Annotated in this window: 93 protein-coding genes and 3 tRNA genes; 67 read left to right on the top strand and 29 right to left on the bottom strand. The window is 60.6% G+C overall.

What is annotated here, in order from left to right:
- A partial coding sequence (locus KQ940_RS01290; RefSeq protein ID WP_217410932.1) for an FKBP-type peptidyl-prolyl cis-trans isomerase occupies positions 1 to 282 on the top strand: 282 nt, incomplete at its 5' end.
- A gap of 20 nt (positions 283 to 302) precedes the next feature.
- Here KQ940_RS01290 and KQ940_RS01295 read toward each other — a convergent pair.
- Positions 303 to 701 carry a type IV pilin protein gene (locus KQ940_RS01295; RefSeq protein ID WP_343222597.1) on the bottom strand — a complete coding sequence of 133 codons (399 nt, stop codon included), beginning with the start codon at positions 699 to 701 and terminating at the stop codon, positions 303 to 305.
- Positions 702 to 772: 71 nt separating this feature from the next.
- Between KQ940_RS01295 and KQ940_RS01300 the strand changes: the two genes are divergently transcribed.
- Genes KQ940_RS01300 through KQ940_RS01325 form a run of 6 tightly spaced genes read left to right on the top strand, consistent with a single transcriptional unit; the run spans position 773 to position 8163 of the window.
- A complete protein-coding gene (locus KQ940_RS01300) occupies positions 773 to 1366 on the top strand; it encodes a GspH/FimT family pseudopilin (protein WP_217410934.1) in 594 nt (197 codons plus the stop codon).
- Entirely contained in the window at positions 1354 to 2010 is a 657-nt protein-coding gene (locus KQ940_RS01305; RefSeq protein ID WP_217410935.1) for a prepilin-type N-terminal cleavage/methylation domain-containing protein, read from the top strand. The genes KQ940_RS01300 and KQ940_RS01305 overlap by 13 nt, the downstream gene beginning before the upstream one ends.
- 52 nt (positions 2011 to 2062) lie before the next feature.
- Positions 2063 to 3298 (top strand): PilX N-terminal domain-containing pilus assembly protein, encoded by a 1236-nt coding sequence (locus KQ940_RS01310; protein WP_217410936.1) that lies wholly within the window; start codon positions 2063 to 2065, stop codon positions 3296 to 3298.
- Between the two features lie 13 nt (positions 3299 to 3311).
- Positions 3312 to 5369, top strand: coding sequence for a prepilin-type N-terminal cleavage/methylation domain-containing protein (locus KQ940_RS01315; RefSeq protein WP_217410937.1), 2058 nt, complete (start codon positions 3312 to 3314; stop codon positions 5367 to 5369).
- Positions 5370 to 5399: 30 nt separating this feature from the next.
- The gene (gene thiO, locus KQ940_RS01320) at positions 5400 to 6500 is read left to right on the top strand and encodes a glycine oxidase ThiO (protein ID WP_217410939.1); all 1101 of its coding nucleotides are present in this window, start codon (positions 5400 to 5402) and stop codon (positions 6498 to 6500) included.
- A gap of 34 nt (positions 6501 to 6534) precedes the next feature.
- A complete protein-coding gene (locus tag KQ940_RS01325; RefSeq protein ID WP_217410941.1) occupies positions 6535 to 8163 on the top strand; it encodes an NAD+ synthase in 1629 nt (542 codons plus the stop codon).
- Positions 8164 to 8606: 443 nt separating this feature from the next.
- Here KQ940_RS01325 and mobA read toward each other — a convergent pair whose 3' ends face one another.
- From mobA to KQ940_RS01340, 3 genes are read right to left on the bottom strand one after another with little or no spacing between them, the layout of a single operon-like run.
- Positions 8607 to 9173 carry a molybdenum cofactor guanylyltransferase gene (gene mobA, locus KQ940_RS01330; RefSeq protein ID WP_217410942.1) on the bottom strand — a complete coding sequence of 189 codons (567 nt, stop codon included), beginning with the start codon at positions 9171 to 9173 and terminating at the stop codon, positions 8607 to 8609.
- A 36-nt stretch (positions 9174 to 9209) separates the two neighbouring features.
- Positions 9210 to 10085, bottom strand: a complete 876-nt coding sequence (gene cobA / locus KQ940_RS01335) for a uroporphyrinogen-III C-methyltransferase (RefSeq protein WP_217410943.1) — start codon at positions 10083 to 10085, stop codon at positions 9210 to 9212.
- A complete protein-coding gene (locus tag KQ940_RS01340) occupies positions 10072 to 12756 on the bottom strand; it encodes a nitrate reductase (protein ID WP_217410944.1) in 2685 nt (894 codons plus the stop codon). Before KQ940_RS01340 ends, cobA begins: the two co-directional genes overlap by 14 nt.
- Positions 12757 to 13195: 439 nt before the next feature.
- Between KQ940_RS01340 and KQ940_RS01345 the strand changes: the two genes are divergently transcribed.
- The 7 genes from KQ940_RS01345 to KQ940_RS01375 all read left to right on the top strand — a co-directional run bounded on the left by KQ940_RS01345 (position 13196) and on the right by KQ940_RS01375 (position 20297).
- Positions 13196 to 13759, top strand: a complete 564-nt coding sequence (locus tag KQ940_RS01345; protein WP_217410945.1) for an ANTAR domain-containing response regulator — start codon at positions 13196 to 13198, stop codon at positions 13757 to 13759.
- Entirely contained in the window at positions 13756 to 14937 is a 1182-nt protein-coding gene (locus KQ940_RS01350) for a CmpA/NrtA family ABC transporter substrate-binding protein (RefSeq protein WP_217410947.1), read from the top strand. Before KQ940_RS01345 ends, KQ940_RS01350 begins: the two co-directional genes overlap by 4 nt.
- 307 nt (positions 14938 to 15244) lie before the next feature.
- Positions 15245 to 16636: a CmpA/NrtA family ABC transporter substrate-binding protein gene (locus KQ940_RS01355; RefSeq protein WP_217410949.1), complete on the top strand. Its 1392-nt coding sequence runs from the start codon at positions 15245 to 15247 to the stop codon at positions 16634 to 16636.
- A 129-nt stretch (positions 16637 to 16765) separates the two neighbouring features.
- Positions 16766 to 17704, top strand: coding sequence for an ABC transporter permease (locus tag KQ940_RS01360; protein WP_246589617.1), 939 nt, complete (start codon positions 16766 to 16768; stop codon positions 17702 to 17704).
- Between the two features lie 12 nt (positions 17705 to 17716).
- Positions 17717 to 18586 carry an ABC transporter ATP-binding protein gene (locus tag KQ940_RS01365; RefSeq protein ID WP_425515611.1) on the top strand — a complete coding sequence of 290 codons (870 nt, stop codon included), beginning with the start codon at positions 17717 to 17719 and terminating at the stop codon, positions 18584 to 18586.
- A 4-nt stretch (positions 18587 to 18590) separates the two neighbouring features.
- Positions 18591 to 19808: an NAD(P)/FAD-dependent oxidoreductase gene (locus tag KQ940_RS01370; protein ID WP_217410952.1), complete on the top strand. Its 1218-nt coding sequence runs from the start codon at positions 18591 to 18593 to the stop codon at positions 19806 to 19808.
- A 297-nt stretch (positions 19809 to 20105) separates the two neighbouring features.
- Positions 20106 to 20297, top strand: coding sequence for a hypothetical protein (locus KQ940_RS01375; RefSeq protein ID WP_217410953.1), 192 nt, complete (start codon positions 20106 to 20108; stop codon positions 20295 to 20297).
- Positions 20298 to 20695: 398 nt separating this feature from the next.
- Here the strand turns inward: KQ940_RS01375 and ahpF are convergent, their stop codons facing one another.
- From ahpF to KQ940_RS01390, 3 genes are all read right to left on the bottom strand, one after another.
- Entirely contained in the window at positions 20696 to 22267 is a 1572-nt protein-coding gene (gene ahpF / locus KQ940_RS01380; protein ID WP_217410954.1) for an alkyl hydroperoxide reductase subunit F, read from the bottom strand.
- Between the two features lie 274 nt (positions 22268 to 22541).
- Positions 22542 to 23108, bottom strand: a complete 567-nt coding sequence (gene ahpC, locus KQ940_RS01385) for an alkyl hydroperoxide reductase subunit C (RefSeq protein WP_217410955.1) — start codon at positions 23106 to 23108, stop codon at positions 22542 to 22544.
- A gap of 199 nt (positions 23109 to 23307) precedes the next feature.
- The gene (locus KQ940_RS01390; RefSeq protein WP_217410956.1) at positions 23308 to 24246 is read right to left on the bottom strand and encodes an outer membrane protein assembly factor BamD; all 939 of its coding nucleotides are present in this window, start codon (positions 24244 to 24246) and stop codon (positions 23308 to 23310) included.
- 127 nt (positions 24247 to 24373) lie between these two features.
- On the opposite strand from KQ940_RS01390, the gene rluD reads away from it, so the two are divergent.
- Entirely contained in the window at positions 24374 to 25342 is a 969-nt protein-coding gene (rluD, locus tag KQ940_RS01395; protein WP_217410957.1) for a 23S rRNA pseudouridine(1911/1915/1917) synthase RluD, read from the top strand.
- Positions 25339 to 26073 (top strand): peptidoglycan editing factor PgeF, encoded by a 735-nt coding sequence (gene pgeF, locus KQ940_RS01400; protein WP_217410958.1) that lies wholly within the window; start codon positions 25339 to 25341, stop codon positions 26071 to 26073. The genes rluD and pgeF overlap by 4 nt, the downstream gene beginning before the upstream one ends.
- Before the next feature lie 13 nt (positions 26074 to 26086).
- Here pgeF and KQ940_RS01405 read toward each other — a convergent pair whose 3' ends face one another.
- From KQ940_RS01405 to KQ940_RS01420, 4 genes are all read right to left on the bottom strand, one after another.
- A complete protein-coding gene (locus KQ940_RS01405; RefSeq protein WP_217410959.1) occupies positions 26087 to 26518 on the bottom strand; it encodes a universal stress protein in 432 nt (143 codons plus the stop codon).
- Between the two features lie 24 nt (positions 26519 to 26542).
- Positions 26543 to 29131 carry a TRAP transporter permease gene (locus KQ940_RS01410; RefSeq protein ID WP_217410960.1) on the bottom strand — a complete coding sequence of 863 codons (2589 nt, stop codon included), beginning with the start codon at positions 29129 to 29131 and terminating at the stop codon, positions 26543 to 26545.
- A 69-nt stretch (positions 29132 to 29200) separates the two neighbouring features.
- Positions 29201 to 30172: a TAXI family TRAP transporter solute-binding subunit gene (locus KQ940_RS01415; RefSeq protein WP_217410962.1), complete on the bottom strand. Its 972-nt coding sequence runs from the start codon at positions 30170 to 30172 to the stop codon at positions 29201 to 29203.
- Between the two features lie 96 nt (positions 30173 to 30268).
- Positions 30269 to 31621, bottom strand: coding sequence for an aspartate aminotransferase family protein (locus KQ940_RS01420; protein WP_217410963.1), 1353 nt, complete (start codon positions 31619 to 31621; stop codon positions 30269 to 30271).
- Positions 31622 to 31731: 110 nt separating this feature from the next.
- Here KQ940_RS01420 and KQ940_RS01425 point away from each other — a divergent pair, with 110 nt between their 5' ends.
- The gene (locus tag KQ940_RS01425) at positions 31732 to 32619 is read left to right on the top strand and encodes a LysR substrate-binding domain-containing protein (RefSeq protein ID WP_217410964.1); all 888 of its coding nucleotides are present in this window, start codon (positions 31732 to 31734) and stop codon (positions 32617 to 32619) included.
- 100 nt (positions 32620 to 32719) lie between these two features.
- Here the strand turns inward: KQ940_RS01425 and pta are convergent, their stop codons facing one another.
- The 3 genes from pta to KQ940_RS01440 form a co-directional block, all read right to left on the bottom strand.
- Positions 32720 to 34879 carry a phosphate acetyltransferase gene (gene pta, locus KQ940_RS01430; RefSeq protein WP_217410965.1) on the bottom strand — a complete coding sequence of 720 codons (2160 nt, stop codon included), beginning with the start codon at positions 34877 to 34879 and terminating at the stop codon, positions 32720 to 32722.
- A gap of 113 nt (positions 34880 to 34992) precedes the next feature.
- The gene (locus KQ940_RS01435) at positions 34993 to 35868 is read right to left on the bottom strand and encodes a ChaN family lipoprotein (RefSeq protein ID WP_217410966.1); all 876 of its coding nucleotides are present in this window, start codon (positions 35866 to 35868) and stop codon (positions 34993 to 34995) included.
- Positions 35869 to 35870: 2 nt separating this feature from the next.
- On the bottom strand, positions 35871 to 36200 hold the full coding sequence (locus KQ940_RS01440; RefSeq protein ID WP_217410967.1) for a hypothetical protein: 330 nt from the start codon (positions 36198 to 36200) through the stop codon (positions 35871 to 35873).
- Between the two features lie 165 nt (positions 36201 to 36365).
- On the opposite strand from KQ940_RS01440, the gene parC reads away from it, so the two are divergent.
- Positions 36366 to 38657: a DNA topoisomerase IV subunit A gene (parC, locus tag KQ940_RS01445; protein ID WP_217410968.1), complete on the top strand. Its 2292-nt coding sequence runs from the start codon at positions 36366 to 36368 to the stop codon at positions 38655 to 38657.
- Between the two features lie 25 nt (positions 38658 to 38682).
- On the opposite strand, the gene KQ940_RS01450 is transcribed toward parC, so the two are convergent.
- Positions 38683 to 40569 (bottom strand): hypothetical protein, encoded by a 1887-nt coding sequence (locus tag KQ940_RS01450; RefSeq protein ID WP_217410970.1) that lies wholly within the window; start codon positions 40567 to 40569, stop codon positions 38683 to 38685.
- Positions 40570 to 40745: 176 nt separating this feature from the next.
- Between KQ940_RS01450 and KQ940_RS01455 the strand changes: the two genes are divergently transcribed.
- The 13 genes from KQ940_RS01455 to lipA all read left to right on the top strand — a co-directional run bounded on the left by KQ940_RS01455 (position 40746) and on the right by lipA (position 52623).
- Positions 40746 to 42002, top strand: coding sequence for a glutamate-5-semialdehyde dehydrogenase (locus tag KQ940_RS01455; protein WP_217410971.1), 1257 nt, complete (start codon positions 40746 to 40748; stop codon positions 42000 to 42002).
- A gap of 3 nt (positions 42003 to 42005) precedes the next feature.
- Complete coding sequence (nadD, locus tag KQ940_RS01460; protein WP_246589607.1) at positions 42006 to 42653, top strand: nicotinate-nucleotide adenylyltransferase; 648 nt, start codon at positions 42006 to 42008, stop codon at positions 42651 to 42653.
- A gap of 39 nt (positions 42654 to 42692) precedes the next feature.
- Entirely contained in the window at positions 42693 to 43040 is a 348-nt protein-coding gene (rsfS, locus tag KQ940_RS01465) for a ribosome silencing factor (protein WP_217411301.1), read from the top strand.
- A 3-nt stretch (positions 43041 to 43043) separates the two neighbouring features.
- A complete protein-coding gene (gene rlmH, locus KQ940_RS01470; protein ID WP_217410972.1) occupies positions 43044 to 43511 on the top strand; it encodes a 23S rRNA (pseudouridine(1915)-N(3))-methyltransferase RlmH in 468 nt (155 codons plus the stop codon).
- 25 nt (positions 43512 to 43536) lie between these two features.
- Positions 43537 to 45420, top strand: coding sequence for a penicillin-binding protein 2 (gene mrdA, locus KQ940_RS01475; protein ID WP_217410973.1), 1884 nt, complete (start codon positions 43537 to 43539; stop codon positions 45418 to 45420).
- Positions 45417 to 46559 carry a rod shape-determining protein RodA gene (rodA, locus tag KQ940_RS01480; protein ID WP_217410974.1) on the top strand — a complete coding sequence of 381 codons (1143 nt, stop codon included), beginning with the start codon at positions 45417 to 45419 and terminating at the stop codon, positions 46557 to 46559. Before mrdA ends, rodA begins: the two co-directional genes overlap by 4 nt.
- Positions 46560 to 46637: 78 nt before the next feature.
- Positions 46638 to 47648 carry a lytic murein transglycosylase B gene (gene mltB, locus KQ940_RS01485; RefSeq protein ID WP_217410976.1) on the top strand — a complete coding sequence of 337 codons (1011 nt, stop codon included), beginning with the start codon at positions 46638 to 46640 and terminating at the stop codon, positions 47646 to 47648.
- A gap of 16 nt (positions 47649 to 47664) precedes the next feature.
- Positions 47665 to 48525 carry a septal ring lytic transglycosylase RlpA family protein gene (locus KQ940_RS01490; protein WP_217410978.1) on the top strand — a complete coding sequence of 287 codons (861 nt, stop codon included), beginning with the start codon at positions 47665 to 47667 and terminating at the stop codon, positions 48523 to 48525.
- A 77-nt stretch (positions 48526 to 48602) separates the two neighbouring features.
- Complete coding sequence (locus KQ940_RS01495) at positions 48603 to 49769, top strand: D-alanyl-D-alanine carboxypeptidase family protein (protein WP_217410980.1); 1167 nt, start codon at positions 48603 to 48605, stop codon at positions 49767 to 49769.
- A 68-nt stretch (positions 49770 to 49837) separates the two neighbouring features.
- Positions 49838 to 50713, top strand: coding sequence for a D-amino acid aminotransferase (locus KQ940_RS01500; RefSeq protein ID WP_217410982.1), 876 nt, complete (start codon positions 49838 to 49840; stop codon positions 50711 to 50713).
- Positions 50713 to 50988, top strand: a complete 276-nt coding sequence (locus KQ940_RS01505; RefSeq protein ID WP_217410984.1) for an HP0495 family protein — start codon at positions 50713 to 50715, stop codon at positions 50986 to 50988. The genes KQ940_RS01500 and KQ940_RS01505 overlap by 1 nt, the downstream gene beginning before the upstream one ends.
- Positions 50988 to 51641, top strand: a complete 654-nt coding sequence (lipB, locus tag KQ940_RS01510) for a lipoyl(octanoyl) transferase LipB (RefSeq protein WP_217410986.1) — start codon at positions 50988 to 50990, stop codon at positions 51639 to 51641. The genes KQ940_RS01505 and lipB overlap by 1 nt, the downstream gene beginning before the upstream one ends.
- Positions 51642 to 51645: 4 nt before the next feature.
- On the top strand, positions 51646 to 52623 hold the full coding sequence (gene lipA, locus KQ940_RS01515) for a lipoyl synthase (RefSeq protein ID WP_217410988.1): 978 nt from the start codon (positions 51646 to 51648) through the stop codon (positions 52621 to 52623).
- A gap of 121 nt (positions 52624 to 52744) precedes the next feature.
- Here lipA and KQ940_RS22905 read toward each other — a convergent pair whose 3' ends face one another.
- A complete protein-coding gene (locus KQ940_RS22905) occupies positions 52745 to 52879 on the bottom strand; it encodes a hypothetical protein (RefSeq protein WP_281419164.1) in 135 nt (44 codons plus the stop codon).
- A 209-nt stretch (positions 52880 to 53088) separates the two neighbouring features.
- Between KQ940_RS22905 and KQ940_RS01520 the strand changes: the two genes are divergently transcribed.
- Together KQ940_RS01520 and fabI are read left to right on the top strand one after the other, a co-directional pair.
- Positions 53089 to 57120, top strand: a complete 4032-nt coding sequence (locus KQ940_RS01520) for a sensor domain-containing protein (RefSeq protein ID WP_217410990.1) — start codon at positions 53089 to 53091, stop codon at positions 57118 to 57120.
- A 323-nt stretch (positions 57121 to 57443) separates the two neighbouring features.
- A complete protein-coding gene (gene fabI, locus KQ940_RS01525; RefSeq protein WP_217410992.1) occupies positions 57444 to 58217 on the top strand; it encodes an enoyl-ACP reductase FabI in 774 nt (257 codons plus the stop codon).
- Positions 58218 to 58232: 15 nt separating this feature from the next.
- On the opposite strand, the gene KQ940_RS01530 is transcribed toward fabI, so the two are convergent.
- Entirely contained in the window at positions 58233 to 60785 is a 2553-nt protein-coding gene (locus tag KQ940_RS01530) for a putative bifunctional diguanylate cyclase/phosphodiesterase (protein ID WP_217410994.1), read from the bottom strand.
- Between the two features lie 289 nt (positions 60786 to 61074).
- Between KQ940_RS01530 and recC the strand changes: the two genes are divergently transcribed.
- Genes recC through recD form a run of 3 tightly spaced genes read left to right on the top strand, consistent with a single transcriptional unit; the run spans position 61075 to position 70290 of the window.
- Positions 61075 to 64506, top strand: a complete 3432-nt coding sequence (recC, locus tag KQ940_RS01535) for an exodeoxyribonuclease V subunit gamma (RefSeq protein ID WP_217410996.1) — start codon at positions 61075 to 61077, stop codon at positions 64504 to 64506.
- The gene (gene recB / locus KQ940_RS01540; protein ID WP_217410998.1) at positions 64503 to 68252 is read left to right on the top strand and encodes an exodeoxyribonuclease V subunit beta; all 3750 of its coding nucleotides are present in this window, start codon (positions 64503 to 64505) and stop codon (positions 68250 to 68252) included. Before recC ends, recB begins: the two co-directional genes overlap by 4 nt.
- Positions 68245 to 70290 carry an exodeoxyribonuclease V subunit alpha gene (gene recD / locus KQ940_RS01545; RefSeq protein WP_217410999.1) on the top strand — a complete coding sequence of 682 codons (2046 nt, stop codon included), beginning with the start codon at positions 68245 to 68247 and terminating at the stop codon, positions 70288 to 70290. The genes recB and recD overlap by 8 nt, the downstream gene beginning before the upstream one ends.
- Positions 70291 to 70358: 68 nt before the next feature.
- Here recD and KQ940_RS01550 read toward each other — a convergent pair whose 3' ends face one another.
- Both KQ940_RS01550 and KQ940_RS01555 read right to left on the bottom strand, forming a co-directional pair.
- Entirely contained in the window at positions 70359 to 71201 is an 843-nt protein-coding gene (locus KQ940_RS01550) for a universal stress protein (protein WP_217411000.1), read from the bottom strand.
- A gap of 40 nt (positions 71202 to 71241) precedes the next feature.
- Positions 71242 to 72747 carry a SulP family inorganic anion transporter gene (locus KQ940_RS01555; RefSeq protein ID WP_217411001.1) on the bottom strand — a complete coding sequence of 502 codons (1506 nt, stop codon included), beginning with the start codon at positions 72745 to 72747 and terminating at the stop codon, positions 71242 to 71244.
- A 71-nt stretch (positions 72748 to 72818) separates the two neighbouring features.
- On the opposite strand from KQ940_RS01555, the gene KQ940_RS01560 reads away from it, so the two are divergent.
- From KQ940_RS01560 to KQ940_RS01580, 5 genes are all read left to right on the top strand, one after another.
- Complete coding sequence (locus KQ940_RS01560; RefSeq protein WP_217411002.1) at positions 72819 to 73043, top strand: hypothetical protein; 225 nt, start codon at positions 72819 to 72821, stop codon at positions 73041 to 73043.
- Between the two features lie 85 nt (positions 73044 to 73128).
- On the top strand, positions 73129 to 73785 hold the full coding sequence (locus KQ940_RS01565; protein ID WP_217411004.1) for a c-type cytochrome: 657 nt from the start codon (positions 73129 to 73131) through the stop codon (positions 73783 to 73785).
- Positions 73782 to 74762 (top strand): c-type cytochrome, encoded by a 981-nt coding sequence (locus KQ940_RS01570; protein WP_217411007.1) that lies wholly within the window; start codon positions 73782 to 73784, stop codon positions 74760 to 74762. The genes KQ940_RS01565 and KQ940_RS01570 overlap by 4 nt, the downstream gene beginning before the upstream one ends.
- A gap of 142 nt (positions 74763 to 74904) precedes the next feature.
- On the top strand, positions 74905 to 75387 hold the full coding sequence (locus tag KQ940_RS01575) for a DUF2489 domain-containing protein (RefSeq protein ID WP_217411009.1): 483 nt from the start codon (positions 74905 to 74907) through the stop codon (positions 75385 to 75387).
- Positions 75387 to 75764 carry a hypothetical protein gene (locus tag KQ940_RS01580; RefSeq protein ID WP_217411011.1) on the top strand — a complete coding sequence of 126 codons (378 nt, stop codon included), beginning with the start codon at positions 75387 to 75389 and terminating at the stop codon, positions 75762 to 75764. The genes KQ940_RS01575 and KQ940_RS01580 overlap by 1 nt, the downstream gene beginning before the upstream one ends.
- Positions 75765 to 75774: 10 nt before the next feature.
- On the opposite strand, the gene KQ940_RS01585 is transcribed toward KQ940_RS01580, so the two are convergent.
- From KQ940_RS01585 to KQ940_RS01595, 3 genes are all read right to left on the bottom strand, one after another.
- Positions 75775 to 78426 carry a hybrid sensor histidine kinase/response regulator gene (locus tag KQ940_RS01585; protein WP_217411013.1) on the bottom strand — a complete coding sequence of 884 codons (2652 nt, stop codon included), beginning with the start codon at positions 78424 to 78426 and terminating at the stop codon, positions 75775 to 75777.
- Positions 78427 to 78428: 2 nt separating this feature from the next.
- Entirely contained in the window at positions 78429 to 79337 is a 909-nt protein-coding gene (locus KQ940_RS22640; protein WP_217411015.1) for an ABC transporter substrate-binding protein, read from the bottom strand.
- Between the two features lie 236 nt (positions 79338 to 79573).
- Positions 79574 to 81742, bottom strand: coding sequence for a TonB-dependent receptor plug domain-containing protein (locus KQ940_RS01595; protein WP_217411017.1), 2169 nt, complete (start codon positions 81740 to 81742; stop codon positions 79574 to 79576).
- 225 nt (positions 81743 to 81967) lie between these two features.
- Here KQ940_RS01595 and KQ940_RS01600 point away from each other — a divergent pair, with 225 nt between their 5' ends.
- The 17 genes from KQ940_RS01600 to KQ940_RS01680 all read left to right on the top strand — a co-directional run bounded on the left by KQ940_RS01600 (position 81968) and on the right by KQ940_RS01680 (position 92710).
- The gene (locus tag KQ940_RS01600; protein ID WP_217411020.1) at positions 81968 to 82159 is read left to right on the top strand and encodes a diguanylate cyclase domain-containing protein; all 192 of its coding nucleotides are present in this window, start codon (positions 81968 to 81970) and stop codon (positions 82157 to 82159) included.
- Between the two features lie 147 nt (positions 82160 to 82306).
- The gene (locus KQ940_RS01605) at positions 82307 to 82627 is read left to right on the top strand and encodes a hypothetical protein (RefSeq protein WP_217411022.1); all 321 of its coding nucleotides are present in this window, start codon (positions 82307 to 82309) and stop codon (positions 82625 to 82627) included.
- Positions 82628 to 83218: 591 nt separating this feature from the next.
- A complete protein-coding gene (gene dctP / locus KQ940_RS01610; protein ID WP_217411024.1) occupies positions 83219 to 84229 on the top strand; it encodes a TRAP transporter substrate-binding protein DctP in 1011 nt (336 codons plus the stop codon).
- Positions 84229 to 84762 (top strand): TRAP transporter small permease subunit, encoded by a 534-nt coding sequence (locus tag KQ940_RS01615; RefSeq protein WP_246589608.1) that lies wholly within the window; start codon positions 84229 to 84231, stop codon positions 84760 to 84762. Before dctP ends, KQ940_RS01615 begins: the two co-directional genes overlap by 1 nt.
- A gap of 68 nt (positions 84763 to 84830) precedes the next feature.
- On the top strand, positions 84831 to 86156 hold the full coding sequence (locus KQ940_RS01620; RefSeq protein WP_343222598.1) for a TRAP transporter large permease: 1326 nt from the start codon (positions 84831 to 84833) through the stop codon (positions 86154 to 86156).
- A gap of 315 nt (positions 86157 to 86471) precedes the next feature.
- Complete coding sequence (locus KQ940_RS01625) at positions 86472 to 87749, top strand: tyrosine-type recombinase/integrase (protein ID WP_217411026.1); 1278 nt, start codon at positions 86472 to 86474, stop codon at positions 87747 to 87749.
- The gene (locus tag KQ940_RS01630) at positions 87749 to 88198 is read left to right on the top strand and encodes a hypothetical protein (RefSeq protein WP_217411028.1); all 450 of its coding nucleotides are present in this window, start codon (positions 87749 to 87751) and stop codon (positions 88196 to 88198) included. Before KQ940_RS01625 ends, KQ940_RS01630 begins: the two co-directional genes overlap by 1 nt.
- 75 nt (positions 88199 to 88273) lie before the next feature.
- Complete coding sequence (locus tag KQ940_RS23155; RefSeq protein WP_217411031.1) at positions 88274 to 88474, top strand: helix-turn-helix transcriptional regulator; 201 nt, start codon at positions 88274 to 88276, stop codon at positions 88472 to 88474.
- Entirely contained in the window at positions 88471 to 88809 is a 339-nt protein-coding gene (locus tag KQ940_RS23160) for a helix-turn-helix domain-containing protein (protein WP_217411034.1), read from the top strand. Before KQ940_RS23155 ends, KQ940_RS23160 begins: the two co-directional genes overlap by 4 nt.
- 1171 nt (positions 88810 to 89980) lie before the next feature.
- The gene (locus KQ940_RS01645) at positions 89981 to 90283 is read left to right on the top strand and encodes a DUF5681 domain-containing protein (RefSeq protein ID WP_217411036.1); all 303 of its coding nucleotides are present in this window, start codon (positions 89981 to 89983) and stop codon (positions 90281 to 90283) included.
- Positions 90270 to 90560, top strand: a complete 291-nt coding sequence (locus KQ940_RS01650; protein ID WP_217411038.1) for a hypothetical protein — start codon at positions 90270 to 90272, stop codon at positions 90558 to 90560. Before KQ940_RS01645 ends, KQ940_RS01650 begins: the two co-directional genes overlap by 14 nt.
- A 257-nt stretch (positions 90561 to 90817) precedes the next feature.
- A complete protein-coding gene (locus KQ940_RS01655) occupies positions 90818 to 91105 on the top strand; it encodes a hypothetical protein (protein WP_217411040.1) in 288 nt (95 codons plus the stop codon).
- Positions 91098 to 91370 (top strand): hypothetical protein, encoded by a 273-nt coding sequence (locus KQ940_RS01660; protein ID WP_217411042.1) that lies wholly within the window; start codon positions 91098 to 91100, stop codon positions 91368 to 91370. The genes KQ940_RS01655 and KQ940_RS01660 overlap by 8 nt, the downstream gene beginning before the upstream one ends.
- Before the next feature lies 1 nt (position 91371).
- Complete coding sequence (locus KQ940_RS01665) at positions 91372 to 91572, top strand: hypothetical protein (protein ID WP_217411044.1); 201 nt, start codon at positions 91372 to 91374, stop codon at positions 91570 to 91572.
- A gap of 142 nt (positions 91573 to 91714) precedes the next feature.
- The gene (locus KQ940_RS01670) at positions 91715 to 91867 is read left to right on the top strand and encodes a hypothetical protein (protein ID WP_217411046.1); all 153 of its coding nucleotides are present in this window, start codon (positions 91715 to 91717) and stop codon (positions 91865 to 91867) included.
- Positions 91868 to 92291: 424 nt separating this feature from the next.
- A complete protein-coding gene (locus tag KQ940_RS01675; RefSeq protein WP_217411048.1) occupies positions 92292 to 92495 on the top strand; it encodes a hypothetical protein in 204 nt (67 codons plus the stop codon).
- Positions 92492 to 92710, top strand: a complete 219-nt coding sequence (locus tag KQ940_RS01680; RefSeq protein ID WP_217411050.1) for a hypothetical protein — start codon at positions 92492 to 92494, stop codon at positions 92708 to 92710. Before KQ940_RS01675 ends, KQ940_RS01680 begins: the two co-directional genes overlap by 4 nt.
- Before the next feature lie 79 nt (positions 92711 to 92789).
- On the opposite strand, the gene KQ940_RS01685 is transcribed toward KQ940_RS01680, so the two are convergent.
- The 3 genes from KQ940_RS01685 to KQ940_RS01695 all read right to left on the bottom strand — a co-directional run bounded on the left by KQ940_RS01685 (position 92790) and on the right by KQ940_RS01695 (position 95186).
- On the bottom strand, positions 92790 to 92957 hold the full coding sequence (locus KQ940_RS01685) for a hypothetical protein (protein WP_217411052.1): 168 nt from the start codon (positions 92955 to 92957) through the stop codon (positions 92790 to 92792).
- A gap of 100 nt (positions 92958 to 93057) precedes the next feature.
- Positions 93058 to 93144, bottom strand: a tRNA-Leu gene (locus KQ940_RS01690).
- A 182-nt stretch (positions 93145 to 93326) separates the two neighbouring features.
- Complete coding sequence (locus tag KQ940_RS01695; RefSeq protein WP_217411054.1) at positions 93327 to 95186, bottom strand: sensor domain-containing diguanylate cyclase; 1860 nt, start codon at positions 95184 to 95186, stop codon at positions 93327 to 93329.
- 298 nt (positions 95187 to 95484) lie between these two features.
- Here KQ940_RS01695 and KQ940_RS01700 point away from each other — a divergent pair, with 298 nt between their 5' ends.
- From KQ940_RS01700 to rnr, 8 genes are all read left to right on the top strand, one after another.
- The gene (locus tag KQ940_RS01700; protein ID WP_217411056.1) at positions 95485 to 97557 is read left to right on the top strand and encodes a di-heme-cytochrome C peroxidase; all 2073 of its coding nucleotides are present in this window, start codon (positions 95485 to 95487) and stop codon (positions 97555 to 97557) included.
- Positions 97554 to 98783, top strand: a complete 1230-nt coding sequence (locus KQ940_RS01705) for a catalase family protein (RefSeq protein WP_217411058.1) — start codon at positions 97554 to 97556, stop codon at positions 98781 to 98783. Before KQ940_RS01700 ends, KQ940_RS01705 begins: the two co-directional genes overlap by 4 nt.
- A 192-nt stretch (positions 98784 to 98975) precedes the next feature.
- Positions 98976 to 100019 (top strand): tRNA preQ1(34) S-adenosylmethionine ribosyltransferase-isomerase QueA, encoded by a 1044-nt coding sequence (gene queA / locus KQ940_RS01710; RefSeq protein ID WP_217411060.1) that lies wholly within the window; start codon positions 98976 to 98978, stop codon positions 100017 to 100019.
- A 50-nt stretch (positions 100020 to 100069) separates the two neighbouring features.
- Positions 100070 to 101188, top strand: coding sequence for a tRNA guanosine(34) transglycosylase Tgt (gene tgt / locus KQ940_RS01715; protein WP_217411307.1), 1119 nt, complete (start codon positions 100070 to 100072; stop codon positions 101186 to 101188).
- Positions 101189 to 101248: 60 nt separating this feature from the next.
- Positions 101249 to 101587, top strand: coding sequence for a preprotein translocase subunit YajC (gene yajC, locus KQ940_RS01720; RefSeq protein WP_036184595.1), 339 nt, complete (start codon positions 101249 to 101251; stop codon positions 101585 to 101587).
- Positions 101588 to 101652: 65 nt separating this feature from the next.
- Complete coding sequence (secD, locus tag KQ940_RS01725; RefSeq protein WP_217411062.1) at positions 101653 to 103506, top strand: protein translocase subunit SecD; 1854 nt, start codon at positions 101653 to 101655, stop codon at positions 103504 to 103506.
- A gap of 11 nt (positions 103507 to 103517) precedes the next feature.
- Positions 103518 to 104441 (top strand): protein translocase subunit SecF, encoded by a 924-nt coding sequence (gene secF, locus KQ940_RS01730; RefSeq protein ID WP_217411064.1) that lies wholly within the window; start codon positions 103518 to 103520, stop codon positions 104439 to 104441.
- A 160-nt stretch (positions 104442 to 104601) separates the two neighbouring features.
- Complete coding sequence (rnr, locus tag KQ940_RS01735) at positions 104602 to 107055, top strand: ribonuclease R (RefSeq protein ID WP_217411066.1); 2454 nt, start codon at positions 104602 to 104604, stop codon at positions 107053 to 107055.
- Here the strand turns inward: rnr and KQ940_RS01740 are convergent.
- The gene (locus tag KQ940_RS01740) at positions 107052 to 108380 is read right to left on the bottom strand and encodes a bifunctional DedA family/phosphatase PAP2 family protein (protein ID WP_217411068.1); all 1329 of its coding nucleotides are present in this window, start codon (positions 108378 to 108380) and stop codon (positions 107052 to 107054) included. The two genes, rnr and KQ940_RS01740, sit on opposite strands and share 4 nt — an antisense overlap.
- Positions 108381 to 108560: 180 nt before the next feature.
- Between KQ940_RS01740 and serB the strand changes: the two genes are divergently transcribed.
- The gene (serB, locus tag KQ940_RS01745) at positions 108561 to 109778 is read left to right on the top strand and encodes a phosphoserine phosphatase SerB (RefSeq protein ID WP_217411070.1); all 1218 of its coding nucleotides are present in this window, start codon (positions 108561 to 108563) and stop codon (positions 109776 to 109778) included.
- Positions 109779 to 109831: 53 nt separating this feature from the next.
- On the opposite strand, the gene KQ940_RS01750 is transcribed toward serB, so the two are convergent.
- The 3 genes from KQ940_RS01750 to KQ940_RS01760 form a co-directional block, all read right to left on the bottom strand.
- The gene (locus KQ940_RS01750) at positions 109832 to 111955 is read right to left on the bottom strand and encodes an EAL domain-containing protein (RefSeq protein ID WP_217411072.1); all 2124 of its coding nucleotides are present in this window, start codon (positions 111953 to 111955) and stop codon (positions 109832 to 109834) included.
- Positions 111956 to 112050: 95 nt separating this feature from the next.
- Positions 112051 to 112125, bottom strand: a tRNA-Gln gene (locus tag KQ940_RS01755).
- 21 nt (positions 112126 to 112146) lie between these two features.
- Positions 112147 to 112223: transfer RNA gene (locus tag KQ940_RS01760), tRNA-Met, on the bottom strand.
- Positions 112224 to 112228 lie beyond the last annotated feature (5 nt).

The raw sequence follows: 112228 nt of genomic DNA on the forward strand, positions 1-112228 counted from the left end.
CAGGCGATGCTGGGGCTGAAACCGGGCGATCATGTGGAGCTTACTATCGCACCGGAGCGCGGCTTCGGTCAGCACAATCCGAGCAATGTGCAGGTGATGCCGCGCAGCGAGTTCAAGGATATGGAGTTGGAACCGGGGCTCGTCGTTTCGTTCCAAGAGCCCGGCAGCGAGATCCCGGGTGTGATCGCCGAGTTCAACGACGAGAGGGTGATGGTGGACTTCAACCATCCGCTGGCGGGTAAAACCCTGCTGTTCGAAGTCAAGATAATGGCTGTCGACTAGCGTCGACAGCTTCGGCTTCGTTAGTCTTTCCAGCAGTTGGCGGGGGTCTTGGTATTGCTTTGATTCACCGTCAACGTTGCCCCGCCACAGTCATTGACCTGGTCTGTACCGGCTAGCGGTGCGGCGTTTATTGTGTAGGTCGATGAGGTCACATTGGTCACGGTTATGGTGTAGTAATCGTTGCTATTCAGCCCGAGACTTTCGGCGGTCAGTTCAGCCGCCGTCGCATAGTCATTGTTGTAGGCACGGTAGCGCTCCTGCTTGATCTGTCCGTCCAGCAGCACGGCCTGAACCTCCGCCCGCCTGGCCTCGCGAACATAATTCATGTAGGAGGGATAGGCTACCGCGGCAATAATGCCGATTACTGCGACCACAATCATGAGCTCGATTAACGTAAAACCCCTGTTTGAATGGTTCACTGTAGTTCCTTTATGCTGCTATGCTTGGTGGACCCAATCCTAACATCCTGGCGAAAGGATTTGATCTGGCGATGGCATTTTTTCCACGGAAAGACGCGCAGGGAAAGTTCGAGGATCTCTTTGCTGGAGAAACCGGGTTCACCCTGATCGAACTGCTGGTCACACTGGCCGTTGTCGTAATACTGGCGACGGTGGCCGCTCCTGCCTTTCGTGACTTCTTCGAGAATAGACGCCTTACCAACGCGGCACAAACTCTATATGCCGATCTACAACTGGCGCGTGCCGAGTCGATAAAGCGCAATCAGACGATTTTTGTGAAGTTTGATGACTCTCCGGCTACCGACTGGTGCTACGGCTTGGAGGAGGCATCGACCGCCACCTCCTGCGACTGTGCCGATACCACCAACACCTATTGCACAATAGACGGTGTACGACGGGTCACTGATGTGGATGATTTTCCAGGCGTCACCATGAGTGCTTCGTCGGTTGCAGGATCCACGATCACTTTCGATCCCAAACGCGGCACACTGGCTCCGGCGGGTTCGATTTTCTTCACCAACGGTAGTGGCAATCAGATGCGTATCGTCATGAGTCTGCTTGGCCGCGTACGCTTGTGCGTGCCAAGCGGCTCCAACGTATCGGGGTATCCAGCATGTCCGCCATAAAACAGGAAAGGGGCTTTACACTGATCGAGCTGATGATTGCCCTGCTGCTCGGGTTGATCGTCACCGGCATCGCCATCTCGATGTATGTCTCGACGCTGGGTATCACCCGGCAGACCGTCACCTCCGTGCGGCTGAGCCAGGAGCTGAGAACGGTAATGGACATGATGGTCCGGGATATCAGGCGCTCCGGTTACTGGGCTGGAACGGTGATCGCCAACAACCCGCATGCGGGGGTGGTGTCCGGTGGGCTCCCGGTCAATGTGTTTACCTCACCGAACTCATCCGACAGTAACTCCTGTGTCGTGCTGTCGTACGACTACGATGCCGATGGCTCGGCGACCATCGAGCATCTGATGGGCTACCGCATGGACGATGCGCAGAGTGCCGTCGAGGTATTATGGGCCTCGTCGTCGACGTTGACCGGCGGGGTGAACTGTTCGGTGCTGCCCGGTAACTGGCAAAACCTGACCGATGAAAGTACCACCGTCATCACCCAGCTGCTGTTCGAACGCCTGCCATCGGCGGCGTCCTTCGCCTCGGCAGCCGCGCGTTCGATTCGCATCACCCTGCGCGGCGAGTCCGCATCGGATAACAGGTTGGTTAAGGAGCTGATAGAGGAAGTGAGGGTGAGAAATGATCTATAGTCACCGCTTCAAAAGTTTGGACAGCCGCTATTTTCGGTCGCAACGCGGTGCCGTGACCTTGATTGTTGCGGTTGTGCTGCTTGCACTGCTCACAATCACGGTCTTGACCGTCACCCGTTTGACCACGCTCGAACTGAAAACCGCAGCCAATACTAACCGTGCCAAAGAAGCGTTCCATATCGCGCAGGGTGGCCTGGACTACGGTGCGATGAAGTATGTCGAAGATGGCGCGGCCTTCACGCCCAGCGGCACAACGTCGGTCGCCATTCCGTCGGGCAGTGGCACGGATGCCAACATATCGGTCGTGGTGTCGGGTGGGTTTGCCACGATCACTGCGGTGGGCGAGTCACCCGATACTACGGGTTCGGCCACAATCGCCGAGAAGTACGGCATCGTGCCGTTGATTGATACCGGTGAGCTGCCGCCACTGATGGCCGGCGGTAATTTCCCGCCAGGGGGGAGTTTTTCCATCGTCACCAACCCCAATGGCGGCGGTGATGGCGTGCCGGTATCCGCCTGGGTGAAAACCTCGCAGACCCAGGGAGCCGCCTCATGGCAGACCTGTAACCTGGATGAGTACCTGTACGAGGGCAACAATGCCACACGGACCAAGGATGCTACCACCGAGTGGATCTGTGATGCCTGTACCTGCCAGCAGGCGGATAACCACCTTTGTGAAGCTGAGTCCGGTGTAGATCCTGCCGATAACTGCAGCGATATCATAGCGGATGCATGTGTTCCGGATGCGTTCGAAAACCTGTTTGGCGTGAATATCTATGAAGATTCCGCAGCTTGTGGTGGTGATTCAGGGGTCGATCCGACGATCTGGCAGGTCTACCGCACCATGGGTATGCAGTATGGGATCGAGTGCGCCGACCTGGATGCCGATGTGGGTGATATCTTTTATTCCGGCGGCGCCTACGAAGGGGAGCTGCCACTGATCTGGATCGAAGGTGACTGCGATGTTAGCGGTACAGTCGCCAGCGTCGATGCGCCGATCATATTGATTGTGCACGGCGACGTGACAATGAACTCAAATGGGGTCATGTTCGGTATTTTGTTCGCGTTTACCGATATCTATACCGGTACCGACTCAGATGACTACGAGATCAAGATCAACGGTTCGCCCAAGTTTTATGGTTCCATACTGGTGAACGGCGACGTGGATCTGCCTAACGGTAGCTTCACGCTGGTATATGCCCAGAGTTTGCTCGAGAAGTTCTCCAACTCCGGGGGGGAGTTTAACTCATTGGCGCGATTCCCCGGTTCATGGACCGATCTGAATTAGAGGGTGTAGGGGCATGCTAAGTACACATAGCGACAGCAGATATCCTAAGGCTGGCGGCTTTACTCTGATCGAAGTTCTGGTCGCCCTCGTCGTGCTGATGGTGGGGTTGGCCGCATTACTTCAACTTCAGTCGAGTTTCATCCAAGGCGCCACCGAGTCGGAAAAGCGCGCCGTGGGTATGGCACTGGCCGAGAAGAGGCTGGAGCAGTTCAGGGATTACCAGAACATCGCTGAGTTCAATCAAATTGGCTCGGCGGCTTTTCCGACCTCTGAAGTCCAGGCGGTATCGGTCGGCAATTCATCGATCAACTACACCCTGGACTGGAGCGGAATCACGACCGTTTCCTCCGCGATCAATGCCTCCGAATACAAGGAGATAACACTGACCGTCAGCTGGGATGGCGGTGCCAGCAGCTTGGCGGTTTCCACCATTCTGGCGCGTGTCGATCCGAACGTATCGCCGTTGTTGGGACTTACCGGATATGGTGGGGATACTCCCGAAGTTAGCCATGCTGCCGGTAGTGTGCCGGATGTTATTCCTATCGATATCGGAAATGGCAAGACCAAGGAAACATCCAAACCACTTCCTGATGTGGACCAGAGTAACGAAAGTACTGAAGTAAGGTTTGAGACCGTTACTTACGACTCGACGACAACCAAGCTGGTTCAGGAGGAGTTTGTAACCGTTAACTGTTTCTGCCAGTTGGATACCGGCACGACAAATGTGATGGAGACGCCACACCACTATAAGTATGAAGACGGTGTCTTGGTCGTGGATAAGGGTATTACCTATACCGCCGGGGGAGGGGTGAACGACACAACAGGAACGGTATACGGTAGTGGTAGTTTCACCCAGTCGCAGTACTGTGATCGCTGTTGCGCCGGGCATCATGACGCTGCTGATACCAGCATCTACAGTGCGAACGATGTACCCGGGTTCAAGGAGACATCACCGTCAAGTCCTCATGTGCACTATGAGGTGAATACCGTTACCGGTGTTCTGACCGGTGATGTGGCTGGTGATGGTGATATCTATGCTGAAGCCTGCCGTTTTCGGCGAGTGGATGGCCTTTTTGAGCTGTTCCCGGACTGGAAGCTGATTCAGCTCACCGCGTTCCCCTACACCTATGCCTCCGATACTGCGAGTTCAAGTCTGGCCGCTTATCAACAGTATGTGACCGAGCGCGTCCAGAATGAAGTATTCGTGCCCTTGGGGGGCAACGCTGCTAGCGCTTCTCTGCCGTCGACAGATCTGGAGGTATTGCCTGATACCTTGACGCAGTTGTTGGCGCGCGGCATCTACTACGATGATATGAGCTACGACCCTAATTGGAGCGCTGAGGTAGCCGGTATCGTGGCGTCTTCGGCCACGATATCCACCACAGATTGGCTCTCCTACACGCCCTTCTTTGAGATCAATATGACACTGTTGGCGGAGTGGAGCTCATTGGATGACACCATCGCCGATGTGAGCGATGAAGATGTAAATACAGTGGCCGATGCTGTCGCCAACTACTACGGCGTATACAGCCGCGGTTTGGTAGAAGCGACGGGTGTTGCCAGTGAAGCCACCAGTGTAATCGCGACAAGCAAAACGGATAACACCGGTATCCTGGGTAATCGCTATGGTCTGAACTCAAGTTTTACAGGTGTGGATAACGGCATTATCTATCCAGCTACGGCTACGGTGTCCTCCGCGGTTGCAGTCTCTATCTTGGGGGGCGGTTCAACGGTAATCGTGTCCGGCACCGTGGTTGAGGATAACACCGGTGGCAACGTGACCGTGGCGGAGAACAAAACCACAGTGTCTGCAAGTTCAGGTACCTGTACCTACGCCGTTACAGGTGGTGTGGGGGCGTTCAACTGTACGGTTGCCCAGAACGCAGGCAACGTGATCATAACTGTTAACACATCGCAAAATAATCAGTACATCGATCCCGATGTGTCGGTAGGTGGCAATATCGTGGCAATTACACCGGGTAATCCGGCGTCCAGCACAGATGGAAATATTACAGTGAACGTGGGGTCGACGGGCTTTTCCGGTGTGAATTTCGCGGCGCGGCACGACTAATTATTTGGTTTTTTGATAGTTAAATTTCGTATGGGATCGATTTGCATAATAGGCGCTGGCGTCATCGGCCTGATGACCGCCCGCGAGCTGGCACGCTCCGGTGCCAGGGTTACCCTGATAGAACGTGGTGTCAGCGCCCATGAGGCGTCCTGGGCGGGTGGCGGTATCGTGTCGCCGCTCTACCCCTGGCGTCACGGTGATGCGATTACCCGTTTGGCACTCTGGTCGCAGAGCAGTTACACCCTGCTGGCTCAGGAGCTCTATGCCGAGACAGGCTGTGATCCCGAGTTGCGTCAGAAAGGTATCCTGATGGTGGACGTGCAGGATGAAGCGGAGGCGCTGCGTTGGGGGCATGAGCACTATCGGCCGCTGATCAAGGTGGATGCCGAGTTTATTCATGACAAGGAGCCGCGGCTCAATCCCGAGTTTCGCTCGGCGATGTGGATGCCGGAGGTGGCCAGTATCCGCAACCCCCGCTTGGGTCGTGCGCTACGGATCAGCGTCGAGCAGCATCCCAATATTACGCTGGTCGAGCAGTGCGAGGCACAGGGCTTTATCGTCCAGGGTGAACGAATCGAGGGTGTGCGCACCAATAAAGGCGAGTTCAGGGCGGATGCCACGGTCGTCGCCGGTGGTGCCTGGAGCGCGCAGTTGATCGCGTCACTTGGACTGAAACTGCCGGTCGAGCCGGTACGCGGTCAGATGATGGTGTTCAAGGCGCCGGTGGGGCTGATCGATCGCATCGTGATGCTCGATGGTCGCTACCTGATCCCACGTAACGACGGTCGTATTTTGGTCGGCAGCACGCTGGAGCGGGTTGGTTTCAATAAAGAGACAACCGAAGAAGCGCGCGACTCGCTGTATAAAACAGCGCTGAAAATTCTGCCGGATCTGGCACAATACCCAGTCGAATATCACTGGGCAGGGCTGCGGCCCGGCTCTCCCGACGGCATACCCTTTATCGGCGCCGTACCCGGGTACAACGGTCTCTATCTGAACTGCGGCCACTATCGCAATGGTCTGGTACTGGCGCCGGCTTCGACTCGCCTGCTGAGTGATATTCTGCTTGAGCGCTCCCCTATCATCGATCCGGCACCCTATGCCGTGGCGGGACGCGTTGAACAAGAGTGACGGGTTCTCCCGCTGACTGGTATCAAGAGTACAGATGAGTAAAGTGATCCGGGTCGCGATGGCCCAGTTGAACCTGCTGGTGGGTGATATTCCGGGCAATACCGAACGGGTTATCGAAACGGCGATCAAGGCGCGCGATGAACTGGGCGCTGGCATGGTGCTCTATCCTGAGCTCGCGCTCAGCGGTTATCCGCCGGAGGATCTTCTGCTCCGCCCCAGCCTGGAGCTGCGTATCGATCAGGCGCTGGCAGCGCTGAAACAGCAGGTATCCGGTATTACGCTGGTGGTCGGCTATCCCCGTTACCGCAACGGTGCGCTGTACAACATGCTGGGTGTCATTCGGGACGGCGCGTTGATCACCGAATATGCCAAGCAGTGCCTGCCCAACTACCAGGTTTTCGATGAAAAACGCTATTTCGCTGCCGGTAACGAGCCCGGAGTGTTCGAGCTGGATGGCCATAAGATCGGGCTCAGCGTCTGCGAGGATATCTGGCATTCGGCACCGGTCGAGCAGCTCAAGGCCGCGGGCGTCAGCCTGATCCTGAATATCAACGCCTCACCCTTCCATGCCGGTAAACCCGCGGTGCGTACCGAAGTGATCGGGCGACACGCCAGGTCCGCCGGCTGTCCGGTGCTGTACGTGAATCAGGTGGGAGGTCAGGATGAGCTGATCTTCGATGGCGGCTCTCAGGCCGTGGATGCCGAAGGGAATCAGGTATTCGCCGGCGCCTTCTTCGAGGAAGCACTGTATACGCTGAACGTGGACCTGGAGACAGGGCGGGTCGACGCCGAGCAGCCTTCCCTGCCGCTTCCCGGACTGGAAGAGTCGGTTTACAACGCGCTAGTGCTGGGCGTACGGGATTACGTGCGGAAAAATGGCTTCAAGGGCGTGGTACTGGGCCTGTCCGGCGGCATCGATTCGGCAGTGACGGTGGCCGTTGCGGTAGATGCCCTGGGGACAGCAGCGGTCGAGGCGGTGATGATGCCGTTCCGCTATACCTCGAATATCAGTATCGAGGATGCAGCCGAGGAGGCTCAACTGCTGGGTATTCGCCATAGCGTGATCTCGATCGAGCCGATGTACGAAAGCTTCATGGCCGCGCTGGCGGACGAGTTCGCCGGCACGTCGATGGATACCACTGAGGAGAACCTGCAGGCGCGCTGTCGTGGCGTGCTGTTGATGGCGATCTCGAACAAGAAGGGTTATCTGGTGCTGACCACCGGCAACAAGTCCGAGATGGCGGTCGGTTACTCAACCCTGTACGGCGATATGGCCGGTGGCTTCGATGTGTTGAAGGATGTGCCGAAAACCCTGGTCTACCGCCTGGCCGAATACCGCAATTCGATCTCCCCGGTGATTCCGCAGCGGGTGATCACTCGTCCACCCTCCGCGGAGCTGCGGCCGGATCAGAAGGATCAGGACAGTCTGCCCGACTACGATGTGTTGGATCGCATTCTCGAACTCTATGTGGAGCGCGACTATAGCGCCAGGGCGATTATTGCCGAGGGGTTCGATGAATCTGTGGTCAATCGGGTGGTACGTCTGGTGGATATCAACGAATACAAACGTCGTCAGGCGCCGGTGGGCCCACGTATTACCGAACGCGGATTCGGCCGTGACCGGCGTTATCCGATCACCTCCGGCTGGAAACTGGGCGAATAACGGTCAGGGCTCGATTCGAGTGGGAGCTAGCACCGCTCGTGCGCATATCAGGCCGTTAAGAAAAGTTCGGAACCTGGGTAAAATTAGGAAAAATTCCTATAGGCAGACAGAGTCTGAACGACCATTATTACCACACGAGGAGCGCAGGAGTGCACTGCGGCGGGAGGCTGCAGATCAGGGATTTGTGATCAGGGACAAGGGATTAGCGATCAAAAGGACACAGGTCAGACGGAAACTGACACCTCGCTCGCTTAGGGATGAGTGAGTAGCGCAGGGAAGCAGAAATGGGGCTTGCAACACGGAAGTGTGCAGGCCCTTTTTATATGTACAGGATGTACGGTATGCCGCGGGCGCATGGATGCGCAGGAGCGGCGATGTACAGGATGTACGCTATCCCGCAAGCGCAAAGATTCCAGGGTGCAGTGAATCCGGGCGCGGAAGGTTCAGTTGCCCGGCCGGTTCATGTTCAGCATCGGATCCCCTTCAAACTCCACACTCATATGAGGAAAATGTGCCAGTGCACGCATCAGGCGTACTTCACCGGTGGTGTTGACGTGCGTGATGAGCTCAGGGATCAACTCCGCCGGCAAGATGGCGTGTAGTGGATGATCTCGGTCACCGGCGGTGGCGTAGATCCATTTTCCCGGCTGTTGGCGATTGGCGTCGACCAGCTGTTGAATATGCTGCGCGCTTATCCCCGGTGAATCGCAGGGCAGGGTGATCAGGTGGCCGGTGGGGAGTGAGGGCAGCAGCTGAGCCAGTGCACGCAGCGGGCCGGGAAAGCTGTCATCCGGATCGCTGACCAGCGGCAGCCCGTACTGTGCATAGAGATCTCGGTTGCGATTGCAGTTGATAAAGATGGGGTCGCAAAAAGGGCGCAGTGCATCGATCGAGTACTCGATCAACGCACGGCCTTCGTATTGTATCAGCCCCTTGTCGGCGCCACCGGCGCGCGTGCCGCGGCCACCGGCAAGGATCAACCCGATGTACTGTTGCCTGTTTGCTGACACTGCCTGACTTCTTGTCTGTGGATGGAAGCTCTATTGTCAGGCGGCTTCCAGGCTTTGGGCAAGTGCCAAGACATTGGCTTTGGCAGTGCGGGTCACCTCGCCGACGATAATCAGGCTTGGGGTCTTGAATTGTGCCTCCCGTGCCTGCTCTACCACGCTGTCCAGCGTCGACAGCAGGTTGCGTTGATTGTCCCGGGTACCGTTCTCGATCAACAGAATCGGCCACTCCGCCGGCAGGCCGTTCGCTTGCAGCGATGCGGTAATATCCGGCAGAGATTCCAGCCCCATATAGAACACCAGCGTTTGATCGGGTCTGGCAAGCGTTGCCCAATCATGCTCGAGGTGGCTGGCGTGGTGGGTCGCGGTGACAAAACGGACCTGGTGCGCGCTGGCGCGGTCGGTCAGCGGGATGCCCGCTGCGGCGGCACAGCCTGACGCCGCGGTGATGCCGGGCACGATCTGCCACTCGATACCAGCGGCATTGAGGGTATCGATCTCCTCGGCCATGCGCGCAAAGATGGCCGGGTCCCCGCCCTTGAGTCGCAGCACGGTCTTGCCACGCAGCGCCTGCTCCACCATCAGCTCACCGATACGCGCCTGGGTCACGCTGTGCTGACCAGCCGCCTTGCCCACGTAGTAGCGCTCCGCCGACTCGGGGATCAGGTCGAGGATGTCCTCCCCGACCAGGCGGTCGTAGATCACCACCTCTGCCTGCTCAATCAGACGGAATGCGCGCACTGTGAGCAGATCCAGTGCACCGGGACCGCAGCCGATCAGGTGGACCTGGCCGACCTGTTTCCGGCAAGCGGAGCGGCACGTTGCCCGCCTGCTTTGGTCAGTGGAATGGGAACCGAGCTGGGTGATTCTGCTCATCAGTTGATCGAACAGGGTAAAACGATTACTCCAGAGCATATTCAACCTCCGCGGCTGTCTGTTCGGATTCGGGCGCAGCGCTTTTTTCTTCAGTGATCAGCGCCTTGAGTTCGGGGATGCAGGAGCCGCAGTTGGTGCCGCATTTGAGCTGCTGGCCAAGCTGTTCGGCCGAGCTGGCGCCAGCTCTGATGGCGGCGCGAATATCGGGTTCACGAACCTGCAGGCAACTGCAGACTACGGCACCGCAAAGCTGAGCACCGGCGGCCTTGGCCGCCAGCAACTGGCGGCGCCGGTCGATATCCAGTCTGTCGAGTGCGAACTGCTGATCCAGCCAGTCCAGATCGGGCAGGCTGTTGTCGCGTTCGACCAGCAGTATCCAGTTGAGTCTTCCGCTCTCCAGCCCGCAGGCGCGATAGCGACCCTCATGGCGGTCGTCCAGCTGTAGATCCGCGGTGCTGCCGAGGTGTTGAAGGCACCAGGCCTCCCAGTTATCCACAAGGGCAGCATCGGCCAGTCGGTAGCTGGTGCAGTGCTCCAGCGGTACCCGGGTCCAGTAGTCTGTGGGGAGGGCCTGGGGGTTGCGCACCAGCAACCTGGCTTGCCAACCGCTGTTCAGCGGGCGAATAGCGGCGCGCCCCTGCTTGGCTTCGGGCTGGCCGGACACCGGGTCGACCACCGAGGCGATCAGCGAACCGCTGATGGCGCAGCCGGAAAACTGACGGGTCCAGTGCATCGGGATAAACACTTCTCCAGGTCGCTGCTGCTCGCTGAGTGTTGCACGGGCGATATAGTGCCCCAGTTCGTTGCGCAGTTCGGCGATCTCGCCATCGCCAATACCGAAACGCTCGGCATCCTGGGGATGGATCTCGATAAAGGGTTCAGGGCGGTGCTGCAGCAGACGGGCGGCACGTCCGGTACGCGTCATGGTATGCCACTGATCGCGGATCCGGCCGGTATTGATCTGTAGCGGCAGGTTGGCGTCGGGCTGCTGCACCGGTGCACGCGGCGTAATGGCCAGAAAGCGGGCGCGGCCGGAGGGGGTGAAGAATCGGCCATCGCCAAACAGGCGCTCGCTCCCGCTGGGAGTCTCGGCATTGATCGGCCACTGGATCGGTCGCAGTTGGTCGTATTCCGTGTCGGTGATATGGCTCAGGCCACTGATATCGAAGCCGCGTGTGCCCCGGTTCTCGAAACCGGACAGCGCCGCGTGTTCGCGAAAGATCTGCGCCGGTGTTTGGTAATCAAACGCGTCAGCGTAGCCGAGGCGTTTCGCCACCTCGGAGATGATCCACCAGTCGTTACGGGCTTCGCCCGGGGTCGGTATCACTCCGCGCTGGCGCGAGATGCGGCGCTCGGAGTTGGTCACGGTGCCGCTCTTCTCGCCCCAGGTGGTGGCGGGCAGGGCGATATGAGCCAGCTCCAGCGTATCGGTCTGGGCCATGCATTCGGAGACGATCACCAGTTCGCACTGTTCCAGTGCGCGCCGGACGCGGTCCGCGTCCGGCAGGCTGACCACCGGGTTGGTGGCCATGATCCACACCGCCTTGATCTCGCCGCGCTCGATCGCATCGAACAGGTCCACCGCCTTGTAACCCTCACTGCGTGCCATGTTCGGCGCCTGCCAGAAGCGCTGGACCCGGTCGATGTTGGTATCGCTGGCGAAGTCCATATGTGCGGCGAGCTGGTTGGCCAGACCACCGACTTCGCGTCCACCCATGGCGTTGGGCTGTCCGGTCAGCGAGAAGGGACCCATGCCGGGTTTGCCCAGTCGGCCGCTGGCCAGGTGACAGTTGATGATCGCGTTGACCTTGTCGGTGCCGCTGCTGGACTGGTTGATCCCCTGGGAAAACAGGGTCAGGGTCTTCTCGGTGCCGCAGAACCAGTCGACCAGCCGAGCCAGGTCAGACTCCGGCAGGTCGGCCGCCAGTGCTACGCTGGCGATATCGGGTGCGCTGGCACGGGCGCTAGCCAGTGCCTCGTCGAAGCCTTCGGTATGCGCGGCGATATAGTCTCTGTCCAAGCCGTTGCGACGCTCCAGTTCGGACAGCAGCAGATTGAAGATCAGGGCATCGCTGCCTGGCTTGAGCGAAAGCTGCAGGTCGGCGAGGTCGGAGGTAGCGGTACGGCGAGGATCAATGACCACAACCCTCAGCCCAGGATTGGCTTTCTTCGCGGCGACCATGCGCTGGAACAGGATCGGATGGTTCCAGGCCGCGTTGGAGCCGACCAGGATCATCAATTCGGCACTGTCGATATCCTCGTAGCTGCAGGGCATCAGATCACCGCCGAAAGCGCGCTTATATCCGGCCACGGTGGAGGACATGCACAGGCGCGAGTTGGTATCGACGTGGCTGGAACCGATGAAGCCCTTCATCAGCTTGTTGGCCACATAGTAGTCTTCGGTCAGCAGCTGTCCCGACAGATACATCGCGACAGCGCCGGGGCCATCGCGCTCGATAATCCGTTGCAGCCGTCCGGCAACGCTGTCCAGGGCGCTGTCCCAGCTCACCTGCTGACCGTTGACCCGCGGGGTCAGCAGCCGGTCCTTTGCGCCGGTGGTTTCATGCAGTGCACTGCCTTTGACGCAGAGGCGGCCGAAGTTGGCCGGGTGCTCCGCGTCGCCCGAAACGGCGATGATGTCTCGGTCACGAACCTCGGCCTTTACGCCACAGCCGACACCGCAATAGGGGCAGGTAGTGTTGTTGATCATCGGCAAAATCCCACAAAAAAAGGCGCCTGATCATCGCTTCTACCCTAAGTGGAAACAGGGAAACGATGGTCAGGCGCCTTTGCCTTTCCGTCAGTCGGGTCGCTTGGCGTACCCCGGCTGTCTACTCATTCTGTACTTGACTGTACGTGACAAAAGCAAAAGCGGTGCCACTCTCTATAACCGGTGGAATATCAATGCCTTTAAGGTGGGTGATTAGGTGATTTTGCACTGGTTGTGGTCATTGATGGGGCGTACTGAATCGTTTTGTGCACCAAGCTGGGGCGATGTCGGTGTTGGTAGAGGCCGATGGCGGCGAAAAAACGCGCCGTCCGCATTTGGAATATGAATTGCTACGCGCTATTCCTTTTATAGAGATTGTCAATTTATCCACTGTAACCACAGGAGCGTTCCCAGCGTGGGAAATGAAGGTTTATCGGTCATGCTCGTCGATGACGAGACCGAACGTGCGGCGATGGTCGAGCAGGAGCTGCAGGCCCAGGGCTACACAGTGGTCTGTCGTCTGACCACAACCGCGGCACTGCGTCACCATGTCGAGCGGGTGCAACCGGACATCGTCATCATCGATATGGACTCCCCGGACCGCGACACGCTGGAACATATGTCGGTGGTCAACCAGCAGAACCCGCGGCCGATCGTGTTCTTTGCCGACAAGGATGACAACCCCGACAATATCCGCGCCGCGATCAAGGCCGGCGTCAGCGCCTATATCGTCGACGGTCTCAAGCCCAATCGGGTGAAACCGATTCTGGACGTGGCGATCGCCCGCTTCGAGGCGTTTCAGAGCCTGCGCTCCGAGCTGCTGCAGACCCGCACTGAGCTGGACGACCGCAAGGTGATCGAGAAGGCGAAGGGGATGCTGATGAAGCACCAGGGCTGCGATGAGGAGCAGGCGTTTCGTACCCTGCGCAAGCTGGCGATGGACCGTTCGCAGAAACTGGTGGATGTGGCACGCAGTGTGATCAAGGTATTGGAGGTGTTATGAGCGGCACGAGCTTGGATATGGATCGGCTGGTGCCGGAAAAAACCACTTTGACACTGGGTTTCGTCGCCCTGCTCGACAGCGCGCCGCTGGTGGTGGCGCGGGAGCAGGGGTTCTTTGCCGAACAGGGGCTGGAGGTGCGGCTGCAACGCGAGAACTCCTGGGCCAGCGTGCGCGACAAGGTGGCCTATGGTCTGCTCGACGGCGCGCAGATGATTGCACCGATGCCGCTGGCGTCCTCGCTTGGATTGGGCGCGCCGCCGGTGCCGATGGAGACGGCGCTGGTGATGAGCCGCAACGGCAACGCCATCACGCTGGCCACGGCGCTGGCCGATGCCGCCGGCATAGAACCGGATGAGCTGGGTCCCGATCCGCTGCTCAGCGGGCGTTTGCTGCGCGCTCACCTGACCGGGCTGGAGCGTCCGCTGAAGCTGGCCACCGTTTATCCCTACTCCTGCCACCACTATCAGTTGCGCTACTGGCTCAATGTGTCCGGTATTTCACCGCGCCAGGTGGAGTTCATCGGTGCCCCGCCGCGGCAGATGGTCGATCTGCTGAAGTCGGGGCAGATCGACGGCTGCTGTGTCGGTGAACCCTGGAACTCCCTGGCCGAGGTGTACGGGGTCGGTCGCGTCGTCGCCACCGGGCATCAAGTCTGGCGCAATATGATGGAGAAGGTGTTCGGCGTCACCCGGCAGTGGGCGGCGGAGCATCCGCACACCTATCGTGCCGTACTGCTGGCGTTGATGAAGGCCTGCCACTGGCTCGAATCCCATCAGCACAGCGATCTTCTCTACCAGTGGTTGTCCCTGCCGCCCTATCTTGACCTCGAGATCGAGCCGCTGCAGAGCCGTGGGCTGTTCGCGCAACATCTGGGGCAGCGCTTCGCCGGTGCCGATACCAACTTCCCCTGGCGCTCCCAGGGGGCCTGGTTACTGGGCCAGATGCGGGAAGCGGGGCAGTGGCAGGGGCCGCTCGACAACCCGGTTTTGGATCAGGTGTTCAACACCGCACTTTATCGCGAGGTGGCGGATGCACTGGGTCTGAATGCGCCGTTAGCCGATTACCGCATCGAGGGGCAGGACGGTGCCGGACATAGTCTGTCAGGGACCCGGGGCGCGATGGCGCCGAACGAAAACGGTTTTATCGACGGGCTCTGTTTCGGGCTGCTCCATTTTTGATCAGCGCAGGTGCAACATGCTTGCTGCTGGTGCGGGGAAATGAGGCAATAGCCAGGCGTTGATTTTTCGTTTTTGTTTAATGTTATTGATTTAAAAGAAAAAATAAGAGTTGGCACGTACGCTGCTTAGTACTGGGCAAAGAGGGTCGGTTCTATCAATGGCGGTAGCCCCGTACTCCTGAAGTGTTCCAAAGGTTCCGGCCGGACCTTACAAGCAGACGATTACGGCAAGGGCGCCGTTCCGGTTTCCGGGGATTTTTCCCGGGAGCAGGAGCGGCGCCCTTTTTTGTGTTTCAAGAGGATTGAAGATGAAAACAACTCTGAATCGACGTTCGCTGTGCAAGAAAGTGGTGCTGGCCACCGCTGTAGGTCTGGCCACCCTGTCCGCATCAACTGCCGCGCTGGCCGAGATCGGCTACCCGGAGAAGGAGGAGCTTAAGTTCGGCTTCATCAAGCTGACCGATATGGCTCCGCTGGCGATCGCCTACGAGAAACACTACTTCGAAGATGAAGGTCTGTATGTGACCCTGGAGGCGCAAGCCAACTGGAAGGTGCTGCTGGACCGGGTCATCGACGGTCAGCTTGACGGCGCGCACATGCTCGCAGGTCAGCCGCTCGGCGCCACCATCGGTTTCGGTACCAAGGCCGATATCATCACCGCCTTCAGCATGGACCTGAACGGTAACGGCATCACCGTTTCCAACGACATCTGGGAACAGATGAAGCCGAATATCCCGGTTGGAGCGGACGGCAAGCCGGTGCACCCGATCAAGGCCGACGCTCTCAAACCGGTAGTGGACAAGTACAAGGCCGAGGGCAAGCCGTTCAACATGGGCATGGTGTTCCCGGTCTCCACCCATAACTACGAGCTGCGTTACTGGCTGGCCGCCGGCGGTATCCACCCCGGCTACTACGCTCCGGAAAAGGGTGACATCAGTGGCCAACTGCAGGCCGATGCACTGCTCTCCGTAACCCCGCCACCGCAGATGCCGGCGACCATGGAGGCGGGCACCATCTATGGTTACTGCGTCGGTGAGCCGTGGAACCAGCAGGCGGTATTCAAGGGGATCGGCGTACCGGTGATCACCGATTACGAGATCTGGAAGGACAACCCGGAGAAGGTGTTCGGCGTCTCCAAAGAGTGGGCCGACAAGTATCCCAACACCCATATCCGCGTGGTCAAGGCGATGATCCGTGCCGCCAAGTGGCTGGATGAGAACAACAACGCCAACCGTCCGGAAGCGGTGGAGATCCTCTCCCGCCCGACCTACGTCGGTGCCGATGCCGAGGTGATCGCCAACTCCATGACCGGTACCTTCGAGTACGAAAAGGGTGACAAGCGTGAGGTGCCGGACTTCAACGTGTTCTTCCGCTACAACGCCACCTATCCCTACTACTCCGACGCGATCTGGTACCTGACCCAGATGCGCCGCTGGGGTCAGATCGCCGAGCAGAAACCGGACAGCTGGTACATGGATATCGCCAAGAAGGTGTACCGCCCGGATATCTATGCCCTCGCGGCCAAGGAGCTGATCGCCGATGGGGTGATGGATGCAGCGGACTTCCCGGATTTCGACAGCGAAGATGGCTTCAAGGCACCGCAGACCCAGTTCATCGACGGCATTACCTACGATGGCAAGAAGCCCAACGAATATCTTGAGAAGTTCAATATCGGCCTGAAAGGCGCCGACAAGATCTGATCGCTCCGGCGACCCCTCGCTATAGGGGAGGGGTCGCCTCGAAGGAGGAGGGAGAATTGAAAGATGAGTAGCATTCGCATGACCCTGGCCGGTGTTTCCAGCATTGCCGGCGTAAAGAGCAACGACACGATGAGCAGCTGGCTCAAGCGGAGCGCACGGGCCCTGGGCTTGCCGCTGCTCGGGCTGTTGGTGTTTCTGTTGATCTGGCAGGCCGGTGCCAAGCAGATCCACACCTCCCTGGGCGAGTTCCCGGGACCGAGCCAGGTGTATCAGCAGACGCTCTCACTGATTGCCGACCACAACGCCGAGCGCGCCCGCGAAACAGACTTCTACGAGCGTCAGGAGCAGCGCAACGCCGAGCGTATCGCCAAGGATCCGAGCTATGAGCCGAAGATCCGCGAGTACACCGGCAAGCCGACCTTCTTCGACCAGATCGGCACCAGCCTGGTGACTGTGCTGGCTGGCTTCTTCATCGCCGGACTGATCGCGATTCCGCTGGGTATCTGCATCGGCCTGAATGGTGCGCTCTATTCGGCACTGAACCCGATCATCCAGCTGTTCAAGCCGGTGTCGCCGCTGGCCTGGCTGCCGCTGGTGACCATGGTGGTCAGCGCGGTGTATGTCACCCCCGATCCGCTGTTTGCGAAGTCCTTCCTGACCTCGCTGTTTACCGTGTCGCTGTGCTGTCTCTGGCCGACGCTGATCAACACCGCGGTGGGCGTGTCGGCAGTCAGCCCCGACCTGCAGAACGTGAGCAAGGTACTGCGCCTGAGCTGGGGCACCCACGTGGTCAAGATCGTACTGCCCTCGTCGGTACCGATGATCTTCACCGGCCTCAGATTGTCGCTCGGTATCGCCTGGATGGTACTGATCGCCGCCGAGATGCTGGCGCAGAACCCGGGCCTGGGCAAGTTCGTCTGGGACGAGTTCCAGAACGGCAGTTCCGACTCTCTGGGGCGGATCATGGTCGCCGTACTGGTGATCGGTCTGATCGGTTTCCTGCTTGATCGCATCATGCTGCTGCTGCAGCGTGCGTTCTCGTGGGACAAGAATGCAATTACCCGTTAAGGAGGGCTCGATATGTCTCTGTCTAAACATCTGGAACTGACGGGTGTCTCCATCGAGTTTCCGACCCCGAAGGGGCCGTTCAAGGCGCTGGATAACGTCAACCTGAAGATCGAGAAGGGCGAGTTCGTCTCCTTGATCGGTCACTCCGGCTGCGGCAAGTCCACCGTGCTCAACATCGTCGCCGGTCTGCACAAGGCGACCACAGGCGGGGTGGTGCTGGAGGGCAAGGAGGTGGACGAGCCGGGCCCCGAGCGAGCCGTGGTGTTCCAGAACCACTCCCTGCTGCCCTGGCTCAGCGCCTATGAGAACGTTGAGCTGGCGGTGAAGCAGGTATTCAAGGGCCAGAAGAGCAAGGCCGAGATGAAAGCCTGGATCGAGCACAACCTCGAACTGGTGCACATGACCCACGCCATGCACAAGCGTCCGGACGAGATCTCCGGCGGTATGAAACAGCGTGTCGGTATCGCCCGTGCGCTGGCGATGGAGCCGCAGGTGCTGTTGATGGATGAGCCGTTCGGCGCGCTTGATGCCTTGACCCGTGCCCATCTGCAGGACTCGCTGATGGAGATCCAGAAAGATCTAAACAACACCGTGATCATGATCACCCACGATGTGGACGAGGCGGTACTGCTCTCCGACCGCATCGTGATGATGACCAATGGTCCCGCGGCCACCGTCGGCGAGATCCTCAAGGTCGAGCTGCCACGCCCGCGCGACCGCATCGCGCTGGCCGACGACCCGCAGTACAACCATTACCGCCATCAGGTGCTCAGCTTCCTGTATGAGAAGCAGCGCAAGGTCGAGGATATCGGTCAGCATCGCAGTGTTAAGAAGAGCGAGGAGGAAGCAGTTGAACTCCCAAAGAAGCGAGCCCACGGGTGAAACCATGAATCAACATGTCGATCTGATCATCGTGGGCAATGGTATGGCGGGCAACCGCCTGGTGCAGGAGTTGGCCAAACAGCCGCATAAACCGGAATCGATCCTGGTGATCGGTGAGGAGCCGCGCCACGCCTACAATCGCGTGCTGCTCTCGCCACTGCTGGCCGGCGAGATGAAGGCCGATGAGGTGGCGCTGCAGGACGCCGACTGGTACCGCGAGCAGGGGATCGAGCTGATCTCTGGCGATCCGGTGGCCAGTGTCGATCTGGAGCGCCGACAGCTGGTGACTCAGTCCGGTTATCAACTCGGATTTCAGCGTATTGTGTTCGCCACCGGTTCACGCGCCAATATGCCGCCACTGCCGGGCATCGAGCTCGATGGCGTGATGGGCTTTCGCACCTGGGATGATGTGGAGCAGATGCAGCAGTCGGCGAGCCAAGGCGGTCATGCCGTGGTGGTCGGCGGCGGCTTGCTCGGCCTGGAGGCGGCAGAGGGGCTGCGCAAGCTGGGGATGCAGACGACGGTGTTGCAGCGTGGCGACCGGCTGCTGAACCTGCAACTGGATGCGACGGCAGCAGGGCTGCTGCGCGATGAGTTGACTGGCCGTGGCCTAGATATTCTGCTCGATGCGGAGATCGACGCGATCGAGGGCGAAGCGGGCAAGTTGACCGGCGTAAGGCTCAAGAACGGGCAGCAGCTGAAGGCGGACCTGCTGGTGTTGGCGATCGGGGTGAAGCCGGAGATCTCGCTGGCGCGTGCGGCGGGGTTGCGCTGCAATCGAGCCATCGAGGTGGATGCCACCCTGCATACCAGCCATCAGAACGTGTTTGCGCTGGGCGAGTGCTGCGAGTTCGAACAGAACACCTATGGTCTGGTGGCGCCGATCTGGCGTCAGGCGGAGGTGCTGGCCAGGGTGCTGTGTGGTGAAGAACACGCATACAGCGAGCAGCCGGTGGCGACACAGCTGAAGGTCAGCGGCATCTCGCTGTTCTCCTGCGGTGAGATCGACGCTGTCGATGCCCAGCCGATCGAATATCTGGATCGCTCCCATGCTGAATACCGCAAGCTTTGGTTGCGGGATGGGAGAATCGTGGGGGCTGTGCTCTATGGCGATACCCGCTTCGGCCCCTGGTACTTTGAGCAGTTGCTGAACGAGCAGGATTTGGGGCATCTGCGTGCACAGCTTCTGTTCGGTCCGCCACCCGATACACAAGTGGCATAAGAATCTCGAAGCCCGACGGCGAGATGGGATAGCTCCGGGAACAGGAGCGCAATGAAGGGGGCTGAACTCGACTTAAGAGCGAGCCATACCAAGACCCTCAAGTCGGAAGAGCCGGAGTCCAACTCCGGCTTTTTTGCGTCGGGGAAATATGCATAACGCCAGATTTATGATGAGATAAACTAAACTATCAGGAGAGAATTGGTCGTTTGATACCGCCTTAGTGTCCCGGTATTCTGCACACATACAACGAGCTGATGACTCAGCTTAGACGCAAATTAGGATGAATAGGTGAATATCATGAATGAAGAAAATCTGTCTCTCGTCGAAATCGCGCGTCGCAATGGCTGCACCGATCCGGTCCTGCTGGCGAAAATGGAACGCGCTGAATACATCTCCGGCCTGATCCATGATCTGTGCAGCTGGGTAAGCCGTTCTGTATCCCATGTCGCACATGATCTCAGTGCACTGTTCCACCGCCACGCTCACTGAGCTATTGGCGTTTTTCGAGAGCAAGCATCTCCCCCGGGCTGGGGATAATGATAAAAAAGCCCTCTCCCCAATGCGCTAAAATCTTCGATCTGCCCCTTTGATAATCAACCCCGGACCCTGCGTCCGAGGCTGGCTTATCCTGATCTTGCCTTATCGGCTTGAGCTGATCTCATTTACCTGTTAGTTAATTTCCGGCTTGCTGTTAGCTCGATTCCAGCGTTGCTTCGATACGCATTTCGGCCAGTGTTTTCATAAACGCAACCAATGCATCCAGGTGGCATCAGGATTGCTTGGCACACCGATCTATTCGCTGCCCTTGGTCAAGAGCTGGACGACGAAAAACAGCCGCCTTACTCCTCGGAGGGCGGCTGAGAGGGCAGTACGTTATCGATGCTGCATCAGGCAGCCGCTTCGTTGCTACCCGGTACCGATTCGCGGATCAGGTAATCGAAGGCACCGAGCGAGGCAGTGGCACCTGCGCCCATGGCGATGATGATCTGCTTGAATGGCACATTGGTCACATCACCGGCGGCAAATACACCGCGAACTGAGGTTTCGCCCTTGGCGCCGATCTCGATCTCGCCGAAGCGCGTCAGTTCCAGATCGCCCTTGAGCCATTCGCTGTTCGGCACCAGCCCGATCTGGACGAATATGCCGGCCAGCTCGAGGCTGTGTGACTCACCGGTGGCACGGTCGGTGTAGGTCAGTCCGGTCACCCGTTCGCCGTCGCCGTTGACCTCGGTAGTGGCGGCCTGTTTGATGATGCGGATGTTGGGCATCGACCGCGCCTTGCGGATCAGCACCTCATCGGCGCGCAGCGTATCGCCGAACTCGAGCACAGTGACATCCTTGACGATACCGGCCAGATCGATCGCCGCCTCGATACCGGAGTTGCCGCCGCCGATCACCGCCACGCTCTTGCCCTTGAACAGGGGGCCGTCGCAGTGTGGACAGTAGGCCACGCCCTTGCCGCGGTACGCCTGCTCGCCCGGCACGTTCATCTCGCGCCAGCGTGCTCCGGTGGCGATCACCACGGTGCGACTCTTCAGCGTGGCACCGCTCTCCAGATCGATCTCGACCAGTTCATTGCGTCGCAGCTTCGCCGCCTTCTGTTCGGTGATGATATCCACCTCGTAGTCGCGCACGTGCTCCTCGAGCCCGGCAACCAGTTTCGGGCCCTCGGTGGCCTTGACCGAGATGAAGTTCTCGATGCCGACAGTATCCATCACCTGGCCGCCGAAGCGCTCGGCGACGATGCCGGTGCGGATCCCCTTGCGCGCGGCGTAGATCGCCGCCGCGGCACCGGCCGGTCCGCCGCCGACCACGAGCAGGTCGTAGGGCGCTTTCTCGGCCAGTTCGGCGGCCTTGCGCTCGGCGGCGCCGGAGTCGACCTTGTTCAGGATCTCCGCCAGGTTCATGCGGCCCTGACCGAACGGCTCGCCGTTGAGGTAGACGCTGGGCACCGCCATCACCTTGCGTTCGTTGACCTCATTCTGGAACAGGGCTCCGTCGATCATGCTGTGGCTGATCTTCGGGTTCAGCATCGCCATCAGGTTAAGTGCCTGGACCACGTCCGGGCAGTTCTGGCAGGAGAGCGAGATGTAGGTCTCGAAGCGCAGCTCCTTGTCCAGCGCCTTGATCTGGTCGATCTGCTCCTGTGCCACCTTCGGCGGGTGGCCGCCGTTCTGCAGCAGGGCGAGTACCAGCGAGGTGAATTCGTGGCCCATCGGGATGCCGGCGAAGTGTACACGCGGCTCGATGCCTGCCGGAGCGACCGCCAGGCTCGGCTTGCGCAGGGCGCTGTCGCTCTCGGTCAATGAAATCTTGTCGGACAGGGCGCTGATCTCCTGCGCCAGTGTGCGCAGCTCTTCGCCCTTGGCCGAGTGGTCTGCAGACAGGCGAATCTCAATCGGAGACACCAGTGCCTGCAGGTAGGTGTTCAGTTGCTGTTTGAGGTTGGTATCCAACATGAGTCTGTCCTGCTTTTGTACTGAGGTTGTGGGTGGCTGTTTCGGGTGTGTCGCTTATATCCGGTACCCGTATGCCGACGCGCCGTGAATCCATCCTTGGAGGCTCCACCGCGCCATCCTTGGCGCGGAGGGTCGGCATCCGGATACCGGATACGCTCGGAAAACCGGGTGCCACCTTTTTGGCCCGAATCTCCCACCGGACGCTCCTCACAGTCGGCAGGCGACGACATTTGCCCTGCCTTGGATCGCTTGGTATGAGATTCGGGAAGAACGCTTAGATCTTGCCGACCAGATCCAGTGACGGTGCCAGGGTCGCTTCGCCTTCCTTCCACTTCGCCGGGCAGACTTCACCCGGGTGAGAGGCGACGTATTGTGCCGCTTTCAGCTTGCGTACCAGGCTGTCCGCTTCGCGGCCGATCCCTTCGGCGGTGACTTCGGCGGCCTGGATAATGCCGTCCGGGTCGACGATGAAGGTGGCACGGTCGGCCAGGCCCTGACCCTCACGCAGTACGTCGAAGTTGCTGGTGAGGGTCCAGTTCGGATCGCCGATCATGGTGTACTTGATCTTGGCGATGGTATCGGAGGCATCGTGCCAGGCCTTGTGTACGAAGTGGGTGTCGGTGGAGACGGAGTAGACCTCGACGCCCATCCGCTGCAGCTCGTCGTAGTGGTCGGCCAGGTCGCCCAGTTCGGTCGGGCAGACGAAGGTGAAGTCGGCCGGGTAGAAGAAGAATACCGACCACTTGCCTTTCACGTCGGCGTCGGAGACTTCGATGAATTCGCCGTTTCGGAAGGCGTTTGCCTTGAAGGGTTTGATCGGGGTGTTGATTGCCTGTGCCATGGTTTTTTCTCCTGTGAGGCTTGTGTGTTTCGACAGGAGTTAGGTTAGGCGGATGGCTGCGATATTAAAAATTGATTATATCAAGATATTTAATAGTTATTGTTAATATAGATGGGCGGGGCGATACAGCGGGGGGCTGAAAAGAGAAGCGGCAACCGAAAGGGTTGCCGCTTCTGTCTGAACCGTAGAGGCGCGATGCTCAGTCGAAAATACCGAAGGTGATGCGGTCGAACCAGGAGCGCTCATCTTCGGCCTCTTCCATCTCTTTCGCCTTGGCCTTGCTGGCGCCGGGTGATGACGTGGGCCGTGCCGGTACGGCCGGTGCTTCTGCTTCGCCCAACAGGCCGAAAGTGGCGGTGTTGAGCAGTGTCGAGCGTGGCTCCTTGAAGGTGCGGATCTGGTAGTCCGGGAAGTTCAGTTCCAGCACCTTGTAGGCGTTGTTGGCCAGCTCGGTCATGCCGAGTTCGGTATAGGCCTCACCCATGACCGCCAGCGCATCGGGTACCGCCGGCGTCTCCTGGAAGTTCTCCACCACGTAACGACCGCGGTTGGCGGCGGCGACCCAGGCCTGGCGCTTCATGTAGTAGGCGGCGACGTGGATCTCGTGGGCGGCGAGGCGGTTTTTCAGGTACTGCATCCGCTTCTGTGCATCCGGCGCATACTCGCTTTCCGGATAGCGGTTGACAAGGGTGGAAAAGCTGTCGAACGAGTCGCGCGCGGCGCCCGGGTCGCGTTGGGTCTCATCCAGCGGCAGATAGCGGGTCAGGAAAGAGCGGTCGCGCTCGAATGCGGTCAACCCCTTCATGTAGTACGCATAATCGATATTGGCGTGGTTCGGGTGCAGGCGGATGAAGCGGTCGGCCGCTGCGGCTGCCGATTCCGGCTCGTAGGTTCTGAAGTAGGAGTAGATCAGCTCGAGCTGAGCCTGCTCCGAATACTTGCCGAACGGGTAGCGCGCTTCCAGCAGTTGCAGTTTCTCCACCGCCAGCGCGTAGTTGTCTTCATCCATGGCGCTGAGTGCTTCTTCGTAGAGTTGCTGCTCGGGCACATCGGGGGCCAGTTTATCGCCTCCCCACCAGGAGCAGGCGGAGAGCAGGGTGACAAGCACCAGAGCGGCACTGACTTTTACGAATCGCATGTCGATCAATCCTGATACAAAGGGCCTGCATGGCTGAGCGGGCCGGATTCGGGTGTGGTAAAATCGCGCCTTATTTAAACACAACCCGCACACAACCAAAACATCCGTCAGGATGAGTAGTGATTAGATGTCAGATCAGGTGGAATTACAGGCCAAAGTGCCGAGCGAAATGTATGGACTCAGGCTGGACCAGGCCGTTGCACAGCTGTTTCCCGAATATTCCCGTTCGCGCTTGCAGGGCTGGATCAAGGACGGTGCGCTGACCGTCGACGGTGAGGTCCGCCGTACGCGCGATAAGCTGGCCGGCGGCGAGGTGATCCGGGTGGCCGCACAGCTGGAGATGATCGAGGAGCACGGTGCCGAAGAGATCCCGCTCGATATCATCTACGAAGATGAGCACATCCTGGTGCTGAACAAGCCAGCCGGGCTGGTGGTGCATCCGGCGGCAGGGCACGCCGACGGCACCCTGCTCAATGCGCTGCTGCATCACTGCCCGGAGATCGCTCAGGTGCCTCGCGCCGGCATCGTTCACCGCCTTGATCGTGATACCACCGGACTGATGGTGGTGGCCAAGACCATCCCGGCGCAGACCGATCTGGTTGCCCAGCTGCAGGAGCGCAGCATGGGCCGCGAGTATGAAGCGGTGGTGCATGGAGTGATGACCGGTGGTGGCATGGTGGATGAGCCGATGGGCCGTCATCCGCGGCATCGGCAGAAGATGGCCGTGCTCGGCGTCGGCAAAGAGGCGGTGACCCACTACCGCCTGCTGGAGAAGTTCCGCGCCCATACTCATATCCGGCTGAAGCTGGAGACCGGCCGCACCCACCAGATCCGCGTGCATATGGCGCATATCAACTACCCGCTGGTGGGCGACCCTCTGTATGGCGGCCGTTTTCGCCTGCCCAAGGGGTGCAGCCACGCCATGCAGGAGGTGCTGAAAAACTTCAAACGTCAGGCACTGCATGCCAAACGTCTGGAACTCTGGCATCCTGACACTGGCGAGGCGATGGCCTGGGAGATCGATCTGCCCGAGGATCTGCAGCGGTTGCTCGCCGTACTCAGAAAAGATGCGGAAAACTACGACTACGAACTATGAAGCTGATTCGCGCCGACTGGCAGGCCCCCGATCATATTCATGCGCTGACCACGACCCGTCTCGACGGGGTCAGTCGAGCGCCCTTCAACGGGCTTAACCTGGGACTGCACGTGGGCGACGACCCGGCCTCCGTGGCGGAGAACCGGGCCATGTTGACTCATGCTCTGGGTTTGAAGCGCACGCCCCAGTGGTTGTCACAGGTTCATGGGGTAGCGGTAGTCGAAGCCCGGGATGATGCTCAGGTGCGTGAGGCGGATGCCTGCTGGAGCGATCAGCCCGGACAGGCCTGCGTGGTGATGACCGCGGACTGCCTGCCGGTATTGTTCACCGATCGCCAGGGTACCCGTGTTGCCGCTGCCCATGCCGGTTGGCGTGGGCTGGTGTCCGGGGTGCTGGAGGCGACGCTGCAGCCGTTCGACGATCCCGGGCAGGTGCTGGCCTGGCTGGGACCGGCGATCGGGCCGTTGGCGTTCGAGGTTGGCGGCGAGGTGCGCGAGCAGTTCGTACGGGTGCAGGAGTCTTGCGAGATGGCCTTTGTACCGAGCCCCACGTCTCACGATAAATGGCTGGCTGACCTGTACCAACTGGCGCGACTGAGACTGCAGGCGGCGGGGGTACAGGCGATCAGCGGCGGCGATTACTGCACCTTTACCGAGGCCGAGTATTTTTACTCCTACCGGCGCGATGGGCAAACCGGGCGGATGGCCAGCCTGATCTGGATCGAGGGTTGAGCCTGCTGCGGAATCAGCCCTTGATCACCAGTACCGGGATGGTTGAGCGTCCCACCACCTTGTTGGCCACCGAACCCAATACCGTGCGCTCCAGACGAGAGTGCTTGTGGCTGGCCATGACGATCAGGTCTGCCTTCAATCGCGCGGCCTCGGACAGGATCATATCGGCCGGCTTGCCCTCCTTGACCTCCAGCGTGCAATCCGCCGGATCGATCGGCAGCTGTTTCTCGACAAACTCCTTGAGTTGCTTCTGTACCTCCTTGACCGCCTTGTCGAAGTTGCCTGGCGGAAAGTAGGAGGCCACCAACGGCATCTGGTAACCGGCCACCACGGTGAGCAGGATCAGCTTGCCCTTGGGTGCTAACACCTCGAGAGCGTGCCTGACCACCTCATCGGAGTAGCCCTCTTCGGCCAGGTCCACCGGCACAAGAATCGTCTTGTACATCGTTCTATCTCCTTTGGCGGTCAGTTAGGCCGTTGTCGCGGCGGCCAGCCGTCGCCTCTGCAGCCAGCCGATGAATACCAGCAGCAGCAGGGCGGGGATGAACACCAGCTCCTTCGGCAGGCGGTCCGACTTCACCTGAATCCCGGTAATCTCCCAGCCGAAGTCGACTCCGGCTCGTTCAGCCGGACTACCGAATACGACCAGATCGACGATGCGGCGCTCGCCATCCTGGCTCAACATCAAGCCCAGGGACTCCAGTCGCGCCGTGGCGTCGCCGCTGTCGTCTTCCAGTTGCAGCTGGATCGTTTTGCTGACCTCATCGCCCTCGATGGTCATCCCCTCGACATTGAGTTGGATGAAGTTGCCGGCCTTGATCTTTTCGATCTGGGCATCGAGCTGCGCCGCTGGCAGGGTCACCGAGGGTGGGTAGATCATGTCCCACCAGTAGCCGGGCCGGAACAGGCTGAAGGCGATCAGCAGCAGTGCCGCCGTTTCCCACAACCGGGTCTTCACAAACCAGTAACCCTGGGTCGCGGCGGAAAACACCAGGATGGCGATGATGGCGCTGACCACGGTGACGATCAGATCGAACACGCCGGTCAGGCCGATCAGCAGCAGTTGAGTATTGAAGATGAACATGAACGGCAGGATCGCGGTGCGGATATCGTAGGTAAAACCCTGGATACCGGTCTTGATCGGGTCGGCGCGGGCGATCGCCGCCGCGGCGAAGGCGGCCAGTCCCACCGGTGGCGTATCGTCGGCAAGGATGCCGAAATAGAACACGAACAGATGCACGGCGATCAGCGGTACGATCAGGCCGTTGGCCGCACCCAGCGAGACGATCACCGGTGCCATCAGTGTCGATACCACGATGTAGTTGGCCGTGGTCGGCAGGCCCATGCCGAGGATGATGCAGATGATGGCGGTGAAGATCAGGATCAGCATCAGGTTGCCGCCGGAGATGAACTCGACAAACTCGGTCATCATCTGGCCCAGCCCGGTCAGCGTCACCGTGCCGACGATAATCCCGGCTGCTGCGGTGGCGATGCCGATACCGACCATATTACGTGCACCGCTGATCAACCCCTCGACGAAGTCCTGCCAGCAGACCCGGAACTGGCTCAGCCAGTCGTGCTCGCCGCGGAGCCAGCTCTTCAGCGGTCTGTGGGTCAACACCACGGCGATCAACGCGACCACCGCATAGAAGGCGGATTGCTGTGGCGAGTAGTGCTTGACCGCCAGTGCCCACAACAGCACCACGATCGGTAGGCCGAAGTAGAGCCCGGCGAAGATGGTCGGGCGCGGTTCCGGTAGGTGCTCCAGCTCGATACTGGCGTCATCGACGGCCAGATCGGGGTAGGCCGCGGAGAGTTTCACCAACGCGAAGTAGCCGGCCAGCAGCACCAGCAGCATCACCAGATAGCCGTAGTCACCCAGCGTCGACTCGAGAAAGGTGGAGCCGTAGTAGACCAGGGCCCCCAGCACCAGGAGGATCAGCGTGGTGGTGATCCACGACAGCATGCGCTGGGCGAGGGTGGGCTTGTGCAGGCGCTGGATCCCCTGCATCCCCATCTTCACCGCCTCCAGATGGACGATATAGACCAGCGCGATATAGGAGATCAGCGCTGGCAGAATTGCGTGCTTGATCACCTCCAAATAGGAGATGCCGACATACTCCACCATCAGGAATGCGGCGGCGCCCATGATCGGAGGCGTCAGCTGGCCGTTGGTGGACGCGGCCACCTCGACCGCCCCCGCCTTGGTGGCCGGGAAACCCACCCGCTTCATCAACGGGATGGTGAAGGTACCGGTGGTGACCACGTTGGCGATCGAGGAACCGGAGATGATCCCACTCAAGCCTGAGGCGACCACCGCCGCCTTGGCCGGGCCGCCGCGCATATGGCCGAGCAGCGAGAAGGAGACCTTGATCAGGTAGTTACCGGCACCGGCCTTGTCGAGCATGGCGCCGAGCAGCACGAACAGGAACACGAACGCAGTGGACACCCCGAGGGCGACGCCGAACACGCCTTCGGTGGTCAGCCACTGGTGTGAGGCGACCTTGTTCAGGCTGGCGCCCTTATGGGCAATGACATCCGGCATATACTGGCCGCCGAAGGTGAAGGTCAGAAACACGATGGCGACCACGGTCAACGGTGGACCCAAGGCGCGGCGGGTGGCCTCCAGCAGCGTCAGCATACCGATTACCGCGATCACCACATCCGTTGTCGTCGGTGCACCGATGCGCTCGCTCAGCTGGTCGCGAAACACCAGCAGATAGAGGCAGGAGATCGACGCACCCAGTGCAAACAGCCAGTCGAAAACCGTGATCGACGTGTGGCTGGAGCGTCGGGTGGCCGGAAACAGGCTGAAGGCGAGAAAACTGGCGAAGGCCAGGTGAATAAACTTGGCTTGATCCTCGTTCAGGGTGCCGAAGTTCAGCATGAACGAAAGCGGTGAGGCGTACCAGAGCTGGAACAACGACCAGGCGATCAGTAGAGCGATTACAAACTTACCCTGAAACCCCGACAGATCGCGGCTACCGGTTTCCGAACTCAGCAGGTCTTCCAGCGCCTTGTCATTCGATGCCGGGGCGTGGGTACTCTCCGTGGCCATACGCATCTCCTTCGCAGTCTTGAGAGACTAGCGCGGGGCGGCAAGGCCCCGCACCTAGCCGGGCTGGAGTTACATCAGGCCGGCTTCCTTGTAGTACTTCATCGCGCCTTCATGAAGCGGCGCGGAGAGACCGTCTTTGATCATCTCCTCCTTCTTCAGGTTGGCGAAGGCAGGGTGCAGCTTGGTGAAGGTATCGAAGTTCTCGAACACCGCCTTGACCACGTGATAGACCAGGTTGGCGTCAACCTTGGCTGAAGTGACAAAGGTGGCGCCGACACCGAAGGTTTGCACATCCGCGTCGGAGCCCCTGTACATTCCGCCGGGAATAGTGGCTACGCGGTAGTACGGGTTTTCGTTGACCAGCATCTCCACGGCCGGACCGGAGACATCGACGATCACACTGTCGCAGGAGGTGGTGGCTTCCTTGATCGAGCCGCTTGGGTGGCCAACGGTATAGACCATGGCATCGATCTTGTTGTCGCACAGGGCTTTCGACTGTTCTGCCGCTTTTAGTTCAGACGCCAATGCAAAGTCGTCCATGGTCCAGCCTTTGGCCGCCATCAGCACCTCCATGGTGCCGCGCTGACCTGAGCCCGGGTTGCCCACGTTGACACGCTTGCCCTTGAGGTCATCGAAGGTCTTGATGCCGGAGTCGGCTCGCGCCACCACGGTAAACGGCTCGGGGTGGATCGAAAATACCGCGCGCAGATCCTCGAACGCTCCGGCGTCCTCGAACTGGCTGGAGCCGTGATAGGCGTGATACTGCCAGTCGGATTGGGCGACACCCATATCGAGTTCACCCGAGCGAATGGTATTGAGGTTGTAGACGGAGCCACCGGTGCTTTCTACCGAGCAGCGGATACCGTGCTCGCTACGGTCTTTATTGACCAAACGGCAGATCGCACCACCCGTGGGGTAGTAGACACCGGTGACACCACCGGTACCGATGGTAATGAAGTCCTGCGCCTGGGCAGCACCGGGGGCCAGACTGAGCATCGCCGCAAAGCCGGCACCGATCAGGGCTTCTCTGAATATTTTCATCTGTCTCTCCTTGGGTTCTTTTTATTAATTTCAGTCTAGTTCATGACGCCTGGCTTGCATTTTTCCTATCGGACGAAGCGACACCGATGTTCATGGCTAAACCGCATCGGGGTATTCACTGACCGCCTCGGCGCAGACCTGCTGTACCGTGTCGTAGAGTTTGTCGACGAGTTCGTCGAGCTGCGACTCCTCGATGATGAACGGCGGCGCCAGCAGGATGTGGTGGCCGCGGTGTCCGTCGATGGTGCCGGCCATGGGGTAGCACATCAGGCCCCGTTCCATTGCCGCATTCTTGATCCGGCTATCCAGCTTCGAGCGTGGATCGAAGGGGCGCTTGCTGTCGCGGTCGTGCACCAGTTCAAGCGCCTGGAACAGGCCGCGACCGCGGATATCGCCGATATGGGGATGCTCACCAAAGCGATCGAGCAGGCGAGTCATCAGTGCTTCGCCCATGGGGTTTACCCGCGCCAGAATCTGCTCCTGCTCCAGCGCATCGAGTACGGCGAGCGATCCGGCCATGGCGGTGGCGTGGGCCATATAGGTATGACCGTGCTGGAAGAAACCCGAGCCGTTGGCGATGGTGTCGTAGATCCGGTCCGATGCCAGCATCGCGCCGATCGGCTGGTAACCGGCACCCAGTCCCTTGGCGATGGTGACGATATCCGCCTCTATCCCCTCCTGTTCATGGGCGAACAGGGTGCCGGTGCGGCCCATGCCGCACATCACCTCATCGAGGATCAGCAGCACGCCGTAGCGATCGCAGATCTCGCGGATACGCTTGAAGTAACCCTCGACCGCCGTCAGCGCGCCGGCGGTGGCGCCGACCACCGGTTCGGCGACGAAGGCGATCACCGTTTCCGGGCCCACGGTGAGCAGGCACTGCTCCAGCTCGTTGGCCACCCGCTGGCCGTAGTCGAACAGCGACTCGCCCGGCTTGCAGTCGCGGTAGGCATAACAAGGGGCGATATGTTCGGCATGGGTCAGCAGCGGCGCAAATGGCGCGCGGCGCCAGGCGTTGCCGCCGACGGCCAGTGCCCCCAGCGTGTTGCCGTGGTAGCTCTGGCGGCGGGCGACAAAGCGTCCGCGCTGGTTCTCGCCGCGTTCGACAAAGTACTGCCGGGCCAGCTTCAGTGCGGCTTCCACCGCTTCAGATCCGCCGCTGAGGAAGTACACATGGTTCAGATCGCCCGGCGCCCGTGCGGTCAGGCGCGTGGCCAGGGTTTCGGCCACCTCGGTGGTGAAAAAGCTGCTGTGGGCGTAGGCCAGCTGGTCGATCTGCTTGTGCAGCGCCGCGCGCACCCCGGCGTGGCTGTGGCCAAGACAGGAGACCGCGGCGCCGCCGCTGGCATCCAGATAGGCTTTGCCGTGCTGGTCGTAGAGGTAGACGCCGTCGCCGAGCACGGCGGTGCGTAGCGGGGTGTGGCAGTGGCGGTGGAATACCTGGCTCACGCTGTACCTTTAAGTTATTGATTGAATATGCACTGCATTAAAGGTTGCAACTTGGCGCTCAACAAACGATATATTCTCGGAGGGTATGAGAAAAACTCATGGGGGAGTCTATGCCGGGATCCATGCCACCACTCAATGCGTTGCGCAGCTTCGAGGTAGCGGCGCGTCGTCTCAGCTTCTCCCGCGCGGCACAGGAGCTGTGCGTCACCCAGGGTGCGGTGAGCAAGCAGATCCAGCTGCTGGAGCAGTATCTGGAACAGCCGCTGTTCAACCGCAGCCCCGCCGGGCTCAGCCTGACCGATGCCGGACGCCAGTATCTGCCCGCCATCTCCCGAGCGCTGGAGATGATCCAGAGCGCCACGGCCAGCTTGCAGCAGCGCGCCCAGGACAATGAGGCGCTGACCCTGAACCTGACCCCTTCGTTCAGCAACCTCTGGCTGATTCCGCGTTTGGAGCGGTTACGCCAGGCGATGCCGGGGTTGAACCTGACCATGGTGACCGGAGATGGGGTGTTCCAGTTCCAGGGTACGCAGGCGGACATGGCGATCCGCTGCCTGCCACTGTCGCTGAGCCATGAGCACTCCCAGCTGTTGAGGGAGGAGGTGCTGCTGCCGCTGATCAGCCCTGACCTGCTGCGCGAACAGCCGATAAACAGACCCGAGGATCTGTTGGCGCATCCGCTGATTCGCCATACCACTCGGCCCCAGCTATGGCGTCAGTTCTTGCAGCAGATGGTCGGTGGTGAGCCCAAGCCGCCGCAGTTCAACCACGGTTTCGAACATTTCTACATGTCGCTGGAAGCGGCGCGGCGCAAGCTGGGTGTCGCGCTGGTGCCGGACTTTATGGCTGCAGAGGCACTGGACAGCGGTGAACTGGCCAATCCGTTGCATATCGCCTATCGCAGCGGCTACGGTTTCTACTTCCTGGTGCCGCCTTATCGGGCACGCTCGCTCGGCGTACAGCGTTTTCATGCCTGGTTGGAGCAGCAGCTGGGCTAGCGGTTACAGTACCGCGCTGTAAAGCGGGGCTTCTTCGGTCGGAGCTGGGGGCTGGTTTAAACCCTGTCGTATGAGCAGGGCTTCAGATCTGTTGGGGCGTTCATTGGGTATGTATCCCCCCTTTAGTAGTCGCCCCCGCCTGGATCGCGGTCAGCGCGATGGTGAACACTATGTCCTCCACCAGGGCGCCGCGTGACAGGTCGTTGACCGGTTTGCGCATCCCCTGCAGCATCGGCCCGATGCTGATCACCTCGGCACTGCGCTGCACCGCCTTGTAGGTGGTATTACCGGTGTTCAGGTCGGGGAAGATGAACACCGTGGCGCGACCGGCGACGGGGCTGTCCGGCGCCTTGCTGCGGGCCACGCTCTCCATGACCGCGGCGTCGTACTGCAGCGGGCCGTCGATCAGCAGGTCGGGGCGCTTCTGTTGTGCCAGAGCCGTGGCCTTGCGTACCTTGTCCACATCGGCGCCCTGGCCGGAAACGCCGGTGCTGTAGCTGATCATCGCCACCCGAGGCTCGAGGCCGAAGGCGGCGGCGGAGTCTGCGCTCTGGATCGCGATATCGGCCAGCTCCTCGGCGCTTGGGTCGGGATTGATCGCGCAGTCGCCGTACACCAGCACCTGCTCGGGTAACAGCATGAAAAAGATCGACGAGACCAGACTGGTGCCGGGTGCCGTGCGGATCAGCTGCAGTGCCGGGCGGATGGTGTTGGCGGTGGTATGCACGGCGCCACTGACCAGGCCGTCCACCTCGTCGCGCTCCAGCATCAGCGTGCCGAGCATGACATTGTCCTGCAGCTCATCTCGCGCCTGGAGTTCGGTGATCCCCTTGTGGGCACGCAGCTCCAGCAGGCGGGCGACATACTGCTCGCGAATCTGTTCAGGATCGATGATCGTGATCCCCTCGCCAAGCTCGACACCCAGGTTGTCGGCGGTACGCTCGATCTCGCCCGGATCGCCGAGCAGGGTACAGTGGGCGATGCCGCGTTCGGCACAGATCGCCGCGGCGCGCACGGTGCGCGGCTCGGTCCCCTCGGGCAACACGATATGGCGCTTGGCGGCCCGTGCCCGCACCACCAATTGATAGCGGAAGGCGGCGGGTGACAGGTGGATCTCGCCGCTGTGGATACGCAGTGAGGTGATCCAGTCGGCATCGATATGGGCGGCGGTAAACTCCTTGACGTGCGCAATACGCTCCAGATCATCCACCGGAATCTCCAGCGTATCGCGGGGGATGTTGAGCGCTGTCTGCCAGCTGTCGGTGACCACGCTGACTACCGGCAGCCCCGAGCGTAGCGCACCTTCGCACAGCTGTATCAGTTCCGGTGAGGGGGTGTACCCCCCGGTCAAAATAAGACCGGCCAGCGCCACGCCATTGCTGGCGGCCAGGCAGGCGGCGAGGATGATATCCTCGCGATCGCCGGAGGTGATGATCAGCGTGCCGGGCTTGAGGCTGCGCACCACATGGGGCAGTGTCTGCCCACAAAGGGCGATACTGCTGACCCGGCGATTGTCGATATCGCCGGCATAGAGGATGCGGGCTTCGAGGTAATTGGTCAGGTCGCGTACTCTGGGCGCAACCATCTCATTGTCCCAGGGGATGCCGCCGAGCAGGCGGAACCTGGGGTCGAACAGTTTGGCCTGTGACCGGATCTGCTCGAGCGTCAGGCTGCGGGTGCTGGCTTTCTCGCCGGCGATCTCCGAGCGGGGCTTGCCCTCCCGGTCCAGTGGCGCATCCAGTTTGTTCATGATGCAGCCAAGTACGCGTGGCTCCTTGGCGCCACCATAGAAGCGCGCGACGATATCCAGGTGATCCTCGATGGCGTCGATGCTGTCCAGTCCAGGCGCTGCGACCAGTACCACTTCGGCATCCAGCGCCCGGGCGATGGCGCTATTCAGGGTGTTGGCATAGGGCTGGGTCATGGTCGAAACCAGGCCCTCGATCACCACTACCTCCGGTGCATCGGTGCAGCTGGCTTCGAAACGCTCGATAATCTGCTCCAGCAACCGGTCCTGGTGGCCCGAACTGACCAGGTGTTCCGCTTCGCGCATCGGGATCGGCTCGGCGATGCTGGCGGCACAGCTGCTGCGCAGGATCGCCACGCTGCGGTCAGTGGAGTCGCCGTTGCGGGTCTGCGCGATCGGCTTGAAGAAACCGACCCGTATGCCCTGCTGTTCCAGAGCATGGACCAGTCCCAGTACGGTGGTGGTGAGGCCGCTGCCGAGACCGGCCGGGGCGATCATGATGCTGTGTGGCATGGTAAGTCCTTGCTCTCTACAGTTGGCTGTGCGCCGATTGTGCGTTGCACAAACTATACGATGCCGATGTTAAGTAAGCGAGTTACAAACGCGAGTGTGTGCGGACGAACGGATCAGTTGGATTTTAGCTGCAGATCGGCGCAGTAATCCGGTGCGTCGACCTGAGGTGTGAACAGCAGCAGATCGGCGCTGCCCAGATCGCCGAAACTTTCCGGCAAGTAGGCGGCCGGATCGGTGTCATCGGTTACCGCAACCATCAGCACTGTCCGTCGCGGCAGGCTGCCGAGCCAGCGCGGCACGCCCAGATCGGCACGGGCGTGGATTGAGCCGGTCAGCAGCACACCGGTGCGGTCCGGCCGGGCATTGGCACGCAGAACGGAGGCTATCTGCTGATCCCGCGCCAACTGGATACGGCGCATCGGCTGCAACTGCTCGCGTGGCAACTGCCGGCAGTGACTCTCATACAGCAGATCGAGCATGAAGTCGGCATGGGCCGGTTCCAGCTCGGCTACCGCTGCGTTAGCGGTATAGAGCGCGCGCACCTCGGGCCGACTCAGGTCGGCACCGAGCACCCTGGAGCTCCAGCGAAACGCCGCCTGCAGCGGCGCCTGGTACAGTGTCCAGGGCCAGCCTTCGGACCAGGCCAGCCGATCCGGTGTGCGTGCGTCCGGGTCGTGAAGTGCCCGGTCCAGTGCGGCCTGTTGTGCGGGTGTTGCCATCTCCAGCGCCACCGCACCCAGTTGGCCGCGCTCTCCAAGTGCCTGGATCAAGCGGGACTGCTGCTTATGGTGGTCCGGGTTGTCATGCTGCTCGCCGAGCAGCAGCCAGCCGCCGGTCGGTAGCCAGTCACGATAAAACTCCGGCCAGGCGACATAACGCTGCTGAACTGGCGACCAGAGCTTGCCGACCAGCGGGTTGGGCGACGGCACAACCGCCTGAACCGATATCGATATCAGCAGGAGCAGGCCGGCGAGTACCCTGAGCAGCATACTCAATGTCCCGGGGTGGTGGCTTTCACATCCAGATAATCGCGCTGGATCACGGTTTCCAAGGCGTTGGCGGCGGTGACCAGCTCCTCGAAGGTTTCACGGCAGCGGCGCAACTGGTTGATCTGATCCTGACTCGGTACCGCGTTGGGGCTGACATTGGCGATATCGAGCAGCTCGCGCACATAGGCGGCGCGGGCGTGGGCGACCATGGTCAGCAGTGGCTTAAGGTCGGTCAGTGCGAGTTCGGGGAACTGGGGGTTGATGATCTCGCGGTTGATCTCGCGGCGGTGCTTCTCCAGCTCCAGCAGCAGGCGGTTATTGCTGATCGGCATTGCGGTTCTCCTTGCAACCTGTAACCCGGTGTCTCCAGATTAGCCTGAAACCGGGTAAAAGCGGTAGTGAATCAGCAGCTTGTGGCGGGCGTGGATGACGCCCTGCGGGCTAGATGGCATACTCGCGACATGCGTTACGAACAGGATGCCCGATAGGAAGCCTGAATGAGTGTAGAGACCACTGTGGAAAACGGGATCGAGAAGCTTTCGCTGCGGAATTTTACCGAGAAAGCTTACCTCGACTATTCGATGTACGTAATTCTGGACCGTGCCCTGCCGCATATCGGCGACGGCATGAAACCGGTACAGCGCCGTATCGTCTACGCGATGTCGGAACTGGGTCTCAAGGCCACGGCCAAGTACAAGAAGTCGGCACGTACCGTCGGTGATGTGCTGGGTAAGTTCCATCCCCATGGCGACTCCGCCTGTTACGAAGCGATGGTGCTGATGGCGCAGCCGTTCAGCTACCGCTACCCGCTGGTCGACGGGCAGGGCAACTGGGGCTCGCCGGACGATCCCAAATCCTTTGCCGCCATGCGTTACACCGAGTCGCGGCTGTCGCGCTACGCCGAGGTGCTGCTCAGCGAACTGGGCCAGGGCACGGTGAGCTGGGTGCCCAACTTCGACGGCACCCTGGATGAGCCCGAGGTGCTGCCGGCCCGGCTGCCCAACGTACTGCTCAACGGCGGTACCGGCATTGCGGTCGGCATGGCCACCGATATCCCGCCGCATAATCTGCGCGAAGTGGCCTCGGCCTGTATTCACCTGCTGGAGAACCCGGGCGCCGATGTGGCGCAACTGGCCGAGTTCGTGCCCGGCCCCGACTTTCCCACCGAGGCAGAGATCATCACCTCGCGTGAGGAGCTGCAGAAACTCTACCTGACCGGCCGCGGTTCGGTGAAGGCGCGTGCCGTGTACAGCCGCGAGGAGGGGGATATCGTCATCACCGCGCTGCCGCATCAGGTCTCCGGCGCCCGCGTGCTGGAGCAGATCGCGGCGCAGATGCAGGCGAAGAAGCTGCCGATGGTGTCTGACCTGCGTGACGAGTCGGACCACGAAAACCCGACCCGTCTGGTGATCGTGCCGCGCTCCAACCGCATCGATATCGAGCAGTTGATGGCGCACCTGTTCGCCAGCACCGACCTGGAGCGCAGCTACCGCGTCAACCTGAACATGATCGGCATCGACGGTCGGCCGCAGGTGAAGGATCTCAGACAGATCCTCACCGAGTGGCTGAGCTGGCGTACCGACGTGGTGCGCCGCCGTCTGCAGCACCGCCTGCAGAAGGTGATCGACCGTCTGCATATCCTCGAGGGCCTGATGGTTGCCTACCTCAATATCGACGAGGTGATCGCGATCATCCGCCACGAGGAGGAGCCTAAGCAGGAGCTGATGAGCCGCTTCGGTCTCAGCGATATCCAGGCCGACGCGATCCTCGACCTCAAGCTGCGCCATTTGGCGCGGCTGGAGGAGATGAAGATTCGCGGCGAGCAGGACGAACTGAGCGAAGAGCGCAAGAAGCTTGAAGCGATCCTGGGCTCCGACAAACTGATGCGCAAGCTGATCCGCGAGGAGATCGAGGCCGCTGCCGAGGAGTTTGGCGACGAGCGCCGCTCGCCGCTGGTGGAGCGCCAGGAGGCGCAGGCGTTCAGCGAGAAGGATCTGCTCAGTGCCGATCCGGTCACCGTGGTGGTCTCCAAGCAGGACTGGATCCGTGCCGCCAAGGGGCACGATATCGATGCCGAGGGGCTCAGCTACAAGGCCGGCGACGGCTTCAAGCTGGCCTGCAAGGGGCGGATGAACCAACCGACGATCCTGATCGACAGCACCGGCCGCAGCTATACCCTGGATACCCATACCCTGCCGTCGGCCCGTGGCCAGGGCGAGCCGGTCACCGGCAAGCTGACCCTGCCCAAGGGCGCGGTGATAGAGGGGTTGACCTGCGGTCGCGAGACAGACCAGGTGTTGATGGCCTCGGATGCCGGTTACGGTTTTGTAACCAGGATCGAGGATCTGAGCTCCAAGACCAAGAACGGCAAGGCGGTGCTGACTCTGCCCAAGGCGGCGCGGGTGCTGCCGCCGGTGCGGGTCAACGATCCCGACAGCGACCTGCTGGCGGCGATCAGCTCCAGCGGCCGTCTGCTGGTGTTCCCGGTGTCGGAGCTGCCGCAGCTCGGCCGAGGCAAGGGCAACAAGATCATCAATATCCCGTCATCCGCCGCCGCATCCCGCGAGGAGGTAATGGTGGCGCTGCAGACCTTTGCCCCCGGCGATACGCTGGTGGTGCACGCCGGGCGTCAGCATCTGAAGCTCAAGGGCAGCGATATCGAACATTATCGAGGTGAACGCGGGCGGCGCGGCAACAAGCTGCCGCGTGGCTTCCAGCGGGTCGACGGTATGGATGTGATCGCCGCCGACAAGAGCGACAAGGCTGACGACAAGGCGGTGGAAGAGTAATTCTGGAGTCGGTCAGGTGGGTGTCTTAGACGCCCGCCTGCTCCTCCCGGCTCTGCAGTTTGGCCAGCAGGTGGCGTGCCTGCTTCTCCAGCAGCTCCTGATAGGACTTGGCGATGCGGATCAGCAGCACCTTGTCCTCATCCTCACGGCGGATATCCGCCCCCTCCAGCAGCGTCGATTTCAGGTCGGGCGCCTCGGTCAGCGCGGTGTGGGTGATCAGCTCGTTGCTCTCGGTGGTGCGGGTCAGGAAGCGCGCCTCCTCCAGCATCCGTTCCAGCTTCTGGTGGTGGCCGCGCACCAGCGCCAGGTGCAGATTGATCACCGGTTTGAACTGGCGGATCCGCTGCTGGTTGTAGTGCCGATAAAGGTAGGTGAACAGCATCGACGCGCACAGCGCGTTGATGCCGTGGCCGTCGTTCTCCTTCGGGCTATCGAAAAACAGCCGCAGGTCGCCCTCGCGGGTGGGCTCGACACGACCGCCGTAGATGTGGGCGACCGAGTTGGCCAGGGTGCGGTAGGGCTTCATCAGCTGTAGACGCTCACCCTCCTCGAGGTTTTCCGAGTGGGCGCTGCTGGCGTCGATCAGGAACAGGTAGCCTGCATCATCGGCGCCGAGCATCAGCTCCAGCTCGTGCTCCAGCGTATACAGCCCCAGCTGCTCCTCGCGCGCACCCAAGGGCGGTACGATCGACAGCCGTGGGCGGGCAGACTCAGCATCGGAAACTGCATCAGTTTCGTTGTCGTCGAACTCGACCTGATCGCTGTCATCGATCTCCGGTGCAATCGCCTCGTCGCTGTCCGGGTCGCGGCTGGGCGATGGGGTAAAGCGTGGCATCCGCTCCTGGTCTCGGGACGGCCGGAGCAGTTCGACCAGCTCCCGATTGTCGTCGCGATCAGTGCCACTGTCGTCGGACTGGCTCTCGTCATTCTGCTGCGCGGAGGCTTCGCTGCTCAGGTATGACTCATGCTTGGTTGATTCATCCTCGCGGGAGGCAGTGAGCCCGCTATCGGGAGCCTGCTCTTCGGCGTCCAGAGACATGGGCGACTTGAGCCAGGTATCGACCTGAGGGGCCAGATCGACATCATCCTCGGGTTCCGGCTCTTCTGCTTCGTCGTAGCCCTCTTCCTCCTCCGTGTCGAAGGGGGGGATCTCCTCGTCTAGTTCGGGCTCCGGTTCAGCGGATGCCGGGTAGTCGATCTCCTCATTGAGGCCGGGGAGCTCAAACTCCTCTTCGCGGACCTGGGCGCTAGCGTTATCCTCCTCATCCAGATCCAGCGTCGGCAGTGCGTCGGGATCCTCCTCCCACTCGGTGACCGCTGCCGGCGAGGGTGTCACCGCGGGGGCGTTGGGTGTCAGGCTGGACACTATTTGCTGGAAATCCGCTTTGGGAGTGTCTGGTTGCTTTTCCGCTTTGGGGCGCAGGCGGATCCACAGGGTCAGCAGAGCGGCCGCGATGGAGAGCAGGGCCAGCAGACCCGCCTCGATCAGAATGTTCTTGAGCGGCGTCCAGGCGTAGCCACTGTCGATCCAGAGCGTCAATTCCCCCAGGGTCTCATCGCCGCGCACCAGTTCCAGTTTCTGCTCCAGACCGCGCTGTTCCCCGGCGACGGCAACCGGCAGTTTACGGGCATCGGTCAGATGCAGCCCGCTCACCTGGGGCTGCGAGTTAAGCTCGTTGAACAGGTAATTCAGGCTGATGCGATCATCCGCCAGCAGCAACGGCTGGATCACGATGGCGGTGCTGCGCGCCAGCGATTGGCCGTAACGACGCGCCTCCTGCTCGGCGCTGGTCTTGGCGATATACGCCAGCACGCCGGCACTCAAGGCGAGGCAAAGCATCAGTACCGCGGCAACGGGCAGCAGCTGGCGCAGGCTAACGGATTGTTGGGCGCTTGTTTTTGGGCGATCCATCTATACTCGGACTCGGTCGTTCCGCGGCCGGAAAATGATTGATAATCGGGCGATAATAGCAGGTAGCTTGAGGCTCTCACAGCCTGATGCAGTACGGCAATGACCGCCGCCCGCGGTAGCGCTATAATGTCCGGTCTAATCGCACCTTTAATCGCACCGACCCGGAACACAGTGGGATGAATGTAGCTGAGTATATGTCTGAATTGGGGCAGCGCGCGCGCGCTGCCTCCCGCCTGATGGCGCGTGCCGACACGGGGCGCAAGAACGCCGCGCTGGAGGCGATGGCGCGGGTGCTCGACGCCAGCCGCGACGTGCTGAGCGAGGCCAATCGCAAGGATCTGGACGCCGGCCGGGCCAACGGTCTGGATGACGCCATGCTGGATCGGCTGGAGCTGACCCCGGCGCGTATCGATACCATGATCGAGGGGTTGCGCCAGGTGGCGGCGCTGCCGGATCCGATCGGCGGCATCACCGACATGAACTACCGCCCGTCCGGCATCCAGATCGGCAAGATGCGGGTGCCGCTGGGCGTCATCGGCATTATCTACGAATCCCGGCCCAACGTGACCGTGGAAGCGGCCAGTCTGTGCCTGAAGTCGGGTAACGCCACCATCCTGCGTGGCGGTTCCGAGGCGATCCACTCCAACCACGCCATCGCCGCCTGTATTGCCGAGGGCTTGGCCGAGGCCGGACTGCCGGAAACCGCAGTGCAGGTGGTGGAAACCACCGATCGCGAGGCGGTCGGTGCGCTGATCACCATGCCCGAGTATGTGGACGTGATCGTACCGCGCGGCGGCAAGGGGCTGATCGAGCGGATCTCCCGCGATGCCCGGGTGCCGGTGATCAAGCACCTGGACGGTATCTGCCATGTCTATATCGACGACCAGGCGGATAAAACCAAGGCGCTGAATATCGCCATCAATGCCAAGACTCACCGTTACGGCACCTGCAACACCATGGAAACGCTGCTGGTGCACAGTGGGATCGCCCAGGAGGTGCTGCCGGAGCTGGCGGATCATTACGGCCAGCTCGGCGTCGAGCTGCGCGGCTGTGCGCAAACGCGGGAACTGCTGCCGCAGGCAATCGAGGCCACCGACGAGGATTGGGCCACCGAATACCTGGCGCCGATCCTGGCGATCAAGCTGGTGGCGGATATGGCCGAGGCGATCGAGCATATCAATCGCTGGGGCTCGCACCATACCGATGCCATCGTCACCGAGAACTACACCCGTGCCCGTGCCTTCCTGCGCGAAGTGGATTCCGCCTCGGTGATGGTCAACGCCTCGACCCGTTTTGCCGACGGCTTTGAGTACGGACTTGGAGCCGAGATCGGTATCTCCACCGACAAGATCCACGCCCGTGGACCGGTGGGGCTCGAGGGGCTGACTTCGCAGAAGTACGTGGTACTCGGCGATGGCCAGGTTCGGCAGTGATTGATGCCTGACAGCACGCCCTTTGTGTTCATGGGCGGGACCTTCGATCCCGTCCATAACGGCCATCTGCGCACCGCGCTGGAGATCCAGCAGTGGCTGGATATCCCCGAGGTGTGCCTGATTCCGTCGAAGATGCCGGTGCATCGTGACGAACCGGGCTGCAGCTCGGAGCAGCGCCTGGCGATGGTCGAACTGGCGGTGGCCGATGAGCCCCGTCTCTGTGCCGATGCCCGGGAGATCCTCTCCGACCAGCCCTCCTACACTTTGCTGACACTGGAGTCTTTGCGTGCGGAACTTGGGCCGCAGCGATCACTCTGTATGGTGACGGGGATGGATGCCTACCTTGGGCTGCCGGGTTGGCACCGCTGGGAAGATTTTCTCGATCTCTGCCACATCATCGTGGTGACCCGTCCCGGCTATGGCTTTCCGGACGACTCGCAGATGCGCCGTTTTTCCGATCGGCATGCGGCGCCATCGGTAGAAACACTGAAGCAGCTACCCGCCGGGCGGGTGCTGTTGCATGAACTGACCCCGCTGGGGATATCGGCGACACAGATACGTCGACTGATCGCCCAGGGCGACTCGCCCCGCTATCTGATGCCGGATGTGGTGTGGGACTATATACAAACTAACAAGCTGTATGGCTTTTAACCGTCTTATATGACCTCAAACAAAGGTACTGAAAACCCGATGCAGACCGATCAGCTGATCAACCTGGTGGAAAATGCGCTCGACGATATGAAAGCGCGCGATGTGGTGAAACTGGATGTGACCGGTAAATCGAGCGTCACCGATTACATGCTGGTGGCCAGCGGCACCTCGAAACGTCATGTGATGTCGGTGGCGCAGGAGGTAATCGACAAGGTCAAGGAAGCCGGCCTGCGTCCGGTAGGTGTCGAGGGTGAAAACGTCGGTGACTGGGTGCTGGTCGATCTGGGCGATGTGATCGTGCACGTGATGATGCCGGATGCGCGCAGCTTCTACGATATCGAGCGCCTCTGGTCTTTCGAAAGCGATAGCGAAGCGGCGGCCGAATAAGGGATGCGGATTCGCCTGATCGCCGTTGGCGGCAAGATGCCGGGTTGGGTCAGCGAGGGCTACGACGAGTACGCCCGTCGTCTGCCCGCCGATTTTCGTCTCGAGCTGGTCGAGCTGGCGCTGGGTCATCGCGGCAAGGGGGCCGATACGGCGCGGGCGATCCGCAGCGAGGGCGATGCGATGCTGGCGGCGATCCCGAAGGGGGATCGCGTCATCGCGCTGACCGTCGACGGCCGCACCTGGTCCACCGAGCAACTGGCGGAACAGGCCGAAACCTGGCGTATGTCCGGGCAGAACCTGTCGCTGCTGGTGGGCGGGCCGGATGGCCTCGACCCCCGTTGCGTGGCGGCGGCCGATCAGAAGTGGTCGCTGTCGGCGCTGACCCTGCCCCATCCCCTGGTACGTATCCTGCTGGCCGAACAGCTGTACAGGGCCTGGACCCTGCTGCAGGGCCACCCTTACCACAAGTAATCTAAGCCACAAGTAACGCGATCCGATGACACGCCCCGAGCGCCTTAAAGATTATTCGCAGGAGAGCATCACCTTCACCAGTCGCGCCATCGTCGCGATGGTGGTGGTTGTGCTGATGATGGCCGTGCTGGTCGGACGGATCTATTTCCTGCAGGTGATCGAGCATGACCGCTATGCGGCGATCTCCGAGAATAATCGCGTTCAGTTGCAACCGGTGGCGCCCCGTCGTGGCTTGATCTATGACCGCAACGGCGTATTGCTGGCCGATAATCGCCCCAACTTCAGCCTCACGCTGCTGAAGGAGGAGATAAGGGATATCGACGCCACCATTGCGCGTATCGGCGAGATCATCGAGCTTGAGCCCAGCGATATCGAACGCTTTCATCGGCGTCTGAATCAGCGCCGGCGGCCGTTCTCCTCGGTGCCGTTGAAGTTCAGCCTGACCGAGGAGGAGATCGCCAGGATCTCCGTCAATTACCACCGCCTGCCCGGTGTTCAGGTCGAGGCCGACCTGGTGCGCTACTATCCGCAGGGGCCGTCGCTGGTGCATGCGATCGGCTATGTCGGTCGCATCAATGAGCGCGAGTTGCAGACGCTGGATCCGGAAAATTACGCCGCCACCCATTACATCGGCAAGCTCGGCGTGGAGAAGTTCTACGAGTCGATGTTGCATGGCCAGGTGGGGTTCCAGAAGGTGGAAACCAACGCCCGTGGCCGGGTGCTCAGAGTGCTGGAAAGTCAGGATCCGGTACCCGGCGTCGACATTCAGCTCAATCTGGATATCAAGCTGCAGCAGTTTTCCGAGTCGCTGATCAGCGGGCGCCGCGCTGCCATCGTCGCCATCGAACCGAAAACCGGTGCCATCCTGGCTCTGGTCAGTACGCCGGGCTATGACCCCAATCTGTTCGTCACCGGTATATCGAGCAAGGATTATGCGGAACTGCGTGATTCGCTGGATCTGCCGCTGTACAACCGCGCCATCCGCGGCCGTTATCCACCGGGTTCGACGCTGAAGCCGTTTACCGCGCTGGCCGCCATCGACAGCGGCTCGGTGCCGCTGACACACACGGTATGGGACCCCGGTTTCTACCAGTTGAGCAAGGGCGGGCGGAAATACCGTGACTGGAAGCGTTGGGGGCACGGCACGGTGGATCTGGACCATGCCTTGGCGGAATCCTGCGATGTCTGGTTTTACGATGCCGGCTATAAAACCGGCATCGACAACATGTCGGACTACCTGGGGCGCTTCGGCTTCGGTCAGGTCACCAGTCTGGATCTGCCTGAGGCGGATCGGGCCAATCTGCCGAGCAAGGAGTGGAAGCGAGCGCGCTACAAGCAGGCCTGGTACCCGGGTGACTCGCTTAACCTGTCGATCGGCCAGGGCTATATGCTGGCCACGCCGCTGCAGCTGGCGACCGCCACTGCGGTATTGGCCAACCGGGGCAAGTGGATACGTCCGCGCATGATCAAGGGTGTCATGGGGGAGGATGGCGTACTGTCGATGCCGGAGCTGGAGGGGGTCGAGCCGTTGCCAGGGGATGTGCAGCTCAACCATCCCAACTACTGGGAACCGATAATCCAGGGCATGGTCCATGTGGTGCAGAGCAGCTATGGCACAGCACGTCGTGCGGCCGAAGGGGTGCCCTACACCATGGCGGGCAAGACCGGCACCGCGCAGGTGGTGGGGATCGCGCAGGATGCGCGCTACGATTCGGAAGCGCTGGAGGAGCGCCACCGTGACCATGCGCTGTTCGTGACTTTCGCCCCGGTGGAGGATCCGCAGATCGCGGTGGCGGTGGTGGTCGAGAACGGTGAGGGCGGTTCGAGTACCGCGGCGCCGGTCGCCCGCGAAGTGCTGGATGCCTGGTTGCTTGGTGATTACGACAATGCCCTGGAGAAAACGGAATGAGCTATCGCGACTTCCAGCGCACGCTATCCGATAGTTCTGCCCATCTGAGTCGGCCCACAGGTTTCTGGAGCTATACCCATCTCGATGCCTGGCTGCTGTTGATGCTGATGGCGTTGTGCGGATTCGGTCTGTTCGTGCTGTACAGCGCATCCGGGCGGGATGTGGGCTACGTGGAGCGCCAGGCGGTGCGCATGGCCGTCGGATTCTTCGTGATGATCGTGCTGGCGCAATTCCGCCCCCGCACTTTCGACCGCCTCGGCCCCTGGGCCTATGTGGCCGGGACCGGTCTACTGGTGGGCGTTCTGCTATTCGGCGTAGGCGCCAAGGGCGCGCAGCGCTGGCTCGAACTCGGTGGTTTCCGTTTTCAGCCGTCGGAGATCATGAAGCTGGTTCTGCCGATCACCGTGGCGGGTTTCCTCGCCCGCAAGGCGCTGCCGCCGACCTTCAGCCGGCTCGGACTGGCGTTGGTGATCATCGGTGTGCCCACCGTACTGATCATGAAACAGCCGGACCTGGGCACATCGCTGCTGATCGCCGCGTCGGGCGTGTTTGCGATCCTGCTCTCGGGCGTCTACTGGCGCTGGATCTTTCTTGCCGGTGCCGTATGTGCGGCGGCACTGCCGGGGCTGTGGATGGTAATGAAGGATTATCAGCGTCAGCGAGTACTCACTTTCCTTGATCCGGAGAGCGATCCGCTGGGCTCGGGCTGGAACATCATTCAGTCGAAAACGGCGATCGGTTCGGGCGGTTTGTCCGGCAAGGGGTGGTTGCACGGAACCCAGTCGCAGCTCGACTTCCTGCCCGAATCGCACACCGATTTCATCATCGCGGTGATCGGTGAGGAACTTGGCATGACCGGGGTGATCGTACTCTTAGCGCTCTACCTGCTGATCATCGGTCGCGGCATGGTGATCGCGGCGCAGGCGCAGGACAGTTTCTCCCGGCTGCTGGCCGGCAGTATTACACTGACCTTCTTCGTCTACGTGTTTGTGAATATCGGTATGGTCAGCGGTTTATTGCCGGTGGTTGGCGTGCCGCTACCGATGGTCAGCTATGGTGGCACCTCTATCGTGACGCTGATGTGCGGCTTCGGCATTCTGATGTCGATCCATACCCACCGCCAGATGCTGACACGGTGACAGGTTGCTCTCGGTGACAGGCGTACTGGGCGAAAGGCATAATTCACCCCATCGGGGATTCAACTCAGGAGTTGCAAAATGCGAAACCCAAAAGGTGCAAGGATCGCCGCAGGTGTTGCACTGATCGGTGCAATGTCGGTTGCTTGGCAGGGCAGTGCGGTGGCAGGCGCAAGCTATGCCGATCGTCCCGAAGCACAGGCGCTGTATGAGAAGCTGGAGAGCCAAGGGTTTGAGCATGACTACCTGCGTGCGGTGCTGGACGACGCGAAACAGCAGGAATCGATACTGAAAGCGATGTCACGGCCGGCGGAAAAGCGCCTCAACTGGGGTGAGTATCGCAAAATTTTTGTCGAGCCCAAGCGGATCGAGCAGGGCGTTGCGTTCTGGAAAGAGCATGCTGACACCCTGGCCCGTGCCGAAGCTGAGTATGGCGTGCCGGCCGAGATCATCGTCGCCATCATCGGCGTCGAAACCCGCTATGGCCGGATCATGGGCAGCTACCGGGTACTCGATGCGCTGGCCACGCTGGGCTTCGACTATCCCAAGCGCGGTGAATTCTTCCTTGGTCAGCTGGAGCAGTATCTGCTGATGACCCGGGAGGAGGGGATAGCGCCGGGCACGTTGAAGGGCTCCTATGCCGGCGCCATGGGTTTTGGCCAGTTTATTCCATCCAGCTTCCGTAACTTCGCCGTGGACTTTGACGCCGACGGCAAACGCAATATCTGGAACAACCCGGTGGACGCCATCGGCAGCGTCGCGCACTATTTCAGCGAACATGGCTGGAAAGCCGGCGAGCCGGTGCGTTCCAATGTGGTGATGGGGCAGCCCGCGCAGGAGGAGTGGATCAATGCCGGCCTGAAGCCTGAGGTGACGTTGGCGCAGTGGGCCGAGCGGGATATCCACACCCAGCGAGGGCTGGACCTGAACCAGCCGGCCACGTTGATGCGGCTGGAGATGGAGGATGGTGATCACTACTGGTTCGGGTTGCACAACTTCTACGTTATCACCCGCTACAACCACAGCCGGCTCTACGCCATGGCGGTATATGAGCTGAGCCGGGCGATCCGCGATGCACGTGGCAACGGCTGAAGGGGAAGATAGGCGAATGAGGCGTCTGCTACCGATTCTGTTGTTGACCGGGATCTCCGTGCTTGTCGGCTGCTCCTCCAAGGGCAAGCAGGAGGAGAACGCCGGGCGCTACTCGATGAAGCATGACCGCTATCCGGATCGTCCGGTGGATGTGTCCGCCGTGCCGGATGCGGTGCCGCGATACGAACCGAAAAGTCGCGGTGGCAACAAGAGCCCCTACCGGGTGCTGGGTCAAAGCTACTACGTGCTGGATTCCGCCAAAGGCTACCGTGAACGCGGTACGGCATCCTGGTATGGCGAAAAGTTTCATGGCCACCTGACCTCCAACGGCGAAACCTACGATATGTACAAGATGTCGGCGGCGCACAAGAGCCTGCCACTGCCGACTTTTGCCCGCGTCACCAATCTCGATAACGGCCGCCAGGTGATCGTTCGCGTCAACGACCGCGGCCCGTTCCATGACGATCGGCTGATCGATCTCTCCTACGCCGCGGCATCGCGGCTGGAGATGCTCGGCAAAGGCACGGCCAGAGTGGAGGTGGAGGCGATCGATCCAAGTGCCTGGGGCAGTGCTACCGTTCTGGCATCGGCGCAAACAGGCAATACGACCACAGGTTCCGCAACCGCTGCCAACGCCGATGCCACCGGACGCTTTCTTCAGGTCGGTGCTTACTCCAGCAATGGCGCCGCGCAGCGTGTGCAGAGTGAACTCCAGGCGACCAGCGATGGTGTCCCTGTGCTGGTGCGCGCCGTGGAGCGGGGCGGCAGTCAGCTCTATCGCGTGCTGATCGGACCGCTTCAGGGCAGTGCCGAGGATCTTATCGCCAGGGTACAGTCCGCGGGCCATCCGGCGCCAATCTTGGTAGACTACCCCTGATCTGATGCGGACAGGGAACGTTTGAGTATTCCGCCTGTCCACCTGTCGACGCTTTCAACTACCCGATGATGACCACCATGTTGCAGAGACTCTACCGCGCACAACTCTATCTTTTGTCACTCATAGCGTTCTCGTTGCTGACGCTGAAGGTTCAGGCTGCCGAGATGATCCCGGCGCCACCGCAGATCGCCGCGACCGCGTATCTGGTGATGGATGCCGACAGCGGCGAGATCCTTCTGGCCAAGGATGCCGACCAGCGTTTTGCGCCGGCCAGCCTGACCAAGATGATGACCAGCTATATCGTCGAGTACGAGATCTCCCAGGGCAATATTGCCGAAGAGGATATGGTACCGATCAGCGAAAAGGCCTGGCGTACCCAAGGCTCGCGCATGTTCGTGCGTGAGGGTACACAGGTGAAACTGGGCGATCTGCTGCAGGGGGTGGTAATCCAGTCCGGTAACGATGCCTCGGTGGCGCTGGCCGAGTATATCGCCGGTGGCGAGCGCGCCTTTGCCGATCTGATGAACCAGCACGCGGCCAAGCTCGGGCTGAAAAACACCCATTTCGAGAACGCCACCGGCCTGCCGCATGAGAATCACTACTCATCGCCACACGATCTGGCACTGATCGGCCAGGCGCTGATTCAGCGTTTTCCCGAGCACTATGCGATCTATTCGCAGAAGTATTTCACCTACAACAAGATTCGTCAGCCCAACCGCAACCGTCTGCTCTGGCGTGATGACAGTGTCGACGGCATCAAGACCGGGCATACCGACGAGGCCGGCTACTGCCTGGTAGCCTCGGCCAAGCGCGACGGCATGCGCCTGATCTCGGTCGTGCTGGGTACCAGCAGTGAAGAGGCGCGCGCGCAGGAAACCCAGAAGCTGCTGGCCTATGCGTTTCGTTTCTACCGTACGCACCAGCTCTACAAAGCCAACCAGGTGCTGAATCAGTCCCGTATCTGGGGTGGTGTCAGCGACCAGCTGCGCCTGGGATTGGATCAGGATCTGGCCGTAACCATCCCCCGTGGCCAGGTGGAGGCGTTGGAAGCCAATCTCGATCTGCAGGGCGTGATCAAGGCGCCGGTTGCCCGTGGTCAGCAGGTGGGGCGCGTGGTGGTCTCTCTTGATGGCAAAGAGGTGAAATCGGTACCGCTGGTGGCGCTGGATGAGATTCCCGAAGGTAGCTTCTTCAAGAAGATCTGGGATGAGATCCTGCTGTTCTTCACCAGCCTGTTCAACTGACTATCCATCTGAGCAGCTGCCGCACTACAATATTTCTCAGACAGTTCTGAGAATGGAGTCGGCGCGAAATGGCCGGTGATATCGTCTATCTGAACGGCGAGTTCATCCCTGCGAGTGAAGCGAAAGTCTCGGTGTTCGACCGGGGCTTTCTGTTCGGTGACAGCGTGTACGAGGTGATCCCCTTCTACCGAGGGGTGGGCTTTCGCCTCGAGCAGCACCTCAAACGTCTGCGTCACAGCCTGTCGGCACTGCGTATCCCGCTGGAAAAGGAGTGGCAGGAGATGCTCGACGAGCTGGTGCAGCGCAACGGCGGCGGCAACCTGTCGGTCTATCTGCAGATCACCCGCGGCGATGCCGGTCGTCGAACCCCGGTGTATGACGAATGGATGCAGCCGACGGTGTTCGCCTGCTGTAATCCGATCCGCAACATCTATGCGGCGGGTGCGGACAACATCGCCGGTATCCGTGTCATCGTCACCGCGGATCTGCGTTGGCACCGCTGCGATATCAAGGCCAACGGCCTGCTGCCCAATATACTGGTGCTGCAGCAGGCGCGCGAAGTCGGCGCCGACGAGGCGCTGATGCTCAGGGATGGCGTGCTGACGGAGGGGGGCTCCTCCAATCTGTTTATAATCAAGAATGGGGTGATCTTCACCCCGAAACTCAGTTCCGAAATCCTCGGCGGCACCACCCGTGAGCTGGTGCTGGAGCTGGCCCGAGAGGCCGGCATCCCCTATCAGGAGACGGATCTGGGCTATGAACAACTGCTCGCGGCGGACGAGGTGTGGATATCCAGTTCGACGCGTGCTGTATTGCCGGTGCTGGAGGTGGATGGGCAGCATATCGGAGGAGGCATGAAAGGCCCGCTCTGGTTGAGGATGTATGAGCTGTTCCGCCAATTTCACCATCAGTTGATGACCGGAGAGATGACTGGAGATAAGTAATGAGCGATATGCCAGAAGCACCCAAGATCGAGTTCCCCTGTGAGAACTACCCGATCAAGGTGGTTGGCCACAATGAAAACGATTTTCGCGGTTTCGTCATCGAGACCGTGCAGATCCACGCCCCCGACCTGGATATCACCCAGGTCACGGTGAATGAAAGCCGCACCGGCAAGTATCTGTCGGTGCGACTGCAGATCACGGCGACCGGGGAGGAGCAGCTGAAGCGCCTGCACGAGGACCTCAAAGCCTCCGGACGCGTGCAGACGGTACTCTGATGTCGGTCGCCGATCAGCTTATTGTCCGTAGCCTCGGCCTGCAGCCCTATGAGCCGACCTGGCGGCGGATGCAGGCGCTCACCGCTGAGCGCAATGAACAGACTATCGACGAGATCTGGCTGCTCGAGCATGAGCCCGTGTTCACCCAAGGCCAGGCCGGCAAGCTCGAGCATCTGCTCGATCCCGGCGATATCCCGGTGATTCAGGCGGATCGTGGCGGCCAGGTTACCTACCACGGCCCCGGCCAACTGCTGGCCTACCTGATGATCGACCTGCGCCGGCGCAAGCTCGGTGTGCGCGATACCGTCAGCCTGATGGAAAATGCGGTGGTCAGGGTGTTGGCCGATTTCGATATCCAGGCTTACCCGAAACCCGATGCGCCCGGCGTCTATGTCGATGGCGCCAAGATCAGCTCCCTGGGCTTGCGGGTGCGTCGCGGTTGCACCTTTCATGGCTTGGCGTTGAACCTGGATATGGATCTGACGCCCTTTCTGCGCATTAACCCCTGCGGTTACGCCGGCTTGCAGATGACGCAACTGAGCCTGCTCAGGCCCGAAGCCGATATCGCCAGCGTCCCCGAACGGCTGTTGAATTACTTGATCGATCAGATCGGGTATACTTCTGTTTCTCGAACAACCAGTTGGAACGATTAGTAATATGGCAGACTCCAGCGATAACAAACCTCAGCGTGCCGAACAGGGCGTCAAACTGCGTGGCGCAGACAAGGTTGCGCGTATTCCGGTCAAGGTGATCCCGACCGAAAAGGATGAGATGCCGCGTAAACCCGACTGGCTGCGCGTGCGCATGGGGAACAATGCCGAGGTTAAACGGATCAAGTCCAAGCTGCGTGAACACAAGCTGGCGTCAGTCTGCGAAGAGGCCAGCTGCCCCAATCTGGGCGAGTGCTTCAGCCACGGTACCGCCACCTTCATGATCATGGGTGATATCTGCACCCGTCGCTGTCCGTTCTGCGACGTGGCCCATGGCCGTCCCAACGAGCTGGCCAAGGACGAGCCGCGCGAGCTGGCCGAAGCGATCGCCGATATGGGGCTGCGCTACGTGGTGATCACCTCGGTGGATCGCGACGACCTGCGTGACGGCGGTGCCCAGCACTTCGCCGACTGCATCCGCGAAACCCGCGAGCGCTGCGCCAGCATTCAGATCGAAACCCTGGTGCCGGACTTCCGCGGCCGCATGGATATCGCGCTGGAGATCCTGGACCAGACCCCGCCCGACGTATTCAACCACAACCTGGAAACCGTGCCACGGCTATACAAGCAGGTGCGCCCCGGTGCCGACTACGCCTGGTCACTCGAACTGCTCAAGCGCTACAAGGCGCTGCAACCCAACGTGCGCACCAAATCCGGGCTGATGGTCGGCGTCGGTGAGAGCAACGAGGAGATCGTCGAGGTGCTGAAGGACCTACGCGCGCACAACGTCGATATGGTCACCATCGGCCAATACCTGCAGCCGAGCCGCAGCCACCTGCCGGTGGATCGCTTCGTTACCCCCGACGAGTTCAAGGAGTTCGAACGCGTTGCACATGGCCTTGGCTTTACCCATGTCGCCAGCGGTCCGCTGGTACGCTCCTCCTACCACGCCGATCTGCAGGCAAAAGGGGAGAAGGTGGGCTGAAGTAAACGTTGTTGCTGGGTCCAAACATCACTGAGGTGCACCGGTTCGTGTAATCTCCAGCAGCCGGTGTCCCAACTGCTGGATATGCGGCTCGCTGGTCGTGTGATGGTCGGAGTCTGCGTCAACCGGCGCTTTCCTGGGTCAGTCGGTCGCGCTCCTCTTCCTGGGCGATCCAGGCGGAAAGCGCCTGCCCTGCGTTGCACTCCTTGAATACAGTAGGGATATACCTGCTGTGGCTGTCTTTTTTCCTACCCAAATATCAGATTCGCCTGATTTACAGATTCCGGCAGGACTGTATCCTCGAATGTGTATGTCATTCGGTACAGATAGGTTGCATAGGCACGCCCTGTGCCAGGGTGCCCCGACATGCCACACATCGTCAATCAGGAAACATCGTGTTCAAGAAGATACGCATCTCGCCCACGTCGAGGTTGGGCTTCGGCACGCCAAATCCGGGGAATGCCCATGTCTGAAACCATGGAGACGGCTTCATCTGACATACGGTTTCACCATATCGAGTGCCTGGACCGCTTTAGCCAAGCCAACACGAATGCGTTCCGCGCGAGCCTGCTGCTTTCTTCGCTGGTGGTCATCGGCTTGTGGAGTCATCTTCCGCATACTGGTCTGCTGACTTGGTTGTTCGCCACATGGATGGCACAGGCGGCACATGAAGTCTATTCCAGGTACTACCGCAGGCATCGCGGTCATGGCGTAAGTGAATATCGCCGCTGGCTACACGGCTTCTGGCTGGGCGCAGTGGTCGTTGGTGCCTGCTGGAGCTTGCCGTTTTTTCTGTTCGAGGCCGTCAACCACGATGTAGTCCTGCTTCTCGTCTTCGCCATCGCGGGCGTAACTGCCTATGGCGGGGTGGCACGGGCAAACGTACTTTCCATCGCGCTGATCTTCGAGCTGGCGGTGTTGTTGCCAATGTGCATCTGGTTGTTTCAGCAGGATTCGGCAATCTATCGCGTTATGGGCGTCGCGTCACTGCTTTTCCTGGCCATGCTTGCGCCGCTGCTGCGCAACATGAACCAGATGGTGACGTGGACGCTGCGGCTGGACGTCGAGAACCACCGTTTGAGCGACGAGCAGAAGGGCTACCTTGAAAGACTGCGTCGCCGCGAAGAGGAGTACCGCACGCTGGCGGTCAACCTGCCCGTTGCAGTGATTCGCTACGATCAGGAACAGCGCCGCCGTTATATCAACCCGGCTGCGGAAAGAATGCTGCACGGCAACGCCGCGGAGATGCTGGGCCAGGTTCCCGGCGAGGGGGGTGTTCCGGCAACACCCGAGATGATAGAGCGCTATCGCGGCAGGATGGCGGAAGTACTGGCGACCGGGGAGATCCGCGAGTTCGAGTTCGTCCTGGATGCGCTGCCGGAAGGCCGGCATGAACATTATTATGTTCGCATGGCGCCGGAGTACGGCGACGACGGGACGGTCTCCGGTTCGTTAACGATCTGGTTTGACGTCACCGAGCGCAAGCGGTTCGAGGAAGCGTTGCAGGAACGCGGTGACTTGTTGCACGCGGTTATAGAAAGCTCGCCGGAGATCATCGTGTTCGCGCTGGATGCGAGCTACCGTTACCTCTCCTTCAACGACAAGCACAGGCAGGCAATGCGGGCCATCTGGGGCAAGGAGATCACGGTCGGCATGAGCATGCTGGATGTGATTGGAAACCATCCAGACCGCGAAGAAGCCAAGCGGGGATTTGACCGCGCTTTGTCGGGTGAGAGTTTCGTGGACGAGAGCGCCTATGGCGACGAGGCCCTTTCGCGCGAGTACTGGCAGACTTTCTGGTCGCCCATCCGTGCAAGCTCCGGCGAGGTGACAGGCCTGACCTGCTTCGTCCTGAACGTCTCGGAACGCCGACGGGCCGAGGAATCATTGCGGCGATCCGAGCAGTTGATGCGCACGGTGATCGATGCCTCGCCGGATTGGATATTCGTCAAGGATCGGAACCACCGGTACCGGCTGGTCAACAAAAGTTATGCCGACTCCCTGCGTATTCCCCCCGAAGACTTCATCGGCAAGGATGGCCTGGAACTGGGTTTTTCCGAGGAACAGGTGAAGGGCGATCCCGCCAAGGGCATACGCGGTTTCTGGGCGGATGACCAGGCGGTGTTGGAGAGCAACAAGGCGCAGATCTACCCGGACCACCCTGTCACCGTGGACGGCGAGGCGCGCACCTTTTACACCATCAAGGTTCCGCTGTGTGATGATGATGGCGCTCCCTGGGGGGTACTGGCTATCGGGCACGATATTACCCAGCGCAAGCAGGCAGAGAACCTGTTGCAGGAAAGGTATGAATACATCGTCGAGTTGAATGCTCGCCTGGAAGAGAACGCATGCACGCTGGAAGAGCAGGCGGTGGAGCTGGAGGCGTCGAAGGAGCAGTTGATGCAGACCGAGGCCTGGTATCGCGGCATCCTGCAATCGGCGCCGGATGGCATGGTGGTGGTTGACGGGCAAGGCGTGATCCGCCTGGTCAACGGGCAGCTTTGCCGAATGTTCGGTTACAAGGACAGCGAGCTGATCGGGCAGGCCATCGAGTTGTTGGTGCCGTTCGACCTGCGCCATGCTCACGTGGCCCGGCGGGCCGGGTTCATCGAGTCGGGTTCGTCTGGACGGCCCATGGCTGGGGGCAGGGGCGGGCTGCGGGCCTGCCGCAAGGACGGGAGCGAGTTTTTCGCCGATGTCAGCCTGGCACGCCTGCCGGACATGGACGACGCAGTGGGCACGATCTGTGCGGCGATCCGCGACGTGACCGAGCGCATGCGCATGGAGCAGGCGCTGGCGAAACGCGAGCAGGAGTTCCGCACCCTGGTCGAGAATTCGGTGGATACGGTCGTCCGCTACGGGCCGGATCTGCGTCGCCTGTATGTCAACCCGGCCATTGCTGCCCTGGCGGAGGGGGGCGCGGCAGCGTTGCTGGGGCATATGCCTTCGGAGTGTCCCGGCGGTGCCGGTGCTGTGATGTACGAGAACAAGCTCGCCGAGGTGTTCGCCGAGGGAAAGGGGAGCGAGTTCGAATTGAAGTGGCCGGATCGTGCGGGGCGGGAGATGTGCAGCTTGATCAGCCTGACGCCGGAATTCGATGCGCAGGGCGAGGTGGCGAGCGTGCTGGCGGTGGGGCGCGACATCACCGAACTGAACGCCTTCCGACAGAGAATCCACCAGATGGCGTTCTATGACTCGCTGACTTCATTGCCCAATCGTGCGCTGTTCAACGACCGTTTGCGCCAGATGATCACCGATGCTGCATGGCATGGGCAGCAGGCCGGTTTGATGATGATTGACATGGATCGATTCAAGGCGGTAAACGACACGCTGGGGCATCCGGCGGGTGATGAGCTGTTGCGCGAGACGGCACACCGGCTGAGCACCTGTGTCCGCGCCTATGACACGGTGGCACGGTTGGGCGGAGACGAGTTTGCCATCCTGCTGCCGGAAATCCGTTTCGGCGACGACCTGGGGCGTATTGCCGGCAAGATACTGGAGGTGTTCCAGAGGCCTTTTTCGCTGGAGGGGAGGGAGGTGTTCGTATCGTGCAGCATCGGTATTGCGCTGTACCCGGGTGACAGCACCCAGGCGGATGACCTGCTGAAGTACGCCGATTCGGCTATGTACCTCGCCAAGCGTTCGGGGCGTAACAATTTCCGCTTCTATTCGCGCGACCTGACGGAAAGCGCCCATGAGCACCTGGTGCTGGAGTCCGACCTGCGTCGTGCCATCGAACGCGATGAGCTGGTGGTGTACTACCAGCCCAAGGTGAGTCTGGACGATGGCGCGTTGATCGGATCCGAGGCACTGTTGCGCTGGAACCATCCGCAGCGCGGCCTGGTGCCTCCGGACCTGTTCATCGGTATCGCCGAGGACAGCGGGCTGATCGTGGAGATCGGCGAGTGGGTGTTTTACGAGGCGTGCCGCACCGCATGCCGCTGGAACAGTGATGGCAAGCCGCTGCACAAGGTGGCGATCAACCTGTCGGCGCGTCAGTTCCAGTGGGGCGATCTGACCGGGATGGTGTCGCGTGTGTTGCAGGAGACCGGTTGTCGGGCCGATTGGATCGAGCTGGAGATCACCGAGAGCCTGTTGCTGGACGAGGAGCACGAGGTGCTGGAGGTGTTGAACGGTTGCAGGTCGATGGGCATCTCCATTGCCATCGACGACTTCGGCACCGGGTATTCGGCGTTGAGCTACCTGGCGCGCTTTCCCATCGGCACGCTCAAGATTGACCGTTCGTTCATCAGCCACGTCACGATCGATGCCTACCGTGCCGAGCTGGTGAAGGCCATCTTGTCTATCGCACGCTGCCTGGGGCAGCAGGTGGTGGCCGAGGGGGTAGAGACGGAGGAGCAGGCTGCTTTCCTGCGCGCTCACGGCTGCCGGTTGGCACAGGGGTATCTGTACGGCAAGCCGATGCCGGTGGAAGCGTTTTCAGCCTTGTCACAGGATATCAGCACGCCAGGCGTCTTGGTCCAGGATCCGCATTAACCCCTTTCGGCAGGATTTGCAGCAATAGCCGCCGCGCGAACTCGCATTATCAAACGCAAATCAGCCTCCATCTGCTGTAAACCGGCTACACCGTCTGATCCTTTCCGCGAATGGGCAGTCCAACTGTCCATTCGCGCTCTAAGCACCTTCGTCTTCATCAGAACATTAACTGTCATGGCCGGCATTTATGGTCGTCGAACACCAGGTGCGAATTTGCGCGCCGGGTTTGTTCCCTTTATCCATCAACTATGCTGCAATGCAGCAATTGGGTAGCGGCACCGCTCGCCCTGCGCATTGGAACAGGAATCTAAGGAGTCGATTGAATGAACCTGAGTATGAGTCTGGAGGGCAAGCGTGGGGTGATACTGGGCATCGCCAACCGCCATAGTATCGCCTACGGCTGTGCCAAGGTCATGGCCGAGCTGGGCGCCCAGCTCTGCATCACCTACCTCAACGAGAAGGCCAAACCCTACGTCCAGCCGCTGGCGGAAGAGCTCGGTGCCGATCTGCTGCTGCCCTGCGATGTGTCCGTCGACGGCGAGCTGGAAGCGGTGTTCCACGAGATGGAGAAAAAGTGGGGGACGATCGACTTCGCCATACACTCCATCGCCTGGTCTCCGCTGGAGGAGCTGCATGGGCGCCTGGTCGACAGCAGCGCCGAGGGCTTCTGCAAGGCGATGGATATCTCCTGCCACTCGTTCGTGCGCATGGCGCGTCAGGCGCAACGGCTGATGCCGGATGGCGGTACTTTGCTGACCATGAGTTACGAAGGGGCGGAAAAGGTGGTCGACCACTACAACCTGATGGGGCCGATCAAGGCCGCACTGGACAGCTGCGCGCGTTACCTGGCGGCCGAGCTGGGTGAGCAGCAGGTACGGGTGCATTCGCTGTCGCCGGGACCTATGCCGACACGGGCGGCGTCCGGTATCGATCGCTTCGATGCGCTGATGGAGGATGCTGCCGGCAAGGCGCCGCTAGGTCGCCTGGGCACTCCGGAGGAGGTGGGCGCGCTGGCCGCCTTCCTGGTCAGCGATCTGGCCAAGGGGCAGACCGGGAACCGGATATTCGTCGATGCCGGCCGCCACCTGATCGGCTGATCCCGGGCGGGAGGGTTAGAGACCCTCCAGCTCCAGTCCGGGGCGACCGATCAGGTAGCCCTGGGCGTAATCGATACCCGCCTCCTTGACCAGCGCCAGTACCTCTTCGGTCTCCACGAACTCCGCCACGGTCTGCACATTCAACTGCTTGGCCAGCTGGGTGATGCTGGTGACGAACGCCATGTCGCGCTGGTCGTTGGCCATGTTGGCGATGAACTCCCCTTCGATCTTGACGAAGTCGATCGGCAGGTACTTCAGGTAGTGGAAGGAGGAGAAGCCGGAGCCGAAGTCGTCGATCGCCAGCTGGTAACCCTGGTCCTTCAGGCTCTGCACGAACTTCTCCAGCAGGGACATGTTCTTCACCGTGTCGCGCTCGGTGATTTCGAACACCACGCGACTCGGTTCGATCTCGTACTGCTTCACCAGCGAGCGGATCTTGAGCAGGAAGTCGGCGACCAGCACCGAGCGTGGCGACAGGTTGATGAAGATCAGCCCGTCGTAACCGGTACGGCGCACCGTTTCGAATGCCTTTTCGGTGACGATGTAGTCGATCATATGGATACGGCCCATCGACTCGGCGATCTCGATGAATTCGGCTGCGCTCATCAACTGATCGCCCGGCAGCTGGATGCGGCTGAGGACCTCGACCGCCCGTTGACCGCCAGACAAGGGGCTGATCGGCTGGAACGCGGGCAGGATGCTGCGCTCCTCGATCGCCTTGTTCACCAGCAGGCTCTTCTCGTTCATGTCGCGGAAGATATCGGCCAGATCCTGGTCGTGGGGCAGGGCGATACGGTCCTTGCCCATCGACTTGGCGCGATACATCAGGTTGTCCACGAACATGAACAGGTCCTTGCGGTTGTCGGCATGGTCGGGATAGATGCCGACGCCGATGGAGCAGGTGGCGCTGGTGGTGGCATTGTTGTCCAGTTGCAGGCGATAGTTTTGTACCGTGTGCAGCAGACGGTCGGCCAACTCGCCGGCGGCTTCCAGGGTGGCTTCCGGCAGCACCACGACGAATTCGTCACCGCCGTAACGCGCCAGTACGGTGCCGGTTTCAAGCTGTTGATGCATCACCTCAGAAAGCCCGGACAGCAGTCGGTCACCGCAGGCGTGGCCGTAACCGTCGTTGATCGCCTTGAAGTTGTCCAGGTCGATCAGCAGCATGGCGGTTTTGTAGCCGTGGCGGGTGCTGCGGTCAAGCTCATAATCGAGCAGCTCCCAGAACATGCGCTGGTTGTACAGGTTGGTCAGCGGATCGCGGGTGGCGTAGTACTCCAGGTCCCGGGTGTATTTGTAGATCGCCTTGACCGAACCGACCACGTTGAGCAGGGTCGACAGGATGCTCTCGATCACCAGCAGCTTGGTCTGATCGCGGATGGTGTCCGCCTGTACGCCGATGCCGACGATGCCGCCGATCTTCGGTGTCTCTACCAGCAGCGATTTCACCTGCAGGTCGATCTCCTCCTCGCTCAGGTTCAGGCTGCCACCGGAGGAGTTGGCGATATTGTGGCGGGTTTTGAACTCGCCATAACCGAACAGGTGCGAGTGATCGCGCAGACGCTGGATCACCGAGCGCTCCATCATCTCTTTGCTCTGATCGGTGGGTGTCGACAGCCAGAAGATCTCCAGGTCGAACAGCTCCTCGTCCACCTTGAAGATCGAAAACATGGTGTAGATCTGGATCACCTGGTTGATGTCCAGCATCAGCGCATTGACGTACTCGCGCCAGTCGCGCACCACCTCTGAGGTGATCACGCACTTCTCCAGCAGCCGGATCTCGAACTCGAGCAGATCCTTGTCCACGGCGATGGAATGCAGTTTGCCGGCCAGGTTGGATACCTGGCCGAAGATGCTGTTCAGTTCACGGAAGCGGAACTGATGATCCAGCCGGTTCAAGCCGGTCAGGTCCTGCAGCGACTCCACCTGGCTGATGCTGGTGGTGAGCTGGTCCAGTGACTGGTTGACGCTGCGAGTAATCGTGCGTACCGACCAGAATGCCAGCAGCAGCGGCAGCGGCGCGAGTCCCAGCATGTACAGCAGCAACTGCTTGTTGGCGGCCGCGATCTGTGGTGCCAGGTTCTGCCTCACCTCGATCAACCCCAGGGTGTCGCCGACCTTGGCGTTGGTATGGCAGGCAGTACAAACCGTGCGTGCCTGCAAGGGATACAGGGTGCGCAGATGGTCATTGCTCATCAGCTCGATGATTTCACCGCTTTCGAACGCACTCTTCATGGCTGAGTCGAAAGCGGGTTGCTCGATGGTACCGAACTTCTCGATCACCACCGGGCCGCGCAGCACCGAAACCCTGAGGTTTTCCTCCGAGCCGCTGTTCTCCAACTGGCTGACAAACTGCGTCAATTGATTGCGAGTCCAGCCCTGGCTCATGATCAGATACATGGAGTTGAACGTGGTTTCCGCGACGCTTCGGGCTACTACCTTACCGCTGTCACGCACGCTGGACTGATAGGCCTGGCTGGCCATCAGTAGAATCAGGCCGAAACCGAGAGCCGAGAACAGCAGTGTGCGTTGTACGAGGTAGCGGCGAATTGTCGGTGTCTGGCTCATCGTTCCTTCCGGGAATCTCTGGGCGTGTAATGAATCCAATCTGGCGACCGCGATCGGACTGATAGCCGCCTGCGTAGAGCCAGGATAACTGCGGGATCATACCTGTAGGCAGGGTAAAAGACTCCGATACACGACAGTTATTTGATATTGATCAATGTTGCTCCGGTAAAATATCGATCTGATCAACATTGGCGATTCGATGCACGCACTTGCCCCTGGTATGGGCACTGATGCAGACTTCCCTGTCGGACAAACGATACCTGCCATCAGCCGTTTTTCGTGAGGGAGTATGCCGGAGCAGCACACCGGATTGGCCATTATCCACGCCAACCGTCTCGAAACCCTGCGTGACCTGCTGGTGCACTGGATGCGCGAGCATCCACTGGCGCCCCTCGAAGAGGAGCAGGTGCTGGTACAGAGCAACGGCATCGCCCAATGGCTGCGCCTGGCGCTGGCGGCGCCGACGGACCGAGGCGGCTGCGGCATCGCGGCTGGCATGCGCCTGGAGCTGCCCTCGGCCTTCCTCTGGCGCGCTTACCGGGCCGTGCTCGGGGCCGACCAGGTACCGCGCCACTCCCCCTATGACAAACCCCGACTGCGCTGGCGCCTGCTGCGCCTGCTGCCCGGGTTGTTGCACCGGCCGGAGTTCGCCTCCCTGGCCCAGTACTTGAGCGCCGATCCCGGTGAACGCAAGGCGTTTCAGCTCGCCGAGCATCTGGCCGACCTGCTCGACCAGTACCAGGTCTATCGCGCCGACTGGCTCAAGGACTGGGCAGCAGGGCTGGATCAGCTGCGCGCAGGCGAGGACGATACCAAACCACTGAGTACCGACCAGCGCTGGCAGGCGATCCTCTGGCGTGCGATTCGCGACGATCTGACGGAACAGCGGGACAGCTCGCGTGCGGATCTGCACCAGCGTTTCATCGACGCCTGTGCGCGATTGCGGCGGCGCCCGTCGGGACTGCCGCCGCGGGTGATGGTGTTCGGCATCTCGGCACTGCCGCAGCAGATGATCGAGGCGCTGTCGGCCCTGTCCGGGCAGATGCAGGTGATGATCGCCGTGCTCAACCCCTGCCGCTACTACTGGGCCGATATCGTCGAGGGGCGCGAGCTGCTGCGGGCAGAGCGGCGCCGGCAGCAGCGCCGCCAGGGCGTACCGGAGCAGATCAGCGATGCGCAGCTGCACCTGCACGCGCCACCGCTGCTGGCGGCCTGGGGCAAGCAGGGGCGCGACTACATCCGCCTGCTCGACCAGTTCGACGACAGCGAGCGCCACCGCCACTGGTTCCGCGACAGCCGTATCGACCTGTTCGACGACCCGGTGGACAGCATCGCGTCACTGCCGCTGTTGCAGCAGCTGCAGCAGGATATCCTGGAGCTGAATCCGCTGCCGGAAACCAAGCGAGCCCTGGCTGTCGATGACCAGTCGCTGGCGTTCCATATCGCCCACAGCGCCCAGCGCGAAGTGGAGATACTGCAGGACCATCTGCTGCACCGCTTGCAGCAGGATCCGACGCTGGAGCCGCGCGATATGATCGTCATGGTGCCGGATATCGCCATCTACCAGCCCCACATCGAGGCGGTGTTCGGTCGGCTCGGCGCGGACGATCCACGCTACATCCCGTTCAGTCTGGCGGATCAGACCGCCCGCGGCCAGGCGCCGCTGCTGGTGGCGCTGGAGCAGTTACTGCGGCTGCCGGAATCGCGCCTCGGCGTCAGCGAACTGCTGGATCTGCTCGAAGTGCCCGCGGTACTCGAACGTTACCACTTGAGTGCGGAAGATATCCCCACCCTGCAGCGCTGGATCGAAGGCGCCGGTATTCGCTGGGGTCTGGATGGTGAACACCGCGCCGGTCTGGAGCTACCCGCCGGACTGGAGCAGAACGCCTGGCTGTTCGGCCTGCGGCGGATGCTGCTCGGTTATGCGGTCGGTGACGGCGAGGCCTATGCCGATATCGAACCCTATGACGAGGTGGCGGGCCTGGAGGCGGCACTGGCCGGTACTCTGGCACTGCTGCTCGATGACCTGCGTGCACTGCTGCAACGTACCCGCGAAGCCCAACCCGCCATCGCCTGGCGCGAGACCCTGACCTGGCTGCTGGATACCTTTCTGGCCCCGGCCGGGGATGCCGACCTGGTGCTGCTCGAGCGCCTGAACGACGAACTGCAGCAGTGGACCCAGAGCTGTATCGACGCCGGACTGGACGCGCCGCTACCGCTGACCGTGGCCCGTGAAGCCTGGCTAGGCAGCATCGATCAGAGCGGACTGTCGGCGCGCTTCCTGGCCGGTCGCCTGACCTTCTCCACGCTGATGCCGATGCGCGCCATCCCGTTCCGCCAGGTGTTCCTGCTCGGCATGAACGATGGCGACTACCCGCGGCAGAAACCGGCGCAGGATTTCGACCTGATGGCCCGCGAGTACCGGCCGGGCGATCGCTCCCGCCGTGAAGATGACCGCTATCTGTTCCTGGAGGCGCTGCTGTCGGCGCGGGACGCACTCTACATCAGCTGGGTCGGACGCAGCATCCGCGACAACCAGCCACAGCCGCCGTCGGTACTGGTGGCGCAGCTGCGTGACCTGATCGAGCAGGGCTGGGAAACCGAGCCTCAGGCATCGCCGTTGCCGAGCCTGACCCTGGAGCATCCGCTGCAACCGTTCAGCACCGGCTACTTCGACCCGGCCGCCGAGGCCGATCCCCGGCTGTTCACCTATGCCGAGGAGTGGCGCCAGGTGCATGTGCAAACGTCGGTTGAGCGCGGCGATCGCCTGAGCCCCGAGCGGCCCGAGGGCGCACTGACGCTGAACCGCCTGGCGCGTTTTCTACGCGCCCCGGTCAGCAGCTTCTTCGCCGAGCGGCTCAACGTGCATCTGGAGCTGCCGCAGGCGCGACAGCAGGAGCATGAGCCGTTCGGGTTCGATCGCCTGGAGCAGTTCCAGTTGGGCCAGGAGCTGATCGAAACCGCGTTGAAAGCCCCGACGCAGCAGCAGGGGATAACCGAAGCCCTGCAGTGTTGGCAGCGCGCCGGGCGGCTGCCGTTGGGGGAGTATGGTCAACTGGCGCTGGAGCCCGTGCTCAGCGGGGTTTACTCGACCCTGCGTCATCTGCAGCCGCTGGCCGATTTCCAGCCGCTGCAGGGGGCGCTGGAGATCGCGTTGGAACTGCCGGTGGATGCCGAGGTACTGCTACTGGAGGACTGGCTGAGCGGGGTCTGGGAGCATGGTGGCGAGTATCGACTGATCCGCACCTCGCCCCAGGCGGTGGCCGACAAGAAGGGGCCGCGCTGGCACCGCCTGTTGCGCCTGTGGGTCGAGCATCTGGCCGGCTGTGCCCAGGGCTACGGGTTGACCAGCTCGCTGGTGGGGCCGGATACCAGCGTGCAGCTGGATCCGCTGTCGAAATCACGGGCATACGAGATTCTGAGCACGATGGCGGCCTATTGGCTGCAAGGGTTCCAGGCGCCACCGCCGCTGGCCTGTCGCACCGGCCTGGCGCTGTTGACCGAAGATCCCGAGCGTGCCAGAGCCAAGGCCCATGAGGCCTATGTCGGTAGCATGAACTTCACCGGTGAGGTGCAGTCCGACCCGGCCCTGGCGCGGGCCTGGCCCGAGTTCGACCGCCTCCATGACGCGGGTTTGGATGAGTGGGCCGAAGCGCTGTACCGGCCGCTGCTGGAGCACGGGCGTCTGTTGCGCCATGAGACTCAGGAGGAGACGTCATGAGTACAGAGGTACAGCCGCTCGACAGTCTGGCTTTTCCACTGCATGGCCGACGTCTGATCGAGGCCAGTGCCGGTACCGGCAAAACCTACACCATCGCCGCACTCTACCTGCGCCTGGTGCTGGGCCACGGTGGCGATAATGCCTATCCGCGTGCACTGCTGCCGCCGGAGATCCTGGTGGTGACCTTCACCAATGCCGCCACCCGCGAGCTGCGCGAGCGTATCCGCGACCGCCTGGCCGAGGCGGCCCAGGTATTCCGCGGCCAGAAGCCGGCGAAAGATCAGTTCCTGCAGGCGCTGCTGGCCGAGCCGGCCTATGCAGACGAGAGTGCCGAGGAGGGCACCCGAGCGGCCGCCGCCTACCAGCTCGACCGCGCCGCCCAGTGGATGGATGAGGCGGCGATCTACACCATCCACGGCTGGAGCCAGCGGATGCTGAGCCAGCACGCCTTCGACAGCGGCAGCCTGTTCGACCAGCAGCTCGACAATGAGGACGCTGAACTGCTCAGAGAGGCGGTGCAGGATTACTGGCGCACCTTCTGCTATCCGCTGCCGAGAGCGGCCGCGAGAGCGTTGGGCGCGCTGGCCAAGGATCCGCAGCAGCTGGAATCCCTGCTTAAGCCGATGTTGGGTGCCTACGGGGCGCAGCTCTGTCTGCGCGGAGAACCGGTGCCCGATGCCCAGTCGCCGACCGACTTTGCGGCCGAGCTGATGCAGTGGCAGCAGCAGCGCGAGGCGCTGGAGTCGAGCGCCCGCAGGTTGTGGGTCGACGGGTTGGACGAGGTTGAGCAGCTGCTGCAGCAGGCGGTGAGCCAGGGCGTGCTGAGCAAGGCCAGCTTCAAGCCGGATAACCTGCCGCAGTGGCTGAGCGAGATGCGCGACTGGGCAGAGGGGAGTACGGCGGACGACAAGCTGTTGCTGCGCTTCAGCCGCGCCAACCTGCGGGCGCGTACCAACAAGAAGTTCCAGTTCGACGGCACCCCGGATCATCCGGCGTTCGACGCTCTGGAGACCCTGACAGACTATCTGGGGAGCGCGCCCGATCTGAGTCCGGTGCGCCGTCACGCCGCGCTTTGGGTCAGCGAGCGATTCGAACAGGGCAAGCGTCGGGCCGCACGCCTGGGCTTCGACGATCTGCTCAGCCGCCTCGACCAGGCATTGCACGGCGAGGCGGGTGAGCGCCTGGCGGCGCAGATCGCCCAGCAGTACCCGGTGGCGCTGATCGACGAGTTCCAGGATACCGACCCGGTGCAGTACCGCAGTTTCAGCCGTATCTATGGCGGCGAGCGGGCCCAGGCCAGTGCCCTGTTGATGATCGGCGATCCCAAGCAGGCGATCTACGCCTTCCGCGGCGCCGATATCCACACCTACCTGCGCGCGCGCCGGGACAGCGCCGGTGCGCTGTATACCTTGGGCACCAACTACCGCTCCAGTACGGCGATGGTCGATGCGGTCAATCGCCTGTTCCAGCACGCCGAGAAGTGCGATGCAGGCGGAGCCTTTCAGTTTGCCCGGGATGGCGATAACCCGCTGCCCTTTCATCCCGTCGAAGCCAACGGCAGACGTGATGTTCTGGAGGTGGACGGAAAAGCGCAGAGCGCACTGACTGGCTGGTGGATGGACCCGGAACAGATGCTGACCAAGGAGGCGTTTCGTGCCGGGATCGCCGAGTCCACCGCCAGCGAGATCTGCCGCCTGCTGACGCTGGGACAGCAGCAACGGGCCGGGTTTCGCCAGGCCGATGGCAGTCTGAAACCGCTGCAACCGGGCGATATCGCGATTCTGGTACGTACCGGCACCGAGGCGCAGTGGGTACGCCAGGCGCTGGATCGGCGGGCGGTACGCAGCGTTTACCTGTCCGACCGTGAATCGGTGTTCGATACCCTGGAGGCGCAGGATCTGTGGCGTTGGCTGCGCGCCTGTGCCGAACCGGAGCAGCCGCGCCTGGTGCATGCCGCGCTGGCCACGGCGACGCTGGATCTGGGCTTGGCCGAGCTGGACCGGCTGAATCGGGATGAGAGCGCCTGGGAGGCCCAGGTGGAACTGTTCCGCAGCCTGCGCGACGCCTGGCGACGCCAGGGGGTGTTGGCGCTGGTGCGTCGCCTGCTCGATGCTTTTGAACTGCCCGCCCGCCTGCTTCAATTGAGTGGCGGTGAGCGAGTACTTACTAATATTTTGCATCTGGCGGAGATGCTGCAGGCGGCCAGCGTACAGCTCGATGGTGAGCTGGCGCTGATCCGCTACCTGGCCGAGCAGCTCTCCGGCAGCGGCGGCGATGCGGATGAGCGCGTAGTGCGTCTGGAGAGCGACGCCGACCGGGTGCAGGTGATCACCATCCACAAATCCAAGGGCCTGGAGTACCCGCTGGTGTTCCTGCCCTTCGTCAGTGACTGCCGCAAGGTCAGCGCCCGCGCCGGCAGCTATCTCTATCACGGTGACAGCGGTGAAACGCTGATCGAGCTGGATGCCGGCGACAAGGATGCCTGCGCCCGTGCCGACCGCGAGCGGCTGCAGGAGGATCTACGCCTGCTCTACGTGGCGCTGACCCGGCCGGTACACGCCTGCTGGCTCGGCCTGGCACCGCTCAAGGAGGTCGGCAACAGCGCCCTGGGGCAGCTGCTCGGCATCGCCGAGGCCGGCAGCGACGCGTTGCAGCCCGCCTTTGCCGCCCTGTGCGCCGATGTCCAACTTGCGCTCGAACCTCTGCCGGCGGCGGGTAGCGACGTGTTGCCCGCGGCATCGACGCAGCAGGCGTTGCGCCCGGCGGCCCGCTTCAGCCGGGTGTTCGACAGCACGCGCTGGTGGATCGCCAGTTACTCGGCGCTGTGCCGGCTCAAGGGCGAATCGGCTGAGCAGGTTGTAGAGGGTGAGAGGGCGGCGGAATCGGCCGCGGATACCGCCCGCGACAGCACTCTGCTGGAGAGCCGGGATGAGCCGGCGACCGCCGCGCCCCAGCTGCAGGGCAACGCCGATATCCACAGGTTCTGGAAGGGGCCCGCCGCCGGTACCTTCCTGCACGGCATGCTGGAGTGGGCCGCCGAGGAGGGCTTTGCCGCCGTCGCCGATAGTCGTGAGTTGCGCGCCGAGTTTCTCGATCCGCGCTGTCAGCGCCGGGACTGGCAGCCCTGGCGGGCGCTGCTCGACGACTGGCTGCACCGCTTGCTGACGACGCCGCTGCCGCTAGGCTCGCCGCCAACCGCCGAGGACAGCCTGCGCCTGTGCGATCTGGCCGGAGCCAGGGCGGAGATGGAGTTCTGGTTCAGCGCGGCGCCGGTGCGGATTGCACAGCTCGATGCCTTGGTACGCAAACATATCCTGCCGGGGCAGCCGCGTCCCGAGCTGGAGGATGGACAGCTGAACGGCATGCTGAAAGGGTTTATCGATCTGACCTTCGAGCACCGGGGGCGCTACTGGGTGGCGGACTACAAATCCAACTGGCTGGGACCGCACAGCCAGAGTTATACACAGGCGGCGATGCGCGAGGCGATCCTGCACAAGCGTTACGATATGCAGTACGTGCTCTACACCCTGGCGCTGCATCGCCTGCTCAAGGCGCGCGTGCCCGGTTATGCCGAGGATCCGGCAAAGGGGTACGAACAGTACGTCGGCGGTGCGCTCTATATGTTCCTGCGCGGCATCGACGAACCCGAGCGGCGAGGCGCCTTTGTCGACCGCCCGCCGGTAGAGCTGATGCTCGAGCTCGATCGCCTGTTCAGCGGTCACCGCGAGGAGAACGCCCATGTCTGAGCAACCGGATCTGTTTGCCGTGCCTGAAACGCAAACCCTGCATGGCGATCGGCTCTGGCAGGTGCTGGAGCAGTGGCAGCGCCAGGGCTGGATACGGGCGCTGGACCTGGCGCTGGTGCGGATGCTGGCGCAGCTGGATCCGAACGCCGCCCCGGAGCTGTTGCTGGCGGTGGCGATGACCAGCCACCAGCTCGGGCGCGGGCATATCTGCCTGGATCTGGAAGCCACCCTGGCCGATCCGGACGCGGCGCTGTCGCTGCCGCCGGAGGGGGCATTTGGCGAAACCCTGCCGGACCGCCCCAGCGAGCTGCTCGCTGGACTGTCACTGCCTGACTGGCTGGATCGGATCGCGATCTCTGCACTGGTGGAGTCGAGTGCCGGCGCGGCACCGCTGGTGCTTGAGCCGGGCACCCCGGCACGCCTCTATCTGCGCCGTCAGTGGCGCTATGAGGTGGAGGTCGCTGCGGCGATTCGCGAACGGTTGGTTAAGGACACCGCGGAGAGTCTGCCCGCCGGGATGAGCGAGCGGCTGGACCTGTTGTTCGATACCCCCGCCAACGGCGAGATCGACTGGCAGCGCCTGGCCTGTGCCCTGGCCGGCTCCAGTCGCTTTGCGATCATCACCGGCGGCCCCGGTACCGGAAAAACCACCACCGTGGTGCGCCTGCTGGCGCTGCTGCAGAGTCAGGCGCTGGACCGGGGCGCACCGCTGCGTATCCGCCTGGCGGCGCCCACCGGCAAGGCCGCAGCCCGGCTGACCGAATCGATCGGCCGGGCCGTGTCCCGGTTGCCGGAGGGGATGGATCGGCAGATCCCCACCGAGGTCAGCACGCTGCACCGCCTGCTCGGCTCGCGTCCCGATACCCGCCATTTCAGGCACAACCGGGACAACCCTCTGCATGCCGATCTGGTGGTGATCGACGAGGCGTCGATGATCGACCTGGAGATGATGCATGCGCTGCTCGCGGCGCTGCCGGAGCGGGCGCAGCTGATTCTGCTCGGCGACAAGGATCAACTGGCCTCGGTGGAAGCCGGGGCGGTGCTGGGCGACCTCTGTCTCGACGCCGAGCGTGGCGGCTATTCGCCAGTCACGTTGTCCCGGGCCGTGGGCGCCGGGGCCGGCGATCTGGCGCAGTGGCAGGCCGCCGCCGGTGGCGCAGGGGAGCAGCCGTTGGCGCAGCATATCGTGATGCTCAGAAAGAGCCACCGCTTCGGTGAGCACAGCGGGATCGGGCGCCTGGCGCGGGGCGTCAACAACGGCGATCTGAAAACGGTGGAGCAGACCCTGTCGGGTTTCCCTGACCAACTGGCGCTGCTGGAGCCGCGCACCGAACACACCCCGGCGCTGCAAGAGTTGATGCTCGGCGGCGGTCGACTCGGGCGTGAACAGGGAGCGCCGGGGTACGGCGACTATCTGCAACAGCTGCAGGCAGAGCGTCCCTCCAGCGGCGATTATGCCGAAACCGCCTGGCAGGCCTGGGCGCGGACGTTGCTGGCCAGCTTCACCCGTTTCCGCGTCCTCTGCGCACTGCGCAAGGGACCCTGGGGCGTGGAGGGGCTGAATCAGCGCATCGAGCAGGTACTGTCTGACGCGGGGTTACTGAACCCGGATCAGCTCTGGTACGAGGGGCGGCCGGTGATGCTGACCCGCAACGACTACTCGCTGGGGCTGATGAACGGGGATATCGGGCTCTGCCTGAGGGTGCCACGCGACGACGGCGAAATGGCACTGCGCGTCGTCTTTCCGCTGGCCGACGGCACGCTGAAATGGGTACTGCCCAGCCGCCTGCAGAGCACCGAAACGGTGTTCGCGATGACCGTGCACAAGTCCCAGGGCTCGGAGTTCGCCCACACCGCACTGGTGCTGCCGCCCGGTCCCAACCCGGTGCTGACCCGGGAGCTGGTCTACACCGGCATCACCCGCGCCAGCGACTGGTTTACGCTGGTGCTGCCGGCCCGGGCGCGGCTGTATGAGGCGATTGCGACGCGGGTGCACAGGGCTAGTGCGCTGCGGGGCAGGATTATCGGGAATGGTTGATATGGGGCCGGCTCAATTGTCTCCGCACCGCGGAGACAATCTCCCCATCCGGAAAGGTTGGTAAGTTTCTACCGCAGCAGTAACAGTGGCACCCGCGTCTGCCTGATCAGCTTGCTGGTGGTGCTGCCGACCAGCATCTGGCGGATGCGGGAGTGGCCGTAGGCGCCCATCACCAGCATCCCGGCACCGCGCCGGTCGACCTCGTCGAGCAGCGTCTCTTCGACATCGCCGGCGATAATCTCGGCGTTAACTTCGAAGCCGGCGCTCTCGAGCTGTTCGCGGGCGCGGTCCAGTTCCAGTTTTACGTCCTGGGTGGAGGGGCCGACGATCAGCAGGTCGCAGGGGATGCCGCGCAGCAGTGGGCTGCGGGTTACCATCTCCACCGCCTTGCGTGCCGTCGGGCTGCCGTCGTAAGCGATCAGGAAGCGCTCGGGGGCCTTGAACTCGCCCGGTAGTAACAGCATCGGCCGGTGCAGGGCGCGGATCACCGCTTCCACCTGGTGGCCCAGGGCGGTACCGCCGGCTCCACCGCGGCCGAACACCAGCAGGCGGGTGTCGGCCTCCAGTTCGCTCAGCGTCTCGACCAGATCGCCATGGCGCTGCAGCGTCTGCGGGTCGGCGATGCCGTCCTCGACGGCGCGCTCGCGCGCCGCCTCCAGCATCAACCGGCCCTGCTCGCGGGCCAGCTTGCCGCGCTGCTCGTCCAGCGCGGCAAGCTCCTCAAGCAGGGTTTCCCGCGCGCCCAGACCGATGGAGCCGGTCAGGTTGGTTTCCGTGGGGTACTGGCTCTTGTCCAGCACATGCAGCAGGGTCAGAGGGGCCTCGAGTCTGAGGCTGGCCCAACTCGCCGCGTCGCATATGCTCTCGGCACTTTCGCCGACACCATCGATACAGGCGACCACCTGGTTCATAGGGGCTCCATCCATTGTCATTCTTGTTCCCTCAGACATATCAGTGGCCCATCAGTTGGTCAACCGCTTCCGGCTTGTCGTGCACGGCAAAACGGTCGACGATGGTGGCGCTGGCCTGGTTCAGGCCGATCACCTCGACCTCGGTGCCCTCGCGGCGGAACTTCAGCACCACCTTGTCCAGTGCCGACACGGCGGTGATATCCCAGAAGTGCGCCTGGCTCAGGTCGATGCTGACCTTCTCGACATCCTCCTTGAAGTCGAACGCGGCGGTGAACTTCTCCGACGAGCTGAAGAACACCTGGCCGACCACAAGGTAGCGGCGCAGGGCACCGGAGCCGACCAATTCGCTGTCGATATACTCGCTGTCGATATATAAGTATTGGCCGACCTTGTTGGCGAAGAACAGCGCGGCCAGCAGCACACCGGCGAATACCCCCAGCGCCAGGTTGTGGCTGGCGACGACGATGGCCACGGTGACCAGCATCACCAGGTTGGTCGACAGCGGATGTTTTTTCAGATTGATGATCGACTCCCAACTGAAGGTGCCGATGGAGACCATGATCATCACCGCCACCAGCGCGGCCATCGGGATCTGCGAGACCCATTCGTCGAGGAATACCACCAGGATCAGCAGCACCACGCCGGCGATCAGCGTCGAGATGCGGGTGCGGCCACCGGATTTTACGTTGATCACCGACTGGCCGATCATCGCGCAGCCGGCCATGCCGCCGAACATCCCGGCGACGATATTGGCCAGGCCCTGGCCCTTGCACTCGCGGTTCTTGTCGCTGGGGGTGTCGGTGAGGTCGTCGACGATGGTCGCGGTCATCAGCGACTCGAGCAGGCCGACCGCGGCCAGCGGCACCGAGTAGGGCAGGATGATCCACAGCGTGTCCAGGTTCAGCGGCACCTCGGGCCAGAGAAGCATCGGCAGCGCGTCGGGCAGCTCGCCCATATCGCCGACGGTGCGGATATCCAGCCCCAGGTAGATCGATACCGCGGTCAGCAGCAGGATGCAGACCAGCGGCGACGGGATCAGCGCGCCCAGTCGGGGCACATAGGGGAAGAGGTAGATGATGCCCAGGCCCGCCGCGGTCATCGCGTAGACATGCCAGGTCACGTCGGTCAGTTCCGGCAACTGGGCCATGAAGATCAGGATCGCCAGCGCGTTGACGAAACCGGTGACCACCGAGCGGGAGACGAAACGCATCAGCGAGCCGAGCTTCAGGTAGCCGGCCAGGATCTGGATCAGGCCGGTGAGCAGCGTGGCGGCGAGCAGGTACTGCAGACCGTGCTCCTTGACCAGCGTCACCATCAGCAGCGCCATGGCACCGGTGGCGGCGGAGATCATGCCGGGGCGGCCGCCGCAAAAGGCGGTGACCACAGCGATGCAGAAGGAGGCGTAGAGGCCGACCTTGGGGTCGACGCCGGCGATGATGGAGAAGGCGATCGCCTCCGGGATCAGCGCCAGGGCGACGACCAGGCCGGAGAGGATATCGCCGCGCAGATTATGAAGGGACCAGCCGTATTTTAGGGTTGAGATCATGGGTGTCCTGATTTTTCGTTCAAACGGATACACACCGACAGCCGGGTCCTGGCGTCGGAAAACAGGGAATCATGCCACGCCTGGTGCCGGGCACAGACGATCAGCGTCGTGCGGTCGCCGCGATGGGAGGGAAGACAGGAATGAGGCCCGATTCAATCTCGTTGAACCGGTGTGAGTCCTGTTTTTTATTTTCGCTGCAGACGCCGATGATGCTGATTAAAAAAGCAGCGGGCGATCTTAACACAGCGCCGCTGGGCCTTGAACCTGGAGTGGCGGCTGGGCCAAAGGATATTTAATTAGTTATTTCTATATTAGCAGTATCGAATATTAAGTCCGGCTGGCTTATTATTGAGGACGATCTGCGTAGAAGAGGATATCCAAATGACAATAATAAGACGCAGCGGGGCCGTTGCCGCGCTGCTGCTGACCACCGGTCTGGTACAAGCTGCCGGCGATGCCGACCGGGGGGCAACCATTGTAATGCAGGGTGACGGGCAGGGCGGAGCGCCCTGCCTGGCGTGCCACGGTACTGATGGCGCCGGTAACGACGCTGCCGGGTTCCCGCGACTGGCAGGGCTGGATGCCGGCTATCTGGCCGCGCAGCTGCGGGATTATCGCGATGGCCGTCGCAACAGCCCCGTCATGGCGCCCAATGCGGCGCATCTGAGCGATCAACAGATCGCGGATGTGGCAGCCTATTACGCGCTACAGACGACAAGGCTGATGCCTGCGGAGCAGCCCGCCGATCTGCTGGTGCGGGGTGAAAAACTGGTCAAACAGGGCGACTGGGACAACTATATCGTGCCCTGTGAAAGTTGCCATGGGACGGGTGCTCAGGGTGTCGGCGCTACCTTTCCGGCGCTTTCCGGCCAGCACCCCACCTACTTGCGCCAGCAGCTTGAGGCCTGGAAAAACGGTACCCGCAGCAATGATCCCAATCAGCTGATGCTGGCGATCGCCGCACGGCTGAGCGATGAGCAGATCCAGGCGGTCTCCGCCTATCTGTCTCAGCAACCGACACAGGGGAGCAAGCCATGAAACCAAGCACTTACTACGCTGTCGCGCTACTGAGTGTCATATCGCTGCCGGCACTGTCCGCGTCTTCGGTACCGGTCGAACTCCCCGAGTACAAAGAGGGGCAGTACGTGCATCAGGCGCCGACGCTTGATGACCTGATGAACGATCAGTCACTGAATCCTAATCTGCGCGAAGTGATCCTCAAAGGGCGTGATCTGTTCATGAATACCCAGCAGAAACGCGGTGAATATGTGTTCAACGATATGAACTGCAAGAGCTGCCATCTGGGGGAGGGGCGGATGAACTGGTCGGGGCCGGTGTGGCCGGCGGCGACCACGTTGCCCGATTTTCGTGGCAAGAACCAGCATGTGAACTCATTGGAGGAGCGTATTGCCGGATGTTTCTCGTTCTCCATGAACGGCAAGCCACCCGAGTATGGCAGTGACGATATGCTGGCGCTGGTCGCTTACCACCAGTGGTTGGCCAAGGGGGCGAAGGTGTACGAAACCAATATCGGTGGTCGTGGTTTCGGTCATCTGGGACGCGAACCCGAACAGCCGGCCGACTACGAGCGCGGTGCGCAGGTCTATGCCGATAACTGCGCGGTCTGTCATGGTGCAGATGGCCTGGGGCAGAAACAGGACGGCAAGGTGGTGTTCCCGCCGCTCTGGGGTGATCACTCCTATAACTGGGGTGCCGGTATGGCGCGGGTTTTCACTGCCGCCTCGTTCATCAAGAACAACATGCCGTTGGGTAAACCCGGTTCGCTGACCGATCAACAGGCCTGGGATGTGGCGCTGTTCGTCAATAGTCATGAGCGGCCTCAGGATCCGCGTTATACCGGCGATGCCAAGGAGACCCGCGAAAAGTACAGTAACTTCCATAAATGGACCCGTTACGGTACAGAGTTCAACGGCCAGATTCTTGGCCAGCATGATAACACCGGCGACAAACCCTTCCTGAAACCGGATGTGCTGCGCCCGCGCACCTTCGAGTGACCCTAAACGCGCCCTTCGGGGCGGCATTGACCCTGGCCTGCGGTTATCCGCGGGCCCTCTCCCCGCTATAATGGAGACATAGAGGCTGCGGTTGTCCCGATTGCCGCCGCCGTATGGCTCCCAACGCAACCAGAGAGACTCAATGAGTGCCCCCCTGACCTACCTGCTGATCGCCTTAGGGCTGATCCTGATCCTGATCTTGAGCCTGGTGATACGTCGACAGCTGCAGGCGCAGCAGCAAGCGCGCGCCGAACAGCAGCGTCAGCGCGAGGCGCTGGAACGGGAAGCGCGAGAGCACCGCCAATACCTGATCGACAGTGTCCGTATCATCGCGTCGGCCGTGCTGCACGACGAAAAGATGACGATGACCGAGGGGTGCATCCGGCTCAAGGTGTTGCTGGACAATCTGGCGCCGCATCTGCATCAGCATGAGCAGTTCTCGGTCATCAACCGGGTGTTTGAAGCGACCTCCCACATCCCGTTTCTGGAGCAGTGGCGCGCATTGAACAGCGCACAGAAACGCCAATATGAGAAAGAGATGGCGCAGGTGGAGAGGGAGCAGGGGGAGAGTGTGCGTCATGCCATGCGGGCGCTGCAATCCTACCCGCTTGAGCAGCTGCAGTAATGCACGAATTTATCCCGGTTTTTATCTTCACCCTGATCCTGCTGGTGCTGCTGGTAGGTTTTATGGGGTTCGGCCGCCTGCCGGCCTATCGGCCGACACGGGGGCAGGTTCGCGAGTTGTTGGCGGGTGTGCTGGACCGCTCGACCTCGGTGGAAAGCTGGGAGCTGTTTCTCGGCCTGCCGATCTCCCATGACCCTGAACTGGAGGCCGTACGTCGACGTTGTCTGGCTATTCATGAGGGGATGGATGGAGAGCGAGCGGCAGGTAGCGGGCTGGATGGCTACCTGTATGATCGGGAGGGGCGAGAGCGGATCACCAGGGTGTTGGCGGATCTGGATGAACTGATCCGTAACGAGCCGATCACACGCGAGTTTTAACAAGCGGCAGTTACTCCAAACTGTCCTGTTGTGCGATTCGGCACAGCCGCGAGCAGGCGAGCCAGAGCGCACGCATGTTGCCCTCCATAGCCGCCTGATGCAGTTCGGCGGTGGCACCTTCGAGTACCGGCATCTCATACAGTCCGGCCATGCCGAGCAGTTGATGCGCATGGCTGCGGATCTTGTTTCTATCCCGTTGCCAGAGCGCTTGCATGATCGCGTCTGACAGCCGACGGACCTCGAGTTGCAGCTGCTCGGGAGTGGTCAATCTGTCCACAGCCGCCTCGAGCTCGGCGCCGATCGGCGTCGTCTCGGCGCTTTTGCCGGTTTTCAACTCGCACTGCTGCAGCAGCATACGCAGCAGCTCCGGTACGTTGATCGGTTTCAGCAGCAGATCGTCGACGCCGGCCTCGAACAGCGCCCGGTGTTCGTGTGGCACCACGTTGGCGGTCAGCGCCACGATCGGCAACTCCGGCAGCCGTTCGCGTACCGCCCGTGTCGCCTGGATGCCGTCCATGCCGGGCATGTGCACGTCCATCAGAATCAGATCCGGTAACTGCTGCTCCAGATACTCCAGCACTTCCAGTCCCGAACCGACACAGCTGACCTGTGCGCCTACCCCCTCCAGCAAACGCCGCACCAGCAGTGCGTTGAACTCGTTGTCTTCCGCCACCAGTACTTTGAGCGGATAGGGTAGATGGGCAGTTCCGAGCCGCTCGGGTGCGGCAGGCGTCTGCTGCGGGGTCGGCAGGCCAAGCAGGTGCAACAGCTCCAGCGGCCTGGGTGGTTTGGGCAGCAGGTGCAGCTGGCCCACATGCAGGCGCAGGGGTTTGCGTCCGGGGATCAGCAGTATCAGCGGTGCCTGGGTCTGGGCACGGACCCTGTCACAGAGTGATTGTACGCTGCGGCTGCTGGCGTCCTGAGGATTGATCGCCAGGATTACGCTGCCGAGTTGGCGGTCGGTCAGTTCACTGAGCTCTTCGATACGGCGCAGCAGATGGACCGTTTGAGGCAGTTGACGCAGCTGGCGCAGCAATGCCGCGCGGCTGCCGTGGTGCGGTTCGAACACAACCAGATCCCGGAACGGGTCGCCCTCGAGGCAGAGCGGGACCTGCCCGCTTTCGCCATAGCGCAGCGGCAGGTCCAGCTGAATCTCCGTACCGCTGCCCTCGACACTGTCGAGCGCAATCCGGCCACCCATCAGTTCTGTCAGGCGGTGAGCGATAACCAGACCGAGGCCGGAGCCGCCAAAGCGTCGGCTGATCGAGTTGTCGCCCTGGGTAAAGGCGCTGAACAGCTGGCTGATGCGCGATGCCGGGATGCCGATTCCGGTGTCGCGGACCGTGATCAGCAGGCGCGGGTCACTCGATGGCAGGCGGGTGGTCGATACGCGGACATTGATCTCGCCCCTTTCGGTAAACTTAACCGCATTGCCGATCAGATTGTTCAATACCTGGCTCAACCGCGACGGGTCGCCCTGAATCTGCAGCGGCAGGTCGGGAGGCAGATCCACCGTGAGCTCAAGACCCTTGCCGGCCGCCGTTGCCGATTGTGCCTCGATCACGTCGAACAGGCACTGCACGATGTCGAAGTTCAGGTTCTCGATGTGGATGGCATTGGATTCCAGACGCGAGAAATCGAGGATGTCGTCGATGATCGTCAACAGCAGTCCGGAGGTGCGGGTGATGATCTCCAGATAGCGTTTCTGCTCATTGTCGAGCCGGGTCTGGGTCAGCAGGTCGGTAAAGCCGAGAACCGAGGTCAGCGGGGTGCGCAGCTCGTGACTCATGCGGGCGAGGAACTCATCCTTGGCGCGGTTGGCATCGTCTGCACGCAGACGTTCGATCTGTAACTCGCGATTGCGCCGCTCCAGATGACGCAGCGTCTGGGTCAAACGACGGGTCGCGCTCTCCACGCGATACTCGAACTGCTGGTTCGACTCCTGTACCCGGGCGGCGAGCCGGTTGATACCGCTGGCCAGGGTGCGCAGTTCGCCGGTGTAGCTGGTATCGGCGCGGGCGTCCAGCTCGCCGCGCTGCAGGCGCTCGATCAACCTTGTGAGCCCCATCACCGGCCGGGTAATACGGCGGCCAAAGCGGTTGGCCAGCAACAGGGTCACTAACAGACAGACGATCGTCAGCCCTGCGCCGCGCAGCAGAATCTCCTGCTGCCGTTGCACCGTCGGCTGTGCCGATATCAACACCGCCACCCAGCCCAATGTCTCGCTTTCGGTGCTGATCGGCAATAGCTCAGGGTTGTCCAGCAGCGGGGGCGTGCGCGAGATGATCGGTTGGATGAAGTGCCAGGTACCCTTGAACTCACGCGGCTCAGGTTGGTCACGCTCGATCTCGATATCAAATCGACTGCTGCGATAGAGCAGGCGGAAATCGGCGTCGTAGAACAGGATGTCGGCCACCTCGTCGTTGGCGATCGGGCCGCTACTCAGACTGCGCAACAGCTCCCGGTTGCCGCTGAGAACCCCAAACTCCGAGGCGGAGGCCATCAGTCGGGCCATCGACTGGCCACGCTCAAGCAGGTCCGCACGAACCTCGGCGACGCGGGTCAGGGTGAAGTAGCTCCCCAGGATCAGCGCCAGTAGCGTCATCGGCAGCAGGGTCAGGGCCATCACCCGGGTGCGGATACTGAGCGTGCGCCTGGCCATATTCAGTGTCCCTCCGCCCGTTCAAGCCGCTCGATCAGACCCTCGCTGGCGGGTAACTGAAGGCCGAGACTCTGTGCTGCGGTGTGGTTGACGGTGATGCTGAAGTAGCGTGGATAGGCCGGCGGCGGCAGCGGCTCGCCGGCTTGCTGGCTGAGTATAAGCTCGGCGGTTTCCCTGGCGATCTGATCCACGGAGGAGTGCAGCGCGACGGCGGCACCGGCGTCGGCATACTTGCTGGAGAAGCCGATCAGCGGCACGCGGTTGCGCAGGGTGATGTACAGGATCCATTTGGCAGCGGCGCGGTTGAACACGGAGCGGTCCGGTAGCGGCAGAAACAGGTCGCTCTTCTCGATCACCGGTGTCAGTACCTGCACCGGGTTGTCGTCCCTGTACAGCTGTCCGATCACCGCTTCCAGTCCCTGGGCGCTCGCGGCCAGAGCGAACTCGGACGCCTGCTGTTCGGCATCGGGGCCGACGACAGTACCGATGGTCTTGATCGAGGGTAAAACCAGTTTGGCCAATCGCATCTGCCGATCCAACGGCTGATCAAGGAACAGGGCGCTGAGCCGTTGCTGCTTGAGCAGGGCTTGACCGGTGTCGTTCGCGCTCAGCTCATGGAAGGTTTGTGCGGGCAGGAAAATGCACAGCACACGGCTGCTGGATTCTGCGCTATCCATTGCCTGGGCGCAGGCTTTGGAGCCAACGCCCAGGATCAATCTGTCGCCAAAAGGAGAGGTTGGGGGCAGGAGGGAGGACTCCAGGTCGCCCTGATAATGCTGTTTCAGTGCATCGAACATCAGCTTGTAGCTACCGGTCGAATCGCTGAGCAGGACGAGAGGTGCCGCCGCTCTCGAACTGAGCGGGGCCAGCAGTATCAACCCTAGCAGGATCCATGACAGTAATGGTTTCACACGCGCTATCCTTGCCGGTGTCCAGTCATCTTTATCAAATCTTCAGCTGACGGTCGGTAGAGCTGAGATGGGCATTATCCGGTGCCGACCCGTGCCGATCATCTGCGCTGCGAAGCTCTACCAATAGAGCAGTTCCAATACCGCCGTCAAGCGCCGCTCCATGCAAGGCAGCGATATCAAGATTGGGCCTGACCTCTTCCCTTGACCGTTTTGCCATCGCTGTCCGACCATCCGGTTCAGTCGAAGCTCAGCTTCAGCTGCAGATAGGTGCGACGATCAAACGCGTTGTGCGCGTAAAACTCCTGGTAGCGTGCGCCGAAGGCATTCTGCACGATCAGCGCGGTTTCCAGCTCGCTGCCGGGATCGGGGTGCCACTGCTTGGCCAGGCGCAGGTCGGTGCGGTCATAGGCGTCGCGCTGACCGCCCTCTATCCAACGGACCTGATCCATATAGTAGTGGGTGGCACTCAACTGAAGGTCTTCACGGGGGGACCAGGACAGCAGCAGCGATGCGGTGTGCTTGGGGGTCAGCGTGCCCTCGTGGTTGAAGTAGTCCTTGCTGTTGACGCCGATCTCGCCGGTACGGAAATTTTCGTGTGCGGTATCGATATAGCTGTAGCTGAGCAGGCCCCAGAGCGTTGGCAGCGGCTGATACTTGAGCTGAATCTCGGCACCGTTGTTTTCCCAGACACCGACGTTGCGGGTGCTCAGTACCCGCTTGCCGCTGTCGGGCTCGGCCGGGTAGTTTTCGAAGTAGGTGAAAACCACATTGCTGATCTGTTCCCTGAATATCCTCAGGTCTACATAGCCCTGCTGATTGGTGAGGGCCTGGTAATAGCCCAGCTCCCAACTCTTGATTCTCTCCTCTTCCAGATCAGGGTTGGCGCTTCTGACATAGTCATAGAGTACCGGGCTGGTGACGTAGGGTGCGTAGGCCGGGAAGGTCACACTGGCGTCGCCATAGCGTTCAAGCAAGGATGGCAGACGTTCGCTGGATGAGTAGCCGAGGCGAAAGCTTTGGCCTATGTTGGGCTTGAAAATTACGGCGTTGCGGTAGGAGAAGGCGTCAGTACCTTCGCTGCTGTGTTCGAGCATCAGGCCCGAGGTCAGTTGCCAACGCGGGTTCAGGTTGAAACTGAGGGTACCGAAGCCGCGGGTCCGTTCCTCATCTGCCTTGCCACTCTGCAGCAGGATCTCGCTATCCGCCGACAGGTAGCGGTATCCGACCCCCGCGACCAGGTCTGTACGTCCTACTTTATCGGTGATCTGTAGCTCCAGATCCGTGGTTTCTGTTTTGCCCTCCTGCTCGATCATGTGGTAGCCGTTGCTATCGATCAATGCCTGGGTATAGGCGGGCACTTGGTCGGCGGGAATGGGAGCGGCGAAGAAGGGCAGCCAGATCGGGGATCCTGATGGCACGCCGAGTTCGGTCAGTATCTCCTCTACCGATGCTCTCGGTGTACTGAGTTCAAGCGCATTGTGATAGGCGCTTAGCTGAAGTGTACCGTGGTCGGAGTAGAGGTGGTTGAACTTAACACTCTGAAAGCGGCTGTCGTGGTCACGCTTGGCAACATGGGGCGAGTCGATATCCAGCGCGCCCGCGGTTTTATGCCCCCGGTCGACACCGAACTGGAACCAGAAACTGTTGGTAAGATCGGGCGTCCAGGTGGAGCTGATGTTCAGATAGTCACGGGACAGATCATCCTGCCATTTGCCGTCGCTGCCATCGGCCGCGAACCAGTCGCCGGCGTAAAACGTGCTGTAATGATCGTTGCCGTCGTTCTGTTCGTGGTTGGCACTGATCCGGTAACTGAATACGCCGTTGCTATCGGCATAACTCAGATGTCCGTTTTGTGTGTCCTGGCTGCCGAATAGCGTGCTCAGATTGACGCCGCTGCTGGTGGTCGGTTCCCGGGTGATGATGTTGATGGAGCCGAGAAAGGCGTTCGAGCCCTGGGTCGGCACGTTGGAACCACGCACTACCTCTATACGCTCGATATCATCCAGGTGAATGCCCAGGGATTCCCAAACCACAGTCGAGAGCAGAGGGATATAAACCGAACGGCCGTCGACCATCACCTCCAGGTTGTTCGGGAAGTCGTCGGAGGCACCATGATAGGTTGCGCCGTAGGTGTTGGCATTGACCAGGTAGGTCTGGAAACCGGGTACCAGACGCATCAGGTCGGGAATGGTCTGCAGGCCTGAGGCGTCGATCATCTGGCGATCGATCACCGTCAACGAGGCCGGTGCTTCCGATATTTTTTGCGGTAGACGCGTAGCGGAGGTGACTTCCGGGATATCGATGAAAAAGTCGGTTTCGCTCAGCAGCTCTTCGGTGGCGAAAGCGGAAAGTGCGGGAGTCAGCAGCAGGGGCAGGGCCAGTAAATGCAGATTGTTTCTGTTCATTGCTCGGTGTAAGCCGGTGATTGCTATTTGATCTTAAGTCCGATGTAGACGACGAACGCGCCCATCAGTATGGCTTCCAAAATGAAACCGTTATGTTGCCAGATCCATTCGAACATCCCTCTTCGCTGCCCATGCCGCCCAAATTCCAATGAAGGGTACAGTATAGCGAATTGGGCGTTCTTTCACGCCTTTATCGCCATTTGATCGACTTCCGGTAGTCGGGGCGTGGTTTACTCGCGTGCTGATGTCCTGCCTGGCCGCCGGCTGTGGCTTCTGTCACGTAGCGTGCGTAAGCCCGGTACGGTCTATCGTTACGGCGGGGAGGAGTTTGCCCTGGTATTGCCCGGTACCGATGAGTCCGATATCGGTGCGGTGGCTGAGCGTATACGCAGCCGGGCCGAGTCACCGGTTAGTTGAGCAGGCTGTGGGCCAGGCTGCGGATGGTCGGTTTTGATCTCTGGTGGCGGATCGATCAGGCTAATCTGTGCGTCAAATCAATTTGCCCTGTTAATATCGGCTGTTATATTTCGTCTCTAACCAATAACAATAATGGAATGAGGCACCATGCGTCTGGTAAAAGACCTCGTTGACAGCCGTATTGTTTTCTACTGGATTGACAGCGCGGACAAGCGGCTGAGTCCCGATCATGCCACCTTTAAACTCGCCCAGGAGTGGTGGAAAAGCTATATGTTTTCCCGATACGAGGGGGATGAACGGCGTAAGTCGATCATCGACCGTCGCAGTGATGCCGAGAAACGCAGGCGCATTGAAGAGGAGAGCAATCTTTCGCCGATCAGCCCCTACGGGCGAAGGCACACCGATATCCCGTTGGAGGTGGATGTCGACCTGGTCGCGGAGAAGCTCAAGCGGCTCAGAACGACCTGATCTGTTGATCCTGGAGCACCGCATACTCGTCTTCGGCTTTCCGTTCGATGAAGGAACTGGCTGGCACTACACAACGCCGATGCTCGAACGCTCCGCGGAACGCGACTTCGCGTGCGTTTGAACATGGAGTGCCGCGTTTCCGGCTCCTTGACCCAGTCTGGCGTCAATGACGTTATAGCCTCCGCACTTGATTGACCCCTTTCTGTGTATCGTTCGGAGGGTAGCCGAAGGGCTGAATGGTGCCCAAAAGTGATGCAGATGCAGCGGGCGGATCTGGGGCTGAGGCAGGCGAGGCGAAGGGGGGGGGTAAAACCTTTATTTCGTCTGTTGCTGGAGTTGGCATCCTGTCGGCGCGGCGGTTCAAAGCCGATGTCCGGAAAGCCTTTATCGATCGAAGCATTGAGCTGGATCAGGTAACCTAGCGATTTGAAAAAATTGCTTTTTCGCCTTATCGATCTACTTTTTTTAAAAGATCGTTGAATGTCGCAATCTGGCAGTATTGGGTCGCTATTCGGTGTGTGCATATACGAGCAGTCGATAAACAATGTGCGCACAGGCACGCGAAAATAACCAAAGATGGAATCACCAGAGATGAATAGACGTAATCTGATCAAATCGGCAGCCGCTGGACTGGTTGCCGCTCCACTGGCGTTGAGCGCTACTTCCGCCAAAGCTGCAACCAATCTGCGCATGCAGACCTACTGGGGAAAGGAAGCCAACGATATTTTTGACGCTTTTAGTGATGACGTGAAGGTTTCGTCAAACGAGGAGCTGCGTATCCGCCGCTTCACGGGCAGCTCGCTGGTGCCCGATGCGGAGATGTTTCAGGCCGTCGGCAAGGGCACCATCGACATGTGCCAGGGTTATGCCGGCTATTGGCCCGGCCAACTCGACATTGCGTCTATCGAAGCAGGCCTGCCGGGTGCCTGGACCAACTACGACGAAGCCATGTACATCATGGAAACCAAGGGCCTGATCGGTCTGATCCGCGAAGCCTATGCCGAGCACAATGTGCACTACCTTGGCCCGGTCATGGGCGGTCCGTTCGACCTGCTGACCAAACAGCCGGTGAAGAGCCTGGATGACCTCAAGCAGATGAAGATCCGCGCCACCCCCAGTGTCGCGAAGATTCTTGAGCAGTTCGGCATCCCGACCGTGTTCCTGCCGGGTTCCGAACTCTATGTCGGGCTGAGCACCGGCACCATCGACGGCGTTATCTATGCCGGTACCAACGAGTACCTGTCGATGAAGCTGTACGAAGCCGCCAAGTACTACACGTCGCTGAATATGGTCAGCCCGGGCTATACCGACCAGATCCTGGTCAACATGGACAAATGGAAGGCGATGACCGATCAGCAGCGCAAGAGCATCGAGCTGGCATTCGCCAAGCACGCCACCAAAATGCACACCTGGATGGTCAGTGGTTCCATCGACGCGTCCACCACCGGCTACTTCGAGATGAGCGCGCTGCCGCCGGAAGACTCCGCCCGTCTGCGCAAGGCTGCAGAGGTGATCTGGGCTGAGGAAGCGGCCAAGTCCGAGCGTAACAAGAAGGCGATCGAGATTCTCAAGGAAGCCGCCAAGGCGACCGGGAGAGCCTGATGACGGGGATATCTCGCCTGCTTGATGCAATCGACGGGATATCCGAGTTCATTGGCAAGGCCGTCTCCTGGATGTGCCTTGCCATGATCGGCGTCCTTCTGTATGAAATTTCAGCCCGCTATTTCTTCCTGAGCCCGACCTCCTGGGCGCATGAAAGTACCACCATGCTGTACGGCACCTTCTGTATCCTCGCCGGCGCTTATACTCACCGGCATCAGTCGCATGTTCGCAGCGAGGTCATTTACCACAAGTTGTTCCGGCGCGGCCGGGCAATCCTCGATCTGATCACCGGCTCCGTTGTGTTGGTCGTGTTCGCGGTTTTCTTCTACGCCGCCTGCGAGTTCGCTATTGAGTCCTGGCAGAACAATGAGATGTCGTCGAAGAGTACTTGGGGACCACCCGTCTATCCGTTCAAGACCATGCTACCGCTGGGGGTCGGCCTGCTTCTGTTACAGAGCATTGCGCACTGGATTCGGGATCTTCTAGTGGTCCTGCGACTGACACCCGAGGACAGCGTCGGCGATCAGGCCTGATGCCCATCGCGGGACCACAATATGGCGCCAGGCGCCAGATAACTACAAGGTAAGCAAAGGAACCCAAGGTGTCAGAACTTGATCCGCTACTCGTAACCATTGGCATGTTCGGTGCCATGTTCATCATGCTGATGCTGGGGGCGCCACTGGCCTTTTCCCTGCTCAGTGTCGGCCTGGTATTCGCCTACTCGCTGTGGGGCACCGGCGGCCTGGAACTGTTGACCATCAGCTCGTTCGATGCGATGGACAACTTCCTGCTTGTTGCCCTGCCCTTGTTTATCTTCATGGGTCTGATGCTGGAGCGCTCTGGCATTACAGATGACCTGTTCGAGATGATGAACAAACTGATGGGTCAGATCCCCGGTGGGCTTGGCATCGGTACCGTCATCATCTGCGCCTTGATCGCGGCGATGGCGGGGGTGTCAGGTGCAGCCACGGTAAGCCTCGGCGTCATTGCCCTGCCGGCAATGCTCAAGCGCGGTTACGACAAGAAACTGGTGACCGGGACGATAATGGCCGGGGGGGCGTTGGGCTTCCTGATTCCGCCCAGTGTGCTGATGATCCTCTACGCCTTTCTGGCCCGCGAATCGGTCGGTAAACTGTTCGCGGCCGGCCTGATGCCGGGCCTGATGCTGGCCGGTATCTACATCGTCTACATCCTGGTTCGTAGTCGCCTCAACCCGTCGTTGGCGCCGCCTATTCCGGTGGAGCACCGCCTCAGTGGAATCGAAAAGATCAAGGCCCTCAAGGCCCTGATTCTGCCGGGCGCCCTGATCACCACGGTGCTGTACTGCATTATTGCCGGCGTAACCGCGCCATCCGAGGCCTCAGCCATCGGAGCCTTCGGTGCCATTGTCTGTGCAGCCATTTACCGGACCCTGTCCTGGAAAATGCTCAAGGACGTGCTGCTCGGAACTACCCGGCTGATGGGTATGCTGATCTGGATCACCATCGCGGCGATCTTCTTCAGTAAGGTCTATATCGGTCTCGATGCCGGATTCCTGCTGCAGGATATTGTCGAAGACGCGGAACTGGCGCCGATGATGGTCATCATCATGATGCTGGTATGCTATTTCGTGCTCGGCATGTTCCTCGACGACTTCGCCATCGTGTTCATCACCGTGCCGCTGTTCGTACCGATCGTCGAATCGCTGGGCTTCGACACCATCTGGTTTGCCGTGCTGTTCATCGTCAGCATGCAATCGGCTTACCTGACGCCGCCTTTCGGGTACAACCTGTTCTATATGAGATCGGTAGCACCGCCCGATATCACCATCTATGACCTGTACAAGGCGGCGGTGCCATTCATTGTGTTGCAGATCATAGGCTTGGGCTTGCTTCTGGCTTTCCCGCAAATCGCGCTCTGGCTGCCGGAGCAGCTGTACGGACCCTGATCCGTCAACAAACCTTCAGCGGGGCCACGGCGGCCCCGTTTTACCTTCCGTGCGTGACGTGGTGGCGAGACGGCATGGTACCGAGCGTCGACTATCGGATCGGCAAGGGGTTGGTATGCGTGGAGTTTGAGGGGGCGCTGCCCAAAGGCTCGGGAAGAGTGGTGCCGGTGGTCTGTCTCTAACTGGGGTCTCATTCTGTATCATGGAGTAGCCTGTAAGCCGCGTAGTTATTGGTATTGTCTAATATCCTTGTCTCAATCTGTATCGTCGCCTATTATCCAATTACATGTTTTATGTTGGGTAGGAGGTAGGGCGATGCCAAAAGTTGCCAGGCCATTAACCGACGCTGCAGTAAGGAAGTTGCGGCACAAGGGGCCGAAAACACCGGGCACCTATTCCGTGGGCGGAGTCGCGGGCCTTCAGTTGGTTTGCAAGCCGCCAGCAGACGGCAGCGACATCGGCCCCCGGTCGTGGGTGTTACGCGTCAAAGTGGGTGATAGACGCCGCGATATTGGCTTAGGTCCTTATCCCGAGGTCTCGCTATCTGAGGCCCGTGAACGAGCCAAGCAGGACAAGGAACTAATCCGGCAAGGTGTCGACCCACTGGAGCATCGAAAGGCGCTCAGAAGCGCTCTAGCTGCCAATCAGGCCAAGGCCGTGACCTTTGCCGAAGTGGCCCGCGAATACATCGACAAGAAGGCTGCCGAATTTAAAACGCTGAAGCAGGTGCAGAAACTCACCGGACAGCTGGAGACCTACGCCTATCCATTCCTTGACAACTTGGTAATAAGCGACATCGAGCGGGCGCACATTGTCAAAATGCTTGAGCCCATTTGGATATCCCGGCACGAAACCGCCAGCCGGGTGCGTCTTAGCGTTGAGCGTGTGCTTGACTTGGCCGGGGTCAAGGGGCTGCGATCTGGTGACAACCCGGCGCGATGGAAAGGCAACCTTGAATTGAGCTTCCCGGCAGCCAAGAAGGTGGCGAAGGTCAAACACTACAACTCGCTTCCGGTGGACCAGATGACGGCCTTCTGGAAGGATCTTGCAGATCTTCAGACTGTGGGGGCCAGCGTGCTGAAGTTCACGATTCTGACCGCCTGCCGCCCCGGTGAGGCCCGTGATGTCCGGTGGACTGAAATTGACCTTGAGTCCAAGATCTGGACGATACCAGCCGAAAGAATGAAGGGCGGCAAGGCTCACAAAATCCCACTGACAGCATCGGCTGTGAAACTGGTGGAAGCACAACCCCGGCTGAGTGAGTACGTCTTTGCTGGCCCTCGGAAGGGTAGGCCCATTACCGATGTGGCTGTGTCCAAGGTGCCCAAGCTGCTGGGGCACGATGTGACCGCGCACGGCTTCCGATCCACATTTCGGACATGGGCGCAGGAGTACACCAGTTACGCCGAAGAGATCTGCGAGCTGGCCCTAGCACACGTCAACAGTGACGCCACGAGGGCAGCTTATGCGCGGGGTGAGCTGGTGGACAAGCGGCGTTTGTTGATGAGCGATTGGGAGCATTTCATTCTGAACGGCCATCTGAATCATGAAGTGGATGGCGGCAAGATAGTTGCCATTGGGGGGCGCAGCTGATGGCTTTACCAAAATTATGGTCTAACCCTTGGCTTAATATCGTATCAAGATATGATAAAGGCCTTCCTGTGTATAAGCAGATGGTTGTGGACGCATTAGAGAGTGACTATCCGGTGTCTTATGACGCGAAGCCATTGCTGGCAGCCATAATTTCCGGGGATTATGGTTTCGAGAAACCCCCGAAGAATCTGGAATTCTTATCACCCGCTGGGTGCCGGAGGTTAATAGAAGGGCTGGAGTATCTGGTGCACGTTATAAACGATTGTGATGCTGATATATCTGCAGAAGATGAAGATGCGGTGAAATTGATCGAGTCTCTGAGACAGGAATCGAGATCTGGACGGGGCAGTCCGACGGCACTAGCACTGGCAAAGGAATCTATCGCGAAGTCGTACGGTATAACTGCTCGGACTCTGGAAATCATAATCAAAGAATTTAGCGAAAAATAAACAAACTATTCTTCGTTGGCCGAGTGATTGTTATGTGAATAATGGGTTGTGTCATCGTTAATCAGGGCACAGCAAATGAGACAATCCATCCATATTCAAGAGCCCATCGAGTGGGCTACCGATATCCAACTCGCCGCCATTTATTCTATTTCCCGTCCGACCGTCTGGCGTTGGACACATGAGGGCAGGATTCCAAAACCTCATAAACTCGGCCCCAACTGCACGCGCTGGAAATTATCTGAGGTGCGGGCGATGTTGGAGGGGGGCCAGATATGAGTCAGCCCCAAAAGACAAACCCGCGAGCGGTGGGGGCCGCAGGCGGGCTATCAGAGACTTCCAATCGACCCCATCATAGCACCATAGCCACGCCACGACAGCACCGGCTGCTTCAAGCGCTCCAGAATGGGCCGCTGCACCGTGAAGACGCGGACCGGGTAGCCGGTGCCAGCAACGCCCCCGCCGTCGTGGCCCAGCTCAGGGCGCGCGGTTGGGACATCCCTTGTGAATGGGTCGGGCACATCGACCGCGACGGAAAGTCCGGGCGTCACGGCGTCTATCACCTGTCAGACCGCGACCGCCTAAAACTTCGCGAAATGCTGGCGGAGCGGTGAGCCTATGGCGGCTACATACACGCGGCAAAAGAAGCCGGGCAAGGGAAAGCCAAGCCTGGCTATTGCGTACAAAGGTTTTTTCGGACTGCCCGACTGTGTGCTGAACCACCCCGATTTTGTCGCCACGTCAGGCACTGCGATAAAACTGCTGGTGGACATCGGAGCCCAATTTAATGGGCGGAATAATGGCGATCTTCAGTGTACTCGGAGCATCATGTCTAGTCGGGGCTGGACCTCAAACAGCTGTCGCGAGCGGGCATTAGCTGAGCTTATCGAGCGCGGTCTGCTGGTTCAGACTAAAGTCGGTGGCCGAGGGATAGGCCCGCATTTGTACGCGATAACTTGGCAGCCGATTCACGAGTGTGGCGGCAAGCTGGATCTAAGCCCGACCGGGAAGGATCCGTACAGGCGATTTAGCGAGTAATTTCGATTTTGCCAACCCCTTATAAAGGGTTTATTTAACCCTTATATAGGGTCTATTAGTAAAATCATTACCCCTTATACAGGGCTTATAAAACCCTTATATAGGGTCTATAAAGGTTTTTTTTCAAGATTCATTAACCCTTCTGGCGGGCACCTGTATATATATACCAGGGGTATGGACATTGGATGCAGTGGATACCAGTAAGGGACAGTGGATGTACAGGCTGTAGATGGGTCCACATGCAGGAGTCGAAGGCTCGGCCATATCGGTGGTTTCGTCGTATTGCTGGATACATCCCAACAACCAGACCAACATACGGGATGTCTATATCTGAGTAACGAGATACAGATCCGGATTTATCTCGATTTATCGTGACTTGGTGTATCATCGAATATGCCCGATAGGCGGGCCGGGGCTGGATCCGGATTCGGGCAGGTCTGATACAGCCTCGATATATACCCCTCGCACACCGCACCGATATATAAATCGATCCTGTGATTCCAAAACGGCATTAAACCGACAACAGATTGTCGCGTATACTGGTTATGTCAGACGTCGACAGGGACGTATCAGGGGCCGGTGACCTTTTCGCATCGGCCCTTTTTCTATCGCCATATCGATATAAACCCTCGAACTGGACCAGTTTAAACAGGCTAAACCCTTAACGCAGGTCAGTTGTATTTATGTACAGTAGTAGTATATTGAGCATATATTCACCTGTTTACTGTAAAACAGTGGCGGATCAGTATGTCGACAGTAAAACATTCAGGACAGTTTCAGAAAGGCGTTTCGGGTAATCCGAAAGGTCGGCCCCGTCGCGGAAAATCGCTGGCTGAGACTCTCCGGGCTAGAATGCCGATTGGGAAACTCGCCGATGAGTTGATCCGAATCGCGCTGGATGGTGAGAGCGACCAGATAAAACTAGCGGCGATGAAAACTTTATTCGAATTCTCCTATGGCAAACCCGTTGATTTTGAGTTGCAGAGTCGCCTGGCTGATATTGAAAATCAGATTGGCGAGTTGGAGGCGAAACATGATGCGGCAGCGTAACAGCAGGGCCGGATATGAGCCCCTGAGGGAGATCGAGGCCCGCCTTGATAGGTTGGGTGCCGGTGAACGGAAGCTCAGCAACGCGGCTGTTAAGGCGCTGTGTGACCAATGCATCCGACAGATCTTCGCACGGCAGGCTCTGGGCGACGCCCGTCATGAAGGCATTCATCGACTGGCCGAGCATGAAATCATTCCGGGTTACAGGCTGTGCGAGACATGCAGCGACGTACTCGGATGCATTCACGCCGACGATATACGGGTACCGACCGATGCCTAGACAGAGTCCACTAATCACCGGGCTGTGTGATTATCTCCACGATCCCGCATTCTCCGAATATCGATTTGTCCGTGTAGCCGGTAAACCGCTCGACTGCATCTACTTCACGAAAAAGGGCGACCGTATTTTCGAGTTTTTGAATGACGACGCCGCCAAATGGATTGGCACCCGAATTGGAGTTGCGCCGCATATACTGCGCGAGGCTTTATCACATATGAAACTGTCTGTACTAAAAAACCTTTGATTGGAGATATACCATGCAATTGCCCGAATCGATCCAACAGAAAATCGTTGCTGATGCCGCCGCCGCTGTAGCCGGTATCAACAACGTTCCCGAAAAACGGCAGGCGTTCCATAAAGCCGTTGCCGATGGGATTGAAGAAATCCGTTTTATGAAAAACTACGACGGCACCCGCGAGCAGTTTTATTCCGACGTGATGGCCGTTAATAAAATCTTGGTTGAGGCGACCGACGATATTGACTCAGCGACTGAGCACGCGCTGAGTAAGAATCCGAATGTGGTTTACGGTGATTCCGATGGCTAAAAAACTGATCCTCAAATATTTTGAGCTGACCGAAATTTCCGGCGTCGATAAACCTGCTCAGCCGACCTGTCGCGTTGCAATCATGAAACGGGCCTCAGCGCCCGCTGGTGACCCGGAAGCCGTCATGAAGGGCTTGGCAGCGCTTCAGACCGAAATCGACCGTGTGAGCGCTCAGCGGGCCGCATATGAATCGAGTTTGAGCAAGGCCGGTACCAGTAGCTCGATGGCCGCGTTCGACCGACTGCTGGCCGATATGCGGGGCTGAGATGGGCCAGGTTATCCGGACAGTGAGCAGAGACCTTAATCCTGAACGCGATCTGTCCGAGCTGATCTATCTGTTTCAGACGCTCGGATACAGCCGCGCCCGTGCGTATCAACGAGTCTGCCAAATCGCCCCCGAGTTAATCCGGCTGGTCAGCCAGATTGAAGCGAACCAGGAGAGTGAAATTGTCGCGAATCAGCGTTGACGAGATGAGCAGGTTGATGAGCAACCTTGCATCATGGCAATCGAACGGCGGCTTCGTGTTCTTCAGGCCACGAGGTGCATCGAATAGATACGTCGTGTACGCCGCACGTCGCGGAACGACTGAGTGGAGGCCGGTTGTCGATATGATCGACGATCTGGTGCCCGTGGTGGGCTATAGCGGGCCGGAAGTGCTTAAAGCGCTGTCGATGATGGCGATTCCCGCAAGGGCCGTGAACGGGCTTGTGGTAGTCAACGATGAATACAACGAGCTCATCAAGCTGGCTCAGCAGGTTTGAGCTTGAACGCCAGTCTGCCCACGCATCTGTATTGCGCACGAATCACCGCCACGGATCTAATCCGACAGGGCAAGACCCATCTGCAGGCGGTTCGCATCTGCCGTGACCGGTACGACCTAAACGACACCGACACTCAGCGATTGGCTCAGTCTGTTAAGCGCATACAACGGGGGCGGAAGTGATGGGCAAACTGTCAGGCACACGCGGCCCCGATCCGAAGCCAAAGCCGCCCAGGCGCAAGCCAGATCCCGCTGCAATGGCGGAAATCATCCTTGAACTGTCCGAGCCAAACGACGATTACCGATGGTCCAGGATCCAGCTCAGCCGATCCGAGGGTGTAGACCTTTGGCGCTTCAGGGGTCATAGGGCGTGGGAACCTGTTGGAACCAACCTCACGGGCGCGCTGACATCGCGTGCACAGCTCTTGATCCCCGAGCGAGTGGGCCAGTCGACCCAGAGAACGGGGCTGGAAGTCGACGGACTCGCATTCGAGCCTCGGCATATCCGCAATGCTGTCCGGCTGATTACCGACGAACTGGCCGAACGTGGCGATCTGCCCGAGGTGCGGGTGTACGAATCGCACAGCGAGACCGGCGATGATTGCCGCTTTGCCGTGAGGATGCCATGACCAGGCCGCACGACTGCCGCGACAAGTGGCAACGAGAGCGCAACGCACGTGCTGAAGCGAAGCTCAGGGCGCGGCCGAAGAAGGCCGACGATTCGACCGTATGCCAGCAATGCCAGATGGCCCTACTCGCCTGCAAGCCCGAACACCGCCTTTGTACCGGCTGTAGCATCGCTCTGGGCGGCGTTTCGACTGTGGCCGACCTGTTGGGCACCTGAGAACGAAAACGCCTCAGCGGCTCTATACGGCGGTAGATAGAGAAATTCAATCAGCACGATTCTTGCTTAAAACCGAGATTCAAACGCTATTCACCGCAAGCGCTTCAAAACTTCCATTCTTAATCAGCAACATCCGCATCCATGCAATAAACGGCGCACCTGAAATCTTGTGATAGATTTTTGCTATCAATGAGCAGGCCACCGGCGCGGCAATGTCCACTGAGGGGGCGTGAATTGGGCTGAGCATCCAACCGTTGTGCACACGGCTTGAACTGCTTTCTGTATGTTGGGTAGATCGTAGGGTGAAACTTGAAATAGCACTTAAGTTATTGATTCTTAAGTATACGTGGTGCCGGTGGTCGGACTCGAACCGACACGCCCGTTAAGGCGGGGGATTTTGAATCCCCTGTGTATACCAATTTCACCACACCGGCACAGTGTTGTTGACGTTCTGATAACAGGTCAACGGTGAAGCAGGCCGCCATTATAAGCGGTTGTTTCTCGGGGTCAATCGGGAAGTCAAAAAAGCAGATAATCGGTTTAGTTTCTTGTCATCGAAGCTGATCTGGCTCGAGTGGGCGCGCCGGGTGTGTCACTCTTTCCGGGTTGCGCTCTCTCATGGTGTTGTAGGTTTCTCAGACCCCGAGATAACGGATGATTCTTGTGTGCCGGTGGCACACTCCACACGGTTGCGCCCGAACTGCTTGGCGCAGTAGAGTGCCGCGTCGGCCATCGCCAGCAGTTGCTCCAGTGGATCTTCCCGCTCCATATGTGCCACGCCGATGCTGGTGGTGATATGCAGGGTATGGAGATCGGTCACTATTCTGATTTCACTGACCGCCTGCCGCAATCGCTCCGCGGTTCTGATCGCCTGTTCACGCGAGCCGGTCATCGCTAGCGCGAACTCCTCGCCGCCCAGACGGCCGAGAACGTCGATCTCGCGGATGTGCTCTCGGATCGTCTGGGAAAATTCGACCAGGGCCAGGTCGCCCACACCGTGGCCGTAGGTGTCGTTCACCCGCTTGAAGTGATCGATATCGAACATGACGATATTGAACGGATCGCCGTTCAACCGGCAGCGCTGCATCATTCCTTCGGCCTGCAGCAGGAAGCTGCGGCGGTTGTCGGTGCCGGTCAGGGCGTCGGTGCGGGCTTCTCGCTCGGCCACCGTTTTCGCCCGTTCAAGGTCTTTCGTGCGCTCGAACACCAAGGCTTCCAGCTCGGCTTTGTTGCGCTCCAACTGTTTGGTATAACGGCGCTCGGCCACCTCTTTCTTGTGCCTCAGGCGTGTCAGGCGCACGCCCATGGCAACCAGAATAACGCCCATCTCGGTATAGGACGCCACGACCGGCCAGTAGTAGGTGACAAAATCGTGGGTCTGCAACCCCAGGTCGCGTAGCGCCTGCATGAACAGGCCGAACATCAGGAAGGTCCAGGCCACGGTGAACACGGCTGCATCCCGGGCCCCTTGGTACCAACGTATTGCGCCGGCAACGGCCATCACCGGGGTCAGCAGCAGCGCAATGGTAACCGACAGCACCGCCGCGGCGGTAAGCTTGAACAGTGCCGCAACGACCAGGAACAGCGCATTGAACAGCATGAAGCGCAGCACGTAGTCGAAGCGTGGAGTATAGGTTCGTGTCTGCAGGTAGACCCGGGCGAACCAGAGCCCCGTCGCCAGGGTGATCGCGCCGATAATGGAGATGTAACTCCAGTGAAAATTGTCCGTTATCAGAAACTGGTGGGTGAACCCCATCACCGTGGGCCAGACCGCGAGCTTGCTCAGGCCGTAAAAGCAGTAGGCGGCAAAGAAGGTCTCGCGCATCGAAATCCAGCCCACCGCGGAGATCAATGCCATCAACAGCACGCCGCCGGACAGGAATGCCATCAGCCAGGTCTCCTGCGCCTGGGCATACTGTAGATGCTCCGGCGCCCAGATACGCAGGTCGGGAAACACGTAGCCCTGATGATCGGAGCCGAAGCGGAAGAAAAACTCGGCGGTGCCGCCCTCCGGAATCTCGACCGGTACGACAAGACGATGGTGGGGTACCGGTCGCTCCGAAAACGGGCGCTCAAGGGCGAGGTCGGCAATACGGGCAAAATCGCCCCTTTCGTCGTTGCGCTGGTAGGCACTCAGATAGATCAGTTGATGATCGACATACTCGAGGTGCAGCGAGACGGGATGGCCGGTGGGGTTTGCCAGTCTGAAATGGCTCCAGAAGGCGCCCGGCTGCAGACCGGTCGACCCCTTGCTGCGTAAAGGCGCAAACTGCCCCCCGGCCAACGCCTGCCGAGCAGTCTCCAAGCCGGCCCGCCCCTCCGGGTCGTGCCATATTTCAAAGTGCCCATCCATACGCACGCCATCTTCCAACCCGCTGACCGTCAGCGCTTCAAGCGCCTGCACCGGCAGTGGCAGAAGACACAGCAGCCAGACCAGCAGCTGCTTCAAGCCACAAAACGTATGAACCCTTCTCATACCATCCCAATACGACGTTGTTGGGGAAAGACTGGATCCTGGCCCAAGACAGGCGAACTCCAGACCGGCAATCGGCACTTTATCCGATTTACATCGCATCTCCCAGACCGAAGGTGGAGTAATACCCCATTTCGGCCCAAATGCTTACTCGGCACCCTACCGGCGAGGACCGATCAATCGATCCAGAACGACGCGATACGACTGCGCCGACGGGAGATCCCGTCATTGTTGTCAGCTATCGTCATTCTCTATTTAATAGACCATCGATAAAAAATAATGACACAAGGATCGGGCCGCCATGTTTACGTTTACGCGCATCGCCAAGCGCCTGTTTCACTACCTTGTTCTCCCCTTCAAGGCGCTGTGGCGCTGGCTCAGGCAGGTCGCGGCGGCACTGGGTCGGCTCTGGCTTAGCCTCGGACCACGCTGGTTCAGGGGGCTGCTCATACTGGTGCTTTTGATCGCCGCCGGACTGCACCTGGGCAAGCAGCTGGTCAAACCCAATCTAACGCAGGAAACGGTCTATACCGTGCGCTACCTGGATCAGGGCTGGTCCGAGCAGGATCGGGAGCGCTACTACTACACGCCCCAGGGCACCGAACTGCTCGGCATGGACTACGATTGGCTGGTCAATCTGGAACTGCCGATGTCCAACGAACGTCTGGCCACCGACAGCAACATGCGCGGTTGGGGATTTATCGTCACCCCTGGCCAACAACCCTCCATTGCCAACCCGGGTAATCTTCCGGTCGGCCTCGGTCGTCACGTCGATCCTAAAAACGGCCTGGAGCATCTGGATATCGGTTGCGCCGCCTGCCATACCGGCGAACTTCACTACCGTGGCACCGCCCTGCGCATCGATGGCGGTCAGGCGGTGCAGAGCATCCCGACGGCGAAGCGGGGAGAGTTCATCACCACGCTGGGGGTCGCGATGCTGGAAACGGCGATCAACCCGCTCAAGTGGGATCGTTTCGCCGACCGCGTCGTCGGGCATGACGAGCAGAAGCGGGAACAGCTGCGCAAGGATGTCTGGGCCTTCCTGGGCAAGATGAAGGATTTCACCTCCGGCCCGGGCGCCTCAAAGTACTACCCCACCGAAGAGGGACGAGGACGGACCGATGCGGTCGGCCGTATCGCCAACGTTGTGTTCGGTTATGACCTGGACGAGCCGGATAACTATCAGGTCGCCGATGCACCGGTCAGCTATCCGTTCCTGTGGGATATCTGGCGCTTCGACTGGGTGCAGTACACCGGCTTCACCAACCAGCCGATCGCCCGCAACGTCGGCGAGAGCCTGGGCGTGCTGGCGCCGATCAAGCTGGTCGACAAGCAGGGCCATCTGCTCAAGGGTGAGGATTTCGGCGAAACCGTCGTCAACATCAAGGGCATGCACTGCGTCGAATCGGTACTGCGCAAGCTGAAGCCGCCGAAATGGCCGGAGGATGTGCTCGGCAAGATCGATATCGCCGGTGCCACGCGCGGCAAGAATCTGTTTCAGGACAAATGTGTCGCCTGTCATGGTCCCCATATCTCCAAGCCCTATAGCTGGCAGGTGGCCACCGGACCGAACGACAACCCGGACAAGCAGGCCAGCGTCAACTGGCAGTGGGAGATGGCGGGCGACATCACCTACCGCGACGGCAAGGCGTATCGCGACGACTGGCGCAAAACCATCTGGTCCATGCCCTGGATCGCCACCGAGGTGATCGGCACCGACCCGACCACTGCCGATAACTTTATGGATCACACCTATAACGCTACCAAGCTGGTGCCGGGAGCAAAGCCAGTCAATGCAGGCGACGGGCTTGAGGTGCTGCTCGATAAGCTGGTGCCGATCCTGTACAAGAACTGGGATATCACCGGGGAGGATGTGCCGGATTATGACGGCCTGAATATACCCTTCCGTATCGCCAACAAACGCGCCTACAAGGCACGGCCGCTGCACGGTGTCTGGGCGACGCCGCCGTTCCTGCACAACGGTTCGGTACCGACGATCCACGCTCTGCTGTCGCCGCTGGAGGCGCGCCCGCGTACCTTCGCCGTGGGCAATCGCGAATACGATCCGATTCGGCTCGGCTATACCACCGACGCCGACCCCGGCAGCTTTATTCACGATACAACCAAGACAGGCAACGCCAACACCGGCCATCTGTTTACCGATGCCGATATGCCGGGGCGCATCGGCAAGCTGCTGACCGAGCGGGAGCGGATGGATCTGATCGAATATATCAAGGTGATGGGCAACCCGGACTTCTCCGAGGCCCTGGGTGGTGACCCGCTGAACTGGGACCAATACACCAGCCCGCCTTCCGAGGGCGAGGTGGAACAGAGCTGTCAGGTCTCCGTACTGGCACGGGAGGTGGAGCAATGATCGATATTCGCCCCCATGCCGTGTCTTCTCTGACCCTCTGCGCCACCCTGTTGCTGAGCGGCGCCGCCCTGGCTGCCGACACGGCCGCACCGTCCAAACGGGAGATGGCGGCGATCCAGTCCTCCATCGATGCGGCGCGGGAGATCTCCAGACGTGCCGAGGAGCAAAACGGCTTGCCCTACCGCCGTGATGCCCACGCCAAGGCCACCGGTTGCACCCGCGCCATCTTCAGCGTTAACGGCGATATTCCCGAGCAGTTCCAGCATGGTGTCTTCACCGAGCCGGGCAAGGAGTACCAGGCCTGGGTCCGCTTCTCCAACGGCGACATGCTGGTGCAACCCGACGGCAAGGGCGATGCCCGGGGCATGGCGATCAAGCTGATGAATGTCGACGGCACGCCCATCGCGCCGGAGCTGCACGACGGCAGCACCCAGGACTTCATCATGACCAACTACCCGGTGTTTTTTAACCGGGATATCTACGACTACGCCGACGACATCCAGTACCTGGCCAAATTTCAGCGCACCAAGTGGTTTATCAGCCTGTTTCCGCCGCGGCTGCACCCGCGCCGCCTGTTTATTGCCGCACAGACCGTCAGCTCGAAAATCGGCTCGCCGCTGGAGCCGCAGTACTACTCGATGCTGCCCTACCGGCTGGGCGATAGCGTGGTGAAGTTCTCCGCTCGTGCCTGCTCCGGTATGACCTTTGACAAGCCCAAGGATACCAGCGACCCCGATTACCTGACCCACCAGATGGCAGACACCTTGGGCAAGGGGGGCGCCTGCTTCGACTTTATGGTGCAGCCGAAGGTCGCCGGCGCCTACATGCCGATCGACGACGCCACGGTGGAGTGGGATAAAATCGACTCGCCGTTTATCCCCATTGCACGGGTCAGGCTGCCGCCGCAGACCATTACCGCCGAAGCGCAGCAGAGCTTCTGCGAAAATCTGTCGATGAACCCCTGGCATGCAGTGGAAGGCTGGCAGCCACTTAGCAGTCTGAACCGTGCTCGGCGGGTGGTCTATCAGGCGGTCTCGGAGTACCGCCACGACAAGAACATGGCACCGATCACTGAACCGGATAACTGGTGCGTAGAGGGCGCTGGAGAAGCGTGCAGCGATCATCAGGGGCTGATCGTGACCGAGCCCAAGTGGCCACTGCCGCGTTGTTTCGACAGCCAATATCAGCCGGTTTCGGGTGACGTGGTCGATACGCAGTGTTGGTGAGAACGGGGTTGCGGCAGGACAATGTTACTTCCGATCATCGTTAACACCGGACGCAGATAATGCCGACCGGTGCCCGATCTATGTCTATCGCAACAAAAGCGGACTTATCCTGAAGTCAGGGACCGCGGGACTGCGAAAAAGCTGATTATCTGGTAAACTTCGCGCCCCTTTAAAACGATTTCTCCCCGCTCAATGCAAGTAAAAGACTTCTATTTCGAACTGCCCGATGAGCTGATCGCGCGTTACCCGCTGGAGCAGCGCAGTGCCAGTCGTCTGCTCTGTGTCGACGGCAATAGCGGCGAACTTCAGCATCGGGTGTTCAGCGATATCCTCGAACTGCTTGAACCCGGCGATCTGCTGGTGTTCAACGATACCCGCGTAATCCCGGCACGGTTGTTCGGTCAGAAGGCGAGCGGCGGCAAGGTCGAGCTGCTGATCGAGCGGGTCACCGGTGAGCACGAGGCGCTGGCGCATCTGCGTTCCAGCCGTTCACCCAAGCCCGGCGCACGCCTGCTGTTGGAGGGCGGGCTGGAAGCTGTGGTGACCGGTCGCCGGGAGAATCTGTTCGAGCTTCGCTTCGAGATCGAGGGCCATCTGGTCGAGGCGCTGGAGCGGTATGGCCACATGCCGCTGCCGCCCTATATGAAGCGCGAGGATCAGTCCTCCGACCGCGAACGCTACCAGACCGTATACAACCGCAAACCGGGCGCCGTGGCGGCACCCACGGCGGGCCTGCATTTCGATCAACCGCTGCTGCAGGCGCTGGCCGACAGGGGGATCGAAACCGCGTTCGTAACGTTGCATGTGGGTGCCGGAACCTTCCAGCCGGTCAAGGTGGAGCGGATCGAGGATCACCATATGCACGCCGAGTATATCGAGGTGCCGGAGGCGGTCTGTGATGCGGTCAAAGCGACGCGTGCCCGTGGTAACCGGGTGGTGGCGGTGGGCACCACCAGCGTACGCTGCCTGGAGAGTGCCAGCCGCAGCGGCGAGATCGCGCCGATGTACGGCGATACCGATATCTTTATCTTCCCCGGCTATCAATTCCGCACGGTTGACGCGCTGATTACCAATTTTCATCTGCCGGAGTCCACGCTGCTGATGCTGGTCAGCGCGTTCGCCGGTTACGACCATATGATGCATGCATACCGGGAGGCGGTGGCCGAACGCTACCGTTTCTTCAGTTACGGCGATGCGATGTTCCTGACCCGCCGTGATACGCAGGAGACCGAATGAGCGACAACTCTCACAACAGTGGCGGCTCTGATAGCAGCCGTGAATGCTTTATGAACTTCGAGCTGCTCGGCAGTGAAGGAAAGGCGCGCAGAGGCCGCCTGACCTTTCCTCGTGGCGTGGTGGAGACTCCGGCGTTCATGCCGGTGGGCACCTACGGTACGGTCAAGGGGATGCTGCCGCGTGATATCGAGGCTATAGGTGCGCAGATCATCCTCGGCAACACCTTTCACCTGATGCTGCGTCCGGGCACCGAGATCATCGCCCAGCACGGCGATCTGCACGACTTCATGCAGTGGCAGGGGCCGATCCTGACCGACTCGGGCGGATTCCAGGTGTTCAGCCTGGGCAAGATGCGCAAGATTACCGAGGAGGGGGTCTCCTTCCAGTCGCCGGTGGATGGTTCCAAGGTGTTCCTGAGCCCTGAGCGTTCGATGGAGGTTCAGCGTGCGCTGGGCTCCGATATCGTGATGATCTTCGACGAGTGTACGCCGCACCCGGCCACCGAGGTGGAGGCGGCGCAGTCGATGCGGCTGTCGCTGCGCTGGGCCAAGCGCTCCAAAGAGGCGCATGGCGACAGCCCTTCGGCGCTGTTCGGCATCGTCCAAGGCGGCATGTACGAGCATCTGCGCGATGAGTCGCTGGAGGGGCTGACCGAGATCGGCTTCGACGGCTACGCCATCGGCGGCCTGTCGGTAGGTGAGCCGAAGGAGGATATGATGCGTATCCTCGATCATCTGGCGCACAAGATGCCGGAGGACCGGCCGCGCTACCTGATGGGCGTGGGCAAGCCGGAGGATCTGGTCGAAGGCGTGCGGCGCGGTGTGGATATGTTCGACTGCGTGATGCCGACCCGTAACGCCCGCAACGGTTTCCTGTTCACTACCACCGGTGTGGTCAAGATCCGTAACTCGGCCAATAAAACCGATACCCGACCGCTGGACGACACATGCCAGTGCTATACCTGTCAGCACTTCAGCCGGGCCTATCTGCACCACCTGGACAAGTGTGGCGAGATCCTCGGCGCACAGCTCAATACCATCCACAATCTGCACTATTATCAGCAGTTGATGGCCGGTTTGCGCGGTGCACTTGAACAGGGTAAATTGAGCCACTTTGTGGAGGAGTTCTATGCCCTGCGCGGGCTGGAAGTTCCTCCGCTCGAGGGTTGAAAAACAGATCCTTAGGCCTCACATACAGATTTCAACGTCAGTTATCAGGAGAACGCTTTAATGAGCTTCCTTATCGCCACCGCCCAAGCCGCTGAAGGAGCACCTGCAGCAGGTCAGATGGATCCGGGTTTTTTCAACATTATCTTCCTGGTCGGATTCGGTCTGATCTTCTACTTCTTCATGTGGCGTCCGCAGGCCAAGCGCGCCAAGGCGCACAAGGCGCTGATCGGTGGTCTGGCCAAGGGTGACGAAGTGATCACCGCCGGCGGCATTATCGGCAAGGTGACACGTCTGAACGAAGAGTACGTCGTGCTGGAAGTGGCCGAAGGTACCGAGATGAAGTTCCAGAAAGCCCACGTCGCGGCTGAACTGCCCAAGGGCACGATCAAGAGTATCTGATCGAACCCATCCCCAGCGCCACTGCCCAGTCAGTGGCGCTTTCGTTTTGCTGAGGACGGAGCCCGATGCTCAACCGCTATCCACTCTGGAAAAACCTGCTGATCATCTGCGTATTGTTGGTGGCCGGGCTCTACGCCGCGCCCAACCTCTACCCCGAAGATTATGCCGTACAGGTGTCCGGCACCCGCGAGGCCTATACCGTCGATTCGGTACTGATGAACCGCCTCGAACAGGATCTGACCCAGGCGGGTGTAGCCTTCAAGTCCGCTGAGCTGAATGAAGGTACCGGCCAGATCCGCTTCGCCGATAGCGACGCGCAGCTGCGGGCCAAGGATCTGATCAGCAAAACACTGGGAACCAATTACGTGGTGGCACTGAATCTGGCCGCCACTACGCCCGACTGGCTGACCTCGGTCGGTGCCGGACCGATGAAGCTGGGCCTGGACCTGCGCGGCGGTGTGCACTTCCTGCTCGAAGTGGACATGGCCCAGGCGGTGGGGCAGCGGCTGGACGTCTATGTCAGCGATATCAAGACCAAGCTACGCGAAGAGCGTCTACGCTATCGCGAGGTGGAGCATCTGGAGGACGGTCGCCTGTCGGTACGCTTCGCCGATGCTCAGGTACGGGATCAGGCGCAGGAGCTGCTGCGCACGAACTTCCCTGAGTTCCTGGTCGATACGGCGGACGAGGGGGGTGATAACTTCCTCTATATCAACCTGACCGAGCAGACGATCCGCGAGATCGAGGATTATGCGGTCAAACAGAACCTGACCACCCTGCGTAACCGTGTCAACGAACTGGGTGTCGCCGAGCCGCTGGTGCAGCGTCAGGGACGCAATCGTATCGTGGTGCAGCTGCCCGGGATTCAGGACGCGGCGGCGGCCAAGCGTATCATCGGCAAGACTGCGAACCTGGAGTTCCGTCTTGAGGCGAAGCCCGATGCCAGTCGCGTGACCACTGAAACCTATGATTTCCGTAACGAGCCGGGCCGCAAGGCGACGCTGGAGAAGGATATCATCATCACCGGTTCCAACGTGGCCAATGCCCAGGCCTCGTTCGATGAGAACGGCCAGCCGCAGGTGAATATCACCCTCGACGGCAAGGGCGGTCAGATGATGAGTCGGGTCACCCGCAATGCGATCCAGCGTCGCATGGCGGTACTGTTCGTCGAGCACAAATCGCGCATCGTGCAGCAGAGCGTCGATGGCGAAAATGTAGAGAAGCGCATCCCCTATACCGAGAAGGGGATCATCTCGCTGGCGACGATCCAGAGTACGCTGGGCAACTCCTTCCGTATTACCGGCCTGGATAGCTCGCAGGAGTCCTCCGAGCTGGCACTGCTGCTGCGTGCCGGTGCTCTGGCGGCGCCGATCTACTTCGTCGAGGAGCGCACCGTCGGTCCGAGCATGGGTGCGGAGAATATCGCCATGGGGGTGACCTCGGTGCAGATCGGCTTCGCGCTGGTGCTGGCGTTCATGCTGCTCTACTACCGGGTATTCGGGCTGCTGGCGAATATCGCGCTGACCCTGAACCTGGTGCTGCTGGTATCGGTGATGTCGATCCTGTCGGCCACCCTGACCCTGCCCGGTATCGCCGGTATCGTGCTCACCGTCGGTATGGCGGTAGACGCCAACGTGCTGATCTTCGAGCGCATCAAGGAGGAGCTGAAAAACGGCCTGCCGCCGCAGTCTGCCATTCACGCCGGTTTCGGGCGTGCCTACGCGACCATCCTCGATGCCAACATCACCACCCTGTTGGCGGCAGTGATCCTGTTCGCGATGGGAACGGGGCCGGTCAAGGGCTTTGCCGTGACCCTGTCGGTGGGGATCCTGACCTCCATGTTCACGGCGATTCTCGTCACCCGCGGCCTGGTCAACCTGGTCTATGGCGGGCGTAAGCTGAATAAACTGGCGCTTTGAGGGGCGGGATAATGGCCAATACACAGAAAATCTACAACTTCATGGGGCCGCGCAAGCTGATGGCGGCCTTCTCGTTGACGCTGCTGCTGATCTCCGTGGTGTCGCTGGCGATCAATGGTCTCAAGTTCGGTCTCGACTTTACCGGCGGCAGCCTGGTCGAGATCGGCTACGAGCAGCCGGCTGATCTAGGCTCGATCCGCGCCTCGCTGGAGAGCGCCGGCTACGAGGATGTCACCGTGCAGACCTTCGGTGCCGCCACCGATGTGTTGATCCGCCTCGGTGAAACCCACGATCCACAGCTGGGCGACAATATCCTGCAGCGGTTGCAGGCCGCGGAGGGCGAGCAGACGCTGACGTTGCGGCGCAACGAGTTCGTCGGCTCCCAGGTCGGCGAAGAGCTGCGTGAGCAGGGCGGCCTCGGCATGTTGCTGGCACTGGCGATGATCATGATCTACCTGGCGTTCCGCTTCCAGATCAAGTTCTCCCTGGGGGCCGTGCTGGCGCTGGTGCACGACGTGGTGATCGTGCTTGGCCTGTTCTCGCTGCTGCAGATGGAGTTCGATCTGACCGTGCTGGCGGCGATCCTGGCGGTGATCGGTTACTCGCTCAACGACACCATCGTGGTCTATGACCGTATCCGCGAGAACTTCCGCATCATGCGCAAGGGCGATGCGATCGAGATCATGAACAGCTCGTTGAGCCAGACCCTGAGCCGTACGCTGATGACCTCGTTCACCACCATTCTGGTGTTGATCGCGTTGGCGATCTTCGGCGGCAGCACCATTCATGGCTTCGCGATTGCGCTGCTGGCCGGTATCGGCATCGGTACCTACTCGTCGATCTACGTGGCGGCAAACCTGCTGCTGCTGCTGAAGGTCAGCCGCGATGATCTTATTCCACCGCCGAAAGAGGATGTGGTGGACGAAATGCCCTGATATCGAGTGGAAAAGCCGGCTTTTGCCGGCTTTTTTACGTCTGGGATGGGGATTGTGTAGGCGTAGAGGCGATCAGCCGCTATCCTAGAAAAATTGAATAATGACCCTGACGGTACGGTGCGAATATGGTTGCCCGAGCCTTGGTCCAGATGGAAGACGAATGAGTACTAGTTGGAAAGATAAAGACCCCAATGCCCAGGAAGAGGCGCAGAAATACGATAACCCTGTCCCGAGCCGGGAGTTCCTGCTTGAGTTCCTGCACAAGTGGGGCGCCCCGATCAAACACCCTCACCTCTGCCGTGAGCTGGGGCTGCACGACGAAGACGATATCGAAGCGGTGCGCCGCCGCCTGATCGCCATGTGCCGCGACGGCCAGCTGATCTCCAACCGTAAGGGGGAGTTCGGCCTGATCGAGAAGATGAACCTTATTGCCGGTCGTGTCATCGGCCACCGCGACGGTTTCGGCTTCCTCAAGCCGGATGCCGGGGGCGATGACCTGTTTCTGAGCCCACGCAATATGCGTGAGCTGTTCGATGGCGACCGTGCCCTGGTGCAGGAGATCGGCGTCGACTTCAAGGGGCGTCGCGAGGGCAAGGTGGTCGAGGTTCTCGAGCACAACACCCGCAAACTGGTGGGGCGCTTCGACGGCGAGAACGGCTTCGGCAGCATCGTCCCGGAAAACCAGCGCATCACCAACCAGGTGATGGTGATCCCCGATCCAAGTACCGGCTTGAAATATGAGAATGGACAGCTGGTGGTGGTCGAACTGATCCAGCAGCCAAGCCGTCGCCAGCCTGCCCGTGGTCGGGTGATCGAGGTGCTCGGCGAGCATCTGGCTCCGGGGATGGAGATCAAGGTCGCGATCCACAGCTACGATATCCCCAACGAGTGGCCCGACAAGGTGCATCAGCAGATCGGTGAGCTGAGCCCCGAGGTGCGTGAGGAGGACAAGCGCAATCGTGTCGATCTGCGCGATCTACCCTTCGTCACCATCGATGGCGAGGATGCCCGTGATTTCGACGATGCGGTCTACTGCGAGAAGAAACGCTTCGGCGGCTGGCGCCTGTGGGTCGCCATCGCCGACGTCTCCTACTATGTGCGCCCCGACTCGGCGCTGGATCAGGAGGCTATCAAGCGCGGCAACTCGGTCTATTTCCCCGAATACGTGGTGCCGATGCTGCCTGAGCTGCTCTCCAACGGCCTCTGTTCGCTGAATCCGAAGGTGGATCGACTGGCGATGGTCTGCGAGATGCACCTGACCCGCGCCGGAAAGTTGTCGGACTTCAACTTCTACGAGGCCGTGATCAACTCCAAGGCGCGCCTGACCTACACCAAGGTCGGTGCCATGCTGACCGAGCCGGACAGCGAAGAGGGCGCCGCCTGGCGACGGGAATACGCGAACGTGGTGCCGCATCTGGAGCAGCTCCACGCGCTGTACAAGAAGCTGCGCGCCGCCCGCGAAGAGCGCGGCGCGATGGATTTCGACACCACCGAGACCCGCATCCTGTTCAGCGACGAGCGCAAGATCGAGCGCCTGGTCCCGGTGCATCGCAACGACGCCCACAAGCTGATCGAGGAGTGCATGCTGGCGGCCAACGTGGCCACGGCTCAGTTCCTGCAGAAGCTGAAGCGGCCGGCGCTGTATCGTATCCACGAGGGGCCGAAAGAGCAGAAGCTGGAAAACCTGCGTGCGTTTCTCGGCGAGCTGGGCTTGAACCTGCCCGGCGGCGACAAGCCGGAACCGAAGGACTATCTGCGCCTGTCGGAGACGATCGAGGGGCGGCCGGATCGCCACATCATCGAGACGATGATGCTCAGGTCGATGCAGCAGGCAGTCTACAGCCCGGACAACCAGGGCCACTTCGGCCTGGCCTACGATGCCTACACCCACTTCACCTCGCCGATCCGCCGCTATCCGGATCTGCTGGTCCACCGCATCATCCGTGCTGCCATCCACAGCGACAAGAAGATCAAGAATGTCGAGCGCCCCAAGGGCTTTACGCCCAACCCGGCGTTCGCGGTCGGCTACGGCATGGAGCAGATGCTGGCGCTGGGCGAACACTGCTCGATGACCGAGCGCCGCGCCGACGAGGCCACTCGTGACGTGGTGGCCTGGCTCAAGTGCGAGTATATGCAGAGCCAGATCGGCGAAGAGTACGACGGCGTGATCTCGGCGGTAACCGGTTTCGGTGCCTTTATCGAGCTGGTCGATCTCTATGTCGAGGGGCTGATCCATATCACCGGCCTGCCCAGCGACTACTACCACTTCGAGGCTGCCAAGCAGCGGCTGATCGGCGAGCGTACACGCAAGGTGTTCAAGCTTGGCGATCCACTCAAGGTGCGCGTGGTGCGGGTCGATCTGGATGAGCGCAAGATCGATTTCGAGCTTGCCAGTTCGCCAGCCGGCGAACCGACCAAAAAGCCGAGCAAGCGCGAGTTGCTGGCTGCCGGTAAGATCGGCCCAGGTGCCGAGCGTCGGGACGAGTCGCCGCGCACAGGCAAGGCGCGGGCACGGGTCTCGGGTGAGGATGAACCCAAGCGCAAGACCGCCAAACGCAAGGCGGCGCATAAGCCCAAGCATCCCCCCCGCGCGCGGCGGCGTAAAACCGATTAAATCAGCGTGCGGACAAGGGTGTAGAACATTGCAGCACCGAGCAGCAGTGCCAGTATAGGTGCTGCTGCAACAGGCTGTGTCGACGGATGGCGGATCAGCCAGTAACGGTACAGCGCCGCCACCGCTATCCCCTCCAGCGTGCCTGCCACTATATCCAGCGGCCAGTGTACGCCCAAGAGCGTGCGCGAGAGCGCTATCAGCAGCACCAATCCCAGCACGGTCATATAGCCGGCGTGGCGTACGGGGTGGCTCTGTCCCTGCAGCAGCCAGATTGCAACGAGAGCGTAAAAGGCGCTGGCAGCACTGGCGTGGCCGCTGGGGAAGCTATAGCTGGTTAATAGGGTTTGTCCAGCCTCCGGTCGCGCGACGGCCAGTGTCTGTTTCAGCAGGTGGTTGAGTAACAGAACGCTGCCGACCCCGAGTGCTACGCCCCAGCCTGCCCGCTGGCGATAGCGGAGGTGGCCAACCGCACCGCAGGTGATCGCCAGTACCATCACCAGGGGCGGGTCGCCCAGATGCGTGACCAGAGTACTCAGCGTCGGTATCTCCCGGCCGAGCTCGTACAGCAGGCCATAGAGATGAGCGTTGGCTTCGGCGAAACGGCCGGAGAGTTGGGCGGCGATGCAGAACAGAAACAGCAGGGCGCTGCCGCTCAGCAGCAGCATGATACCCATGCGCTGGGGGTCGATATGGCGCCGTTGCAACCAGTCCCAGAGGCTGGCTTCTGGGCGTAGACGGATATGAAGCTGCTGGAAGGCGATGATCAATGCAAAGAGTAGAATCAGCAGCTCCAGCACAGGGCTTTGCAGCAGGGGTAACTGTTGTGCGCCCATGCCGGCCAGATAGCCCGGCAGCAGATAGGCAGGTGACCAGGCGACTGCGGAGAACAGGTTGTAAAGGCTGAAGCGCAGTGGCGACATCCGGCAACTGCCGGCGACGAAGGGGATCAGCGGGCGAAAGGGGCCGATGAAGCGGCCGATCACCACGCTGAGACCACCATAGCGGTGGAAAAAGGTCATCCCGCGTGTGCGCCATTGTGGATGCTGTCGCAGCGGCCAGCGCTGTTCCAGCCAAGGGCTGGCGAACCGGCCGAGCAGGAAGCTGGACTGGTCGCCGACGATGGCGCCGACGAAACCGGCGACCAGCAGTGGGTGGAGCGGTATGGCTTGGCTGCCTGCGAGAGCCGATAGGGCGAACAGCAGGGCGATACCGGGTACCGTGATACCGACGAAGGCGACACTTTCCAGGCAGGCGATGATGCCCACCAAAAGCGGCAGCAGGTTGGGGTGGGTGTTGATGAAATCGAGCCAGAACGCTTCGGTCACGGTGCTTGCATCAATGCTTCATGGTTCACTGACTATACTGGATTTGCACCGGGACTGCGCTGTCTTGAGGAACAGGGTATAATTTTGCCGCTTTTCTCTGAACGACCCTCGTTGGTCATTTTCAGTGGCTGACACTTTTCACGGCGATCAAGTCTACAGCGACGGACGGATCTTTACGCGATGCACGAAATTATTCTGCTCACCCTTACCGGCGAAGACAAGCCGGGCGTTACTTCTGCCATGACCGGCATCCTGGCCAATTACGAGATCGCCATTCTCGATATAGGTCAGGCGGTTATCCACAACACCCTGTCGCTCGGCATGTTGATCCAGGTGCCGCTGGAGGCGGAATCCTCGCCATTGCTGCGCGATATTCTGTTCAAGGCGCATGAGTTGAATCTACAGGTACGTTTCGAGCCGGTCGCTGGCGCAGACTACGATCACTGGGTCGAGGGGCAGGGCAAGTCGCGCCATATCATTACTCTGCTGGCCCGGCGCATCAGCGCTGCCCATATTGCCAGGGTGACCGACATTGCCGCGCGGCACGGGCTGAATATCGATAACATCAGCCGCTTGTCCGGGCGCGTGGCGCTGGATTCGACTGTAGATTCCGGTACCAAGTCCTGTGTTGAGTTCTCTGTGCGCGGTATGCCGGCCGATGCGTCGGAGCTGCGTGAGGCATTTCTGAAGGCGGCATCCGAACTGGATGTGGATATCGCGTTCCAGAAGGACGACATCTACCGACGCAACCGCCGCTTGGTGGTGTTCGACATGGATTCCACCTTGATCGAGGCTGAGGTGATCGACGAGCTGGCCAAGGAGGCGGGCGTCGGCGACCAGGTGGTGGCGATTACCGAAGCGGCGATGCGTGGCGAGATCGATTTCAATGAGAGTTTCAAACGTCGAGTGGCGCTGCTCAAGGGGCTGGATGCCGCTGTGCTTGAGCGTATTGCCGAGCGGCTGCCGATGACCGAAGGGGTGGAGGAGCTGGTCTCCAACCTGAAGTCGCTCGGCTTCAAGACCGCCATCCTCTCCGGCGGCTTCACCTATTTCGCGCGCCATCTGCAGCAGAAGCTCGGCTTCGATTATATCCATGCCAACGAGCTGGATATCAAGGACGGCAAAGTGACCGGCGAAGTGATCGGTACGGTGGTCAACGGCGAGCGCAAGGCGCAACTGCTGCGTGAGATTGCCGCCAAGGAGGGGGTGTGTTTGGAGCAGTGTATCGCGGTCGGTGATGGGGCCAATGATCTGCCGATGCTGTCGATTGCCGGCCTCGGGATCGCGTTCCGCGCCAAGCCTCTGGTGCGACGCAGTGCCAAGCAGGCGATCTCTACCCTGGGGCTCGACGGCATTCTATACCTGATCGGCTTCCGTGACCGTGACCGGGCTGTTTAAGCCCTGCTCCTGATAGCAAAACGCCGGCTGAATCGCCGGCGTTTTGCTGTTGGCTAGCGCTCTTCGAAGTAGTCGTAATCCATCGTCTCGCGCGGTGGCTGCAGGTAGTAGCCCTGGATCCGCTGGATGCCGCAGCGGAACAGTTTGCTGATCACGCGTGTGTTTTCCACCAGCGGTGCGATCACGATAAGGCCATGGCTCAGCGTCGGCTCCAGTTGCTCCTGCAGCGCTTTGATGCTGAGATCGCCGCTCTCCAGATCCTGTATATAGGCGCCGTCGAGTTTGAGGTAGTTGGCGTTGACCTCGGCGAATACGCGGTGGGAGTTGGGTGAGCTGCCAAAATGCTTGATGCAGAGGTTGCACTCCATGGCGCGCACCTTGTCGGCAAACTGCTTGGCATACTCCAGCTCGGTGGCAGCATCGGTTTCGCTGATCTGGAATACCAGCAGGTCCGGCGGTATATGCAGCTCCTCCAGCTGGCTGGCGAACCAGGTCAGCAGTGAGCGACTGCGCAGGGTGCGGCCGGCGATATTGATGAACAAGCGGTTGCGGTGGCCCTTGTCCAGCTCCTCGCGCAGCAGTTGCAGCGAGCGTTCCAGCACCCAGCGATCCATCTTGACCATCACCTCGCTCTGCTCGACTTCGGTCAGGAAGATGTTGGGAGTCAGTGCATCGTCGTTATGATCCAGCATGCGGATCAGCACCTCGTATTCGTGCACCTCCTCCTCTTCACCCAGGGACACCACGGGCTGAAACAGCATCTTCAAGCGACTGTCGGTGATCGCATTGAGTATGCGCTTGATCGCATCCTCGTCCTGCTGCGGGTGAATCGGTTTCTGGACATGGAACAGGGCGCAGCCATTGCCGTCGACCAGCTCGTCAGCCGCTTTGTGCGCACGCTGAATCAGCTCGCTGGCCGGTGGTGAGCTGTCGTTGATGGTCACGATGCCGACGGAACAGGTACTGGACAGGGTGCTCTGCTCGTAGGGGACCTTCAGCTCACCGATCTGACGGAACAGTTTGCGGCCGATCTTCTGGGCATTCTCGGCGTCGGCATGCTGAAACAGGACGATAAAGCTGTCGTCCTCGAAACGGCATACCAGGTGGGGCTCGGTGAACGCCTTTTCGAGTCGGCTGGCGATCGATTTTAGTAGCGTATTGGCCGCCTCCCCGCCCAGCTCGGCCAGCAGGTGGCGATATTGATCCAGGCGAACGTAGAGCAGATGAGCGTCATGACCGCCAGAGAGTGCCCGCTGTGCCGTCTCATCCAGGCGCTGCATCAGGAAGGTGCCGTTTTTGAGTCCGGTCAGTGCATCTTCGTCCCGGTGCTCGGCGCTGTCGAGGAACAGTTCATTATCGGGGTGGATCGTCATCGACAGGCTGATATGGCCAAGGAAGCGACAGGTCTGCAGCTGCACCTCGGCGCTGAAACTGCTGCTATCGGAGCGGACGATCCGCAAGCCCAGCCTGAGGTCGACCGGCTCATTCTGCTCGAAATGAGCGGACAGCTTCTCGTGTACCTCACCGCGCTGTTCCGGGATCAACAGTTGATCGAGCGTGGTGCCCTGCAGCTGCGATGCGCGCTCGTACCCCAGCAGCTCAACCAGGCTGTCGTTGGCGAATTCGAGCTTGGCGTTGTGCAGGTAGCCGATGGCGCTGCGGGAGCTGACTACCTGTTCGTGGACATGGCGCTCGGTGATCTCAAGCATGGTTTCGGTCTGGCGCAGGCGGCGACGGGTATCCAGCGCTTGAAGCTGCTGATGTACCACGTGCAGCAGAAGCTCGCCCGGGCGCTCCGGCAAAAGCGCCTGGATCCCCTCCTTGAAGGCGCGCAGCTGTGCCGCTTCGGAGGTGTCGGCGCTGAGCTCGATCACCGGCACATCCTTATCCTGATGGTGCAGTAACTGGACGACGGCCTGGGGGTTGAGCTCAGGATTGGTGTGCGTGCTGCATAGCAGTAGATCCCAGGAGCGCTGGCTCAGTATCTGCGAGAGCTCTTCGCGGTTTTCGATGCGGCGGCCGCGGGGAGAGAGTCGGCCGGTGCGTATCAAGGACAGCAGCGGGTCAACTTCGTGGCTTTCGAAACCGACAAAAATGATATTGATCGTACTGCGTTTGTGTGTACCGGCTGCGAGTCTGTCAAACGCGCCATAGGCCGATTCTGATGCAGTTATCATGGTCCTGGGTGACTCCGGTGCTTCTCAATCCTGGCGTACATACTAACCCGACATAAAGCCGATGTCAGGATGAAGTGGGCTGCTTGGATGAGAATTGGCAGGGGTAGTAGGATTCGAACCTACGCATACTGGAATCAGAATCCAGTGCCTTACCGCTTGGCGATACCCCTGTAGCATTCCGCTGTGGGAAATGGTGGCAATAGCGGGACTCGAACCTGCGACCCACGCATTATGAATGCGTTGCTCTAACCAACTGAGCTATATTGCCACACT

Source organism: Marinobacterium ramblicola, from assembly GCF_019084545.1.
GTDB classification, from domain to species: Bacteria; Pseudomonadota; Gammaproteobacteria; order Pseudomonadales; family Balneatricaceae; genus Marinobacterium_D; species Marinobacterium_D ramblicola.

What these genes read in the sequence shown, in the direction of transcription:
- KQ940_RS01300 (WP_217410934.1), top strand. Translation starts at nt 773, where the DNA reads ATGGCATTTTTTCCACGGAAAGACGCGCAGGGAAAGTTCGAGGATCTC.
- KQ940_RS01305 (WP_217410935.1), top strand. Translation starts at nt 1,354, where the DNA reads ATGTCCGCCATAAAACAGGAAAGGGGCTTTACACTGATCGAGCTGATG.
- KQ940_RS01315 (WP_217410937.1), top strand. Translation starts at nt 3,312, where the DNA reads ATGCTAAGTACACATAGCGACAGCAGATATCCTAAGGCTGGCGGCTTT.
- thiO (WP_217410939.1), top strand. Translation starts at nt 5,400, where the DNA reads ATGGGATCGATTTGCATAATAGGCGCTGGCGTCATCGGCCTGATGACC.
- KQ940_RS01325 (WP_217410941.1), top strand. Translation starts at nt 6,535, where the DNA reads ATGAGTAAAGTGATCCGGGTCGCGATGGCCCAGTTGAACCTGCTGGTG.
- cobA (WP_217410943.1), bottom strand. Translation starts at nt 10,085, where the DNA reads ATGCTCTGGAGTAATCGTTTTACCCTGTTCGATCAACTGATGAGCAGA.
- KQ940_RS01340 (WP_217410944.1), bottom strand. Translation starts at nt 12,756, where the DNA reads ATGATCAACAACACTACCTGCCCCTATTGCGGTGTCGGCTGTGGCGTA.
- KQ940_RS01345 (WP_217410945.1), top strand. Translation starts at nt 13,196, where the DNA reads ATGCTCGTCGATGACGAGACCGAACGTGCGGCGATGGTCGAGCAGGAG.
- KQ940_RS01350 (WP_217410947.1), top strand. Translation starts at nt 13,756, where the DNA reads ATGAGCGGCACGAGCTTGGATATGGATCGGCTGGTGCCGGAAAAAACC.
- KQ940_RS01355 (WP_217410949.1), top strand. Translation starts at nt 15,245, where the DNA reads ATGAAAACAACTCTGAATCGACGTTCGCTGTGCAAGAAAGTGGTGCTG.
- KQ940_RS01360 (WP_246589617.1), top strand. Translation starts at nt 16,766, where the DNA reads ATGAGCAGCTGGCTCAAGCGGAGCGCACGGGCCCTGGGCTTGCCGCTG.
- KQ940_RS01365 (WP_425515611.1), top strand. Translation starts at nt 17,717, where the DNA reads ATGTCTCTGTCTAAACATCTGGAACTGACGGGTGTCTCCATCGAGTTT.
- KQ940_RS01370 (WP_217410952.1), top strand. Translation starts at nt 18,591, where the DNA reads ATGAATCAACATGTCGATCTGATCATCGTGGGCAATGGTATGGCGGGC.
- KQ940_RS01375 (WP_217410953.1), top strand. Translation starts at nt 20,106, where the DNA reads ATGAATGAAGAAAATCTGTCTCTCGTCGAAATCGCGCGTCGCAATGGC.
- ahpF (WP_217410954.1), bottom strand. Translation starts at nt 22,267, where the DNA reads ATGTTGGATACCAACCTCAAACAGCAACTGAACACCTACCTGCAGGCA.
- ahpC (WP_217410955.1), bottom strand. Translation starts at nt 23,108, where the DNA reads ATGGCACAGGCAATCAACACCCCGATCAAACCCTTCAAGGCAAACGCC.
- KQ940_RS01390 (WP_217410956.1), bottom strand. Translation starts at nt 24,246, where the DNA reads ATGCGATTCGTAAAAGTCAGTGCCGCTCTGGTGCTTGTCACCCTGCTC.
- rluD (WP_217410957.1), top strand. Translation starts at nt 24,374, where the DNA reads ATGTCAGATCAGGTGGAATTACAGGCCAAAGTGCCGAGCGAAATGTAT.
- pgeF (WP_217410958.1), top strand. Translation starts at nt 25,339, where the DNA reads ATGAAGCTGATTCGCGCCGACTGGCAGGCCCCCGATCATATTCATGCG.
- KQ940_RS01405 (WP_217410959.1), bottom strand. Translation starts at nt 26,518, where the DNA reads ATGTACAAGACGATTCTTGTGCCGGTGGACCTGGCCGAAGAGGGCTAC.
- KQ940_RS01410 (WP_217410960.1), bottom strand. Translation starts at nt 29,131, where the DNA reads ATGGCCACGGAGAGTACCCACGCCCCGGCATCGAATGACAAGGCGCTG.
- KQ940_RS01415 (WP_217410962.1), bottom strand. Translation starts at nt 30,172, where the DNA reads ATGAAAATATTCAGAGAAGCCCTGATCGGTGCCGGCTTTGCGGCGATG.
- KQ940_RS01425 (WP_217410964.1), top strand. Translation starts at nt 31,732, where the DNA reads ATGCCGGGATCCATGCCACCACTCAATGCGTTGCGCAGCTTCGAGGTA.
- pta (WP_217410965.1), bottom strand. Translation starts at nt 34,879, where the DNA reads ATGCCACACAGCATCATGATCGCCCCGGCCGGTCTCGGCAGCGGCCTC.
- KQ940_RS01435 (WP_217410966.1), bottom strand. Translation starts at nt 35,868, where the DNA reads ATGCTGCTCAGGGTACTCGCCGGCCTGCTCCTGCTGATATCGATATCG.
- KQ940_RS01440 (WP_217410967.1), bottom strand. Translation starts at nt 36,200, where the DNA reads ATGCCGATCAGCAATAACCGCCTGCTGCTGGAGCTGGAGAAGCACCGC.
- parC (WP_217410968.1), top strand. Translation starts at nt 36,366, where the DNA reads ATGAGTGTAGAGACCACTGTGGAAAACGGGATCGAGAAGCTTTCGCTG.
- KQ940_RS01450 (WP_217410970.1), bottom strand. Translation starts at nt 40,569, where the DNA reads ATGGATCGCCCAAAAACAAGCGCCCAACAATCCGTTAGCCTGCGCCAG.
- KQ940_RS01455 (WP_217410971.1), top strand. Translation starts at nt 40,746, where the DNA reads ATGAATGTAGCTGAGTATATGTCTGAATTGGGGCAGCGCGCGCGCGCT.
- nadD (WP_246589607.1), top strand. Translation starts at nt 42,006, where the DNA reads ATGCCTGACAGCACGCCCTTTGTGTTCATGGGCGGGACCTTCGATCCC.
- rsfS (WP_217411301.1), top strand. Translation starts at nt 42,693, where the DNA reads ATGCAGACCGATCAGCTGATCAACCTGGTGGAAAATGCGCTCGACGAT.
- rlmH (WP_217410972.1), top strand. Translation starts at nt 43,044, where the DNA reads ATGCGGATTCGCCTGATCGCCGTTGGCGGCAAGATGCCGGGTTGGGTC.
- mrdA (WP_217410973.1), top strand. Translation starts at nt 43,537, where the DNA reads ATGACACGCCCCGAGCGCCTTAAAGATTATTCGCAGGAGAGCATCACC.
- rodA (WP_217410974.1), top strand. Translation starts at nt 45,417, where the DNA reads ATGAGCTATCGCGACTTCCAGCGCACGCTATCCGATAGTTCTGCCCAT.
- mltB (WP_217410976.1), top strand. Translation starts at nt 46,638, where the DNA reads ATGCGAAACCCAAAAGGTGCAAGGATCGCCGCAGGTGTTGCACTGATC.
- KQ940_RS01490 (WP_217410978.1), top strand. Translation starts at nt 47,665, where the DNA reads ATGAGGCGTCTGCTACCGATTCTGTTGTTGACCGGGATCTCCGTGCTT.
- KQ940_RS01495 (WP_217410980.1), top strand. Translation starts at nt 48,603, where the DNA reads ATGTTGCAGAGACTCTACCGCGCACAACTCTATCTTTTGTCACTCATA.
- KQ940_RS01500 (WP_217410982.1), top strand. Translation starts at nt 49,838, where the DNA reads ATGGCCGGTGATATCGTCTATCTGAACGGCGAGTTCATCCCTGCGAGT.
- KQ940_RS01505 (WP_217410984.1), top strand. Translation starts at nt 50,713, where the DNA reads ATGAGCGATATGCCAGAAGCACCCAAGATCGAGTTCCCCTGTGAGAAC.
- lipB (WP_217410986.1), top strand. Translation starts at nt 50,988, where the DNA reads ATGTCGGTCGCCGATCAGCTTATTGTCCGTAGCCTCGGCCTGCAGCCC.
- lipA (WP_217410988.1), top strand. Translation starts at nt 51,646, where the DNA reads ATGGCAGACTCCAGCGATAACAAACCTCAGCGTGCCGAACAGGGCGTC.
- KQ940_RS01520 (WP_217410990.1), top strand. Translation starts at nt 53,089, where the DNA reads ATGTCTGAAACCATGGAGACGGCTTCATCTGACATACGGTTTCACCAT.
- fabI (WP_217410992.1), top strand. Translation starts at nt 57,444, where the DNA reads ATGAACCTGAGTATGAGTCTGGAGGGCAAGCGTGGGGTGATACTGGGC.
- KQ940_RS01530 (WP_217410994.1), bottom strand. Translation starts at nt 60,785, where the DNA reads ATGAGCCAGACACCGACAATTCGCCGCTACCTCGTACAACGCACACTG.
- recC (WP_217410996.1), top strand. Translation starts at nt 61,075, where the DNA reads ATGCCGGAGCAGCACACCGGATTGGCCATTATCCACGCCAACCGTCTC.
- recB (WP_217410998.1), top strand. Translation starts at nt 64,503, where the DNA reads ATGAGTACAGAGGTACAGCCGCTCGACAGTCTGGCTTTTCCACTGCAT.
- recD (WP_217410999.1), top strand. Translation starts at nt 68,245, where the DNA reads ATGTCTGAGCAACCGGATCTGTTTGCCGTGCCTGAAACGCAAACCCTG.
- KQ940_RS01550 (WP_217411000.1), bottom strand. Translation starts at nt 71,201, where the DNA reads ATGAACCAGGTGGTCGCCTGTATCGATGGTGTCGGCGAAAGTGCCGAG.
- KQ940_RS01555 (WP_217411001.1), bottom strand. Translation starts at nt 72,747, where the DNA reads ATGATCTCAACCCTAAAATACGGCTGGTCCCTTCATAATCTGCGCGGC.
- KQ940_RS01560 (WP_217411002.1), top strand. Translation starts at nt 72,819, where the DNA reads ATGCCACGCCTGGTGCCGGGCACAGACGATCAGCGTCGTGCGGTCGCC.
- KQ940_RS01565 (WP_217411004.1), top strand. Translation starts at nt 73,129, where the DNA reads ATGACAATAATAAGACGCAGCGGGGCCGTTGCCGCGCTGCTGCTGACC.
- KQ940_RS01570 (WP_217411007.1), top strand. Translation starts at nt 73,782, where the DNA reads ATGAAACCAAGCACTTACTACGCTGTCGCGCTACTGAGTGTCATATCG.
- KQ940_RS01575 (WP_217411009.1), top strand. Translation starts at nt 74,905, where the DNA reads ATGAGTGCCCCCCTGACCTACCTGCTGATCGCCTTAGGGCTGATCCTG.
- KQ940_RS01580 (WP_217411011.1), top strand. Translation starts at nt 75,387, where the DNA reads ATGCACGAATTTATCCCGGTTTTTATCTTCACCCTGATCCTGCTGGTG.
- KQ940_RS01585 (WP_217411013.1), bottom strand. Translation starts at nt 78,426, where the DNA reads ATGGCCAGGCGCACGCTCAGTATCCGCACCCGGGTGATGGCCCTGACC.
- KQ940_RS01595 (WP_217411017.1), bottom strand. Translation starts at nt 81,742, where the DNA reads ATGAACAGAAACAATCTGCATTTACTGGCCCTGCCCCTGCTGCTGACT.
- KQ940_RS01605 (WP_217411022.1), top strand. Translation starts at nt 82,307, where the DNA reads ATGCGTCTGGTAAAAGACCTCGTTGACAGCCGTATTGTTTTCTACTGG.
- dctP (WP_217411024.1), top strand. Translation starts at nt 83,219, where the DNA reads ATGAATAGACGTAATCTGATCAAATCGGCAGCCGCTGGACTGGTTGCC.
- KQ940_RS01615 (WP_246589608.1), top strand. Translation starts at nt 84,229, where the DNA reads ATGACGGGGATATCTCGCCTGCTTGATGCAATCGACGGGATATCCGAG.
- KQ940_RS01625 (WP_217411026.1), top strand. Translation starts at nt 86,472, where the DNA reads ATGCCAAAAGTTGCCAGGCCATTAACCGACGCTGCAGTAAGGAAGTTG.
- KQ940_RS01630 (WP_217411028.1), top strand. Translation starts at nt 87,749, where the DNA reads ATGGCTTTACCAAAATTATGGTCTAACCCTTGGCTTAATATCGTATCA.
- KQ940_RS23155 (WP_217411031.1), top strand. Translation starts at nt 88,274, where the DNA reads ATGAGACAATCCATCCATATTCAAGAGCCCATCGAGTGGGCTACCGAT.
- KQ940_RS23160 (WP_217411034.1), top strand. Translation starts at nt 88,471, where the DNA reads ATGAGTCAGCCCCAAAAGACAAACCCGCGAGCGGTGGGGGCCGCAGGC.
- KQ940_RS01645 (WP_217411036.1), top strand. Translation starts at nt 89,981, where the DNA reads ATGTCGACAGTAAAACATTCAGGACAGTTTCAGAAAGGCGTTTCGGGT.
- KQ940_RS01650 (WP_217411038.1), top strand. Translation starts at nt 90,270, where the DNA reads ATGCGGCAGCGTAACAGCAGGGCCGGATATGAGCCCCTGAGGGAGATC.
- KQ940_RS01655 (WP_217411040.1), top strand. Translation starts at nt 90,818, where the DNA reads ATGCAATTGCCCGAATCGATCCAACAGAAAATCGTTGCTGATGCCGCC.
- KQ940_RS01660 (WP_217411042.1), top strand. Translation starts at nt 91,098, where the DNA reads ATGGCTAAAAAACTGATCCTCAAATATTTTGAGCTGACCGAAATTTCC.
- KQ940_RS01665 (WP_217411044.1), top strand. Translation starts at nt 91,372, where the DNA reads ATGGGCCAGGTTATCCGGACAGTGAGCAGAGACCTTAATCCTGAACGC.
- KQ940_RS01670 (WP_217411046.1), top strand. Translation starts at nt 91,715, where the DNA reads ATGATCGACGATCTGGTGCCCGTGGTGGGCTATAGCGGGCCGGAAGTG.
- KQ940_RS01680 (WP_217411050.1), top strand. Translation starts at nt 92,492, where the DNA reads ATGACCAGGCCGCACGACTGCCGCGACAAGTGGCAACGAGAGCGCAAC.
- KQ940_RS01685 (WP_217411052.1), bottom strand. Translation starts at nt 92,957, where the DNA reads ATGCTCAGCCCAATTCACGCCCCCTCAGTGGACATTGCCGCGCCGGTG.
- KQ940_RS01695 (WP_217411054.1), bottom strand. Translation starts at nt 95,186, where the DNA reads ATGAGAAGGGTTCATACGTTTTGTGGCTTGAAGCAGCTGCTGGTCTGG.
- KQ940_RS01700 (WP_217411056.1), top strand. Translation starts at nt 95,485, where the DNA reads ATGTTTACGTTTACGCGCATCGCCAAGCGCCTGTTTCACTACCTTGTT.
- KQ940_RS01705 (WP_217411058.1), top strand. Translation starts at nt 97,554, where the DNA reads ATGATCGATATTCGCCCCCATGCCGTGTCTTCTCTGACCCTCTGCGCC.
- queA (WP_217411060.1), top strand. Translation starts at nt 98,976, where the DNA reads ATGCAAGTAAAAGACTTCTATTTCGAACTGCCCGATGAGCTGATCGCG.
- tgt (WP_217411307.1), top strand. Translation starts at nt 100,070, where the DNA reads ATGAACTTCGAGCTGCTCGGCAGTGAAGGAAAGGCGCGCAGAGGCCGC.
- yajC (WP_036184595.1), top strand. Translation starts at nt 101,249, where the DNA reads ATGAGCTTCCTTATCGCCACCGCCCAAGCCGCTGAAGGAGCACCTGCA.
- secD (WP_217411062.1), top strand. Translation starts at nt 101,653, where the DNA reads ATGCTCAACCGCTATCCACTCTGGAAAAACCTGCTGATCATCTGCGTA.
- secF (WP_217411064.1), top strand. Translation starts at nt 103,518, where the DNA reads ATGGCCAATACACAGAAAATCTACAACTTCATGGGGCCGCGCAAGCTG.
- rnr (WP_217411066.1), top strand. Translation starts at nt 104,602, where the DNA reads ATGAGTACTAGTTGGAAAGATAAAGACCCCAATGCCCAGGAAGAGGCG.
- serB (WP_217411070.1), top strand. Translation starts at nt 108,561, where the DNA reads ATGCACGAAATTATTCTGCTCACCCTTACCGGCGAAGACAAGCCGGGC.
- KQ940_RS01750 (WP_217411072.1), bottom strand. Translation starts at nt 111,955, where the DNA reads ATGATAACTGCATCAGAATCGGCCTATGGCGCGTTTGACAGACTCGCA.